This is a genomic window from Alteromonas sp. ABH4_452 (assembly GCF_056311825.1).
Window position 1 is genome coordinate 3,973,913 of record NZ_CM149973.1, and the last position, 115,343, is coordinate 4,089,255.

Below are 115,343 nucleotides of genomic sequence, written 5' to 3' on the forward strand. Positions count from 1 at the left end.
TATAATAACGAGGATTTTAGCAGTTGGTTTTGTTCAGAGCTTATTTCTGAAGGGCTAAAGACCGCGGGTGTGGTTACAGGTGTAAATTCATCCGAGGTAACCCCAGTTGACATCTGTCGGTTCAATATCTTTAAAAAACGTTATGTACAGCTTAAAGGGGAAGGCCGAGTTATCGCAGGCTTTAATTCTTTAGTGCCAGACAATTGGGGTCAGATTGCCTAACCCCACATAGCTAAAAGCTTGTTTACCTGCAAAAGGTAGTTCTGCTTTTAGAAAATGCTGTCTTGGTGAATTTTAATAAACATACCCGTACCAATTTTCGAGTAGTCAATTTTATATTCTTTTCCGTTTAGCGTTTGAATGAATACTAAAGTTTTTTCGTCGCCGAAAACATCGCTAGTCGTTACATCTACTAATTCCATATCCATCATTTTTGCATCACGCTTATTCTCAGGTACTTTACCTTCGTATTGCTTAATGCCTTTGTAGGTCACAAGGATTGGCGGGTTGTCATCGCCATTAATAACCAATAAATCTAACTTTCTAATTTTATGAATGATGGTGTTTCGACCACTTGTAATGAAGGGTTTTTCAGTCATTCTCATCTCCGCGACCGCTTACCTGCTTTTTTATAATTAACATAGATTGTGAACGTCGAGTCTATCACGATGTTAATAATCAGCACATAAGCATTTGGTTGATATATGTGTGCAAAGTATAAACATAAATTGCGAAATGTGAGCAATAAATCGCTAATTTTTAGTGTTTAATTATGTTTATTTCAATTTTACTGCCATTTTATCCACGGTCTATAAACGAGATTATGGATAAGCTTCTCACAGGGCTTAGTTTCAGGAGACTTAAAAACACAGCTTTCAGCTTCGTTTATATCAACTTGTGCCACTATGTTAGAAACAGAAACCTCTAAGTCTAAGTCAGTATCTAACTGAGTCATTGGCAAAATAAATTCAACGCGATTAGTGAATGCACATGACTTTGCAGGTGGCGCAGACGCTGACTCAGATGAACACCCTACGCTTCCCAAATGATAAGACCATTTACGTGTTTCTCTACCACTTTTTGAAACATCCAGCCTTAGAAACTGGTGTCCATTTTGACGACTCGAAAACATCGTCTTATCGTTTAAGGGCGTCTGTTGAGTAAGGAGATCAGCGTGGTTAACATCAAAAGGTAACCCCATAGTAAAACGAAGGTTAGTTGCTAGTTTTAAGAGTTCCTCTGACACATCTAACACTATTTTGCTGTTAGCATCATCTGGGTTGCTACATTTGTTGTGAAATTTCAACAATGCTTCATTAGGCGTTTGCCACTGAGTCTGCTTGAACTTCACCCGTTGCCATTTTCCATCTATGCGCACTTCGGGTTTGCTAAGATAGAACCCGAAATAATCGATATTCCAACGCTGCTGACCAATGCTCATGATCATTGGGCACGCGCCTGTGTCTACACCCACAAGTTTAAAGGGTATTTCTCCCGCTTCGCGCCCTTTTAGGTTAATCACGTCGCACCCTACCAGTGTAAGCAATGCAGCGAAAAGTAACGTATATATAGCTTTCATGCGAAAAGGTATTTTCATTTACTTCAATAATTCCTTCAAATATTCCGCAGCCAGAAGCTGCTGCACTTTCACCCACCACGTAATCGATAAAATGAGTGCATGACTATTAAACGCAATAGTGCTGCTTTTAGCGTTTGTGAGTCAAGGCGGACTAACATACAAAAAGAGTAAATATGCGATATTGGGGTAAAGAAAGTGTTAGCTTTTCTTCCAGTACTTTTCCGTAATGCTTTTTTCTAGCGCTTTTTTTCTAGTGCTTTCTTCTAGTGCTTTCTTCTAGTAGTTAGGGGGGGGGGTGGGAAGTATTGGATTTCGAATAATGTTTGCTAAAGCTATTCATAAAACAAGCAAAACAGCGACAAAATGAACAAAAATAAAGCAAACAATTCACAAAGCCATCAGCTAGGCGTGACAAGGTAAATAAAACTGCTTATACTTGCGCTCGCTTGTGGTTGTTATGCAAAACAATTTGCAGACAGAATTACACAGCACATCTCAAAATGGCCCCATAGCTCAGTTGGTTAGAGCATCCGACTCATAATCGGCAGGTCCCCTGTTCAAGTCAGGGTGGGGCCACCATTCCCTCAGCGTCATCGACTAATAATCCCCCCACTAGTAACCACTTTGCTGTGCACTTTTGCTCAAACTTAAAAAAACGCCATATTAAAACTGTAATACCTCATCTGTAGCCTATGTTTATCATTACTTTACCCATTTATCGGTTTCTTATTAGATGAAGCACACCATGTCGCGCCATGCGTTTTACTCGCTAACGGTTACCTTCACTATTTTGTCCGTTCTTGGCCAAGTCTCTACCAGCATTTATAGCCCCTTCTTTTTTGAATTAGCGACTATGTATGGCAGTGAGGTGAGCGTGATTGAGCAAAGCGTAGCTGTGTTTTTAGTCGCCTTCTCAGTTTCACAGTTAGCGTCTGGCATAGTGTGCGACTACATAAACAAGCAAAAATTTTTGTTCTGTGGAATCTTAGTATTTATTGCAGGTACACTTATGGTGGCACTTGCCAGTGAAGAGTCTGCTTTTCTTATAGGTCGTGTGGTGCAAGGCTTAGGTGGTGGCGTCGGCGTATCAGTATCGCGAGGGTTGTCACGTCAAATATTTAGCGAAAAGCAGCTAAATACTTCACTTTCACTTATCAATATTGCCTTTGCTATTGCCCCAGCAATAGCGCCTCTAGTAGGTACAATAATTGGCGAGTCTTTAGGTATTTCCGCTATATTTTATTTCGTGCTGGTAATGGGCCTACTCGCTCTACTTTTGCTATTCTCAGTTTCCACCATTCTTAGTCATTTTACTCCACCGGTATCTGGCAATGTTTTTAGTCATACGTTAGAACTTATAAAAAGCACAATAGTGAAGCTTGTCTCGGTAGGCATGGCTAGCGGGCTTTTGTATGGCATTGTGTTTTGTTTCATTACTATTGCACCCTCTATGGTAATGCAGCAGTTTGGGCTTTCCAAAACCCTGTTCTCGGTTTACTCACTGCTAGCCACCTTATCTTTCGTTGTAGGCAGCGTATTCAATATTCGGCTGACTTCTTTGTCGCCTTTGCAAAAATTTAAGGTACCTAGTCTCTGTTTAGCGGTATTTTCCGTGCTTTTTGCATTGACCGTTTTCTTGGGCATAGAGAGTGGGCTAGTCAGTATTTTGGCTTACTGCTATATCACGTTCTTCTTCATTGGCATTGCTATGCCTTGTAGCGTAACTATTATGCTGGGCTATTCTGAAACATCTGCCGGTTTTTTAGCAGCACTCACTGGCTTTTTTCACCTGACAGGGGCCGCCATAGGCGCTTACGCTGTAACATTACTAACGCTAGAGCCTACAGAGGCTTTCAGTTTAATGACTTGTGCGCTAAGTATTGCCAGTATCGCCATTTGCATCACTTTGAAAAAGCACTAGATAATTGTGCTTCCGATGATCTCAATGCAATCGAAAAGCCATGCGCTAGCGTCATTACCTATGCTCAGACTTGCGGCCTTTCGTGCTCATTCGCTGTCGACAAAACATTAGCCGCGCTTTCTTGCTCTATATTGAGCGCGGTAATTGGGAACGGTATTACGATCCCCTCTTCATCAAACCGCTTTTTCAGCATTTTTATAAACGCACTTTTAATGAAGAAGCGATTAAAGTATTCACGGGTTCTCAGCATTATGGTCAGGTTAATGCTGGAATTATCAAAGGTGTGAAAAATGACGAAGGGTTGATAGGTTTTAACACCGTACTCGTGCTCTTTTAAAATAGTATTGGCCACTTCTAAACAGACCTTTTCAACATGATCTAAATCAGAGCTATAGTGCACGCCCACTTCAACGGGTACTGAAAGTTCGCGTTCAGGATAGTAGTAGTTAATCAGTTTGGAATTAGAGAGTTTGCTGTTGGGCATAATAACAATGTTGTTAGGCAGCATTCTTACCCACGTAGAGCGCCACCCTATTTTCTCGACAAACCCTTGTTCCCCTGAATCAAGTTCAATGAAATCGCCTATACGAATGGGCTTATCCATCACTAGTTGAATGCCTGAAAAGAAGTTTTCAAGCGTGGGCTGTAGGGCTAGAGCTACTGCAAGTGACGTAATACCCAATGAAGCAACGATGGGCGTTATCGATACTCCCATTGTGCTTAAAATGATTAAAATGGCGAGTACGGCAAACACTGCTCTTACTGCACCACCAGCAATAGCGCTGGTGTTTTTTACAATGGTTGATTGGTCGCGATAACGATTTAAGGAATAGGTAATAAAGCGCTCGAAAAAAAGAAACAGAGTAATTATAAGACCGGCTTCAATAACAATAGTTAACGCCTCAATAGCCCTTTCATCTTCTATCTGAAATACTGAAACAATACTTTTCACTAACAACAGAAAGATAACCCAAATAAGCAAATTAAGCGGGGCATTTAGGGATAGAACTAGCACGCGATAAATATCAGACATGCTGCTGCTTTCAGAACGCGCCTTGGCTTTTAAGCGCACCAATATAAGGCGCTTAATGATGAAAAGCACAATAACAACACCGATTAATCCGGCTATTGCAAGTACCTGCTTATTTTCAAGAAGTTGGGTGCTATCCACGGCTGACGACGCTCCTGCGTAAAAAGTATGGTGCTTTTTTAATTAGCTATACGTTAATACGGGAAAGAAGACGCAAAAGGTACACCAATTGTTGCTAGGAACGTTCAGAAAGCTTTTGTTGATATTCGTTCGAGAGCCATTGATAAGCTTTTTCATTATCCGTGAAGAACAAGTAATCCATAGATAACAGTTCAGGGATCCGTTGATACATAATCCCGCGGATCACAGGGCCTTTGTATACATAGGCTTTTGCAATGAGACCCATCTCAGGAAGACGATTAATAATGTGCTTAACCATATCAAACGCTTCGGGCGTAGCGCCTTCTACTTGGCTAATGTCGGCAAGTAAGGCAAAAGGCTTTCCCTTCAACCGCATAACTAATTCGAAAAGCTCTTCACGATAACTTTCGGCGCTACTTTCATTAAAGATGCCATAAAGCTTAGTTGTAATAATCCCATTTGCGTGGGATATCGAGGCGTTGCTCAAATTCTTTGACATATCCAACGTTAGTTTTTCTAAACCCTACTAAAGGATAGCTGAAAAAATAATGTTGGCATTAAATTCGCGAAGTTCTCACTAAGATTCAATGATAGTTACTACTCTTTTAATGCTAGCAACCTGTCGTTATCTGGAAAGCGTGCAAGTGCTTGTTTAAGCACCTCGTTTGCTGACTCAAGCCTATTGCCTTTACGCAATGCAATAACATAGTTGTGCACATACGCTTGTTGATGTTGGCCTACGTCATACCCTTTTTCAAACCAGGTTATCGCCAGTTTGTTGTTCCCTTCTATGTCAGGGTTTTCGAGGTAATAATTGGCAAGCAGAAAGTAGCTTAACCAATAAGAAGGCCAAGCCTGAGAAGCGGTTTTTAAAAACGCTAGCGACTGCGCTTTGTCTCCCACTTTAAGCATATCGTAGGCTGCACTGACATAATTGAAAGGTGTCATTTCTGTCGACGTTACACTGGGTGGTACGGGTGCCAAATACCAGTAATTTCCCCTTGCCCAGGTTCTTTCAAAAAGTTCAAGCGACATTTCGTGATTAGGCGTAAGGCCCGTATGTAAAGTAACCGTTCCCTTATCACTATCGAACCCGATAACAACGGCGTAGTGCCACTGGGGTATTAATTGAATGGATAAATTTTGAAAAACAATCACTGGGATATCGTCTTTAACTAACGACATAATAGACGATAATGTTCCTCGCTCAGTGTATGGCAAGAAACCAAATTGTCGGGTAGCGCTGATCATTTCGAGCTGCAGACTTCCTTCTTTGTTCGGAATGAACAACTTAGGCGCAATGTCCTCTGGAGAGGTACTTTCACCATAGTAACCAAAGACTTCAGACAGTGTAGTTGGCCCGCAATAAAACTGTTCTTGGGGGAAAAATGGTACAGATTGAATAGTGTGTGATTCCGGCAAAGAGGCAAGTCCCTCTTGCCTTAGCTTGTCAGCTTGAGGTGTGGACTGACAGCCAGAGAGTAAGAACGAAAAAGCAAGGCCTGCTAACACGCAGACCTTTTTAACAATACTTTCCATTCAATTAGCTATTTACTGGACGAATAAACGGGTAAACGTCAGTGACACCAATTAGATCCAGGATTGCGACCATAGCAAGTACGGTAAGTACCGCACCCACAACACCACCTGCTGGCGCTTGGTTGATTTCATCATTTAGTTGCGCGATCTCACTGTCAGTCATGCCGTTGATTCTGGCGATCGCTTGATTGCTATCTACACCTAAGCTAACTAGTTTACTTTGCACGTCTGCTCGGTTAACCATGTCAATAAGCTGCTGCTTATTGTAGTGAGCGGCTTGAGTTTGCATTACAGAGTCTGAGCTAATTGCTTCTGCGTGAACACTACCAGACATTAGAACTGTTGCCGAAAAGCAACCAATCGCAATTTTTTTAAAAAACTTCATGATGTTTCCCTCTTTAAAATGCATAGTTTTATTCTTGTTTATTACTACCTAACGCTTGGTAACAAGAATGAAATAATACTTCGCACTGGTTTAGCAGACTTGTTTGCACGCTGCGGTTTATTTTCAGTAGATAGACGCAGCAAGATTAAGACCAACTACAAAAGCCTCTTCTTTAATGATAGGAACGTTTCCATTTCTTCTCGCTAAAATAGCGATTTAAGTAAGGCTAATGCCAAAAAATGGTGAGAAAACTTTCACTTGTTAATTCTGAATTGATAACTTACCGCGCACTGACTGTTATGTAATATTTTCCTTATGCTGGAATTATTTGCTTAGTGTTAATCTAATTAAGTAGCTGTAAGAAAAGCAATACGCCCAGCTCTCTAACAACGTCCGCGCAAAAGCTGCTCAAAATTCCCTCGACATGTAGCGCTCAATTCCTTATAGTGCGCGCGCTTTTATATATTAGTAGAGCGATAAACGCTTTCACTATTATCTCTTCTCATCGTTTTACCCCTGGATACCTGTTTTGATTACCACCGCAAATATCACAATGCAGTTTGGCTCTAAGCCATTATTTGAAAATATTTCCGCAAAGTTCGGCAACGGCAACCGTTACGGCCTGATAGGCGCTAACGGTTGTGGTAAGTCTACCTTTATGAAAATTTTAAGCGGTAAACTAACGCCAACCTCGGGCAACGTCTCAATGGCTCCGGGTACGAAGCTAGGTATATTAAGTCAGGACCAATTTGCGTTCGAAGAGTTTAGCGTAGTCGATACCGTGATCATGGGTGACCGTGAATTATGGGAAGTTAAGCAAGAGCGTGACGCCATTTACAGCAAGGCTGAAATGAGCGAAGAAGATGGTATGCGCGTAGCAGATTTAGAGACCCAGTTTGCCGAAATGGATGGTTATACAGCTGAAGCCCGCGCTGGTGAAATACTTACATCTGCCGGTATCGACGAAGACTATCACTTCGGTTTGATGAAGGAAGTGGCCCCAGGTAAAAAAGTACGTGTACTTTTAGCCCAAGCCCTATTTGCCGAGCCTGATATTCTGCTTCTAGACGAACCAACTAACAACTTGGATATTTACACCATCAGTTGGCTTGCAGAAGAACTTAATAAGCGTAAGTCGACCATGCTTATTATTTCGCACGACAGACACTTCCTAAACTCTGTGTGCACGCATATGGCCGATATCGATTATGGTGAACTGCGTGTTTATCCGGGTAACTACGACGACTACATTCAAGCAGCCATGCTAGTTCAAGAGCAGCTTCATGCAGAAAATGCTAAAAAGTCAGCGGAAATTGAAGAGCTACAGAGCTTCGTAGCGCGATTCTCTGCCAACGCATCGAAAGCGAAACAAGCTACTTCCCGCGCACGTCGTCTTGAGAAAATTGAACTGGCTGAAGTAAAGGTGTCTAGCCGTCGTAAGCCTTATATTGTGTTTAAGCAGCACAAGAAACTTCACCGCCTTGCTATCACTCTTGAAGACTTAGGCCATAGCTACCCGGATCTTCCGTTATTCGACAATGCGAACTTATTGCTAGAAGCCGGGCAGCGCTTAGCCATCATCGGTGAAAACGGCGCAGGTAAAACCACGCTGTTAAAATGCTTAGTGAATGACATTGAGCCTACCGCTGGTAGCTATAAGTGGGCAGAAAATGCCGCAATTGGCTATATTCCACAGGACAACGCCAAATACTTTGCTGAAGATATCACTATGTTTGAGTGGATGAGCCAATGGCGCAGCCCGAAACATGACGACCTGCAAATTAAGGGCATGTTAGGCCGTTTATTGTTTACTTCTGATGATTTCAATAAACGTGTTCAGGTATGTTCTGGTGGTGAGAAAAACCGTTTATTGTTCGGAAAGCTTATGCTTGAAGACATCAACGTATTGGTAATGGACGAGCCTACCAACCACATGGATATGGAATCAATTGAAGCGCTGAACAATGCACTATATAAGTTTGACGGCACAGTGATTTTCGTTAGTCACGATCGCGAGTTCGTTTCATCGCTGGCGACACAAATTATAGAGATAAAAGACAAACAGCTGAATCACTTCGATGGCAACTACGAAGAGTTTTTGGCCCATAAAGAAAACGCATAAGTAACGTGAAAAGGGGCGCACAAACCAATAACGTCACCTACACACCCTTGAGGTTTTGATAGTAAACCTAAAAAAAACGGGCACTTGATTAAGTGCCCGTTTTTTGTTTTTTTGCAACTTATTGATTTGAAAAATACTTGGCCGTCGTTTCAGCTAAACGATCGAAGTAACTTATGATTGAATCTTTGATAGGCGCTAGTTCTTTTTCTGTAACTTCATCAAAGTCTTCGGGTGGAACGAACTCTTCAATGCGCACGTTCTTCATGGCGTCATCTTGTAACTCTTTAAACAAAGGTTTCGAAGCAATGTCTACGGGCTTGTCTAAGCTTTCAATGCTGATATCAAAACTTGCGGAGGCGATGTAATAATCGGTTCCCAAGAAGCTCCGAGTAAATAGGCCGAACCCTTCACTTTGATGTTCTGAGCAACCATAAGTACCGCATTCTGTGATGGCTACTGTTGGTGCCTCTTGAACAATAATAATTTTTGTAACACCGTCAGCTAACAGCGATTTTCTAAGTGCATTTTGATTTTCATTAAAAGACCAATTGTTATCTTGCTTCACCACGAAATCTAGTTGCCATGCTCCTTTAACTTTGGGTGATACGTCCACCACTTCAAAGCGGCTTGATTGTTCTATTGCCGTTTTAAGTTTAGTAAAAAGCGTAGATGCTATCTGCCAGTCGTATGCATACTCTTTCGTGAAGTTATTAAACTTAGTCGTACCAACATGGGTGTGCGATGGGAATCCATTCGCATTGATAAAAACGCCTATTTTTTGCTTTGGTACTTCTATAGGTTCTTTAGCTTCATCGGCTTCGTCCTCGCTCGCTTGCTCTGAACCATCAACCTTCTTATCTACCGCATCGTTGTTTGTTTGATTACCTGAACTTGATTTATCGTCATTAATCTCGGTAGGAACACTTTCTCTTGAATCCATACCTCTTTGCGTTACGCACCCGGTTGCCAGCATTGATATAGCAACCAGCACACTAAACTTTGTTACAAACTTCATAACATTTCCCTATTTCAAAGCTAATGAGCTTAATACTGAATTTAGACTATTATGGTTTTGCACTAAACCTCCTCTCAGTGTATTACAAGCAATCTTCCCTATCGATAAAAAGTTACGTTAAGCATTCTCATGCGCAGTTTAACTTTCCAAATCGCTTTAAATTTACCTGTAACAAACAACCTTCACACTGCTTCCAGTGATTTCATTTTTTATAAAAGAAAAGCTAACAATAGAAATGATTACCGCTGTGATTTGTAAACGGGGTTAGTTGGCCTACTAACTACCCGCTTTGAAAAAGATATAACCCTTTTAGATTTCATAATTGGATAAGCATTTGACGTAAAGAACAGGTTAAATATTGATCGAACCTGAAGTTTAGGCTGTATTGTGATTAGAAAGGAAATTAACTAATGACTCTATTAAAGTGTTTAGGCTCAGTAAGCCTGTCAACATTGCTCGCATTCTCCTCTACCGTCTCTGCACAGCAGTCAGCGGGGCCACAACAGCCTCAAGGCTGGATGTGGGGTTTTGGTGTTGCCGCATCTCAAGACGTTTATACCGACTTTGATAACCGCATTGTGCCTATACCTATTATTGGCTATACAGGTGAAAAGCTTAGGGTGTACGGGCCATTCATAGGTTACGAGTTATACAGAGAAAAGGGCTTCACTCTTGATGCCCAACTTGTGCCGGTATTTGCAGGTTATGAAGAAGATGACAGCGCCGTGTTTACCGGCATGGAAGATAGAGACTTTAGCTACGCGGCTGGCGTTGGCCTTAACTATAATGCGGGCAGCTGGGTGTATTCATTATCAACCAATGCGGATATTCTGGGTAAGTTCGACGGCTACCAAGCGTCAGCTCGAATAGGCAAACAGTTTAGAGTAGATAACTTCATGATAGAGCCATCGGTCGGCGTTACTTACCAAGATAGCAACTATGTCGATTATTATTACGGTGTGCGCCCCGAGGAAGCTACTGCGTTTCGAAACACATATAACGGCGATAGCGCACTTAATACAGAAGTCCGCATTGCTGTTTCTACCCGACAGTTTTTAGGCGGTATGACGCGTTTAGAGGTTGGCGCTACTTTCTTTGACGATAGCATTAGCGATAGCCCGCTAACCGACGATGACACGGCATTAAGTGCCATGCTGGTTTACACGCGCTTTTTCTAAGCGATTGCCACCTTTCACTACAGTCATGTAAAGTTTCATAGCTGAGCTTCCTGTACTAGTTTATAAACGCTATCACGCTTAGCCTTGAAAGCTATGAACACCATTAAAAATGCCCTCACTTTCGAGGGCATTCGCGTTATTTACACGTTAGTATCTACGTCGATTTTTTGAAGGCAAGCGTCTCCCACAGGGGAACGGTAGACAAGCTATGTTTGTAACTTCCTGATGTTTCTTTAGTGCTGTAAGACAAGTAAATCAGCGTTTTTGAATCGGCGTCATAAATTCGTCGAAGCTTCATGTTTTTAAAGAACACGCTTTTAGATTTTTTGAATATCACTTCACCGGAATCTGACTTATCAATAGCCTCTAGCATCTCTTCTGTGATTGGGCCGGTTTGTCTGCACGCAATAGAACTGTCTGACGGATCAGACAAATCTAAATTCGCTTCAATACTTGAAATATGACAGGTAACGCCAGTGACAACAGGGTCTTGAAGCGCGTCAATTTTTATATCTTTTGTGGTAAAAAGGCCAAGCGATACGTCGCCAACTTCGCTATCACTACAGCCTGCTAGCGTAAAAAGCGAAGCAGTGAGTAGCCCAAGTACAGAACCTTTGAAAGCGCTGCTTTTTATTGAAATCCTATTTAAAAAAGCATGGTGTTTTTTGAGCTTCATCCAACGTCCGCTTGTTTTCATACCTTTATCGCCTCTATGCTAATTATAACCTTTTATGTACCTACTCGAATTACCGAGTCTGTGATCATTTTAGCCTAACAGGTTTAGCTGTATTTTATCCATAAGCGCATGCTGTTTTATAAGTTGCTTGGCTTTTTCAATGTCCGGCGCGAAATAGCGATCTTTGTCGTAAAAAGGCACTTGCTTTCTTAGCAACTGCATTAATTCCTGCAGCTTTTCGCTCGTTGTTAACGGTTTTCTAAAATCTAAACCTTGGCAGGCCGCTAACCATTCAATGGCTAAAATGCCCGCTACGTTGTCAAAAATGTCTCTTAATCGCCTTGCCGCAAATGTAGCCATAGACACGTGATCTTCTTGGTTAGCAGACGTAGGCAAAGAATCGATGGATGCTGGGTGCGCCAAGGTTTTATTTTCACTAGCAAGTGCCGCACAGGTCACCTGCGCAATCATAAACCCTGAATTTACACCACCGTTTTCAACCAAAAATGGCGGCAAGCCGCTTAAGTGAGTATCTATCATTAGCGACATTCTACGCTCTGACAGCGCGCCAATTTCAGACAACGCAATAGCTAACATGTCTGCTGCCATCGCCACTGTTTCAGCATGAAAGTTTCCGCCAGACAAAATATCGCCAGCGGTAGCATCGCCAACATTTGAGCCATCACTAGTTTCAACAAAAACTAACGGGTTATCGCTAACGCCATTTGCTTCCGTCACTAGAATATCTTGAGCGTAGCGCATTTGCTGTAAACAGGCGCCCATCACTTGAGGCTGGCAGCGCAATGAATACGGATCTTGCACTTTTTCACATCTTTGGTGCGACTTACCAATCTCTGAGGTATCTAACAATGCTCTAAACGCAGTCGCCACATCACACTGGCTTTTATGGCCTCGTACTTCGTGAATGCGCGCGTCGAATGGCACGCGAGAGCCTAACGCGGCTTCGACCGTGAGCGCACCAACACCGATAGCACTATGAAGTGCATTTTCAGCGTAAAACAGCCCCTGAAGTGCAAACGCTGTTGATGCCTGTGTACCGTTTAACAGTGCTAAGCCTTCTTTGGGTGCCAGCGCAATTGGCTCCATGCCCGCTATTTCTAATGCTTTGGCTGCACTTATACGTTCTCCTTTGTAGAAGGCTTCTCCTTCTCCTAAAAGCACCACACTCATGTGTGCTAGAGGCGCTAAATCTCCACTAGCCCCTACCGAACCTTTTTCAGGAATGGCAGGGTAAACCTGTGCGTTAAATAAAGTAATCAGCGCCTCTATCACACTCAATCGAATGCCCGAAAAACCCCGTGCGAGCGAATTAATCTTTAGCAGCATAAGTAAACGCACTGTATCTTCTTGCATAAAGTCACCGGTACCGGCCGCATGAGAAAGCACTATACTGCGCTGCAATAACTCCAATTCATTGACATCAATTCGCGTATTAGCCAATAGCCCAAAGCCCGTGTTAATGCCGTACACGGTTCTATTTTCTTCTATGACGTTCAACACTACTTGCTCGGCAGCATTTATGGCGGGTATCGCACTTTCAATCAGCGACAAGTGAATATGGTTTCGATGTACTTCTCTTAACTGTTCTAGCGTCAATGTGCCAGGAACAAGCGTTAGCTTTTTAATTTCGTCTTGCTCAGTGAAAAAAGACGTCTGGGACATGATTACGCCTCCCCGTCTAAGCTTTGGTGTGAGCCATTTTGGTGTGAGCTAATTTGGTGTGAGCTAGAATTTGAACCTGCATTGCAAGCTCTTTGGTTGTTAGTAACGGAATTTACCATAGGAAGGTCAAGGTTATGTTTGTCCGCACAATCTTTTGCAATGTCATAGCCTGCATCGGCATGACGCATTACGCCTGTTGCAGGATCGTTATGAAGCACTCGAGCAATACGTTCGGCCGCTGCATCTGTACCGTCACAAACGATAACCACGCCTGAGTGTTGGCTGAAGCCCATTCCTACACCACCGCCATGATGAAGGCTTACCCAAGTTGCACCACCCGCTGTGTTTAATAGCGCGTTTAATAACGGCCAGTCCGAAACCGCATCTGAACCATCGAGCATGGCTTCAGTTTCTCTATTTGGTGAAGCGACCGAACCAGAGTCGAGATGATCTCGACCAATCACCACCGGTGCACTTAGCTCACCACTGCGCACCATTTCGTTAAAGGCAAGCCCAAGCTTTTGTCTTTCACCTAGTCCAACCCAGCAAATACGCGCAGGCAGGCCCTGAAACTGAATGCGTTCCTTGGCCATATCTAGCCAGTTATGTAGATGCGGGTTATCGGGTATAAGCTCTTTAACTTTAGCGTCCGTTTTATAGATATCTTCTGGATCGCCAGATAAAGCAGCCCACCTAAAGGGCCCTATGCCCTGACAGAACAGCGGACGAATGTAGGCGGGTACGAAACCTGGGAAATCAAAAGCATGCTCAACGCCTTCTTCCAGCGCCATTTGTCTAATGTTGTTACCATAATCGAGCACTGCCGCGCCCGCCTGTTGAAAGCCAAGCATGGCTTTAACCTGTAATGCCATCGACTCTTTCGCTTTTTTAATCACGCAAGCTTCGTCTTTTATACGCTGCGCCTCGGCTTGATCTAGCGTCCATCCAACCGGCAGATAGCCATTCAGCGGGTCGTGAGCACTGGTTTGATCGGTTACGACATCTGGAATGATCCCGTTTTCTAGCATATCGGGAAATACCTCAGCAGCATTGCCGAGCAAGCCTATAGAGACTGGTTTGCCGTTTTGTTTGGCTCTCTCTAATAGTTGCATAGCTTCTTCAAGGGATTGGGCTTTTTTATCTAAATAGCCCGTTCGAATTCTGAAATCTATGCGGGTTTCATCAACTTCCACTGCCACCATTGAAAAGCCAGCCATGGTAGCCGCAAGTGGCTGCGCTCCACCCATACCGCCTAAGCCGCCTGTTAAAATCCAGCGCCCTTCAGCAGTGCCGTTAAAATGGGTTTTGGCCACACTCACAAAGGTTTCATACGTGCCTTGCACAATGCCTTGCGAGCCTATGTATATCCACGACCCTGCCGTCATTTGCCCGTACATCATCAAGCCTTCTTTATCCAGCGCGTTAAAGTGCTCCCAGTTAGCCCAGTGCGGAACAAGGTTAGAGTTTGCAATTAATACTCGAGGTGCGTTTTCATGGGTTGGAAATACGCCGACCGGCTTGCCTGACTGGATAAGCAATGTTTCGTCAGTATTTAAGCGCTTAAGCACTTCAACAATTTTGTCGTATGACGCCCAATCTCGGGCCGCGCGCCCAATGCCGCCGTAAACTACCAAGTTTTGTGGATGTTCCGCCACTTCTGGATCTAGGTTATTCATTAACATGCGAAGCGGCGCTTCGGTTTGCCAACTCTTTGCGTTTAACGTACTGCCTCTTGGGGCACGAATTTCTCTTGTAGGGTCGAGGCGTTTCATAAACTTCTCCTAGGCATCTTTTACTGAAACATTTTTGTTATAAGAAGCTGTATCTTTATAAAAGGCGCCTTGAGAGTTAGCGTCTTAGGCGCGTTTACACTTAAAACTCCAAGTGTCCTCCCAGTCGGTATCTACTGCCAGGGTGGAACAACACAGCGTGGCTAACCACAGCGGCTGACCCATTTCCGTTCCCCGTCCCTCGGGAAAATGTTCTTCGAGTAATCTTCAGGCACGGCTCTTTAGGCTTTATCAGTAACGCTTGTGCAATATCTTTTTCAACAATTACAGCTTCAACGCTGTGGTCCGCCTGAGAAAGCGGCGCGACTTGATTCAGATAAAAGTTTGCGGTTTGCGCTTTAAAATCCTTATCTAAGTAGTCGTTAATCCAAGCTGGATTAACCCACCTTTCTTCATACTGAACGGGCAAGTTGTTCTCGCAATGCACAATAATGCTGTGAAATACAGTTTCTCCCACATCAACGGCTAGGCGCTGTGAAATAGCATCACTGGCAGGCGCAGTTTCAAGCACCAATATCTCGTTAGTGTATCTATGCCCCCGCCTCTCAATTTCATCGCGAATACTTTTGATTTCTAACATTGAACTCATAGGGCGGCTGTCTGACACAAAAGTGCCTATTCCCTGACTGCGCATTAAGATTCCTTCATCTACCATCTCACTTAACGCACGCCGCGCTGTCATTCGGCTAACACCATGTTGCTGGGCAAGTTGGTTTTCTGAAGGCACCTGACTACCCGGCTTCATTTCACCGCTTTCAATGGCATCCAAAATTGCCGTTTTGATAATCCTGTATCGAGGTTGCATATCGTGAGTTCACAACTAAATTGTTAATAATATGATAACAGCATACTTGTATATACAAGTATGCACAAGTACACTGATTTTTAAAATTTGCGCTATGTTTCAGTGAAGGCACTGGATAAAACTAGGCAAAGTGCTAGGCAATAGGTGACTTAAGGTGGAACACGTTATGGCTTATCAGTACGACTCGGTTATTTACAACGTTCGCATTGCATCTATGCAAAACAATGGCTTGCCTTATGGCGAATTACCTTCACATGCCATTGCCCTGAAGGACGGGAAAATTGCTGCACTAATTCCCTGCGACAATTCACTGAGCGAAGTGCTTAAGCAAGCCAAAAACGTACTTGATGCCACTACGCTTATTTCTCAAGATGAAGGTGAAGGAGCAAACGCCAAGCACCCATGGTTATTGCCTGGATTCATCGATTGTCATACTCATCTAGTGTACGGCGGTAACCGCGCTGAAGAGTTTGAGATGCGTTTGCAGGGAGCAAGTTACGTTGACATAGCCCAGCGAGGCGGCGGCATTAAAGGTACAGTGGAAAAAACGCGATGTGCTGATGAGCGCACTTTGCGTAATTCCGCGATAAAGCGAGCAAAACGCCTGTGCGAAGAAGGCGTTACCACCATTGAGGTGAAATCAGGGTACGGATTGGATTTAGACACTGAAGTGCGCATGTTAAATGTGGCTAAATCCCTTGAGCAGCATCTTCCTGTGAGTATCAAAACTACCTATTTAGGCGCTCACGCCCTGCCCAATGAATTTGCTGAGGATTCAGACGGGTATATCGATTTCATTTGCAGTAAGGTACTTCCTCATATTGCTTCACATAACTTGGCTGACGCCGTTGATGTATTTTGTGAAACTATCGGCTTTTCCACTTCACAAACAGAACGGGTGTTTAGCTGCGCACAGCAGCATGGTTTACCCATTAAAGCTCATGTAGAGCAGCTTAGCGACAGCAAAGGTGCAGTTCTAGCAGCTAAGTACGGCGCACTATCGGTAGATCATATCGAATACTTAGCTGACAGCGATATCCCCTTACTTGCCCAAAGTGGTACTGTTGCCGTATTACTTCCGGGCGCGTTTTATTATCTAAGTGAAGTGCAAAAGCCGCCGGTAAATGCACTTCGGGCCCATAATATTCCAATGGCGATAGCGACAGACTTTAACCCTGGCAGCTCACCGTTAGCCTCTATACTTACCGCGATGAATATGAGTTGCGTGTTGTTTCAATTAACCCCAGAAGAAGCACTTCGCGGCGCTACAGTGCACGCGGCGAGCGCACTTGGGCTACAAGATCGAGGTATTATCGATATCGGGAAGCTGGCAGACTTCACCTTGTGGGATATCGAAACGCCTGCTGAACTTGCCTACTGTATTAATGGCCATCGCCCTATTGCTGTGTATAAGGAGGGGAAACATGTTTAAGTGGCAAGGCAGAATAGACAGCGAAGATGGTGCTGAAGGCTTGCGCTGGCATCAAAAAGTTAACGAAATTGAGGATGCTGAAGATAGCGCCTTGACCAACACTATTACTCTTGTTGGTTTTGAAAGTGATTTGGGTGTGGCATTTAACAAAGGCCGCGTAGGTGCAGCCGCGGGCCCAAATGCTATTCGCCAAGCACTTGCAAACTTGCCCTGGCACTGGCCAAGCGCAGGATTGGCTGATTTAGGGAATGTTACCGCTAAAGAGAACTTAGCCCAAGCACAAACCCAATATGCCGACGCCATTTGTTATGCGCTCAAGCAACATGATGGATTGGTCATTGGGCTGGGAGGGGGACATGAAATTGCATGGGGTAGCTATCAAGGCGTTTTTAATGCAAGCCCAAAAACGTCTCGTATTGGTATTATTAATTTCGACGCCCATTTTGATTTAAGAAAACCTTCTCCAAACACCAGTTCAGGTACGCCGTTCAGGCAAGTGTATGAGCACTGCCAGTTACACGACACACCGTTTCATTATGCCTGTTTGGGCGTATCGAAAGCAGCCAATACACCAGCACTGTTTGACTTTGCCAACACGTCTAACACGCGCTATTTGACCGACGTAGCATTAAGTGATGAATCGCTTTGTATGCAGCGAATAGATGAGCTGCTATCTCCGATGCTAAAAGACATCGATGAGCTTTACGTCACCATATGTTTAGATGCATTTCCAGCAGCACAAGCACCTGGTGTTAGTGCACCCTGTGCATTGGGGATTTCTCCGGCTCTTGCTATCAACACGCTCCACTTTTTAGCTCAGCACCAAAATACTTACGGGTATCAATGGAGGCTGTGTGACGTTGCGGAAATGAACCCGAATTATGATATTGATAGCCGTACAGCAAAGCTGGCTGCACGGCTAATTTTTGAGGCGGTAGATGCAATAAGCTCGCACACTTAACGATTTAACATTTACTTGCCACCCGCCCTTTCACACGCAGCGGCGGTAAACAAGACATCAGTGGAGCTATTTAGTGCGGTTTCAGCAGAGTCTTGCAATACGCCAACAATAAAGCCCACCGCAACCACCTGCATAGCCACTTCATTCGGTATATTAAACAGGCTACAGGCAAGCGGAATAAGCAATAGCGAACCGCCAGCAACACCTGAACTTCCGCATGCTGATACCGCAGCAATAACACTTAACAGTACAGCAGTAGGGAAATCTACAGAAATACCTAAGGTGTTAACCGCAGCTAGTGTAAGCACCGTGATGGTGATCGCAGCCCCAGCCATATTAATGGTGGCGCCTAACGGAATGGATACCGAGTAGGTATCTTCATCTAGCTTTAAGCGTTTGCACAACGCCATGTTTACCGGAATATTGGCGGCAGAACTACGGGTGAAAAATGCCGTGATACCGCTTTCTTTTAAGCATTTAAACACCAAAGGATACGGATTCTTTTTCGTTGCCAAAAAGACTAACAGCGGGTTGGTCACAAGTGCGATAAATAGCATCGCGCCAATGAGTACCGTTAATAAATGAGAGTAGCCAAGCAAAGCTTCAAAGCCCGTTGTAGCAATGGTATTAGCTACCAAGCCGAAAATACCGAAGGGCGCGAGTTTAATAACAAAACCTACCACGGTTGTTACGCTATCTGCCATATTTTGCAGCAGTGCTTTCGTTGCCTCGCTAGCGTGTCGAAGGCCTAAACCTAGACCTACAGCCCAAGTAAGAATACCGATGTAGTTTCCATTTACTAGCGCATTCACCGGGTTATCCACCATGTTATAAAGTAACGTGGTAAGCACTTCCGACACCCCTTTTGGTGCAGCTTGGCTAATGTCAGAGGTCACTAAACTTAAACTTGTGGGAAAAGCGAAGCTTGCCAATACGGCGGTGAGTGCGGCCAGTAGTGTGCCCAACAGATAAAGCACAAGCACGGGTTTGATAAAAGTTTGCTCGTTTTGCTTGTGGTTGGCAATGGACGCCATGACCAAAACAAACACTAATAGAGGCGCTATCGCTTTAAGGGCCTTTACGAATAAGCTCCCCAACAGCCCTACTGATTGAGCAGCTGAAGGTGAAAAACTCGCTATCGCAATACCACATACAATACCAATGATAATTTGCAGTACCAAACTGCCATTCATGTAGCGCTGAAACAGGCTAAGGCGTGACGTTGAATCCATAAATGTTGGTCCATTATTATTTTGACGACGCACCATAAAGTATTACGCCCAACAAATGAACCAGTTTGGTCTTAGTTACTCGCAAATTACCGTGTGCTTGCCGTTTATAAGGGTTTACATGCCTTCAAGTATCTTTTGCGTATAAGACGTCCACTCGTAAATAGGGATCTCTTCGTCAATATAGTAGTCTGGCTGAATGCCTACTCCATCAATGGCCATGTGGGGGATGCGCAAACTTTTGGTTAAACTGTAATGCAAAGTAAAAGCACCGCTCGGTGAATCAGTTTGATACATGTTTGAGATATCGAGCACACCCGCAGTGGTCTGCCCAAATAGCTTTACTTTTTTGCTTTGTTTAGCCGCCAGCAAGAACTGCTCAGCGGTGCTACCATTACTTGAATCAACAAGTACGCCTATACTTTTTGGCAGAGGTTCAATTTTATCAAATTTCTCTACCGTTACATCTTCACCAATATTGATGTAGCTACCAATGTGTTGCTGAAGAATGTCATATCCGTCTTTAGCCCACTGCTTTTCTTCTTCACTGAAATGAGGGTTTTGCAAAAAGCCGAGCATTCTAGAGTTGTTAAGCTCGGTTGATAAGTATTCCACGCCTACAGTGCGAATAGGGTTGGTGTATAAAATTGGTAGCAAAGAAGCATAGCTTGCATCACTACCACCACCGTTTCCTCGGATGTCGATAATGAGGTTTTCGGTTTTTAAAATCTTGTCTAGGTGCTTAGCAATTAGCGCGTCGATATCTTTTTTGAAGGCATGGTTGAAAGACGGTATGCGAACAAGCACTGTGTTCTCAGAAATTCTCTTGAATAGCGGGGCTTTTGCACTAAGTAGGCGCACATAACGCGTTACTTCAGGCGATGATTCTTGTCGCGGTTCCTGACGCGACATAACGATAAAGCTATTTCCCAGTACCACATGATTGTTACCTAAGAACGTCATGGTCTCTATTTGTCGGGCGGAGTGATCACCCATCAAAAACGTTACTTTTGCGGCATTGTTGTCTTCAGGGTCGTTAACGATGAACTTTACTTGCCCTGCCTTCCATGACGGATTGGTACTTTCAACGATATAGCCTTTATGGACATTGCCTTCTTTTTTTAAGGCAACCGTATAGCGTGAAAATTGCCAAATACCCTCAAGAGACTCATCACTTTTAGTTTCTAAATGCTGTTTAAATGCTGATAAGTCAAAATCATGCACTGCAGATTCGGGTTCCGCTTCGCCTGAAGTGTTTGTATTAAGCGCAAGACCAATATGTCCCTTGCGAAAAAACGTGAGCCAGTCGCCAAGCACCGTGTGGCATTGCGCTTCGTTTTTCACACTTTGAACCTGATCCAAGATGGCACTATTGTGGGCGGAATAAAGGTCCTGACCTTTTTGCTCAACAGAATATTGAAAGCCGGCATCGTTATTTTCGAACGTCTCTTTTAGCCATTCAAACTCACTTTCGCACTGAAAGGTACTACCAAACGAACAGAAAGAGGCGACAAGAGGAAATATTGCAAATCGTTTCACTATTTATGATGTCCATATCTACATTTAGGAAGAATAAAGTATCATAAAACCATGATCTTGCGAGCATTTACCAAGCACATACTTGTAAGCAAACGTTTTAGCTACTAATTCCTAAGCGGTGAGTTCACCCCACCGCGTAAGGCTTTTCTAGTGCACTTAAGCCCACACCGTTGCGTTTAATCACTTTAAGCTGAGTAGGAATACGCTCTTTCATGGCTTCAATATGGCTTATCACGCCAATCATCTTTCCGCTGGCATTTAGGTTGTCTAGTGCATCAAGGGCCACATCTAAGGTTTCAGCATCAAGGGTGCCAAAGCCTTCATCTAAAAACAGCGAATCGATACTAGTCTTGTGACTAACCAAGTCAGATAAAGCTAATGCCAGTGCAAGGCTCACCAAAAAGCTTTCTCCGCCAGACAGGGTTTTGGTGTCTCGCACTACGTCACCTTGCCAGGTGTCTAATACACTTAAACCCAACCCTTCGTTTTCTTTTCGCATTAGCTGATAGCGACCGTGCAATTTATCAAGCTGCTGATTTGCAAGCTGCACTAAGTTGTCTAACGTAAGCCCTTGGGCAAACCGTCTGAATTTGTCGCCGCTTGCCGAACCAATTAATGAATGCAGATAAGTAATATCGTCATAATAGGCCTCAAACGCGGCCATCTCATCCACAAGCTGCTGCTGCTTTTCACGGGCTTGATTGTTAGCGCTTAGCTGCTGTTCAATTTGCCCTAAAGAAGATAACAGCGCGTCACGCTGCTGAGCTTGCTGGGTAATTTTCGAATCGAGCCACTGTGCACCGTGCTCTTCTAACTCGCTCTGCCACTGCGCTGCATTAGCATGGGATTTTAGCGATTGTTCGGTAGCTAGCGCGTTTTCTAGCTTTAAGTCCGCTTGTTGTTTTTGCTGAGCTAATCGCTTTTGCAGTTCAAGCAGGGTGTTGCGAGTTTCTTCGTCTAAAAGTGCATTGCTGAACGCTTGCTCATCGGCAAATGGGCTGCTCGTCAACTGACGGTTAAAGTGCTCTGTTGCCTCTGTAAGTGCCAGTTTTTTCTCGTTTAGTTGCTCATTAAGCTGGGCAATTTCGGCTTCTAAACGAGACAAAATAGTGTCCGTTTGTTGCAAGCGAGATTTGCATTCACTCACGTTTCGCTCAGCCTTTTCTTGGGCAGCGCTTGCCTTATTCCTTGTTTCAGTAATATCCCCTTCTGGGAATATGTTTGAGCGCGAGTCCCGCAGCGCCTTTAAACTATTATCTAGCTGCACAAGCTCTTCGGATACGCCCTTAAGTTGGTTCTCAGCGCTTTCGATATCACGATTGACCACAAGCAAGGTGCTACTTACCCCTTGCAACTCATCTTTAAGTTTGGCGTGTAGCTGATGATTGTGTTTATAGGTTTTAAGCGCTTCGGCTTTTTCATTTAACCACGTGGCAATTCCATCAATAGACAGGTTGTGAATATCAGCACCGTGCGCCGTCATAGTCTCGCTGAGCGCTAAAATACCATCGTTAACCCCTTTTGTTTTATTCTCTAACTCTGCACTACGTTCGGTAAATTGCTTTTCCAAGGTTTCGCGCTGCTGCAGAGAAACTGCAAGTTCTGACTGCTTGCCTTGTAATGCCTGTTGCGCTTCATTTTTAGCCTGCAAAGCAGCATTTAGAGCTTGCTCGCACTCTTCTAAACGGGTTAATTGGGCACTAATATCATCGAGACGAGTTTTAAACTCCTGGGTAAATTGGGCGACGCTTTGCGATGTATTCATGTCGACGTTTTCAAAGCTTGGTATATCAGCGCTAAGTACGCTTGAGATCTGCTGCCACTTTTCTAACAGCGTATCTCGTTGCCCGCTTGCCTGTTCCAACTGCTTATTAACCTGAGCAAGAGTGAATTCAGTCTGTGCAACGCTTTCTTTTGCTCGCGCCCCTCGCTGCTCAATATCATCTAACTGCTGCTTTAGGCTATCTCGCTTTTGAATAGTTTCAGGTACATCAATAACCACGCTAGACGTGGTGTGCTCGTTTGCCCCACAAACAGGGCATGGCTCGCCATTTTTTAACTGTGCGCGAAGGTGCGCCACTTCAGCATCCAGGGCGATAATCGCTTCTATGTCTTTTAAATTACTACGAACTTGCCTGTAAGCATCAACCAAGGCTTGACGGTCAGATTGCTGCTGAGCTAGTTTCTTCGCTAAGTTTTCCTTTTGCGCACCCAGCGATACTCTGTCTTGCTCTAGTGCTAAATATTGCTGTTGAATATGCCCTATCTGTAACACGTTATCCCAATGATGGAGCTTGGTATCACGCTCTTGCTGAAGGCTTGCTTTGCTGGTTGCATTAGCACTATTAGTATCACTTGGTTTGTCAGATAGCGCGGCCTGAAGTGCCTCTTCGCACTTGGCCACTTGCGCGTTTTTGTCATCGAAGGTCTGCGTTAAGGTGTTTAACGACTCATTTGTTTTTGCGATAGCGTCATCTAGGGATGAAAGCGCCTGACGATGATTATTTACGCTTTGTGTCAGTGTTTCTAACTGCTTTTTATCGTGTTCAATATGACGCGCCGTTTCGCTCCAGCCACTTATAAATTCCGCTATGCCGCTAAGTGAGTGATGTTCATGTAAGTAGGTTTCCAGTTCAACAAGCTTGGTCTTGTTATCTGCCGAAGCGTTTTCGATTTCTGTGCGCTTTAGCGTTAGCGCGTTTATTGACTGCCTTAAACGTGCCGCGTTTTCGTTTGCTTTTTGCTGTTCAGTAGTGAGTTGCGCTATTTGGTTATCTAGCGGAACTACCTGCTCATTTATGCGCTTTTCAAGCTTACTGCTTTGTTGCTTTGTAAGAACTAACGCTTGTTCGGCGTTGGTCACTTCTAAACTGAGCTGTGCCTTTTGCGTTTTTACGTCGGGCAACTGGGCTGCTTTCTCTTCAAGTTTTTCTTTATAACGGGTTACATCTTGCTGAAGCCCGTTTCTTTGCAAAAATGGCAGGCGAAGCTTTTCAGCTGGCTCGCTTTGGGTTAGGAGTTCAAGCTCATGCTTTGCCTCATTGATGGCGCTATTCGCAGCCTGCTGTGCTTCACTGGCTTCGTTAATGGCTAGCTCGTTTGTGTTAAACGCATGTTGCCACTGCTGTTGCTTTTGTAACTGAACAAGTGTTTGGTTAGACGTTGCGACTTGGCTCTTGGTTTGTGCTTGCTCTTCTTCAAGCTGGGTAATTTGCTCGTCGCTAAGCAAGGTTACGCCTTCCAGCTTTATCGCAAACTCTTTTTTCTTTTGTTTAGCGTCACTAAATTGCTGATGTACTGCCTGTGATATCTGCCCGTAAATTTCGGTACCGGTTAACTCTTCAAGCAACTCGGCTCGATCGGCCTCGTTAGCATTTAAAAACGCAGCAAAATCCCCTTGCGACAACATCATAGACTTGGTGAAACGAGCAAAATTAAGGCCAGTCAGCTTTTCAATCTCTTCGCTTTTCGGCCTAACTTGGGTAGCCAATACCTTGCCGCTTTCAACTTCGGCCAGCTCAACATCGGCACTTTGCAGGTTACCGTCAACTTTCCCTCTGGCCCGACGCATACTCCAAAACGCACGGTATGCTTTCCCCTTAATATCAAACTCAACCTCCGCCAAACACTCCGCCGTGCCGCGGGTCATGATGTCGTTGTTAGACGTTGAAATTGGCCCCAAGCGAGGGGTTTGGTGATAAAGCGCTAAACAAATGGCATCAAGCAGCGTGGTTTTACCCGCCCCCGTTGGGCCTGTGATAGCAAACAGCCCATTGTCGATAAACGGAGACTGGGTGAAATCTATCTTCCACTCCCCTTTTAGAGCGTTTAGGTTTTTAAGGCGTAAGGTCAATATTCTCATTGTGTTACTCGCCTTTGTTTTCTGTCTTGTTTGCCAATGATGCCTCTACTGGCGCTTCAGCATCTTCATCATTGGTATGCACTCGTTCTAGCGCTTCATTAAACAGCTGCCTTATCCGGTTGATGCGTGAAGCGCTTTTCTCTGTCCCTGCTTCTACCTTTCCTCTGGCGCTTTGGTCATCATCTAGCAGGGTTTCTTGTGCCGACTCACTTGTTGTATTATCTTCTATGCTCTCCAATGCCAAACGCGCTTCAAATACATCGTTTACTGATAGTTCGCTAAGCTGGACGTTTTGCTTTTCCGTTAAGCTATTTACTGTTCGCTTACGCTTGCGTTTCAACTGTAAAATCTCAGCGTTTTTCCCTTCTAACAAGCCCTGAATACGCTGTTGCAAATCAGTTAGGTAGTCTTCTGTTTCAACTTCAATGCATAACCACACGGGGTCTTTAGGACTAATGGCGTTATCTACTTCGCTAAGGGGTTTATTTACCTCGCTAAGGGCTTTATCCACTTCGCTAACGGCATCACCTGTTTGAGAAGAAGCTAGCGCGATGGCTTCGCTTTCATTAATGTCCGCCTCAATCGCTTTTAAATCGCCTTTTATTACTTCCATGGCCTGAAAGCGCGGTACCGGAAGCGTTGAGATAGTTGGCGTTGTGCTTTCAGATTCAAACGAGACTAACACCACTTGTTTTTGTGTGTTTAGTTCATCAAAACTTAGCGGTATTGGCGAGCCTGAATAGCGAATGTGTTCTGTCTTTGCGACTTTCTGTGGCCTGTGAATATGCCCAAGTGCAATATAATCAGCAGGCGGAAATCCCTTGGCGTCAAAGCCTTCAAGGGTGCCAATGTAGATATCGCGCACACTTTCTGACTGACTCACGCCTAAAGCGGTTAAGTGCCCTGTAGCAAGAATAGGAATGGCTGCGCTATTTTCACTCCCCTCTTTTATTCGCTTTTCTTCAATTGAGGCGCGCAGTGACAGGGCTTCATTGTAAAGCTTTCCGTAATGCTGCTTTATCGCGTCGCCCAGCGCTCGGCGCTTGTCAGTGCCGCTTTGTCCTGCCTCACTAACAAGCACATCACGTGGGCGAATGAACGGTACGGCACACAGTACGGCACTGGGCTGCCCCTTGCGATCGTTAAGCGTAATGACTTGTTCACTTAATTCGCCATAGGTACTGGCTATTACGTGGCTATTTAAGTATTTCAGTAGCGCCTTACTTTCGTTTAACACCGACACTGAATCGTGATTTCCTCCCAGCACCACCAATGTGCACTGCATGCCCTGTAGTTCACCGATAAACGCATGGTAGAGCTCTCTGGCGTAGCTAGGCGGCGTGCCCGTGTCAAACACATCACCCGCGACAATAATCGCATCTATTTGATGCACTTCTACTTGTTGAAGAAGCCATTTAAGGAAAGCGGCATGTTCGTTTTTGCGACTTTTCGTAAAAAAACTCTGACCTAAGTGCCAGTCAGACGTATGCAATATTTTCATGTAGAAGTGAACCAGGCTTGTTGCATTGGAGATAAAGATGCGCATTCAGTGCAATGCGGTTGCTGCCAAGGTGTGTACATAGCTCTACACACCTTAAGGCAACTATAGAGATTTTGTGCTTTTATGACAACGGTTTGAAACTTCCGTTGCCGGTCTTATTTTTTTCCTTAGCCTCGTTTATTTAAAACCAAAGGCGTCGCAAAGGATACCAGATGAAATAACCTAGCTTGGGCAATCTGCTAGACGGTACAAGAAACAATCAAACAGGCTGATAAATATTATCCCAGTAGTCATCAAGTATCTTCACAGCATCGTTAAGCGCCCGCGCCACAAAAATATCGCCGTATTGTTCGACTAGTTCCATGTCCACCAGCTTATTAATAGCGTCAGTAACGTCGAAATCGAGCGCACAATCAAGCTCTTTTGAAAAGTAACTTTCTATTACACTATCGAGCGTTGCCAATGTCATTCCACCAGCGGCAATCTCGCGCTCTGCACGCACCGCGCAGAATGCAGCACCACCTTCTACAGACACTTCACTACATTTCAGCAAAAATGTATAAGCCAACAAAGCCTCTTTGCAGTCTTCTTCCTCTGCCGCGTCAATTAACGTATGAAACACGCCAGCGTTATTGTCCAAATTCTTAAAATACAGATTGTCAGACAAGGCCTTCATAAACCGAATTTTTCGGTTTTTAAACTTTGTCCATTCCTTAAAGATAAAGCTGCCGAATACACCCATGCCAATACCAAAAGTTATTAGGCTTTGCTTAGTCAATTCCACTTCTTCGTCTTTAAAGCCAAGCCAAAAGGCCAGAAAAGATGCCATGAGAAGTAGCGATGCGCCTAATTTAGTCACTAGCACCACGGTGCCACCTATTGCCGCCGATGCACTAATGATCAACTTATCTAGCGGACGCATTTTGACTTCGCTATTGGGAAACAGCATCTCCAAGTCTGCTTTAGGTACGTTTTGGAAAAGCTTTACTATGGTGGAACCAGGTTTAAAGGTAACTGGCGTTTGCCCTTTCTCTTTGAAGTAGGCTTCATCTTTAAAAGTGATATAAACAGCCACTTTGTCGTAATTTGTAAACGACACCTGCTTTTTGCGTAGTCCGAAAAAGGTACGTACGGTTTCCGTTTTTACCGACTCGCCCCGTCGATAAAACACCACATCTTCAAAGTCATTGAAACTTACCGCGAGACGCACTTTGAACAAGGATTCCTCATTCATTGCAGCTTCCAAATCATCATCTGTGACTTTCTCAAAATTAGCTGCGTTTAAGAGGCTGGCAAACCCCTTGGCAAACGCTTTTTGGTTCTGTTTGAGTGCCCTTTCATCTGAAGGCTGCAATTCACGTGTGTCTTTATTTGGATCGAAATGGCTATAGCTATTTTTCAGCGCTTCTAGTTGTTCGTGGTACTGGTAATGTATACGGCTGAATAACAGCGTAGAGAGAGTCCGCAAACCTTCGGAATCGTAAAAAAGTAACCCCTCACATAAAGTAGCGACATCATGCTTACGAAAAGGAATAAACCGTTCTAATGGCATCAGGTGGTCTTATCAGTTTTATTAATTCTTGTTCAATGCGGATAGTTACTGCACTGTAATAAAAATACAACCATTCTTGGCGGAATTAAGCCCAATGGATAATACCTAGCTCGTGAAATCCGCTAAATGTTTAAACGAAATATTTCTTCAACAAAGAGCATCTATACTGCGCGCATTTAAAAATATGCATGTAACTTAAGGAGACATTATGTTTGTATCAAGCTCTCGATACAATAATGACATATCGGCTCTTAGGGACGAGAGTCAAGGTTTGCTTGGTACGCTGGATGCGTTTAAAAATAATACGGCTTATGCCATCTACAATACTGATGGACAGTGCACCTATGCCTCTTCAGCATTACTTTCCATTTTGAATTATCCAAACTCCACAGTAGCATCGTTTTCTCATGCCACGATGCGAGTTGAAGGGGTTGAAGCTGAACCCCAATACAAAACGTTTTGGCAACAGCTCGTTAATGGTGGCAGTTTCAGCGGAACGGTTGCAAGAAAATCAGCGCTCGGTGAAACCAAATGGCTTAAAGCAAGCTATGTTACTGCAAATAAAAACGGTAGTGTGGAAGTACACGCTATTTATCACGATATTACTGAACACGAAACGGCGTATTTTGAAGGTAAAGCAGTCACTGATGCGTTAAACAAATCGATGGCGGTTATCGAATTCGAGCCAGACGGCACTATTATCACAGCGAATGACAACTTCACGGCCACAGTCAAATACAGTTTGACTGACATTCAAGGTAAACATCACCGCATGTTCTGCCGCGATAAGTTCTATCAAGAGAACCCCAATTTTTGGGATAACCTTGCTCGAGGCAATTTCTCTTCGGGTCAGTTTGAGCGCGTAGATTCAAACGGTAATGCACTGTGGTTAGAAGCAACCTACAATCCCGTGTTCGACGCTTCAGGTCGAGTAGTGAAAGTGATTAAATTCGCATCTAATATCACCGATGCAGTGAATGAGAAAGATGCCATTGCACAAGCAGCTGAATTAGCAGTATCAACCGCTGAAGAGACTTCACAAATTGCTGCGGATGGCGCCTCTTCTTTGCAGCGTAGCGTAGAAACTTTCGACGCTGCTCTTTCTGAAGTTGAAGAAACCAACCAGCTAATGCATGAACTCAGTGAACAGTCACTTAAGATTGAAACTATTGTGACAACCATTAGTGGTATTGCTGAGCAAACCAATCTGTTAGCACTAAACGCTGCCATTGAAGCAGCACGAGCTGGCGATCAAGGCAGAGGTTTTGCCGTTGTAGCCGATGAAGTAAGACAGCTTGCGCAGCGAACTAGTGACTCTACAGTGGAAATAGAAAGCGTGGTTGCAGAGAACAGAAAGCTTGCTGACAAGTCGACGAAGAAAATGTCAGGCGTAAAAGATAGCGTAGACCAAAACAGTCAGCAAATTGCACAAGTTCAAAGCATAATTGATGAAATTCAAAAAGGCGCATTAAATGTATCAGAAACCGTTTCCGGTATATTGCGTTAAGAGACCTAGATAAAGATTAGAGAGGGCTGTCATTGTACACAGCCCTCTTTTCTTTAACCTGCTCTTCTAAATTTATTGTACTTCTCTAAATTTACTATAATTTGAAGGTATACAAGCACTTAGAGCAATCTTCTGAATTGGCGCTTTCGCTCTATTTAGTGTGAGCTACATTAGCAATGTGCTGCTGTTGAATATTCAGATATTTTTTAATGCTATCTCCATTTTTACCGTACTGGTCTACAAAAGCCGAGACCGTAAGACCATTACAAGTCATCTCTTCTGCTACGTATTTTTTATCTAACGCTGACGCTTTAATCTGGTTGTGAAACTTCCATTTATTTCCAGTTGCAGCCGTTACACAAAGGTTAGACGTTACTGAATCGTCAGTAGGGATGAATTCGACAGAAGCGAGAGCACTTCCAGTGAATAGTGATGCAAGAGCAACAATAGCAATAGTACGTGATTTCATAGCATGATTTCCTTATTGGGACGAAGTTACCTGTTAGTGGCATTACGTCTTAGCCACATTCACAATTAATATTGTTATTACAATCACTACGCCAACTTTAAAAAAACCATTGAACTTAATAACTTAACGACAAACACAACAGAAATCACTTATCTGTAGCGCATGAGAAAAACCACCTTTCAAGATAATTAGCCAAATAGTAGCATTTTTGACCACCCTATTTTTATAGGTGCCTATTGCTATTGAAACAATCCGTTATTTAGCGATAGATTGCTTCATCTGACTGATTAAGCTTAAATAAAAAATGCTCTTGGCTTACAATGTGCCAATGACTTATCCCGTTCCCGCCAAACAGGTTGAAACCCTGTACGAAATTAAGAAAAGCAAGTTCATTGCTTGCGCCGGCTTTGCCAATTCTCGTGAAAGTGCAATGGCACTTTTAGAAAGCGTCAAACAACAATATCCCGACGCCAGACATCACTGCTGGGCTTATGTGTTTGGAAACCCCAATGCGCCCAGTAGTGCAGCTATGGCCGATGACGGCGAACCTAGCGGCACAGCAGGAAAGCCCATATTGAATGTGCTTCAGCACAAAGATATTGGCGATATTATGGTTATTGTTACGCGGTATTTTGGTGGCGTTAAATTAGGTGCAGGAGGCTTGGTTCGCGCGTACTCCGCAGCAGCTCAGCAAGCTATTGACGCTCTTGAAATAAGACAAGAAATTAAGCTAGAAGCACTTAGCGTGGATATCGACTTTAAACATGAACAGTTCGTACGTCACTTGGTAGAACAAGCCAAAGGCAAAATTGCCAACTGCAGCTATGGAAGCAGTGTAGCAATAGAGGTTGAGCTACCTTTAGATGCACTAAGTGATTTTAGAAAGCAAATGGCGCCCATTGCTTTTTCAATATCTGCTAAAAACGAGTAAGTTCAAGAAAATTAAAAGGCCTGAGTCCGATACAATATCGAAATCAGGCCTTGGTTGCCGTTTAAAAAATGAGTCCAACTGTATGGGGTCATTTCATAAACACTAGAGCCTCACTTTTGAACGACATATCACTATTACTGACTCGCAATCTTAGCCTTTAAACGTACCGCGAATAGGATAGTTATTCTCTGGGTTGCGAATAAACTCTAGACCCGATACTAGCTGCTCTAAGTCTGGACGAACGAACGGCGCGTTGGCGATTTCAGCAATGTGAATTTCGTTATCACCGTTAAGCACAAACAACGCGGGCTCTGCGAAATTGTGATCGGTTTCTTTTTCTGAACGGGGCTCAGAAATATATAGACCTAGTTTTTCCATGTCGCTTTGCGACAACCCGTAAGCAATCGGGAAGTTGATAGACAAGTCGTTTAAGTGTTCTTCAAGCTGCTCTTTACTATCGCCGCTTACCGCGACAACATCAATATTGAGCTCACGTAGTCGACCTGTGAAATCTTCAAGTTTGTTTAAGTATTTGGTACAAATCGGGCAGTGCTTGCCACGATAAACAACTACCATCTTCCAGTCACATCCTTCGCCCTTGTCAGCCAGCGATATTGTCTCGCCAGTTGATAACGTCGCTTTTACTTCAGGAAAAGTAGTAGCTGGGTGCATCTTTTGTGTATACATAAAAACTCCTTAACAATTAATTCGAATCCTTCAGCGTGCGGCTAGCAAATAAGCTGCTCAGCTGCACTTTAATTACAGTTAAATGTTGATACGCTCGTCCTAACTTTAAGATCGCCTTTCTGAACAATCGTTCAAATTTTCGTACAAATAATGCGCTTGGTAAAAATAAAAAAGCAGCGCCTAATGCGCTGCTCTACTTGTCACTAACTTAACAGAACGACTGATGATTAATTCACATAGCCTTCATTCGCTTTCACCGTAAGTGGGTGATAGCCCGGTTTAGCTTCTTCAAATGCGCGTTTAGCAAACGCCTTGCCTTCAGGTGTTTTTGATAGCTCGCGATAAAGGGGCTTAACAAGCTTATTGCGCCCTATCGACACCAAGTAGCTATACAAACGATCATAGGCAGGCTGATAGTTATTCTCTACTGCGATCATCAACCAGCTATGAGCAATTTCGTTGTTTTTAGTCGAGGTGAGTGAAAACGCTGAATCTAGCTCAGCAAGCTGAGCTTCGCTTAACGTTTCAGGCATGTTGTTTAGAAAATATAGCCACTCGTGTACAGTCCACTGCGCGGTTTCAATATCCGCCGCTTTCACTTCGCCAGAAAGCCAAGCGCTTCGTGTGTCATCGATTTTAGTGAACGCATCAGATTCTGGCTGTGGTGCGCCTTTTGGAATGCCAGGCTCAAAAATCCAAGTATGAATTCGCTCTGCGTCTAGCTTATCTGGGTACTGCTTCAATAACGTATCGTCTAAGTAGGCTATAAATGTATCAGTGGTAATACTCTTAAAAGCAAAGTCTTTGAAGTATTGCATTAAAAATGCGTCAAAGTTTTCGCGGCCAATTTTTTGTTCGATTTCACGTAAGAAAAGAGCGCCTTTTTCATAGGGAATATTAGAGAAAACGTCGTCTGGGTTACGGCCTCGAAGGTCGATGGCAAGGATTTCATCATTCTCATCTAGGGCTGCAATGTCGTTCTCTAAATCTTGATAACCCAGCACGGCTTCTTTCTTGAAGCGATCGTGGCCGTAGATCATTTCCATAATGCGGTAAGTTAGATAAGTCGTGAAGCCTTCGTTTAACCAAAGGTCGCGCCATGTAGCATTGGTGACGGTGTTACCAGACCAGCTGTGTGCCAGTTCGTGTGCTATTAACGAAACCAAGCTTTTATCACCTGCGATAACTGTAGGTGTGATAAACGACAAACGAGGGTTTTCCATACCGCCAAACGGGAACGACGGCGGGAGAATAAGAAGGTCGTAACGGTCCCATTGATATGGACCATAGGTTTCTTCTGTTACCTCTAACATGGCTTCGGTATCTTCAAATTCTTTTGCGGCGCTTTCAAGAAGTGTGGGCTCTGCATACACACCCGTGCGCTCGCCCATGGCTTTAAACTTTAAATCACCGATTGCTAACGCAATAAGATACGAAGGGATAGGTTGCGGCATGGTGAACTCATATTCTCCATCGCGCACAGTAGTAGGGTCGTTCGACGCACTCATCACCGCCAATAGCGCTTCAGGTGTTTTAATGGTTGCGTCATAAGTTACCCGTACTTGCGGAGAATCTTGAAGCGGAATAAAGCTGCGCGCATGCACTGCTTGTGCTTGAGTGAATAGGAACGGGTGCTTTTTACCCGCAGTTTGCGCTGGTGTTAGCCATTGTACACCAGATGCTTCAGGCGAGGTTGAATACGCTACCGTTACTGAGTCTGCCGCGCTAGGTAGTGTAATTGTAAGAGGCGTACCTAAATCAGCGTCCGTCTCCCCCATTTCAAAAGGAACGATTTCACCGTCAACGGTTACACTCTTAATATCCAGAGCGCGGGTATCTAGGACCAATGTATTGTTTTCAGGCTCTGTTCGCTTTATATCAAGAGTCACATCACCAACTAGCTGCTGGGTCTCAAAGTTTGCTGTTAGGTTTAGACTGAGATGGGTAACCCGAATCTCATTAGGGTTCGCGAAGGAGTGATAATCTACCCCAGAGGCAATGGCTGCATCGGCGTGATTTTCTACCGAAGCTGTTTTTGCTTCAGTGTTTGAATCTGAACTTACGCTGACGGCTTGATCTTTGTCTGTCTTGGCTGCGTCTACATTGCTGTTATCGCTGCACGCAAACAATACAGGCGCACATACGAACGTAGCCAGTAATCCGTACTTTTTCATATAACTTCCTAAAGAATGATTGATACTAAATTAGTGTATCAAGCTGTTATATGACTGGCGAATCTAATTCAATAAGCACGCCCGCTACGGCGGGCGTTATTATCTGTGTTTATTGGCGTTTATTGGCGTTTATTGGCGTTAACAGCTAAACCAATTGAAGTGAAATTAGGCTAAGCTAATATCTATTTCAATATTGCCACGAGTCGCATTTGAATATGGGCATACTTGATGGGCAGTATCGACTAAGCTTTGTGCTTGTGCTTTGTCCATATCACCTAAATCAACAGTTAGCTTAACCGCAATAGCAAAGCCTTGCTCGATAGGGCCAATTGAAACGTCGCCCGTTACGCTAATGTCATCAGCTAGCTTTACCTTTTGCGATGCTGCTACATGCTTTAACGCCCCAATAAAGCACGCTGAATAGCCTGCCGCAAACATTTGCTCAGGGTTAGTACCTTCACCGCCAGCGCCACCTAGCGCCTTAGGGGTAGACAATTTAAGGTTTAAATTACCATCGCTAGATTTTGCTGTACCTTCGCGACCGCCGGTTGCTGTTGCGGTTCCGGTATAAACGACTTGTTGAAGCTTATGCATAGTTGCTCTCCTCAATAATGAACTGCTAATTTACTTTGCATGCAAAATAAATTAGCACTGAACCCAGTTGCAGATCAAGTATTTTGTATGCAAAATATAAATGACGTTCAGAGACTAGTAACAATAAGGGTTAAGTGTCATGTCAGAATTATTAAAGTTGGAAAATCAGCTTTGTCATCGTTTTTATACGCTGTCGAATGCATTCACTCGCGCTTATCGTCCACTTCTTAAAGCGTTAGATATTACCTACCCTCAATACGTAACTTTAATGGCCCTTTGGGAAACCGATGACATCACTATTGCTGAGCTTCTTGAAAAAACAGTGATTGACGGTGGTGCCATGTCTTTGATCTTAAAAAAGCTTGAAGAAAAAGGCTTTTTAGTCGTGAATAAAGATGAGGTCGACAAACGCGTTAAGCGTATACAACTGACCAAAATGGGTAAGGAGCAGAAAGCCGTAGCAGAAGAAGTACCCGCGCAAATGCTTTGCAAGTTCAATGGTATGACTACAGAAGAAAGTCGCACATTAAAACACCTTCTGGATAAATTGGGCGGCTGCTTCGAAAACACCGATTTATAAGTTCCTTTGTAATCTTATCGTCATCAGACTATCGACGTGTTCTGTTAATATTTTCATATTGAGCGAACAAGTGTGCGCTATAATTGTCATAGATATGCGGAAAGATAAATAAGAGGTGTGCATATTTCTACTGATTACAAAGCAGGAGACGTGATGACAGACGTGAAGGAACAAACAAAAGCTATTTCTGCCAAAGCTTACTCCGTTTTAGAAGAGTGGTTGAATAGTATTACTCACGGTATTGGCTTTATAGCGGCTATCGTGGGTTTAGTATTTATGCTGTACCGCGCTGAAGATACATTAGCGCTAACCACAGCCGCCATTTACGGCTCTACCCTCATTCTCGTTTTTTTAAGCTCCACGCTTTACCATGCCATTTCGCACCAAAAAGCTAAGGGGTGGCTTAAGTTATTCGACCACAGTGCGATTTATTTATTGATAGCAGGTACTTACACACCTTTACTATTGGTTTCAATTGGTGGCGTCTTAGGTATTACCATGACTGCTATTATTTGGAGCTTAGCGCTAGGTGGCGTCGCGTTTAAACTTATCGCTCAGCACAAGTTTCCAAAAGTGTCGGTAATGACCTACCTATTAATGGGATGGATTGCTCTAGGTCTTATTTACCCACTCTATGTCGCTTTGCCAGGCGCTGGACTCTGGTTACTGGTATCAGGTGGGCTGTGTTTCAGCGTAGGCGTGTGCTTTTACGTGGCAAAAAAGGTAAAGTACACCCATGCAATTTGGCATTTATTCGTAATTGGCGGATGCAGTTGCCATTACTTTTCTATTTATTATTTCGTCGTTTAACAAAAGGTTTTAGATAACGCAGCTATGCAAGACGCTGAGAAAAAAGAAGACAGCACAACAGCAAACCCGAATATCGCGTGGTTTTCACTACGCGCAGGTCAAATATGCTTGGGGAAAAAGCCCGTAGAAAGCGATTTTAAACGGCTTAAGTCACTGGGTGTTACCCATATTGCAACGGTGCAAACCAGTGAAGAAAAAGCTCCGGTTATTCGCGATAGCTCGAACGCGGCAGGGTTAGAATGGTTATGGGTTCCCTTTTTACACCCGTCGTCAGAGTCACCCACCGAAGATGTACACCTTCATCAATACCTTCATGAGCTATCTCAAATGCTGACTGAGGGAGCGAAGATATATCTACACTGCGACGGTTCACAGCACCGTTGTAGTCTTTTGTTCTATGCGCTTTGCCACTATTGCCGCGTTTCATCTAATAGTGCTTACAATGCGCTGCACAGCTTTGGCGCTAGTGCGGCAAATAATCTTAAAAGATCCGAACTCACCTGGGCTGCAGAATTAGGGCATATCGCACCTAAAATGTAGGCTATAAAAAACGCGCGGCAATACGAAAACTGACCCGCGCGTTTTGCATACGCTAAATTTATTTCAACGTAGGCTTTGGCAGCAGAGGCGAGATGATTTCACCAATACGACGAAACAACTGCATACGCGTTGTGCCTGAACGCCATACTAACCCAATCTCTCTAAAGCCCTGTTCTTCGGCTGGGAAGCTTTTAAGTCCAGTGTGCTCAAGAATGGATTGATTGATCGCGAGCTCAGGTAAAAAGGTGTAGCCCATTTTGCTGTTCGCTAGTTGCACCAAGGTATACAGGCTGCTTGCCGCCACACTGCTAATTTGGTCGCTATGCTGAAGGTTACACGCGCTTACGGCGTGGCCTGTCATACAATGTTCTTGCTGTAATAAGAAAATACTCTTTTTAGGCAAGGTCGAAATATCCACTGGGTTAGGCAGTTGCTCGGCCATATCTTCGTGAGCGATGAGGTGGAACGGGTCGTGCCCCAAAACCATTTGTTTACACCCTGGGGTTTCCATTGGAAGCGCTAAGATCAGTAAGTCTAATCGGCCGTCAGTTAATTGCTGTAGCAGTTTTTCGGTGGTGTCTTCCTGCATCTCTAAATTGATCTCAGGTAGAAACGTAGAAAACGCCCCCATCATGCCTTCAAACAAAAACGGTGCGATGGTAGGAATAACGCCTAACTTTAAGGTCCCTCGTTGCCAGTTGCCCGCGTTTTGCGCGTATTCAACTAGCTCACCGGCTTCTTGTAGCAGCACCTTACTGCGCTCAACAATATCTAAACCTAGTGAAGTAAACACAAACGTTTTGTGTTCACGTTCTAGAAGCTGACTTCCAAAATGTTCTTCTAAGTTCTGAATGGCCGTACTCAGTGTTGACTGACTTACATTACAGCGCTGGGCAGCACGATGAAAATGTTGCTCTTGATGTAGCGTCACCAAATAGTGCAGGTGCTTAAGATTAGGCCATTTCATGGATATCTCACAATGATTCAAAAAGGGATTAAAAAATATTGGATTAATCTAACATAAAGATTAAATACAGCCTAGGGCTGTTACTTATGCTTAACCACACTCACAACCTATTATCTAGGGTTGCGTTTATTTATTCGTCCGTTTACTTCGTTTTATAAGAAGCTTTTAAGAATTTGCCATTCCCAACTGGAAAGCCTTTATAAGTAGCGTTAGGATTAAAGAAATGCATCAATTACCACATGTTTTTACAGCAAAGTAAGACCCGCTCTTGTATCATTCAATCAATTAAGCGAACCACTATTGAGGGCAGTATGAAAGGACATTATAAAAACATTTTATGTGTGTTGAGCGACTCACATCGTCAAGATGACACAGTTGCTCAAGCACTGCATATCGCCAAAGCTCACCAAGCCTCGCTTACCATAATGCTTTCTCTTGAATCACTACCTCCTAATGCGAGTATGGTCATGGAGTCATTCTCTTACGTGGACTCTCAACAAACCATGGAAACTCAGGCTCAGCTTTGGCTTAAGCAGCAGGCAGAGAGCTGGGGTAAACAATACGAAGTGTCAACAGCTGTAACGGTTGGGCACCCGTTGATTGATATCGTTCGCTATGTGATGAACAATAATATCGACTTAGTGATAAAGCGAGCAGAAGAAAGCTTTTTAGATAAACTATTTGGCAGTTTGGATATGCAACTGTTTCGCAAATGCCCCTGCCCTCTGTGGGTTATCAATCACAAACCGCGTAGCCAGTATAAAAACGTAGTGGCAGCACTTGATCTTAACTACCACTACCCCAGTCACGAGGTATCAATAAGACGCGACCTTAACCGCGATATATTACGACATGCTAGCCAAATAGCCTTATTAGAATTTGCTCAGCTGCATATTGTTCACGTATTTGATGCGGTACCGGAAAACATAGCCAGAGATGGCTTTATTACCGTCGATAACGACAGGATGGAAACTGACCTAGCTAAAATTCACGCTGAGCGTGAAAAGGAGTTAGAGAAGCTACTTTCTGAACTTTCTGATGAACTCGACGACAATGTTTGGGAATATTTACAGCCTAAGAACCATATTGTGCATGGTTACCCACGTCGAGAAATTGCAGCTACAACTACATCGCTAGATACTGATGTAATTGTTATGGGTACAGTATCTCGCTTGGGAGTGCCTGGTTACATCATGGGTGATACTGCCGAAGAAACTATTCACCAGTTAAAATGTGCTGTGGTAGGCGTTAAACCAAGAGGGTTTGAATCGCCAATTTCGCGAGATTGAGCATTTCTTATTAGTTTTACGCTGACTCAAACTAAAAGGCCGCGCTTCGACAGAAGCGCGGCCTTTTTGCATATAACAATAAGGTAAGCTTACTAAGCTACGCCAAATGCTGCCTTCAGTATAAAGAAGAAAACAATTGAAAGCAGTGCACCTGCTGGCAAGGTCACAATCCAAGACACAACGATATTTCTAACAATACCTAAGTTAAGCGCTGAAACACCACGTGCCAAACCTACACCTAAAACTGCACCCACTAACGTTTGCGTAGTTGAAATAGGCAAACCAGTACCTGAAGCAATAACTACCGTACACGCTGCGGCTAGTTCTGCGGCGAAGCCACGGCTTGGCGTTAAATGTGTAATGCCTTGACCGATGGTTTTAATAACGCGATGACCAAATAAAGCGAGACCTGCAACAATACCTAAACCGCCTAGTGGTAAAATCCACCAAGCCAGTGTGGCGCTTGCGTTAATCTCACCGCCACTGGTGACAACACTTACTACAGCCGCAAGAGGACCAATTGCGTTCGCTACGTCATTAGAACCGTGGGCGAATGCCATACAACACGCAGTTACTACCATAAGCAAAGCAAATACTTTTTCAACGTTTGCTGCCTGTAAGTCTGCATCTTCAGAACCGCTGAATTTCATACGGCCTATGAACCATTTACCCAAGAAACCAAGTGCTACAGCTATCCCAATTGCTAGCAGATAACCGTTAAGAGCGCTAAGTTCCAAGCCTACGTGCTTAAGCCCCTTCTTAATAGTAACAAGCGACATCACAAAGCCCGCTAATGCCATATAAAACGGCACATAACGCTTGGCATTGGCAAACGGAGAAGCAGTTTGGAAGATGAGCTTATGAGCGCTCATAAAGATAAGGTAAGCAATGATGCCCGATATAGCCGGTGTTACTACCCAACTACCTACAATACCACCCACTTTATCCCACGCTACTGCGTCCATACTGACGCCAGTTGCCGTAAAGCCGATGATTGCACCAATAATAGAGTGCGTTGTAGATACAGGCCATCCCAACCAAGACGCTACCGCTAGCCATATTCCAGCCGCAAGTAGTGACGAGATCATACCTAATACTAGGTATTCAGGTATGTCTATAAAAAAGGTTGAGTCGATAATCCCTTTTCGAATGGTAGACGTTACTTCGCCACCTGCTAGGTAGGCGCCAGCAAACTCAAATATCATTGCAATGATAATGGCTTGTTTTATGGTTAAAGCTTTAGAACCCACTGACGTACCCATTGCGTTGGCAACGTCATTCGCTCCAATACCCCATGCCATGACGAAACCGACGCCGGCGGCAAGGATTATAAGAATTAGGCCATAACTTTCAAAAAATTCCACGGATAATCGCTCCCGATCTAAACGCGATTTAGGCTGGACGCTACTTGAGTAAGTAGCATGATCTCTTCACCCCAAGGGTTAGAGAAAGAAGTTAAAGACAAATTGTGTTTTATCATAAAGTTCGATTAAATTTTGCACGATCTGTTCTTGGCTGCGGCGCATGATAACGTAATCGTCATAGAAGCCATAGCGAAAATCACTGAAAAACGATAAAAGTATACGGAATTATTTGAATGCGATGATAAATCCATCAAATATTGCAGTTTTATGACAAATAAATTTCGCAAATATTCATATTTATACACTGATACGCAAAATAACACTGACCATTTGGACAGGATTACGTCAAATCTTCCAGTTTTTGCTGCATATTTTCCAGCGGCGTATGTCTTACATCTGTACCGCGAGTAAGATAAACCACATACTCACACACGTTTTTGCATCTATCACCAATACGTTCCAACGAGCGCATTGCCCACAATACATCTAGCCAATCCTGCATATCGTCGGTGCTTTTTTGCATTTCTGAAGTGGTGTACGACAGTAACCGTTTGTATTCACTGTCAATGCGATTGTCTTGGTCGTACACTTCTAATGCAGCAGCTTCATCCTGACGGGCAAAGGCGTCGAACGTGCCACGCATCATAGCAGCTACCCTTTCACCAATAAGCAACATGCTGCTTTTAATTGTATCTGAGCTTGGCAGCTTATTGCGCGTTACTAATTTGGCAATACGTTCAATCTCATCACCCATTCGCTCTATATCGGTAATGGCTTTTGAAATAGTCATAATTAAACGCAGGTCGCTGGCGGTAGGATGACGTTTTGCAATAATACGCAGGCATTCTTCGTCAATTTGAATTTCCATGGAGTTAATTTTTAAGTCATTCAGCACCACTTTCTCAGCCAGTGCGGCATGGTTGTGCTTTACCGCTCTTAACGTATCAACCAGCTGCTGTTCAACTTCACCGCCCATGGTCAATACCGAGTTACGCAAGTTTTCCAACTCGATATTAAACGTACCCGAGATGTGCGTATTTAGGGCTACTTGACGCATGGTGAATTCTCCTCGCGGCATAATTCAAAATTAGGACACCCGTTCACTGATACTTTATCCATATCGCCCCGTTATATAATCTTCGGTTTGCTTTTTATCAGGCATGGTAAAGAGTTTGTCACTGTCGGCATACTCTATCAGCCTCCCCTGATGGAAAAAGGCAGTATAGTCGCTTACCCGCGCTGCTTGTTGCATGTTATGCGTCACAATAATAATGGTGCACTGCTTTTTTAGCGAATCCATCAGTTCTTCGATAAAGAGTGTGGTTAAAGGGTCAAGCGCTGACGTGGGCTCATCTAACAGAAGTATGTCAGGTTTTAACGCCAACGCTCTGGCAATCACTAAACGCTGCTGCTGTCCACCGGATAGAACATGGGCAGACTCAAATAGGCGATCTTTTACCTCATCCCACAATGCAGCTTGTTTTAATGCGCCTTCAACGGCATCGTCTAAGTGTCGGCGAACCTTAACCCCTTGAAGCTTGAGCCCGTAACACACGTTTTCATAAATGCTCATCGGGAATGGATTCGGGCGCTGAAATACCATACCTACATTAGATCTAAGGCGTGATACGTTTACTTTACGGCTATTGATATTTCGACCGTCTATTATGATCTCGCCTTCATACTTACAGCCATCATACAAGTCGTTAAGGCGATTAAAACAACTTATTAGGGTTGATTTGCCGCAACCACTTTGACCAATTAACGCCGTAATTTTGTTTTTGGGTATTCGCATGCTGATGTCATTTAACACATGCTTATTACCAAACCATAAATTAAGGTTTTTCACCTCAACTGCAGTTTGTGCTTCACTAATATCATTAACGTTTAGCGTATTGTGTTCAAACAACTTCAACATGTTATAAAACCTGTATTATCCTTTGATGTAGCGTTTGCGCAGGCGCGCTCTAAGTACCACTGCCAGTATGTTTAATACAAAGACCACGACGAGTAAAAGCAAGCAGGCAGCAAACATCATACTTGCACTTTTCCCATCGGTCTGGCTGTGGAAAGCACCGTCATAAATAAGCACGCCCAAATGCATAAACTGTCTATCAAGGTGAAGATAAGGAAATTCACCGTCTATGGGCAGCGTTGGCGCAAACTTAACCGCCCCTACAAGCATTAAAGGAGCAACTTCTCCTGCTGCCCTTGCAATAGCTAAAATTACGCCAGTCATAATGCCAGGAGACGCAATAGGCAAAACGGTACGCACTATGGTTTCAATTTTAGTTGCACCTAATGCGTAGCTGCCTGCTTTCAACCCTTCTGGTACACGGCGCAAGCCTTCTTCTGTAGCAACAATAACCACAGGCAAAGTCAAAATTGCCATGGTCAACGCCGCCCAAAACACACCTGGACTGCCCATGGTTGGCGCGGGTAGTGTTTCGCTAAACAATAGCTCATCAATACTGCCACCTAGGGTATAAACGAAGAAACCAAGTCCGAATACCCCGTATACTATCGAAGGTACCCCCGCCATATTACTTACGCTCACACGAATAATGGTAGTTAGCGCGGTATTGGGCGCATACTCACTTAGGTAAATAGCGGCTAGCACCCCAAAAGGCGTTACAATTATGGTCATTAAAAAAACCATGAGGACAGTGCCAAACAAGGCGGGGAATACGCCGCCAGAAGTATTAGCTTGCTTAGGGGAATCAGTAAGAAACACGCCAATTTCTGAAAACACTACCTGCCATTTTTCGAATGTACTCAAACGGCTTACGAAATCCACATCTTGAATGCTTGAAATGGGGATAACAAAGGGCGCACCGTCTGCAAAACTCACCAGCAAGTTATATTCAGCCCGTGTTTTTTCCAGCGCCTCTACTCGTTTTTGGTACTCGTTAAATGAAGCAACTAAGCGCTCTCTTGCCGGCGCATCTTCCACTACGTTACGTTTATCAAATTGCGACAGCGCTTCGTGTATAGGCGCAAGGTGACGGGTATTGAGCGCTTCAATTTGTGCACTAATCTGTGCTACTTCTTCTATTACTGCATCAATATTATCTAGGGTTTGCGGTGGCTTAGACGGTACAACGATATACTCAGGTAGCGCTAAAATACGCCTACCATCTATCAGCTTAATTTCAGCGCTCTCTTTCGCAAGTCGCGTATCTTTTACTTGTCGGCGGGATAACTGAATTTGAAAACCATAAGGATGCTGAGCATCCGAATACTTAAGGGTAATGTCGTTATTTGATGGCTCATCAAAGAGGTTCGCAAGTACTGAGAACGTGGAGCCGTCTTGATATTCGCCCTTTACCGTGTAAATAGGCTCTGGCCAAAAATAGGCGGTACCGCGAAAACTAATCAGTATAAGTACACTTACGAGCGCGATCAGCAATAGACTAGTGAAAAAGGCGGTTAAACTAATGACTAGCGATTGACGTTGGACTGGATTTAATCCAAAAGATGCTTGATTAGCCATAATTCGCCCTTCTTCTTATACGCTGTCGCAATAGCTCTGCTATGGTATTTACTACGAAGGTAAACACAAACAAAATGCACGCCGTGAAGAATAAAATTTGGTAATGCGCTGATGAAACATCAGCTTCAGGAAGTTCAATTGCCAAGTTAGCAGTGAGTGCTCGCAAACCTTCTATGAGCCCCCAGCTGGAGATTGGCGTATTCCCCGTTACCATAAGTACTATCATAGTTTCGCCAAACGCGCGCCCGAAGCCTAACATTATTGCGGCAACAATACCTGGTAGGGCAACATGTAGCACAACATACAGCAAAGTTTGTAGCCGGGTCGCTCCCAATGCGAATGAAGCATGTTTTAAGTCGTTAGGCACACCATTGATGGCATCTTCAGCTAGCGAGTAAATACTGGGTGAAATAGCTACCCCCAACGCTAGGGCTACCACTATGGTCGTTTTTCCAATAGGACTATCTGATTCCGCCGCTAGCAACGTAAACCCATCAATCCCCATCAGCGAGAAGATGAGCGATGGCGCATATTCCACACTGACATAACCTAAAAGAAACACGCCACCAACTGCAAAGAATAGCTCCGCACCATTCCTTAACTTCTTAGGTAAATACTCCGCTACGGGGCGCTGCACCAAAGCAACTGCGATAAGCACAAAGGGAATAACAATCAGAAAAAAACCAAAAGAAAACAAAAACTGTTCAGCCTTTGGCGATAACCAAATGGCCGCAATGAAACCAATAAGAACACTGGGAATAGCTTCAAGCAGCTCGATGGCAGGTTTAACAATGTTGCGCAATCGGTTTTTAGCGAAAAACGCGGTGTAAATTGCAGCGCCGATAGCAACAGGTATAGCTATAAGCAGCGCTAAAAGAGACGCTTTGATACTGCCTATTAAAAGTGGGGTTAAGCTGAATTTTGCCTCTTGAAAGTCAGAGGCACTGGTAGTTTGCCATACAGTTTCTTCCGTTTCATATCCCTCATAGTGCTGAGGTTCAAAAAGCGATGCCCACGTAGTAATACCACTTAAATGCTTGCCCTCCCACACCGACAAGATGTTGTCAGAGTAGCTGTAAAGCTTATTCCCATACCAAATGATATTATTAGCGGCCCGTTCTATTTTTTGAGAAGCCACCACATCGCCAGATACCCGATTTACTAGCAATACACGTGCTTTGTCAGTCAGCACGGCCACTAAGTTCATACTGGCATGTTCTGTCACCGCTTTCACTTTTTCACCTGGAACCGCTATCTGATAAGTCTGCTCAAAGGTGAGACCTTTTTCACTTTTACTGAGCACCCAGCGGGTGAATGTTTGATTTTCTGAGTTCATTAGAAAGAAGGTGCGGTCTTTGGCTAGAGGAAAAATAATCTTTTCATCTAATGACGCAGAGATGCCACCGGCTATGGGAAGTAGTAAAGTGCCTTTATCATCAAGTCTGTTAAGGTAAAGGGCGTCATCTACTTGAAGCAACACACTCTCGCTGCCAGGTAGCAACACTAGCCTGTCTATATTATGAAATCGTTTATCTACCACCTGCGTAGGGCGATGCCGATTAACCCAACGGATGAAAAAGCTGTCGTCTTGAGCGATAGAGGCTACAGCCCACTTAGAAGACAGTGCTATGTTCCAGCTACTGCGTTTATCCCACTCATCTTTGGGAAGCGCGAACGTAATGCTGTTCGACAGGGCTGTTTGTGGAGCGTTAGCGGCGATATCCACTTCGCTACTGCCTGTCAGATTAAAAGACCTTACCGGTAAGACCCGTACCTGCGCATTGGGCGAAACGTCGACAATATAGTTCTCCCCCATCACGCTGTGAGCCGACAATCTGTGCTCGCATGGACGAATATATTCGTGGTTACTTACCAGCTCTTTGCCTTGGAGCAATTTAAGACCTAATCGACAGTCTGATTTTCTAACCAGCATAGGCTGGCTATTGATAATGTCACCTGCACTTATCACCTTTTCATTGTCTGGTGTTTCAACACTAAACTGATGATGTAAGGTAGGAGTGTAAGCTAGGGGAAGCGCTTGGCTAATGAGATGGGTAATAAGAATAACCAGGGTCAACAAAACAAGGCCGCCAAAGCCCGTCACTACATAGCGCGACCAACTATCTCTACGCTGGCGTTTTTTGTTTGTGCTGTTGCTGTCGAAAGTCATGGGGCTGTTTAGTCATTTTTATTTTCGAAATTCTTCTTTTTTAAGAAGAATAACCCTAAATTGCACTGGTGAGCAGTGTAAGTTTTGTTATGCTAATAGCAAGCAAAAGTTTATAGCATTACCTTCGCGCAACCTACTCGGCGCTTATGGTATTACCCTACAGGAAGACGATCAAAGTTTTTCTCTACACGCCCAATAAGGAGCTTTGCATGCAATCACTGGTTATCAGCATTATGGGTAAAGACAAGCCTGGTTTGGTAGACGCACTCGCTAAGTGTGTATATAAGTATGAAGGCAACTGGCAAGGGTCAAGCTTTGCGCATATGGCGGGTATGTTTACTGGCTTTGTAGAAGTACATGTTGCCGATGAAAATAAGCAGGGTTTAGTAGATTCGCTAGACGCCATCAAAGACTTGTCTGTTCAATCTGTTGCTGTTGCAAGCAATCAAAATAACAACACAACTAAGTTAACCGTGGATGTAATGGGTAACGACAAGACAGGTATTGTTCAGGAGCTAACATCCGTACTTAACCAATTTAACTTAAATATTCTCACTTTTGCTTCTCATTGTGAAAGCGCGCCTAACTGGGGTAGCCTAATTTTCAAAGCAAAAGCTGAAATTGCGGTAACGGAAGACTTCGACGACGGAGCATTACAAGATGCACTAGAATCGTTAGCTAATGACTTAGTCGTAGATATTACTGCAACGCGATAAATATAGGGGCATGAGTGCGCGAGGGACTATCGCAGTGTCTCATAGTCATGCCCATAGGTAACGGAATCACCGCAACGTATTACGTAGGCTTTAGTGCCAAAATACGTGTTGTCACAGTAGTGTCACTGACTGGTGGCAGTCTTTGACCATTTTTATGAACGTGAATTGAGACATTATGGATAACGACGTTTTATATTATCCCAAAGAGCTAAGCTGGCTATCGTTTAACGAACGCGTATTGCAAGAAGCCGCGGATAAAAATAACCCTGCAATAGAACGCATTCGCTTTCTTGGTATTTACTCTAATAACCTTGATGAATTTTATCGGGTACGCGCGGCAGATGTTAAACGCCTTATCACTATCGCCCAAAATGACGGAAACGAAGAAGAAGCAGAGCGCCTCACCGAACTTATGGCGCAGATACAAAAGAAAGTAGTACAGCTTTCTGAAAAATTTGACCAAATCCATAAAGACGTAGTCAAAACCCTTGCCCGTTACAACATTCATATCCTGCGTAAAGATGACTTAGACGACTACCAAAAGCAGTGGGTACGTAATTATTTTATCAATAAAGCACTACGCCATATTGCGCCTATCCTTATTGATAAGAAAACAGATCTGCTAAGCCGCTTAAACGGAAACTCTGTCTATTTGTATGTTGCGTTACGAAGAAAAGAACGCAACCCTAAATTCGCCGTTATTCAAGTTCCCACTTCTGAAATGTCGCGCTTTATGCTGATCCCTCCGCAAAAGAGCCGTAAGAAAAAGAGCATTGTTATGCTCGATGACATGATTCAGCTGTGCATTGAGGATATTTTCCGCGGTTTTGTGAAATTTGACGAAATTGAAGCCTTTTCATTCAAAATGACCCGTGACGCAGAGTATTCGATCAACGAAGAAATTGACGAAAGCTTCGTAGAGAAAATGTCAGAAAGCATGAAGCAGCGTCTCATTGCTGAACCGGTGCGTGTTATCTACGACACTGACATGCCAGAAGATATGCAGTCAGACCTTCGCAAGCGCCTTAAAATTACCAAGCTCGATACCATGCACGCTGCTGGGCACTATCGCAACTTTAAAGACTTCATAGGTTTTCCAAATGTGGGGCGGGATTATCTCGAACACACTCCACTGCCGGCCATCGACAGCAAAGCGTTCTCTCTATACAACACGGTATTTGATGCGATAACAGCACGAGACATACTACTATACTACCCATATCACCGCTTCCTGCACTTCACCGAATTCGTTCGACAGGCGGCTTTCGACCCAAATGTAAAAACTATACGCATCAATATTTATCGAGTGGCGAGTAACTCCCGCATAATAAACTCGTTAATTGACGCGGTAGATAACGGAAAAAAAGTTACGGTTGTCGTAGAGCTTCGCGCACGTTTTGACGAAGAAGCCAACATAGAATGGTCTAAGCGCATGACAGATGCGGGCATTCGTGTAGTGCTTGGTGTGCCCACCCTAAAAATTCACTCTAAGCTGTGTATTGTAACCCGCGAAGAACGGGGCAGTTTGGTGAATTATGCCCATTTCGGTACAGGTAACTTCAACGAGAAAACCGCGAAAATTTATACCGACTACAGCTTATTCACCCGCAATCAAGAATTGGCCAATGAAGGGGTAGCGGTATTCGATCTTATTCAATACCCTTATAGACGTTATAAATTCCAGCACCTACAAATATCGCCGTTAAACGCGAGAACCAAAATTCAGTCGCTAATTCGCCAAGAAATTCAGCACCTAAACCAAGGTCAAAAGGCTCAAATCACCTTCAAGATTAACAACCTTGTTGATAAAGAACTGATTGATGATTTGTACCGAGCCAGCCAGGCTGGCGTCAAGATCCGCGGAATAGTCCGTGGTATGTGCTCGCTTAACCCTGGGATAAAAGGAATAAGCGAAAACATCGAAATCATTTCTATTGTTGATAGGTTCCTCGAACATCCTCGCGTAATGATTTTTGAAGGCGGCGGCGAGAGAAAAGTGTATATTTCATCTGCTGATTGGATGACCCGAAACATGGACAACCGCATAGAAGTAGGCTGCCCGGTTTACGATAAAGGTCTTCAACAGCGCATTGTTGATATAATGGAACTACAATTTAAAGATACCCTGAAAGCTCGAGTAATTGACAAGGATCAGAGCAACAAGTACGTTGCGAGGGGAAATCGTAAAAAACTTCGCTCGCAAATAGAAATATACGACTATTTGAAGAAGCAAGAAGACACTATGTAGGATATAAGATTAGTACATGACCCAGCACGAATCAGTTTTTAATGACGTGGAAACCCGCGAAGTCAGTAAAGTCGCAGCACTCGATATTGGCTCGAATAGTTTTCACTTAGTAGTAGCACGTATTGTTGCTGGGTCTGTGCAAATTCTGCATAGAGTTAAACAAAAAGTTCGCTTGGCCGAAGGGCTTAACGAAGACGACGTATTGTCTGATGAGGCAATGGAGCGCGGGCTATCTATGCTTAAGGTAGTAGCAGAAAGCCTTAAAGGGTTTGAGCCTGATTCAGTTAGAATCGTTGCCACTCATACGCTGCGCAAGGCCCGTAACGCACGAGACTTTATCAGCGCAGCAAGAGACATCCTTCCCTACCCTATAGAAGTGATTTCAGGCGTAGAAGAAGCGCGTCTTATTTACTCTGGCGTTGCCCATACTAATCACGCAGACGGTCAACAACTGGTTGTTGATATTGGCGGTGGTTCAACAGAATTTGTTATTGGCGAAGGGTTTACCCCTTTGCTTTGCCGCAGCCTTCAAATGGGGTGTGTTAGCTATACCAAACGGTTTTTCCCTGACGGTGAGCTAAAGTCCAAAGCGTTCAATCGCGCCATAACTGCTGCGCAGCAAGAACTTGAGTTAATTGACAATAAGTATCGCAGACTTGGCTGGGTCCAATGTATTGGTACGTCAGGTACCATCCGCTCTCTGTTCACTCTTTGTCAGCAAGACAGGCCCAATGGCCACGATATCCCGGTAACGCTTAAAAGTTTACGCAATTTGATGAAGCAGTTCATAAGCGCAGGCCATATCGACAAATTAAGTTATGCAGATTTAAGTGAAGACCGTCGTGTTGTTATTGCAGGCGGTCTCGCTATTCTTATTGCTGTTTTCAGAGCGCTAGAAATTGAAGGCTTGGTTTACTCGCCTGCCGCCTTGCGTGAAGGCGTACTTTATCAGATGGAAGATGAGTTACATCACGCTGATATTAGAGGCAGAACCGCGAGCAGTTTGGCCACCCGCTACGATGTAGATACGTCACAAGCAACCATGGTGCTTAATACAACGCTGTCACTTTTCAATGATGTTGAAAAAGAATGGAAACTTAAAGGGCGTGATTTTAAAAGTATGCTGGGTTGGGCTGCTTTACTTCATGAAGTAGGCATGCAAATTAACTCTCGGGGTATTCAAAAACACAGCGCCTATATTCTTGGCAACGTGGACATGCCTGGATTTACGCAGGAACAACAGTTACTGCTAGCTACACTCGTGCGTTTTCACAGAAAGAAAATTCGAACCAATGAACTCCCCACGTTCAACCTTTTTGATGAGCAGTCGGTAAAGCATTTAATTGCACTACTGCGTTTGGGTGTGCTGCTTAATATTAAACGCCAAGAGGGTTTTGTACCTGATCTCGTTGTTAAGGTAGAAAAGAATGAACTGGCCATTACCTTTCCTGAAGGCTGGTTAGATGAAAAACCTATAATCTCTGCTGACCTACTACGTGAAAGTCACTACTGGAAATCCCTTGATTTGAAGCTTTCTGTTTTTCCTGATATCGAGCAACTTCATCCCACGATAGAATAAGAAAAACGTCAGGCTCGGATTATAAAAATGGGGCATTGAACCGATTGGATCGGAACAATAGCCCCATTTATCTCTAGCCTTGCGAAACTAACGTATCTAAACGTTGATTCAATTACTCGGCTTTGGCTTTGGTATCATCAAAGTGCGCGCTGTCGTATTTTTTGAACCACGCCAAAATGTTTTCCACTTTACCAATCATTCTAGAAGGTTTAGAGGCAATACCATGAGGTGAGCCGGGTACTTTCACGAGTACACTATCAACCTTTTGAAGTTTTAACGCTTGATAGAACTGCTCAGTTTCAGACATTGGCGTGCGTTTATCTTCCATTCCAGTAATCAACATGGTGGGGGTAGTTACATTGCCCACGAGCGATAATGGCGAGCGCTTCCAATAGTGCTCTACATTATCCCAAGGTTTACCCGGGAATTGAAAAGGTATCTGGTACAGGCCCGAATCGGCGGTTAATACCTTCGACAGCCAGTTAATAACAGGTTTAGCAACCACGGCGGCTTTAAAACGGTTTGTAAGTCCAATGGCATAGGCTGATGCAATACCACCTGCAGAGCCACCCGTTATAAATAAACGCTCTGGATCGGCAATGCCTTTTTCAATCAGCGCGTCTACTCCAGACATATGGTCGGCAAAGTCGTACTCAGAGCTATATTTCCCCTGAAGTAGCAGTGCAAAGCGCTCACCATAACCCGTACTGCCTCTGTGATTATCATAAAACACCACATATCCCTCGGCTGCCATGCGCTGTAGTTCAGCGGTAAAGACAGGGCCATAAGCGAGGTTGGGTCCACCGTGAATTTCTAAAATTAGCGGATAGGTTTTCGAGCTGTCATAGTTAGGCGGAAGAATATACCAACCTTGAATTTCTTCGCCGTCGATAGAAGATTGATAGACTATTTCCTTAACTTCACCTAATTTTTTGTGGCCTAAAACATCTTCATTAAGCGAAGTAAGCTGTCGCTCGCTTCGGGTGGTGACATATAAATCGGCGGGTCTGTCTGTACGCCCTTTAGTATAAGCCACAACATCGTTAACAGCGTGATAAGTACCAAATACGTAAGGACGCCCTAACGTGGTGCCGCCAAGCCCTCTAGCTACGGCTTTTACACTGCCAGAAAGCGATACCACATCCACCTGCGCTAAACCGCGAACCGACTGCTGAAAATAAACGTGCTTATTATCTTTCCAGTAAAAATTAGACACCGAGTTATCAATGTCTTTTGTTATGTTTCTTTGTTCAGAGCCATCGCTATTCATTACATACAAATAGCTATTTTTGTACATCACTTTTTCGTCGTCACGGTACGCATAAGCAATATGCTTTCCGTCCGGCGATACAACAGGTGACGATTCTCGCCCTTTATCCTGCGTCAATTGTTCAATATTCCCCGTCATATCAACAGAAAATATATCGGCCTCAACTGGTTCATACTCCCAGTTATCACTGCGGTTAGCAGAGAAATAGATTTTGTCACCATCGAGGGAGAAGCTTAATCGCCCATTGTGGTGATAGTTACCTGAAGTCAGCTGGCGTGCTGTGCCTCCATCGGCAGGAACGATAAAAATATGGGTATAAGCTGGCTCAAGAACACCGCGCCCATCGGCTTGATAACGCGCCTTAGTGATGTATTGGAATTTAGGCGACCACTTTGCGCCGTCCGGCTTTTTAGGCATTTTAACGTCTAGCGGCTTTTCCTTTGCATCAACGCTCATGGTGAAAGCAATGTATTTACCGTCAGGCGACCACGTAATGTTACTGGGACTTGAAGTAACGTTGGTAACTAACGCCGTTTGCCCTGTGTCCATCCAGCGCACATAAAGCTGAGGTTTGCCCTCTTCATTGGATAGATAAGCCAATCGGCTTCCATCAGGTGACCAGCGAACAGAGTAGTAATTCTTTTTTGATGAAAGTAAGGGGCGGTTTGACTTGCCATCAACCGACGCTAGCCACACATTTGCCCGGCTACTGTCTGACATAATGTCGTTTGAACGACGCACATAGGCGATATTTTTACCGTCTGGAGATATCTGAACATCACTCACGTATTCCAAATTAAAGATATCTTCCGATTTAAAATACTGGCTATCGTCTGTATCGGTAATTTCAGCTTCAGTATTGGCAAAGACTGTACTGGGTAACACCGTATTTGATAAAGCAAAGGCGCCCCCGTAAAAAAGTGCAGTTAATACTGCCTTACGCATCATTACAGACGAGCATCTGAGACTGCTATTTCTAAACATACCTCACCTTATTTTTCGTTATATGGACCCGTAAACCTTTGCGGAACACTTTAAATCAGGTCCTCTCTTTTTGCTTTCTGGCGTAATCACTTTTGCGTGATGTTAGTGTTATTCCAGTATTACTGAATAAATATTCTCAATAAAGAGTAAACGCTGAACGCCCTCAACAAGACGACTAAGCGCAAACTAATAGACCTAACACCACAAATATTACATGTTAGTACATTTGTTAGCCTTATGGTTAGTTGCAGATAAACGTCAGAATGCTAACGTTTATACATGGCAAAAAGGTATTAACCATGAATAATCCACACGGTGAATTTAAAAGTAAAGCGAACGGTCAGTTACTGATGTTCGCGGCGCGCGGTCCATGGAATGATGAAACCATGAGAAATGGCATGATTAAGATGTCGTCCGATATCTCTACATTCGAACAAGGTAGACCATGGATACAGTTAAGTTGTCTTTATGGTGAAAGCCTGATGCCTCCCTCCACCTTTGATATTTTTGTAAAGCAAACACGCGTAAGGAAAGCCCGCGGCCTGTCATTTCTTGCTGTGGTGATATTAGATACCGATATTATGCTGACAACTAAGCAACAGATCTCTCAGTGTTATGACGCTGCTGAGGTTCCTTATTGCTTTTATGATTCTGTGGAAGATGCTTTACAAGCGCTAACGAAAATGGACTATGACTTTGGTAATAAAGACGCTGAACGCTTTTTTACCAAGTTTGACTTTACCCGCTAAAAAATCAGCAAAACAGTGAATAAATAGAAAGAGCGCCAGTGGCGCTCTTACAACTTTATAATGAAGATTGTACCAATGCTTTTTGTTACGCTTTAGAAGCTTGGTAAATACCTTCAATCGCTTTATCTAGTGTTGCTTCAAACTCTTCTTGAGATTGCTGTGCAGATACGCCTTCGGTCAATGCGCGAGAGAAGCTCGCAATCATGCCTTGGTTTTCTGTTAGTTTTGCGTTTGCATCGTCACGGCTGTAGCCACCAGAAAGTGCAACCACTTTAAGTACGCGAGGGTGATCAACAAGCTCTTTATAAAAGTTGGCTTCGGTTGGTAGCGTTAGCTTAAGCATCACTTCCTCACCTTCGCTAAGAAGATTAAGCTGGGTTAGGATCTCTAACTTAAGTAGCGCTTCAGCTTCTGCTTTTTGCGGGCTGTGTATATCAACCTCTGGCTCGATAATTGGAACTAGGCCAGCAGCTAAAATTTGCTTACCAATTTCAAACTGCTGAGCAACGACATCTTTAATACCTTGATGATTCGCAAGCTTTACAACACTGCGCATCTTAGTGCCAAATACGTCTTGTGCTACCGCTTTAGCAAGCAGTGCATCAAGCCCAGGCATAGGCTTCATCACTTGAACGCCATTGCTCTCTTCAGCCAATCCTTTATCAACTTTTAGGAAAGGAATAACACGCTTTTTCTGCCACAAGAAGTGCGCAGTAGACATGCCTTCAATTTCTCTATCAAGGGTGTTTTCAAATAAGATTGCGCCAATAACGCGCTCGCCGCTAAAAGGGGTGCTGGTGATAATGCGTGTACGCATTTCGTGAACTAGATTAAACATCTCTTCGTCTGAGCTGTATTCAGACTCTTCAATGCCATATAAGCGTAACGCTTTCGGTGTACTACCGCCGCTTTGATCTAACGCTGCAATAAAACCGGTTTGTGTTTTCAGTTTATCCAACATTGCCTGCTGAGCTTGTGATGCCATTGCAACACTCCTTTTGTATATTACTGCCTTAATAGACAGGTGTAGGGTTTATTGTTATACCAATTCTATTAAAGATCTGTTTGTCTCAGACTCGGCACGCCGACACCTTAAGTAAACACATCTGTAATAAGATTGGTATTTATGCCTGCGTACTTCACTGTTTCGCAGGTGTAATCGTTTCCGATTATAGGGTCACGCTCAAAAATGCTGTTACTGAGCGTGACGCATGTTGGGGCAACTTTGCACTAGGCCTTAGCTTTAATGAGCTTCTATGAACTCTTATTCGCTATAGCACGCTGCTTTCATGTGCAGCGCTTTGGCTTATTTGTTTTTTTCTTCTAGTACTGCTACCGCTGGTAGTGTTTTACCTTCCAAGAATTCAAGGAACGCGCCACCACCTGTCGAAATATAAGAAACCTTATCGGCAATTCCGTATTTATCAACCGCTGCTAGTGTATCACCACCACCTGCGATTGAGAATGCGTCGCTTGCTGCAATCGCTTCTGAAAGCGCTTTCGTACCTGCACTGAACTGTTCAAATTCAAAAACGCCTACAGGGCCATTCCAAACAATGGTGCCCGCATTCTTAATAATATCTTCTAACGCTTTTGACGAGTCTGGACCGATATCAAAAATCATATCGTCGTCTGCAACGTCACTGACTACTTTAAGCGTCGCTTCTGTGTTTTCATCAAACGCTTTGCCCACTACTACGTCAGTCGGCACTGGAATATTACCGCCATTTGCTTGTGCTTCATTCATAAGCTGCGTAGCTTGCTCAGTTAAGTCCATTTCCACCAGCGACTTACCTACATTGTGTCCTTGCGCCGCAATAAAAGTATTAGCAATACCACCGCCAACAATTAACTGGTCAACTTTTTCAGCTAGTGTTTTTAATACGGTTAGCTTGGTCGATACTTTTGAACCACCAACAATAGCAACCATTGGGCGCTTAGGGTTGTCCAGCGCTTTACCCAGTGCATCTAATTCGGCAGCAAGTAATGGGCCAGCACAGGCTTTTGGCGCGAATTTAGCAACGCCATGTGTAGACGCTTGTGCACGGTGAGCGGTGCCAAAGGCATCCATAACGAAAATATCGCAAAGTGCTGCATACTGTTTCGCTAACGTCTCGTCGTCTTTCTTTTCGCCGTTATTAAAACGTACGTTTTCAAGGATAACCAATTCGCCTTCGCTAAGCTCAACACCGTCTAGGTAGTCTTTAACAAGCTTAACCGGTACGTCTAGGGCATCATTAAGGTAATCAACAACAGGTTGAAGAGAAAACTCATCGGCAGGCTCGCCTTCAGTAGGACGGCCAAGGTGAGACATCACCATAACTGCTGCACCAGCGTCTAGGGCTGCTTTAATCGTAGGAATAGATGCTTTGATACGCGCATCTGAAGTTACTTTGCCGTCTTTTACCGGCACATTTAAGTCTTGTCTAATTAGTACGCGTTGACCATTTAGGGCCATATCGCTCATGCTTGGAATTGCCATCGTCTTTCCTATGTTAATTTAAATTCAATAGAGCGTGTTTTAACAAGTCAAACACGCTCAAATTAACTGTGAAAGCTGCGCGGGCTGGTGCCACCAACCCTTGGCAGCATCAATGCTTTATTTTGCGTCGAACATCACTTTAGCGGTATCGAGCATACGGTTTGCAAAACCCCATTCGTTGTCACACCACACCAGTGTTTTAACCAGCTGTTTGTGACTGACTCTTGTTTGTGTGCCATCTACAATACACGAGTGAGGGTCGTGATTGAAATCTACTGACACCAAAGGCTCTTCGGTGTAGTCCAAAATGCCCTGTAAACGCCCCGCTTTTGCGTTGCGAAGGGCTTGATTTACTTGCTCAATAGTTACCTTAGACTGAAGCGTTACACTTAAATCCATGGCAGTAACATTGATAGTAGGCACACGAACCGCAATAGCTTCAAACTTGCCCGCAAACTTAGGCAGAATACGCTCTATACCGGCAGCGAGGCGGGTATCAACGGGAATAATCGACTGACTCGCGGCGCGGGTTCTGCGCAAATCTTCGTGATAAGCGTCGATAACTTGCTGATCGTGCATAGACGCGTGAATGGTTGTGATCGTACCACTTTCAACACCGAACGCAGCGTCTAGCGCTTGAATAACCGGAACAATGCAGTTTGTGGTACAAGAGCCGTTAGAGACTAATTTTTGTTCACTGGTCAACGTGTCTTCGTTGGTTCCGAAAATGACCGTATTGTCTAAATCTGGTGACCCGGGTGACGAGAAAAGCACTTTGCCAGCGCCCGCATTTAAATGTGCTTGCCCCGACGCTCTGTCATCAAACTTGCCCGTACACTCAAGCACAATATCAACGCCCAAGTCTTTCCAGGGTAGGTCTTTAATATCGCTTATCGCGAGCAGTGTAATATCGTCACCTGCGACATTAAGCGTATTGTTTTCTAAGGCCACATCAAAACGGAACCGCCCGTGGGCGGTATCGTATTTAAGTAAATGTGCAATGCCTTCGGGTTTAGCAATGTCGTTAATGGCCACCACGTTAAATTCGTTGTTGCGCCCGCTTTCATACAGCGCGCGCAACACGTTACGACCAATACGACCAAACCCATTTATGGCAATATTTACCATAGGCTTATCTATTACCTCTTACAGAGACAGTGCAGCCTCTACTACAGCGTCAGTGGTAATGTTGAAGTGCTTAAATAGGTCGCCAGCAGGCGCAGACTCACCAAAGGTGTCCATGCCCACGATAGCGCCATTAAAGCCAACGTACTTGTACCAGCTATCTTTAGACAGCGCTTCAACCGCTACGCGTTTAACAACGCTAGAAGGCAGTACGCTTTCACGGTAATCAGCAGATTGACGGTCGAATACGTCAGTTGATGGCATAGACACTACGCGAACGGCTTTGCCTTGCTCGGTTAGTTTTTCTGCTGCTTCAACGGCTAGCTGAACCTCAGAACCAGTACCAATAAGAATAAGCTCTGGTGTACCTTCACAGTCTTTAAGTACGTAACCGCCTTTCGCGATATCAGCAACTTGTTGAGCGGTTCTTTCTTGCTGCGCTAAGCCTTGACGTGTGAAGATTAGCGTTGTTGGGCCGTCAGTGCGCTCAATAGCAGACTTCCACGACACAGCAGACTCAACCTGATCACAAGGACGCCAGTTATCAAGGTTAGGCGTTGCACGTAGCGCAACCACCTGCTCTACCGGCTGGTGCGTTGGACCGTCTTCACCTAGACCGATTGAATCGTGGGTGTAAACGAAAATTGCAGGCTGCTTCATTAATGCCGCCATGCGTACCGCATTACGTGCATATTCCATAAACATTAGGAAGGTTGCACCGTATGCCTTAAAGCCACCGTGAAGAGCAATACCATTCATCATGGCCGACATACCAAATTCACGTACACCGTAGTAAATGTAGTTACCTGATGCATCGTTTGCTTCAACGCCTTTGCTACCTTCCCAAATGGTAAGGTTAGAACCAGCAAGGTCGGCAGAGCCGCCTAATAGCTCAGGAAGTAACGGACCAAACGCGTTTAATGCATTTTGCGACGCTTTACGTGAAGCAATGTTTTGTGGGTTAGCTTGAAGCTCAGCGATGATAGCATCTGCTTTGTCGCTGAAATCTGCTGGCAGCTCGCCATTTACGCGGCGTTTAAATTCTGCTGCAAGCTCTGGGTAGGCGGCTTCGTATGCAGCGAAAGCGTCGTTCCACGCGCTTTCCGCTTTTGAGCCTTTCTCTTTGCCATCCCAGCCCGCGTAGATATCGTCTGGAATTTCGAACGCGCCGTGGCTCCAGCCAAGTTTTTCACGTGTAGCGACAATTTCGTCATCACCTAACGGTGCACCGTGGCAAGACTCAGTACCTTCTTTATTAGGCGAGCCGAAACCAATGGTGGTTTTACAACAAATCAGTGTAGGCTGCGCCGTATTCGCCTGCGCCTTTTCAATGGCAGCTTTTACTTGTTCAGCATCGTGACCGTCAACGCCTTCAATCACTTCCCAGCCGTAGCTCTTAAAGCGTGCTGGAGTATCATCGGTGAACCAGCCTTCAACTTCACCATCAATTGAAATGCCGTTGTCATCCCAAAATGCGATTAACTTACCAAGGCCTAGTGTACCGGCCAGTGAACACGTCTCGTGAGAGATACCTTCCATCAAGCAGCCATCACCTAGGAACGCGTAGGTGTGGTGGTCAACGATAGTGTGACCGTCTTTGTTGAACTGTGCCGCTAACACTTTCTCAGCAAGCGCCATACCCACTGCGTTACTGATGCCCTGACCTAGCGGGCCAGTGGTGGTTTCAACGCCTGGCGCATAACCATATTCTGGATGGCCTGGCGTTTTTGAATGCAATTGACGGAAGTTCTTTAACTCTTCAATTGGCAGTTCGTAGCCTGAAAGGTGAAGAAGAGAGTACAACAGCATTGAGCCGTGACCATTTGAAAGCACAAAGCGATCGCGGTTAGCCCAAGATGGGTTTGCAGGGTTATGTGATAAGAAATCACCCCATAGTACCTGTGCGATATCAGCCATCCCCATTGGGGCACCTGGGTGACCAGATTTAGCTTGTTGAACGGCATCCATGCTTAATGCACGGATAGCATTGGCGAGTTCACGACGAGAGGGCATGTTGTCTCCTGATTTATTTTGTATCTTTTGGTACCACGGTAGTAATTGATGTGAGCACTGGGGAACATCAATTGTCTGCTCTTGCTCTACTTCTAGGCACTTTTGAATGTGAGGCTATTCTTACCCATGCCACCTTTCAGTTCAATGGATTTTCATTGCCATTATCGAAAGTAAATCCAAAAACATCAAAGAAGCTTATAAAGCCCACGGCATTACCGATAACACTTATATGTCTTTGTCTTTGTTATACATCGAAATAACCCCAAAAATGATCGGGTTATGTCAACTATTCGTAACAAAGAGACTTTTAGACGTCTAGAAGTAAAGACTGGTATTTATAACTTGTTTTAGTACAATATACGACTATTTTGATAATTTAACGCTTACGGAGCATTTATGGCCACGCATTTATTCACATCCGAGTCAGTGTCTGAAGGACATCCGGACAAAATTGCTGATCAGATCTCAGATGCGGTTCTTGACGCTATATTAGAACAAGATCCTCGCGCTCGGGTGGCCTGCGAAACGTATGTAAAAACCGGTATGGTTTTAGTAGGTGGTGAAGTAACCACTTCTGCATGGGTAGACATTGAAGAACTTACCCGAAAAACTGTTAAAGAAATTGGCTACACGCATTCAGATATGGGCTTTGACGCCGATTCATGTGCGGTACTAAACGCAATCGGTAAACAGTCTCCTGATATCAATCAAGGTGTTGACCGCGCAAGCCTAGAAGAACAAGGTGCGGGTGACCAAGGCCTGATGTTTGGTTACGCGAGCGACGAAACTGATGTATTAATGCCGGCGCCTATCACGTACTCTCACCGCCTTGTTCAAAAACAAGCGGAAGTACGTAAATCTGGCAAACTAGACTGGTTGCGCCCAGATGCGAAAAGCCAAATTACTTTTAAATACGAAAACGACAAGCCTGTAGGCATCGACGCGGTTGTACTTTCAACTCAGCACTGTGATTCAGTAAGCACTGAAACAGTACGTGAAGCGGTAATGGAAGAAATCATCAAGCCAGTACTACCAAGTGAATGGATTGATGGAAATACGCGCTTTCATATCAACCCAACAGGTCGATTCGTTATCGGTGGTCCAATGGGCGACTGTGGCTTAACAGGTCGTAAAATCATCGTAGACACTTACGGTGGTATGGCTCGTCACGGTGGTGGCGCGTTTTCTGGTAAAGATCCATCTAAAGTAGACCGCAGTGCAGCATACGCGGGTCGTTACGTTGCTAAGAACATTGTTGCCGCGGGCCTTGCTAAGCGCTGTGAAATCCAAGTGTCTTATGCAATTGGTGTGGCAGAGCCAACGTCTATCAGCATCGATACCTTTGGGACTGGCGTTGTAGATGAGAAAACACTCGTTGCATTAGTGCGCGAACACTTTGATTTGCGCCCTTACGGCCTCATCCAAATGCTAGATCTTGAGCGCCCAATTTATCGCCCAACAGCTGCATACGGTCACTTTGGTCGTGACGAATTCCCATGGGAAGCAACAGATAAAGCGGAAGCGTTAAAAGCATCGATTTAATACGATAAGCCATTAACGCTCTTTGAAAACGCCGTTAGCTTGTTACGCTTTACATTGAAGCTATGCAACCTAGCGGTGTTTTTTGTTGAGTCTTTCAGGTGAGACAAGCTAGCCCCCTAAATTAAAAACGGTAAAGCCTATTTCCATCCTTTGTTTTTGCAGCTATGCTTAAATAACGAACACACTATCGCTTGTAGTTTCTGGTTGTTTACAAGCCATGATAACAACAACTTGGGCTCTTCCATGAATGTAGTTTCTGGTACTCTTATAGCGTTCACGCTGGCTGTCTCAACAACAGCCTTACCTGTGTTCGCGAATGTAAATGATACCCTCTACAGCCCAATTCAATTTAAGAGCAAGAAGATAGCTCGGTGGCAGCTAAACAGTATGTACCGCGTTCAATCTACGACCGAAACCTACCTTTACGACAACAGTTATACCTATCCAGCGGGCTCACAAGGTATGTTTAGCGCCAGCCGGCGTTTTAACACCTGGGTGCCTCAAAAGGTTTATGCGACCTACAAAACAAACAATACCGCTTTTCAACATTATGCTGAGTGGCTTTATTTACCGCACGATGTAGGTACTTTTACGCGATTAGGCTGGCTACTTGGCCAAAGCGAAGGGTTAAACATGGCCGTAGAGATTGAGCATCGACAGGTTGGAGAAGAAGAGAATATGGCGCTTTCTTTAGGTGTTAATTACCTGTTCTAGGAATATTTCTACATTTAGCTTATCGAACGCCTCGATGCCAAAATTGAGGCACTCTGACTGTAAATGCAGTACAGAATCACTTCTGAGTGAGTGCCATTGTTTTAGCATAGGTTTGCTGAATTATCATTGCATCTGAACTCGCCCGATGACGCTTAACGTCTAGTTCAGCGGAAAGACTATTTTTTACGTCGTGCCAGTTATCCATTTGAGACTCACTCAATATATATTCAAGGGCGCGGCAGGTGAACGACATTTCAATTTGCGCAGCCGAGAACAGCTTTATCAGCCAAGGGTTATCTACCACCCATCCGTCACTGTATACAACTGTATTTCCCAGAAAATTATTAAGCTCAACGCACACCTTATGAGGTTCCTCGCCTCGTGCTTGTAACATTTGTTGAGAGATGCCATGAAGCGATTCTGCTTTTGTATCCCAGTGTACCCAAGAGTCAAATGGCCTTAGTAGCTTGCACCACTTTGCACCATCATAGCGCACAATGCCTATTTCTATGGGGTAACTTGCCGCCCCAAATCCACTTGCTTCCACATCTATAATTGTAGGCAATGTTGTATTTCGCACTTATACTCCAAACTACTGTTCTCCTTAATTTGTGTTAGCAAAAGAGAATATCCTTCTCACTGGCACAGGTATTTTTATTTTTCATCGTGCTCTGCACTCTCACATAGCTGCTCACCTAACAAACATTAAGCTTCACTCCTTGTGTTTAATAGCAGAATCGTGCCACATTGGTTATTCCAAAAAGAAGAGTGAACGCAAACTCATAGAAAGACTGCTTACATAACAAGCAAATTTAGACTAAAGGATAATGCGTAAATAATAAAACGCCCTGCACATTGCTATACACTTTTAAGAGTAGTCAATCAGGTAGCTAATTCATGCGTGTATATCTTCTTCTATCAGCGCTCCTCTGCTTTATATCCTTTAATTCATGCCGAGCTGACAGTACTCAAGAGCCTTTAATTATTGGTATTGATGCAGATCTCTCAGCAGTTGCTGTAGAGGGAGGCGTTGCTATTACCAGAGGCGTAGAGCTAGCCGTTGAGGAAATTAACGCAAATGGGGGGATACTTGGCCGTACACTCAAAGTGATTGCGAAAGATCACCGAGGAAATCCTGCTCGCGGTATTTACAACATTGAACAGTTTGCGCAAATGCCAAACTTGCTAGCCGTCGTTGGTGGGGTACATACTCCCGTGGTGCTTGCGGAAATTGATATTATACATGCTAAAAATGTTCTCATGCTGGTTCCCTGGGCCGCCGGCACGCCCATAGTAGATAATGCTCACTCACCCAATAATGTTTTTCGAATCTCAGTACGTGACGCTGAAGCAGCGTCTGTACTGATAGACTTTGTAAAATCCAGAGAGTTATCTAATGTCGCTTTGATCTTGGAGCGAACAGGATGGGGACGTTCCAACCTTGAGTCTTTAACTAAAGCGGCACAGGAACAAGGGGTGAACATTAGCGCAACCTATTGGATTAATTGGCAACAGAAAGATTTTTCCGAAGATGCTAAGGCGATAAAAGATTCGAAGGCGGACAGTGTCATATTAGTTACCAACGTGCCTGAAGGTGTGGTTGTTGTAGATGCATTGGCTGAACAAGGCCTAAGCTCGCTTCCTGTTTTTTCTCACTGGGGTATAGCGTCAGGTCAGTTCGCTTCTCAACTAGCCACCCCTATCAATCAGTACGACATATCAGTTCTTCAAACGTTTCACTTCCACCATCAGAAAAATAACAAGGCAAAACAACTGTTAGAAGCCTATTATAATAAATATGGGCTTATTGATGCAGCAGCTATTGAAGGAGTCACGGGTTTAGCCCATGCATATGATTTAATTCATTTAATTGCTATCGCTGCCGATAAAGCAAATAGCATACAAGTTAACGAGTTGCGCAACGCTTTAGAATCTCTCAAAGATATTCAAGGCGCTGTTAAATACTATGAAGCTCCATTCACTAAAGAAAGGCATGATGCACTTTGGTCAAAGGACTATTTTATGACGAAGATTAATGATAAAGGCCATTTGGTAACAACGGGCAAGAAATAATGCAGCATGAACCTATGAGGCTGCGTTCTTTATTGCTTTCAAGCATGATCCCAAGGCTAGCGCTACTAATAGCAGTGCTGTCTATTACGCTAGTTGCCCTTTCCTTTCATTTCATTGTTAAGCAAAGTAATGCCCTTCAGCAGCAGTCGGTGGAAGGGCTCGAGCAAGATATTAGCTTCATTGTTAGCGATACAACGCGTCAGTTAGCTGATCTAGCGGCAAACGACATTATTATTAATTCGCTGGTTGATTTACAGCAGCGAGATAATTACCTACCTATGTTTTTTCGCTCTTTAAATCTTACCCAAGCAGAAACTGTAGAATTCGCACTGTTTGATTTTGCAGGTGAGAAAGTTATCGACAAAAACTGGAGTGCTACGCTTCCTGAGTCGTTAAGCAGTGCTTGGCGTCAGCAAACGCTTGGCTCATCAAACACCTTTTCGTCCGTATCTAAATACGGAGTAGTCATCAGCGTCCCCGTTCTGCTCAATGGCGTCTCTGAAGGTGCCCTTGTCATGTACGTCGATAGCCTTCAATCATTACTCGCGCCCTACCCTAGACTGACTAACCAGTTAGTCACAGATTCAAACGGAAACGTACTATTTAGTAGCGAGCCCTCTTTAATAGCGCCAAACTCAAGCTTTTTAGCGTTTAACCAAAGTGGCTATTCTATTAAGCAAACAAGCTGGAAGAACCTTCAGTTATATAGCGTTAAACCAACTATTACTGCATACAGAGAGGTTGCCTGGACAGGCATTGTTTTATTAGCAATGGTTGTGGGGTTCATTTTCATTATATTGCATATGGTGAGTATGACCGGAACCTTGGCCGAGCGAACCCTTTCAACGCTTTATGACGATATTAAAAATCGCCTTAATAGTGACAATAAGACATCTTTAAACAATGAGTCGCAAGTTGAGGCAAAAGAGTTAGCCGACATTCGAGCCGCTTTCGATAAGCTTATTTGGGATTTGACCGAGGTCTCAATGTCTAACGAACAGTTTTCGAATGTATTAGAATCGATGGGCGACATGCTGGTAGTGGTCGATCAGAATCAAGAAATTCTCATTTCAAACAAACGCTTCGACATTTTTTGCGATGACCAATACGGTGAAAAGAGTGCAATATTAAAGCTGATAGTACGGAAGCTAGCGACACAACTAAGCGATGAGCTGACGCACTTTTCAGTGAATTCGGGCAAAGAACGTTATATTCGCTGGACAAAAGCCTCCCTTGCCGATGCAAATGGCAATATTCGTGGTGATATATATGTAGGAAATGACGTTACCGAGCAGCGCGCATTAGAAAGCCACGTAAATGTGCTTACCCATGCCATGGATGAAGCAACTGTTTCAATTATTATTTCTGACGTTAAACGGGTCGGACAGCCAATTATTTATGTAAATAGTGCATTTGAAGAATTAACTGGCTACAAACGAAGTGAAATGATTGGGCACAACTGTCGCTCTATGCAAGGTGATGAAACCAGTAAGCAAACTGTTGAGCAAATTCGTAAAGCCATTGCGACACGTGAGCCTATTGAAACTACACTACTTAACTACAGAAAAGACGGCAGCGCCTTTTATAACCGACTAAATTTAACACCAGTTAAAACCAATGGCGAAGTGACGCATTACATCGGTTTTCAGCAAGATGTTACGCAGCAACGACAAACGGAGCAATACCTTCAAGAAGCGAGAGAGAAAGCCGAAGAGTCTGCTCGACTGAAGTCTAGCTTCTTGGCAAGTATGAGCCACGAAATACGTACGCCTATCCACGGTATATCTGGTGTCTTGCAGCTAATGGCAAACTCTAAACTTACCGAAGAGCAGAAGCATTACCTTTCACTCGCTAAGTTTAGTATTCAAGGCCTTTTACATATCGTAAATGACATTTTGGACTTTTCTAAAATTGAAGCAGGTCAGCTACAGATTGAAGAGAACCCTTTCGACATTTTAGAGTCCCTTGAGAACCTGCAAAGTCAGTACGCCATCATGTGCCAGGAAAAAGGTCTTGAGCTACACTTCCACTTTGATCTACAAGGGTTCCACGTTGTACAAGGTGATGACGTACGTTTCAGGCAAATTTTGTCGAACTTGCTGGGCAACGCCGTCAAGTTTACTGACTCTGGATGCATTGAAGTTACCACTAGCATTAAACAAAACGCAGACGACAGCCTCACACTTTTATGTAGCGTAAAAGACACGGGAATAGGTATTGCGCAAGACAAGCAAAGCACTATTTTTGATGTCTTCACGCAAGAAGACTTATCAACCACCCGCAAGTTCGGCGGAACCGGTCTGGGTTTATCAATTAGCAAACAACTTTGCGAACTTATGGGTGGCAACATTAAACTTGAAAGTGTAAAAGGTCACGGAAGTACGTTCTCTTTTACTATTTCTCTTGAGCCCGCGGATGAAACTTTGCTGGTCCCTGTGCACCACGCCTCTTCGTTGAAACGAGAAAAAGGTAAAAAACGTAAAGTACTTATTGTTGAAGATAACGATATTAATCAAATAATCGTGAAACAGCATCTCAGCAACCATACTACCCTTAGCGCCAAATCTGGTTTAGAAGCACTAGAGGCTCTGAATAAAATGAAGGTGACCTTTGATGTCATCTTGATGGATTGTCAGATGCCGGAAATGGATGGTTTTGAAGCAACTAAGCGCATTAGAAACGGTGAAGCTGGAGAGCGTTACCTCAACGTTCCGATTATCGCCCTGACCGCAAATGCAATGAAAGGTGATAAAGAGCGCTGTGTTGAAGCGGGAATGGACGATTATTTAAGTAAGCCCTTCGATGCTGAAGACCTTATCGATAAAGTCGATCATTGGGCAAGTATTGAAAGAAAGACTAAAGAAAGCGTAGTTCATTAACCTATTATATTAGGACATCTTGAGTGTATGCATTAACAGTATTAACACCTCTTATCCAAATAGTTGTTTCGTTAAGTTTATTGGTTAACGTTTCGTTTTTTTGCGGTGGCGCGACTGCCGATGAAGTATTGAGGTATAATCTTGGAACATCAGGCAGCTCTATCCCGTACGAAAATGCTGTCGACGAAGATAGGGCCGGTATTCTAGTTGAAATTCTCCCCCTTATTATGAATAAAGCAGGTATTAAGACGGAAAAAGTCATGCTGTCTACCAAACGCGCCATGCTTGCATTTAAAACAGGCGATCTTGATTTCGACTTCTTCAGTCCAAGCTGGCTGTCTAAAGATGAGCCCGCAGCCGACTTCACTTTCTCAGATCCCATTATAGACATCACAGAACACTTTATTACTCTGCCTGAAAACCATAGCCGATACCAAACCGTCGCCTCTATCTACGGTGAAACTGTAGGGATGATCTCCGGCTATGTGTATTTTGATTCTGATAAGTTCGTCAGAATGGATTTTCAAGCCGAGAGCAACCTTATCTTAGCCCTAGGTGCAAAAAGGGTAGATGTCATCATAATGGAGGAGGCATCGGCCCGTTACTGGTCTTCAATTCACGAGATGAAAATTGCCTTGGGGCCCATCCATACCGCGGGCAAAATGGCGTTGCGTGTTCACAATCGACATAAAGATAAGCTCCCCTCCATTAACCGCGCAATTGCTGAATTAAAACAAACGGGTAAGATTGATAGAATACTTAACAAGTATTCTGACTTCTCATTATAAGCAGCACGCTATTTCGACATTACGCCGCTGCTTTTCTGCCATAGCGCTTTAAAGCAAAAGGAAATTTAATCGACTGGATTAAAAGGCAAAGACACACTAGCGTCATGCCAACCCACCCCACCGGCTTGAACACTTCACCAATCAGGAAGATAGCGAAAAGTGTCGCAACCAGTGGTTCTATTAGTGTAATAAGCGTAGCTTTACTGGCTTCAGTAGTGCGAAGACCATAACCAAATAATAAATATCCAAAAAACATAGGCACCACGGCCATATAAAGTGACACGCTAGTGTGAATTACGGTATCAAAGAGGTTCTGACCGGTAAACCAAAGTGAGGGCAGTAGGACAATTGCAGCGCAGCCGAACAGCCCGGCCATAGCAGACTTTGAGTTTGCGCCAGTGTCAATGTGTTGTTTTGCAGCCCACGAATATCCCGCATAAGTTAAACCAGCAATTAACCCCAAAATAACGCCGAATACCTGATTACTTTTAGAGGCTGATAGTTCCAATGCCCCCTCTGCTTTGCCCATAGCTAACAGGCCAATTCCCAATGCGCCGAATATAAAGCTTATAAACCATTTTAAAGATACAGGCCTTTTACTTAGAAAATATTCTAAAAGCGCCGCGAATAAAGGTGCGCTAGCGATAGATACTACAGTACCTATGGCTACACCTGACAAGCGCATAGCGCTGTAAAAAGCGAGCGGATAGATTGCTACGCAAGCACTACCAAACAGAAAGGTAAGTGGTTTAGTCAATAGGACTCGGGCATCTTCTACTAGCGATTTTCTAGCACTTAAGCAAAGCAGAACGCCACCTATTCCCATTGCAAATGCACCGATGGCCAATGGGCTGATTTCGGGCGCAAACTGTGCTGCAGTACCTGTTGTCCCCCACAGAAAACTTGCAACAACAATTGCTAGCATACCTTTTAGTAGTTCATTGGCTTTTACTGGCTTTTCCATTGCACCTCTCTCGTATGACTTTCGTTTTCGCTCTTCTGCTTAGGTAAGGGGTTTGCACTTTGAATATCTTTTCACCAGCCGTTTGCTAGAACTAAGATATTTTTATGTAAAAGCTAAACCTCATCTAAGCGGGATCATACCTAGATTACTTACGATGTAATTAGCCTGATAGACACTTATTTTGACCTTTTAGACGCATTTTCAGGTCACAACAACAGTTAACAAAAAAGCAACACGAGAAAATTAAAATCACCCCATAATACTAAAGTAGAAATATTTGTTTCTCCAGATATAGAAAAAGACAACTTTTTTTGCCACATTACATCCTTACCTAATAACAAAATAGAAACAACCACCCTGGATGGACTTATGTTTAAAATAAATAACCCTTCGTTTAGACGAAGCACACTTAGTATTGCAGTAATGGGGCTGCTTAGCTCTGGTGCAATTGCCCAGGACACACAACAAGCGGATGACGATGACTTTGAGCAGATTATAGTAACGGCTACAAAGCGCGCTGAATCCATTGAAGACATTCCTTTTTCAATTAACGCGCAAACCCAGCGAGACTTTGAACGCAGCGGCGCGGGTAACTTAGAAGATGTAGCTAGAAATGTGGCAAGCGTCTCTATTCAAAATTTAGGGCCAGGCCAAAGCCAGGTTTCAATGCGTGGCGTATCGGCAGGGCAAATAGTGCGTGACCAACCTGGCGTTAAAGAGCAGGTTGGCGTCTATCTTGATGAAAGCGTTATTTCACTATCTCTGTTTACCCCAGATCTCGATCTTTTTGATCTTAACCGCATAGAAACTCTACGTGGACCGCAGGGTACACTTTTCGGATCTGGCTCTATTGGCGGGACCCTTCGTTACATTACCAACCAGCCTGAATTAGACACATTTGAAGGTAAGTTTGAAGCTAACCTTAATAGTGTGACAGACGGCGGTGTGGGCGGTCATGTAAAAGGTATGGTGAACGTACCAATCTCAGATACAGTTGCTATGCGCGCGGTGGTCTACCGCACTGATTACGCGGGCTTTATTGATGCGTTAGGTGAAAATGGCGCGTTTAACGAAGACGTTAATGACGGTGACAGAACCGGTGGACGCGTAGCGTTTATTATCGCACCTAACGATAAACTCACCATAACACCGCGACTAATCTACCAAGAACTCGATATGAACGGGTTTAACAGGGAAGAAGTCTATAACGTGTTTGCAAACCCTTACACTACGACACGCCCTGCTATTCAATTGGGTGAGCGCGAACAGTACTTACTGCTTGAGGAAGGGTTTACTGACGAAACCTTGATAGCTGATGTAACCGCTGAATATCAAGCTGATGTTGCCGACTTTACCTTTGTTTATAGCTATACCGACCGAGATATACTGGTGAGCCGTGATGCCAGCGCACTCTCCGGTTCGGTGAGTATCGACTTAGGTTTCCCGGATGAAGCCGTATTATTACCGTCGAACTTATTAGACAGAACGGAAGTAGAGCAAGATACCTTTGAGCTTCGCGCCGCGTCTAATGGCGATGGCGCACTAGACTGGTTAGTTGGCGCTTTCTACTCTTCAACTGAACGCGTTTACGACCAATCACTCCCTACCCCCGGTTATGATGCGTTTACAGATGCTACGTTAGGTGAAGGCACGTCAGCAGCGGTTGCCAATGGCTTTGAAGCTGATTCGCCATACAACGCCTACTTGCCTTACGACTTAAAGCAACTTGCTGTGTTTGGTGAAGTGAACTATCAAGTTAACGATGACTTCAAGATGACCGTGGGCTCTCGCTTTTACGATTATGAAGAAGAGCGTCAATTTATTTCCGGCGGCTTATTTGCCAATGGCGACAACCAAACTGATTCCACAGAATCAGACGGCTTCACATCACGCGTAATTGGTCAGTATAGCGTGAACGAAAACGTGAATTTAAATGCCCAAGTATCGCAAGGCTTTAGGCTTGGTGGTGTAAATGACCCGCTGAATAGAAGCTTGTGTACCGACCAAGACGAAGCCATCTTTGGTTCGTTCCAAGACTATGACGATGAAAAGCTCACTAACTATGAGATAGGCATGAAGTCGTCAGGACGGGGCTGGACGGCGAACGTTTCAGCTTTCTATAACGACATTGAAGATCTTCAGGTTACATTGGATGCCGGTTCTTGCTCGTCACGTGTGTCATTTAACGTACCTGAAGCGCATACTCAAGGTATTGAATTTGAACTTACACGTCAGTTTACCGATCAGCTATTTTTCTCATTGACCGGTAGCATCATCGAAGCTGAGTTCGATTCAACCGTTGTTGATGGTGATGGTGCGGTGCTAGGTGGCGTTGAAGATGGCAACCGTTTGGCATCAGTACCAGAAGAAAGCTTCGCTATCGCATTTACCTATGATTTAGCGCAACCTTTATTCTCGTCAAACAGCACCTACCTCCAAGGCTCTTACCAGTATGTTGGTGACCGTATTACACAACCTAGTGACCAAGTTGCAGGTGCAGGTATATTCACTTCAGGGCTTGCCTTTGGTGGTGCCACCGGCACTGAAACAACCGAGTTAGATTTGTTGCTAGACGACTACGGCACAATGAACATGAGCTTTGGTCTTACCTACGATGACTACGAAATCTTGCTATACGCCAACAACCTGTTTGATGAAAACGCACAGCTTTCGTTTGATAGAGAACGTGGTGGACGTGCTCGACTTGGATTTACGGTAAACCAACCTCGCACAGTAGGCGCAACTTTCCGTTACTTCTTCCAGTAACGCGCGATAAATGTCTCTGCCTGAGGGTTTACTTTCAGGTAGAGGCCTCACCTGCTAAAGGTATAGCCTTCATCAAATGTAGGAAAAGTATCGTCTAAAAGCGGCACAATAAACATGCTTTGAGAAGCTATCTAAGAAAAGAGTGGAGTTGGCCGTAAGCCGGGTTCTGTCGTGGGCAACCATTCCTCTAGATCAGCAATCGCTCACTGATTCAAGCAACCTACCCGATCCCCATGCGGGCCACACGTTGAGGGATCCTATTTGGTCTTGCTCCGGGTGGAGTTTACCTTGCCACACTCTGTTACCAGAGGTGCGGTGCGCTCTTACCGCACCCTTTCAGCCTTACCGGCATGTAAACATGCTTAGGCGGTCTTCTCTCTGCTGCACTTGTCGTCGGCTCACGCCGCCCAGACGTTATCTGGCACCCTGCCCTTTGGAGCCCGGACTTTCCTCCCCTTTCTTACGAAAGCGGCGATTGCCTGGCCAACTCCGCGGCGCATTCTACATGAAGTGCCCTACAATAGCACCCTATTCCTGCTCGTTGTAAAAGCATTGCTCAACAGCATTTTTATCGAGCAGTTTTGTGATAATAAAAATCTGATCACCTGTTTCTATTTTAGTGCTTCCTTTGGGTATAAGAGTTTGTTCACCACGGGCAATCATGGCCACTACAGTATTGTCAGGAAGCGATAATTCACTGATAGTTTTATCTAGCGCCGGTGATAACTTAGAAACTTCTATTTCTATAAGCTCTCGTTTACTTTTGGCAACTTTCACAATTTCCAGCGTGCTCGATTCCTTTACTTGGTCTTCTAATACTAAGCCTAACTTGCGCGCCGCGTAGGGCAAGGTTGAGCCCTGTAGCAGGGCTGAAATCAGCACAATAAAGAACACCACATTGAAAATTAGCTCTGCGTAAGGCATACCGAATATCAGCGGAAAAATAGCCAAGATAATTGGCACCGAACCGCGCAATCCTACCCATGATATGAGTAATGATGCTTTGAACGAGAATTTTGAGAGCAACAAAATAGGCATAACCACCAGCGGACGGGCAATAAAAATAAGCACAAACGCAATGAGTAAGCCTTCCTTCCAGTTTACGAAAAGCTCAGTGGGTGTAACGAGCAAGCCGAGAATAACAAACATGGCAATTTGCCCCAACCAAGCCAGCCCGTCGAGAAACACAAAGGTATTACGCTGATAAGCAAAGCGGCTATTACCTACGATAACGCCCGTAATGAAAGTGGCGAGGAAGCCGCTGCCGTTTAAATTCGCAGCAAGACCAAAAGACAGTACGCCAAATAACATCACAAATACCGGGTACAAGCCGATGGCCATTAAGGTGACGCGTCTGAAAAGCCACACTGCGATCCCGCCAATGGTAAGGCCCACTATCGCTCCCACCCCCATTTGACTGGCAAATAGGGAAAGTAAGTCCATTGGCTTAGTAGTGCTGTCTTGAATAAGTGTAATAAGACCAATAGTGAGGAATATGGCCATAGGATCGTTCGACGCACTTTCCAGCTCCAGCGTCGACTTTATCTTAGCGGGAATGCGTATTCCTGCATTGCGCAAAACCGAAAATACCGCAGCAGCATCGGTTGACCCCACAATAGCGCCAAGCAATAAACCTTTATAGAGCGGTAAATCAAGGATAATCATGGCCGCCACACCGGTAAGCACCGCTGTACCCACAACGCCAAAGGTAGCAAGTAAAGCGGCGGGCTTCCACGCTTGAATTATAGACTTTTTAGATGTTTGAAGACCGCCATCAAATAGAATAAGGATAAGCGCGAATGTACCTATAGCATGGGCGGCATCGGCATTATCAAAGAAAATTCGGCCAATCCCATCTTCACCCGCAAGCATACCTACACCGAGGAATAGCACCAAAACAGGTACACCAAAGCGCGGAGAAAGCTTACTGGCCAGCACACCTAAAATGGCCAGCACTGCGCTAAGTAAAATAATGTGATCAACTGCAAACATTATACGTTCCTTATTGCCACTGATGCGTGCTTAGGAAAAGCTTGAAGCACGTATCGAGGGTTCCTGTTAATACTGCTACCTTACCGCGTTTTTGTGCCAAAGTATTGAGGTACAAAAACGCGGCAGGGGTAATAAAGTTAAGGAACTCTTGTCGCCTAAGGGATGTGCGACAACGAAGCCTTAATTTCTTCCGCAGTGGGCTTTAACTGTGCTTTCCCCTGTTTCTCTCTTCTACTCCCGAACAAATACAATAATGTAGAGGTGATAAACAAGGTTGAAGACGTGCCAATTACGACAGCGAAAACCATAGGCACTGCAAAACTTTCTACTGCGTCACCACCAAATAAAGCCATTGGCAACAGGGCCAGCAGCGTAGTGACGGACGTAAATACCGTGCGACTTAATGTGCTGTTCACAGCTTCATTGATAGTACTTGCTAAAGGTTTGGTTGGGTCTAAACGCAATAGTTCACGGATGCGATCAAGTACCACCACTTTATCGTTAATTGAATAACCAATAAGCGCTAATAACGCTGCTACTGCGGTTAAGTTAAACTCGATACCGGTTAACGCGAAAAAGCCTATGGTTTTGGTTAAATCCAGTAACACGGTAAGCAGTGCTGCAGTAGCGAAATGCGCTTCAAAACGCGCCCACAAGTACACCAACATGCCGCCACCAGCGATAAGTAGCGCAAGAATTGATAGCTCTGCGAAGCCTCCGCTGACTTTCGGTCCAACCATATCAATCTTATCAAAACTTACCTGCTCGTCAGCCTGTGAAATCGCACGTTTTAGGGCATCAGTCTGCTTTGCATTACTATTTTCAAGCTCGCCACCGCTATCTAGAACAGGAGCTCGCAACAAATAGTGATGCTCACTGCCGTATTCTTGAATTGCTATCTGATCAAAGCCATTACTTTCAATGACATTGCGCAGCTCGTCGGTAGAAAGGCTTGGTGCGGTCAACTCAATCATGGTGCCGCCGGTAAAATCGACACCATAATGTAAACCTGGTTTGGCAAATAAACCAATTGAGAGCACTGTTAGCACTACCGAAATAGCTAATGCAACTTTACGTTTAGCCAGAAAATTGATACCGCTTAGCTTATCACTCAACCGCAGTAGCGGCGACGAGAAGCGCATGGGCGTGCGATTTTTTTTCAACTTAACCGCTTTTAACATCAACATTTTAGTTAAGGCAACCGCAGTAAATACTGAAGATACAAGCCCAAGGGCAATGGTGATGGCAAACCCTTTGATAGGCCCACTACCAAACATAAACAACAAGCTTACCGCTATGAGCGTAGTGAAGTTTGAATCTACTATTGTCGCGAAAGCTTTTTCAAAGCCCACTTCTATTGCACTGGCTGACGGACGGCCTTTTTTACTTTCCTCACGAATACGTTCATTAATCAAAATGTTCGCATCTACCGCCATGCCCATCGTCAGAATCAAGCCTGCAATGCCCGGTAGAGTCAGTGTTGCGCCAAATAAGGTTAACGCGCCAAACACCAATGCCATGTTTATACACAGAGCAAAGCTTGCAATAGCCCCCCACCTGCCGTAAATCGCTACCATAAATGCTAAAACTAGCAACGCACCTGCTATGCCACTTTCTACACCGGTTTGAATAGCGTCGCTACCTAAATCAGGCCCAACCGTACGCTCTTCTATAATATTAAGGGGCACAGGTAACGCACCAGTGCGAAGCATTAATGCGGTATTACCAGCCTCTGGCAGCGTAAAGTTACCGGTAATTTCTCCACGACCGCCTGGGATCACGCTGTTAATAACCGGGGCGGTCACCACTTTATCGTCAAGAACAATAGCAAGCACGCGGCCAATGTTGTCACGGGTCATAGTTGCAAACTGCTTTGCACCTGCGCTGTCTAATCGAAACGTCACTACCGGCTGACCGGTTTCGCTACTTAAAACACCGGCCGCGTCAGTGATATGTTCGCCTTCTAGCGCCACTTTTTGTTCTAAGCGATAGGAATTACCCGCTGCATCTTGCTTGCTCATTACCTGTTCAGACTGGCTGTTTGCCGCCCAGTGAAAGGTCATTTGTGCTGTAGTACCCAGTAGCTTTTTAACCTGGGTTGGGTCAGACATACCCGGCATCTGCACTAAAATCGCATCTTTACCCTGTAAGGTAACACTGGGCTCAGTAAGCCCCGTTTCGTTTAAACGCTTCCTTACAACCTCAACACTTCGGCTTAATGTGTCTTTAATCAATTGCTCTGAATAGAGCTCGTTAAGTGTAAGAGTGACAGTGTTTTGCTTTACTGCAACATCAAGTGCACTTGCTCCGTTCGGTTGAGCTGAAATTTGATAGGCAACATCCTTAACTTTTCTAGCATCGCCTGCGTTGCGCAAAGTAAATACAACGCTTCCAGTACTATCTTCACTACTCGCCTTTGAAGAAAGCGAGTGAGATGTTCTGGTATAGCGTACGTTTTGGGTACGTAATTCGCTAAGTACATCGCTGGAAAAACTGCTTAGTTGTTTCTCAAACAAGGCGCCGGTGTCTGCGGCTAAGAGTAGATGCGATCCGCCCTGTAAATCTAAGCCTAGAGATAGTGTTGATGTGGTGTACCACGAAGGTAACTGCTGTTTAACTGATTGTGGCAATATGTTGGGCGCAGCGCTCAGTAAACCGAGCATAACGATGAGCACATACACAAAGCCACGAAATGAAAATCGTGCCATTTTAAATCCTGAATAATTAAGTTTTAAAACGCTTGAACGAGAAGCAAAGAAGCTTTGCTTTCACGTTAGCGCGTGTAAAAGAGTTAACTCAGGATGGAAGGTGGACCTCGAGGGCTCGCTTTTACCCACGTTTTATCAGTAAAGAAAGGGCCTGCTGATGGCACCTTGGTGGATGACACGTTGTAAAAAGCAAAGTTTAGCGATGCCGATATTAAACCTGGCGGCTCTGCGTCGGTAAGCTTTTCGCCTTTATCATCGGTTAGTTTGGTTGTGCTAAACCTAAGAGAGTAGCTTTGTGTACTGTGAACAAACTTGGCCAGCGGAGATTGCGATGTAACTTCAGCATTACTCGCTACATCAGATGTCTGAAAACCCGTGCTAACAATTAGATACGACAATACCCACGCCACGAGAAACGGCGTAAACGAAGAAGGGTAAAAGCGTTTTATAAAAGCGTGCACGATATTTAGGCTGGTTTTATTAACAATACGATTTCAGACAAGCCAGTGAGATGGGGGCAAACAGAATATTTTCAACGCCAGATTGCACCAGTATTGCAAATAAAAGAGCGCCGTTAAAGACGCTCTTTTACATTTTATACTTAAAACAGCTGGCTGTTCTATAAGGATTAAACTACTGCAATTACGTCATCTTTTGGCAAGCGGGCCTTAGGTAAGCCATGGTTCCAGTCTTGCTCAGTGTCAGGGTAACCCATAGCCAGTGCCACTTCACAAATATGACCATCTAGCTCGTCAGCGAACAGTTCACCTAACATATCAGGGTCAACCCCTTCCATCGGTGTAGACGCAATGCCTAAACGAGCCAACGCATGCATTACATTGCCGAGCGCAAGATAAACCTGCGCTTTAGTCCACGCTGCGTTGTTACCGTTTTCATCGGTGTTCGCTTCAGCGAAGGCATAAGCCCCCATAAAGTTTTCACGCATATCTTCAGGTAAATGACCAGAAGCGACTTCTGCATCTACACGCTTAACGAATTTTTCTTTGGTGAATTTCGGGTCGTAGGCAAATAAAATAGTATGCGATGCTTCTTTAGCGTGATGTTGGTTAAACTGATGCTTATTTTCAAAGCTATCGTGCAAACGCTGTTTCGCTTCGTCACTTTCTACTACAACAAACTTCCAAGGCTGAGAGTTGATAGAAGACGCTGATAGACGCAAAGCTTCAAGAATGGTAGCAAGGTCGTCCGCTGAGATGCGTTTGTTTGCATCGTACTTCTTAACCGTATAACGCTTGTTTAAATCTTCAATAATTGGATGAGACACAACTAACTCCTCAGAACATTAAAAGGGGGAAAACTCAAAAGTTGTGTGTATGGTATAGATCCAGCTTTTCAATGATAAGCCCGATAAAAAATGAATCAGTTTCAAAATATTTTTGAAACTGAACTGGCATTGTAAAAATTCGTTCAAGGTTTATACAGCTAAGCTAAGTGGTCGTTGTAATTCCAGCGCAATTAGGTAGCGCACTTTGTTTCATTTTGAATTGCTTAGTTTTGTGGTCTATTATTTTGATAATTGTAATTTTTCGCCAGTTAGATTCTTAGAAGCCTAAAAGCCGATATTCTTACCATGGATCCTAGGTAACCTTGACAACCACTTCATCATCTCAACAAACCACTGCGGGACATCAAGAAATGAGGGCAGTACGCCAAAGTAGGCGTTACACACTGTGCTATGTTCTGACCACCATTGGCGTTATTTTTTTATGTGCATTAGGCGGATTCAGTTTATACGATGGGTCTGTACTGTTAGGTAGTATCCTCCTTGCCAACGCGGCAGTTGGGTTATTTAACCTTTACCTATTAAAGCGCAGCAATAATGTTGAACGCGCAGCTATTGTTTTAAGCGGCATTTTATTTACTCTATCAATGACCCTGCTGATTACGGGGGGTAAGGATAATACGGGTTTACTTTGGGTTTACCCCATTGCTGCAATTAATCTTTTTATCAACCGCTTTTGGCCTGCAGTCGCTGTATTTACTCTCTTCACTGTGACTAGCACTTTACTGTTATTTACACCATTATCTGCGTTGCTAGTAACTAGTTACACACTTGTTGAATCTATTCGTTTTATCCTTACTACACTGGCTCTTAATACAATATGTCTCGCGGCGTTGAAGTCTGAAGAACAATCGTACCAAACCATCATGCAGCTTCACGATGACGATATTCGTCAGATGGCCTATTACGACACATTAACAGGTCTACCTAATCGCTGGAGTTTTAAAACAAATTTAAATCGAATGCTAAGCCGGGCTAAAAAAGACAAACAGCGTATAGGGTTGTTATACATAGACCTCGATAATTTTAAGCAAGTAAATGATCAATATGGTCATGAAGCGGGAGATCGCTTGTTACTCAAATTTAGTGAACGCCTTTGGGAAGCGATTCGCTCAACAGATCGAGTATTCAAAAGTAGTTCAGAAAGTCTAGCTAGGCTCGCTGGGGATGAGTTTGTAGTATTATTGCCTAACATCAAAGAACCTATAGATGCGGCAACCGTCGCCTCACGTATTTTAGAGGTGTTTAATGGGGGCTTTGAAGTTGATGGTATAAAGCATATGACCTATGCGAGCATAGGAATTGCTGTTTACCCAGACGATGCTACTGAACCTTCAGACCTGATTAACCACGCTGATGCTGCCATGTATAACGCAAAGCACAGTGGTAAGAATTGCTTCAGATTTTTTACACAAGATATTGCAGATAGCTTACGAGATCGCCAACAAATAGAGCAGGGTCTTAAGCGCGCGTTAAGTGAAGAACAATTTTCTTTAGCATTTATGCCAATATACGACTGCCAAAATAGCTCGATAGTTGCTGTTGAAGCCTTGCTTAGGTGCCATACGCCAGACCTCAAAGGAATAGGCCCAGATCGCTTCATCCCTGTCGCGGAAGCAACTGGGCTTATAAAAGATATCGACCTTTGGGTCATCAATAATGCGTTAAGGGCACTCGTTCACCTGCAGTCGGAACATAGCTTTAACGGAAAAATCTGTATCAATATTTCTGGTGTAGAGTTACATAACGAACTTTTCCCTTCCCAAGTTAAAGCCTTACTGGAAACCTACAAAGTATCGCCCGAATACATTGAGCTTGAAGTAACAGAAACCGCTTTTGTTGCAGGAGATACCGCCTGTATAGCAACGCTAGAAGCGTTAGAAGCACTAGGAGTATCACTAGCGTTAGATGATTTTGGAACCGGGTACACTGCGTTTAGCCAATTGATCAATTACCCTGCTGACTGCTTGAAAATAGACCGTTCATTTGTGAATGATTTATTCTCTGAGCGAGAAGCCAGACAAAAAATGGTTATGATCATACAGAATTTAGCCAAGTTGTATGGGCTACGTGTAATCGCTGAAGGCGTTGAGACTGAAGAACAACTCAAATATCTAAAAGACAGTGGCTGTGATTGGGCACAAGGTTATTACTTGTCTAAACCGCTTAACTGGAACGATTTGACAAAAACGCTGACCGCATAGGTAAACGTTTGCATTAATACAATTAGCTCAGTCAAAAATTTCACCAAATATCTGTTTCCATGAGAAAAGAGATACGTCGATGGACTAACACTATCACATTTTTCAGCTTCGATTCCTACTCGGCGCAGCCTTCCATCTTTTAAACGGGGTTCAATATTTAATGACACAAAACACTCACACCATGCTTTCAAAAACCACAGGGTTGTGGGGCGCATTGGTAATCGGGCTAGGCTCAATTTTAGGCACGGGCGCTTATGTCAGTGTTGGCCTAAGCTCAACCTTCGCTGGACATTTTTTAGTACTCGCCATAGCTATAGCCGCATTAACAGCACTGTGCAACGGGCTATCATCTGCGCAGCTTGCCGCTGCACACCCTGTAAGCGGAGGGACATATGAATATGGCTATCGCTACCTTAACCCGATTAGTGGAAAACTAGCAGGCGGGCTTTTTGTGGTAGCGAAAAGCGCATCGGCAGCCACCGCTGCGCTTGCTGTCACAGTGTTTACTTTACACGTTTTCGAACATGTTATGCCCTCTACAGTAAATCTAAACACTGTTTTTGTAAGTGCACTGTCAATTGGGCTGTTACTACTTTTTACCTTTCTTGTGCTAAATGGTGTTAGACGTACCAACTGGCTCAATACTTTACTTGTCCTTATTAGTGTCGCAGGGCTGCTAACCTTCATTATCGCTGCATTGTCTTTAGATCTTCGCACCGCATCACATCAGGTCACTGGAAACGATAATACGGTACATGAGCACCTAGAGGTCTCTTGGCTATCTGTTTCTCACGCCGCGGCCTTAATGTTTGTCGCATTCACAGGATATGGACGCATTGCCACCATGGGAGAAGAGATTATTGCTCCTAGACGCAATATCCCCCGAGCTGTGGTTATTACCCTGACCATCATCAGCCTGCTTTATGTTCTACTAGGGCTAGCCATTCTGCGCATCGACACTGGGCAACTTGTCAGTAATAACTACAACATCGCTTATTTATTACCTGATAGTATTTGGCAGAAAATTGTACTCTTCGGAGGCATCACTGCCATGTGTGGGGTCATCTTAAATCTACTATTAGGAGTGTCGCGGGTAATCTTAGCCATGGGTAGACGAGGTGATTTACCCAACACGTTTGGCAAACTAAGTAACGACAATCAATCTGCGCCCGCTGCAACCTGGGCTACTTTTGCCGTTATTTCTGTAATCGTTGCCTTGGGAGGTATTCAATTTGCGTGGACATTAAGTGCACTTACGGTACTTCTGTACTACGGCATTACAAACCTTGCTGCGCTTAACGTTGAGAAAAGTAAGCGTTTTATTCCCCGGTGGGTATCGGTAATCGGACTATTAAGCTGCTTTAGTTTAGTAGTCTTATCAATAATTTCACAATTATTTGTCTAGCCGCTATGCTTTGGACTAATGGAAAAAATCACACAAAATAAAATTAGGACTTTGTTATGAAAAGGCTTTTGCTGCTACCGCTATTCTTTACTTCATCGTTCGCGTTAGCAGACAGCGGCTCTCGCTTAATCGCCTCGGGCGGAATTACCGGCTTTGAAGGCACCGCAGGTGGCGGCATAACCCCTTGGGCATTTATTAGCGGATACACGAGTAAAGAAGAAGTCAGCTACTCTGCCAATGTGCAATACTTAAGCCTTAACGATTACTCTCTCACTACCGCTGGTGCAGGCATAAGCCTTTTTGACCGAGTGGAAATTAGCGTACAGCGTCAGCGTCTAGATATTTCAGCCGGGTTAACCAGCAATGTTTTTGCGCTACTGACTGAAGGCGCGGTGACCAATGCCAACAGTACAACTATCGAGCAAGATATTGTGGGGGCAAAAGTTAAATTGTTCGGTGATGGCGTTTTTACCCAAAACTCATGGGCCCCACAAATCGCTTTAGGCGCCCAGTACAAGAAAAATAGAGATGTTGATAGTTCGCTTTCATTACCAGATGGCACCGTTCCACTTCCTGAAATAGGAGTACCTTTACTGTTAGGTGCGAAGGACGACAGCGGTACTGACATCTACCTTTCGGCGACTAAATTATGGCTAGGCATACCGTCAGGCTATAATTTACTCACTAATTTAACCGCTAGGTACACCAAGGCAAATGTGTTTGGTCTATTGGGTTTCGGAACTGAAGGTAACGACAGTGAAAAAGTTGAGTGGGAAGGCTCCGTTGCAGTATTAATCAGCCCCACCACGGCAATTGGCACTGAGTTTCGAACGCAAACGAATCGGTTAGGTGGGCTAGCCGAAGAGGACACGGTTATTGATGCTTTTATTGCTTACTTTCCAAATAAGTCTATTTCAATTACCGCTGCCTATGTAGATTTAGGTAACTTACCGCTGCAAGAGAGCTCAAGTGGCTTCTACCTAACGGTAAATGGCAATTTTTAATGGGGAGATACCACCTATGAAGGTGTTAAAATGTATTCCTATTGCAGCACTAGCGCTACTAAACATTTTACTTTGTGGTTGTGCAAGTACTGAAAAGCAAAGTCTGTATGATGAAATTGGCGGCCATAAAACGCTGAACACTGTCTTTGGTGTGGCTATCACCCGTATTTACACTGACCCTGTAATTGGTCACTACTTTAAAGGGGTGCCAAAAAAGCATCTACGCGACCAACTCGTTTTGCAAACCTGTGAGCTTATTGGCGGGCCTTGCGAGTACGATGGTAAATCAATGCTAGAGTCTCACAAAGGTCTCAACATCAAAGAACGTGAATTCTATATTTTGGTAGAGTATGTTCAAGGCGCTATGCGCGATGTAGGCCTTACCTATCAACAGGAAAATCGTATTTTGAAAAAGTTAGCGCCGATAAAGTACGAAACGGTTTATCTTTAAACGCCGTTAAACGTTTGAGCACATAAAAAAACCTCGCATTGGCGAGGTTTTTTGTTCATGGGGTTTGCGCTTTTTAGTTACTGCTCGGCGTAATCGCGTTGTGGTAAACGTCTTGTACGTCGTCACAGTCATTAAGCATGTCCATGAATTTTTCAAACATCGGCATATCTTCTTCGCTGATCTCAGTTTCAGTCTGAGGCATCCAGCTCATCTCATCGGCAATGAACGTGATATCTGGATAAGCTTCTGTTAGCGCTGTTTTTACTTGATAGAATTCAGTATGCGGCGCATAAACCGTCACTTTGCCGTCTTCAACTTCAACATCAGTTACGTCTACGTCTGCTTCCATTAGCACTTCTAAAATGGCGTCTTCGTCGTCACCTTCAAACTGGAATACCGCTTGGTGATCGAACATGTGCGATACCGCACCCTGCGCACCTAGCTTGGCATTAGTTTTAGTGAAGCAGTTACGAACTTCAGTAATAGTGCGGTTTGCATTGTCAGACAAGCAGTCAACAATAACCATACAGTTACCCGGGCCAAAGCCTTCGTAACGCATAGGCTGAAAGTCTTCACCAGCACCACCAGCAGCTTTATCAATCGCCTTTTCGATAACATGGCTTGGTACTTGGTCTTTCTTCGCTTTTTCCATCAGGCGGCGAAGTGAAAGGTTAGTGTCTGGATCGGCACCACCATTTTTTGCGCACACGTAAATTTCTTTACCGTACTTAGAATAAACCTTAGTTTTTGCGCCGGCAGTTTTTGCCATGGCGGCTTTACGAACTTCGAATGCTCTTCCCATCTTAAAATTCTCTTTCTCGCAATTAGAAATGCTGCGTTGGGTTTTATCGGGGTACTATTTGCCTGAACCTTTTATCAGGCTGCGCCGCTTTGTCTTATTTGGAGTTAATGCGAAACGAGGCATTGCAAAAATTGCTAGGTGCAACCTTTCCCAAACTAAACGCTGACTTGGCGACACAGAAAAATTGTGCGAAATTCTACCTTAATTTCTCTCTAATACCAATGTGAATCCCCTCGGAAAGGATGTAAGCACAGTGCTCTCACGTTCACATTAGGCGTAAATGTACTCTGACCCCACACACTTTGGCTTACGGTAGATGTTCGGTTGCCAGATAATCGTGTGACTGCATTTCCTTTAAGCGGCTAAGGCAGCGTCTGAACTCGAAGTTAAGTAGCCCTTCGGTATAAAGGCTTTCCAGCGCAACTTCTGCCGAAATGATGAGTTTCACGTTACGCTCATAGAACTCGTCTACCATAGCAATAAAGCGGCGCGCCACATCGTCGTTATGCTGGCCCATTTCCATAACATTGGCTAAAAGCACCGAGTGATAACAGCGGCTTAACTCAATGTAATCGCTCTGGCTACGGGGCCCGCCACACAAAGCTTTAAAATCTATCATCAATACACCGTCAGCGTTTCTAAGCGTTGGTATTTTGCGATTATTCACCTCAATTTCTTCGCTTTTGGTGCCTTCTTCTGGCGCTAATTGAGAAAAGTAGCTATGTAAGTTTTCTGTGGCTTCCTCATCAAGTGGATAGTGATAAATTTCGGCTTGCTCTAACGTTCTTAGACGATAATCGATACCGCTATCAACATTTACCACGCGGGTATTCTGATTTAGTAAGTCGATGGCTGGTAAGAATCGCGCACGCTGCAATCCGTTTTTATACAAATCGTCAGGCACTATGTTAGAGGTTGCCACCAGCACAATACCGTGACCAAATAACTCTTCCATTAACGTGCCTAAAATCATGGCATCAGTAATATCGGATACGAAAAACTCGTCAAAACAGATAACTCGTGCTTCTTTTGCCAGCTTTGCCGCCACCAACTTCAAAGGATCTTGTTCGCTTTTAAGCTGCTTAAGTTCGTCGTGCACGCGATACATAAAGCGGTGAAAATGCACGCGCATTTTCTTTTCAAAAGGCAAGCAATCGTAGAAGGTATCTACTAAATAGGTTTTACCTCGCCCTACCCCACCATAAAAGTAAATGCCTTGAATACCTGGCTTGGCATGACCTTTACCAAATGCTGATTTTAACTTTACCCGCCAAGTCATTTTCTTTTTGGGCTCGGTCAGTTCATCGTACAAACGCTGAAGTTCTTTAACTGCATTTTCTTGTGCCTCGTCATAATGAAAATCAGACGACTGAAGATCTAGCTGATATTTTTCCCATGGCGTCATCGCCGAAACCACTCCGTACAAAAGTCAATAGCGGCGCTTGCTGCACCGACCTGCTTGAATTTCTCAATTATGACCTTAATTTTAATGGAAATCACGGTAGAATCTCACATTGAAATTCGACATACACTGAATAAATGAAACTATGTATGCGCTTTTCGGGTTTGACCTTGCTATATTCAGCATATGGTCGAAAGCAGCTTTTAGACCGTAGAAAGAAAGGTCGGCTGCACGATGTAGATTTATTCGGAGAATATAATGGAATTGTTAGTATCTCTTGCTTTGTTAGTTGTTGGTTTAATTATTGGCTTTTTCGCTGGTCGCTTTCTTCAACAAAAGCAAGGCGCAGGTAATGCTGCACAAACTGAGAAGCAAGTTAAAGAGATCCTCGCACAACAGGCGCAGCATCATATACATCAAACTCGTCAAAGCTTAGAAAGCATTGAGAGTCAGTGTGAAACGCTAAAACAACAGATAGAAGAATACGAAATGCTGCTTGAACAAGGCAGCGATGAAGAAGACAGCAAAGTTCCTTTTTATGGGGAGCAAGCTACCACCTATTTACGCAATAATTTGAAAGGGACTGACAAGTCTAAAGTAAATCGTGTTTCTGATACTCAACCAAAAGACTTTGCGAATACAGGGTCTGGGTTGTTCGTCGGCGGTTCTGAGCAGAATAACGCAGAAAAACAGTAACATCGGGAACTTTATTCCAGCGTCAGACTCTTTTAGTGAAACCATGCTATGTCGCATATAACATGAAGGAGTGTAAGCGAACATGAAAATGTCTTTCCGCCATTGTCTATTGGCGTCTGCCGTTGTTGTAAGTTCACTGGGCTTTACTGCTAGTACGCAGGCGGCGTTACCGTTCTTTTCTGATTCAAAAGACGAAGTGCCGTCTTTAGCCCCTATGCTCGAAGAAGCGACACCTGCGGTAGTCAGTATCGCAGTGGAAGGTACGCAAACTTCTACACAGCGCGTACCAGAAATGTTTCGCTACTTCTTTGGTGCACCGCAAGAGCAAGTTCAAGAACGTCCTTTCCGTGGTCTTGGTTCTGGTGTCATCATTGATGCTGACAAAGGTTACGTAGTTACCAACAATCATGTTGTCGATAACGCGGACGAAATCACCGTTAAATTAACAGACGGACGCGAGTTCAAAGCGAAAAAGTTGGGCTCTGATGAGCAAAGTGATATCGCTTTGCTTAAAATTGAGCCGGATGATTTGAAAGCGTTGCCGCTTGCCGATTCTGACGTACTACGGGTTGGTGATTTTGTAGTCGCTATTGGCAATCCTTTCGGTCTCTCTCAAACGGTAACCTCAGGCATTGTAAGTGCTTTAGGCCGTTCAGGCTTAAACATAGGCGGTTACGAAGACTTCATTCAAACTGACGCAGCAATTAACCGGGGTAACTCAGGCGGCGCATTAGTTAACCTTCACGGTGAGTTGGTTGGTATCAATACCGCTATTTTTGGCCCTAATGGCGGCAACGTGGGTATTGGTTTTGCTATACCTGCCAATATGATGAAAAGCCTTGTTGATCAAATTGCTGAATATGGTGAAGTACGCCGTGGTCTTCTGGGTATTCTAGGTAGTGATATTGATGCGGGCCTTGCTGAAGCTATGAATGCCGAAGTTAATATTGGTGCGTTCGTAAGCGAAGTACAGCCTGACTCGGCTGCAGAGAAAGGCGGTCTTCAAGCAGGTGATATTATTACGGCGATTAACGGTCGCAAACTTCACAGCTTCCAAGAACTGCGTGCAAAAATTGCGAGTATGGGGGCTGGCGCAGAGGTTGAGCTAACCGTTATGCGTAAAGGCAAGAAAATGAACGTAGACGTTGTATTAGACGATGCTACTGATACCACGGTGACTGCGGCTCAGATTCACCCAGCCCTAGAAGGCGCCACACTGTCTAATGGCACAGACGATGCTGGCAATGCTGGTGTAGTCGTATCTGAGATTGAGCGTGGTGCACCTGCCGCGCGTATCGGCCTTCAATCTGAAGATGTGATCATTGGCGTTAACCGCGTTCGCACATCAACGGTTGCGGAGTTCAGAAACGCGCTAGACGAAGCCAAAGGCGTTATCGCACTTAATGTAAAACGCGGTAACTCTACCCTTTACTTGGTTATCAGACAGTAGAGCTCAGTTCTCAAAACTATTTATTCCTAAGCAGGAATACATGTTGAACGGCGCTTTTAAAGCGCCGTTTTTTATTGAGCTAAACTATCCCCTTAGCCCTATCCACATTAGCTTACTTTCTAAGCATCTTTTCTGTCGTATTGAGTTACACAAAATTTGCGCTTCATTACGGTAGTTTAGTGAATAAAGTGATATCCTTTACATTAATAACGATAAATTCAGATTGTTGCGCTTTTAATTTGTGAAGTAGTACCTCAATAACGGTACGTATGGAGTAAGTGCAACAGACAACAATAAGTGTGACTTGTGACTGGCCGCTCAATATTTAACTTCTTACTAAAATCTATCATCCTAGGCGTTGCCGTTGCGGCTCTACTGTTGATTTTTTTGCCAGAACTTAGGCAAGGTAAGGGGCTCGCCCAAGGCTTTTTTAATGAGCCATCTGTTAGCGCCAGTCGCGAAAGCTATTTTTCAGCGTTGAGCCGGTCCGCACCTGCTGTCGTGAACATTTATAGTGTTAGTATCGAAAACGGCTCAGGTCTATTTCGAAATCAATCTCGTGGGCGTACCAATTTGGGCTCTGGCGTTATCATGACAGAGAATGGCTACCTGCTTACCTGCCACCACGTTGTAGCCAATGCCGACAGTATTTACGTAGCAGTGCAAGACGGTCGTATTTTAGAAGCACAAATTGTAGGTACCGACCCACTCACTGACCTTGCCGTATTGAAAGTCACGGCTGACAACCTGCACATTATTCCTCAAGTTTCAGAACCCGATACCCATGTCGGCGACGTAGTAATGGCAATAGGCAACCCCTTCGACTTGGGGCAAACCATAACCCAAGGGATCGTAAGTAGAGCAGGTCGCAATGGCCTGTCGAACTATGTGGATTTCATTCAAACCGATGCTGTATTAAACCAAGGAAACTCGGGTGGTGCTTTGGTAGATAGTAATGGCATTTTACTGGGTATCACCAACGCCAATTTCCAGGTGCTAGATTCTAACAATCGCGCACGCAATGTAGATGGAATTAACTTCGCTGTTCCTTATGAACTGGCTAAGCGCGTTATGGATGAAATTATAAGTAATGGCCGAGTTGTGCGCGGTCAGCTTGGCTTTGTAGGCGGAGAGAACCGTAACCGACCAGGTATTGATGTACAAGCGGTAGCTAAAGGCAGCCCTGCCGACATTGCTGGTATTCGCCCTGGAGACATCATAGTAGCCATTGATGGTGTGCGTTTAGAAAGCGCCTCTAAAACGCTAGATATGATTGCTGAAACAGAGCCTGGTACTGAGCTTGAAATTGAACTTAGCCGCGATGGGCAATCCATTACGCTGACAGCAACTGTTGGAGAACTCCGAGCGGGACAATAGCCTTAGTAGCATTTACCAACAGTTAACGCTTAAACTTCTATAACGCTTGTAGAAAGCATCTGGGAAAAAATTAGGTAGTAAATTTTTATATATAAAAAAGCGCCGCATTGGAAAATGCGGCGCTTTTTCTTGTGCAAGGTATAAGGTTTACTCTTTAACTCGCTCGATGATGGCTCCTAAGCCACCCAATTTCTCTTCTATCGATTCATAACCACGATCTAAGTGGTAAATACGATTTACGTGAGTCTCACCGTCTGCGATAAGCCCAGCGATAACTAAGCTTGCTGAGGCGCGAAGGTCAGTAGCCATTACTGGCGCCCCTTTCAAGCTTGAGCTGCCCTTTGACACGGCTGAGTTAGCTTCAAGTGCGATTTCTGCGCCCATGCGTTGTAACTCTGGCACATGCATAAAGCGATTTTCAAAAATCGTTTCGGTAATTACGCCTGTACCTTCGGCTACGCAGTTTAGGGTAACAAACTGAGCCTGCATATCAGTAGGGAATGCTGGGTGTGGTGCAGTTTTAACACGCACAGCCTGAGGCTTACGCCCTTCCATATCTAGCTCAATCCAGTCTTCGCCTAAGGTGATTTTCGCACCAGCTTGCTCTAGTTTGTCTAGTACTGCATCTAACGTATCTGGTGCTGCATGGGTACAGCGAATTTTGCCGCCGGTTACGGCAGCCGCTACCAAGAAAGTACCTGTTTCAATGCGATCTGGCAGTACGGCATAATCACAACCGTTTAAGGTTTCTACACCTTCAATGGTAATTTTATCGCTTCCTGCACCTTTGATTTTGGCGCCCATCTGAATAAGACAGTTAGCCAAATCAACAATTTCAGGTTCACGCGCGGCGTTTTCTAAAATAGTCGTGCCGTCTGCCAACGCTGCTGCCATCAGAAGGTTTTCGGTAGCGCCTACACTCACCATATCCATAAAGATACGAGCGCCCTTTAGACGACCATCAACTTCAGCACGGATATAGCCTTCGTCTACTTCAATCTTTGCGCCCATCTTTTCAAGGCCAGTTAAATGAAGGTTTACAGGGCGTGCACCTATGGCACAACCACCGGGCAAAGACACATTCGCTTTACCCTGCTTAGCTAACAACGGGCCTAACACCAAAATTGAAGCACGCATGGTACGCACTAAGTCGTAAGACGCGGTCACACTTTCAAGTGTACTTGCATCAATAACAATATCGTTAGGCGCGGGAAGTGCTACTTCTACACCAAGCTCACGCAAAAGCGCAGTGGTGGTATTAATGTCTCTAAGACGAGGGACGTTAGTATAACGACAAGGGGAATCGGTAAGTAGGCTGGTCATCAACAGCGGCAATGCCGCGTTTTTTGCACCAGAGATACGCACTGTACCGTTAAGTGCAGGGCTCTTTTTAATTACGAGTTTATCCACGAGCAGCGCCTATTATTGAGGAATGTTGAACTGGCGCTCGCGCTCCCAGTCTTTTACTGAAAACGTCTTGATAGTAATCGCATGCATGCTGCCGTCCGCAATTTTATCAGCTAAAGGCGCGTACACTGCCTGCTGGCGCTTTACGCGGCTCATTTCGTTGAATGCATCGCTTACCGCAATGATGTTAAAATGCGAACCTTCACCTTTTACGTGGACTTCGTGAAGATCTAACGCATCTTTCAAGATTTTTTCAATTTCAGACAATTCCATAACTTACTTCTTAATTCGCTTAATGGTGTTTATTCTACGGGTAAAAAGCTATCCGCGTCGCTAATTTTCGCAAGCTTTTGTAGCTTCTCGGGCATTTTATACAGGGTCATGCTAACACCATTTTGCTTTGCATCCCTAACAGCATTAATAAGCCATGCTAAACCTGCACTGTCTGCACGCTCCACATCGCCTAAATCAACTTGGCACTTTTTATTACTAACCAATGTGCTACGTTGGTTGCCGCTCAAACTTTCCCAAAAATTTTTCGACAGCGTTTCACGGTCTAATTGACCGTGAACCACTATTCTACCTGTATCATTTACCTCGAACAGGCTCACTCAGCCTCTCCTTCGATTTCAATTGGCTCGCCTTGCTTTAGCTCTACCGGCTTGCCAATTTTATCGCGCATTAGTGCGATAACTGCATCAATGCCATCTTGTCGAAGAATTGATTCAAACTCACTGCGCTTACTGTTTAGCATGCTGATGCCTTCAGCAACCATATCGTAGGCTTTCCACTCGTTCGTTTTACTGTCTTTACGAACTTTAAACGCAATTTTAATTTCAGGGCGGCTTGGGTCTTGAACGACCGCGCGCACGGTTACTGATTTTTTGTCATCAAAAGAAGACTCAGGCTCAAAGATAACTTCTTGATTGTCGTAGTAGCCCATTGCTACAGCATATGTAGTTACCAGATATTGACGGAAAACACTGATGTACTCACCCATCTTTTCTTGAGGCACAGATTTAAAATGTTTACCTAGTACCATAAATGCCGCGAATTTGTAGTCAATGTGCGGCACCAACTCTTCTTCCATAATAGTGCGTAGCATTTCAGGGTCAGCTTTAATTTCAGCCTGATTCGCTTTAATTCGCTCGAATGTGCGGTTAGCCACATCCTGAACTAACTCATAGGGGTTTTGCTCATTAACTTCTTGCGCATTGGCTATGCCTGCTACAGACAACATAAAGATGCCAATCGCTACCATAAACTTTTTCAAAATAACTCTCCTAACTTCAAACTCTTTTAAGCAGACCTGATAATGAGGTATTTAGTTTCATCAGGCCGCTGGAATTGATTGACGACTTCGTTATATACGCTCAGTCGCTATGTTGCGATTAGTCTTCGTCGCTACCGCGGTTAAATAAGAACTGCCCGATAAGGTCTTCAAGTACCAACGCTGACTTCGTATCCTGTAGGTAATCACCATCTTGTAAATTGGCGACACCGTCAAAAGAAAACCCTGGCTGGAAACCTACGTATTGCTCACCTAATAAACCCGAGGTCAAAATAGACACCGAGCTTGTTTCAGGAAAGCCGTTGTATTCATTTAAAATAGATAGCTCTACTACCGGTGTGAAATCTTCTTGATCTAGTGAAATAGATGACACTCGACCAACGGTTACACCGCCGACTTTCACAGCAGAGCGAGGCTTTAATCCACCAATGTTGTCGAACTTCGCGTATAACGTATAGGTATCGCCTTCTGTTGCGACCGTTTGGTTTGCAACTTTAAGTGCCAACAATAACAAAGCACCTATCGTAAGCATGACAAACACACCAACCATGACTTCCGTTTTATACTTACTCATTCCAATCCCCTACTCGATACCAAACATAAGGGCGGTAAGCACGAAGTCCAGCCCTAATACTGCTAATGATGAATAGACCACCGTCTCGGTAGTCGCTTTGCTGATCCCTTCCGATGTTGGAATAGAATCGTAACCTTTAAATATGGCAATCAACGTCACAACCAAGGCAAAAACGAGGCTTTTTATTACGCCGTTTATAACATCTTGATTCCAGTCAACGGTTGACTGCATGATTGACCAGTAGCTGCCTGCATCAACACCTAACCAGTCTACGCCGACTAAATGACCGCCTAAAATACCAATGGCACTAAAGATAATGGCTAGCATAGGCATAGCTAACATTCCCGCCCAAAAACGAGGAGCAACTATGCGCCTTAGTGGGTCTACTGCCATCATTTCCAAACTACTTAACTGCTCGGTGGCTTTCATAAGGCCAATTTCAGCGGTCAACGCTGACCCGGCACGCCCAGCAAAAAGCAATGCGGTGACTACCGGACCAAGTTCTCGTAAAAGAGAAAGCGCAACCATGGGGCCTAAGCTACCCTCTGCACCGTAATCCACTAGAATGGTATAGCCTTGCAGCGCCATTACCATGCCAATAAATAGGCCAGAAACCATGATGATCAGTAACGACTGAACACCCACTACATAAAGCTGTTTGATAACCAGCGGAACATTTTTAACTCGGGGAACAGCGATGAGTGCGCCAAACAGCATGAGTGCTGCTCGACCAATCGCAGTAACTTTTCCTATAGTTTTAGCGCCTAATGATTGGAAGAACTTCATTTATCTGCCCCCAGAAAGCTTGCTTTCAGGTCTGGCGCTGGGTAATGAAATGGAACCGGGCCATCTGCTTTACCTTTTAAGAATTGCTGAACCAATTCGGAATCACTTTCTTTAATTTGCTGCGCAGTACCTTCACCAATGACGCGTTTATCCGCCAAAATGTAAATATAATCAGCGATGGTCAGCACTTCCGTTACGTCATGGGTCACGACAATGCTAGTTAAGCTGAGTGCATCATTGAGCTCTCTAATAAGCTTTACCAGCACGCCCATGGATATGGGGTCTTGTCCCGCAAAAGGCTCATCGTACATAATTAAATCGGGGTCTAGCGCTATTGCCCTAGCGAGCGCGGCCCTGCGCGCCATTCCACCAGAAAGTTCGCTCGGCATTAATTGCGCGGCGCCTCTCAAACCTACGGCCTGTAGCTTTAAAGCGACAATAGTAGCTATCAAGTCTTCTGATAGATCAGTATGCTCGCGAAGCGGAAACGCCACATTGTCGAACACGCTCATGTCAGTGAATAGCGCACCGCTTTGAAAAAGCATGCTCATTCTACGACGGGTTTCGTAAAGAGACTTTCTCGACATAGAGACAATTGAATCGCCGTCGAATTTTACGTCGCCTTCATCTGGCGTTAACTGCCCGCCAATAAGGCGTAGCAGCGTGGTTTTACCTATCCCACTTGGCCCCATTACCGCAGTAATTTTGCCTTTAGGTACCTTCAATGAAATCCCATCATAAATGATGCGATCTGCGCGTTTAAAGGTTAGGTTATCTACTTCAACTAAATGATCCATAGTTACTTAAATGTCGACCCCTGACGCTGGATTAATTTCGTTTTTAACGGCAATATCAATCCACTTAGAAAATATTAAAGTGTATGAGCGATGTGCATATTCAATTTCTATGCCTTCACAAACATAACTCATAAAGTTTACTGAACAGTTTACTTTTAAGAGCCAACAAATTCAAAAAAGTTTACTCTGCAGTGTAGTTTTTTATGTTTACAGCCTGGCTTGTCTAGTAGACATGCCCACTGGGCTGCGTAATTTGGTGCCATTGTACGCTTTTTCAAGACACTCGCCAAAGTCAAAAAGTTACAAGTTATGTTCGATTAAGACGAATAATAGGTATCCCGCGCTGAAGTGATACCAATGCCTCAGCTAATTCTTATAGGCCGCTCCAATTAACATCCTATTTGGTTGTTTATTAACTGAAACTGAACGCCTTTGGCAGACCGATGAAGGCCAATTTAACTTTCGCTAGCGGCAGAAATTTACGGCAATTGGCCTTATTTGATGAAAATAAAGCATTACGAGCATAGGCAAATGGCACTCTTTTTGCGACAATCTATCGAAATACTAACTATTACAGGTTGTTGTGCTTTTAAACATTGTCATTTTTCTGGTTGGGCTGATTGTCTTAAGTTGGAGTGCAGACCGTTTTGTGTACGGTGCTTCCGCACTAGCAAAGAACATCGGCATCTCTCCTATGATGATCGGATTAACGATTGTCGCTATGGGCTCTTCGGCACCTGAAATTGTGGTTTCCGCTATTGCCTCTGCCAATGGCAATATGAACACAGCCGTGGGTAATGCCCTTGGTTCAAATATAACTAATATCGCGCTGGTGTTGGGTGTAACCGCCTTAGTGAAACCACTGCTTGTTTCGTCTACAACGCTTAAACGTGAACTTCCTGCGCTTCTCATTATCTCATTAATCGCAATCGGCTTTATGTTCGATGGCGAGCTGAAGTCTTACGAAGGGATAATTCTACTAGGCCTTTTTATTTTTGTTTTAGCAATGATGGCTTGGTTATCGCTACAAGTAGATAAAGAAGACCCGTTGGTTGCAGAGACCGCAGATGAAATCCCTAAAGGCGTTTCTAATACATCTGCACTTATCTGGATTGGTGTTGGCCTTGTTGTATTACCTTTAAGTGCCCACTTCCTTGTAAACTCAGCCGTGGAAATTGCCAGATACATGGGAATTTCTGATTTGGTTATTGGGTTGACGATTATAGCGTTTGGCACAAGTCTTCCTGAATTAGCGGCAAGTGTCGCAGGTGTGCTTAAAGGTGAAGATGATTTAGCACTGGGTAATATTATTGGTTCTAATATTTTCAACCTGCTAGCCGTGCTCGGTATGCCAGGCTTAATTGCCCCAGGCCTGCTAGACCCTGACGTTTATAACCGAGACATGTACGTTATGCTTGGTTTGACCTTGCTGTTGTTCTTGTTCAGCTTCGATTTAATTGGAAAGCGTACAATATCAAGAACCAATGGATTCATACTTCTGGCTTGCTTTATCGGCTACCAATACTGGCTGTTCGGATAATCATGAATACACAAACTCAGATGCACTATATTGAATCGGCGAAGCGCGTTATCGACATTGAAACGCAGGCTATTGCCAACCTTGCAGAGCGCTTAAATGATGACTTTATCACTGCATGCAACATTCTCTTCAACTGTAAGGGAAAAGTGGTTGTAAGCGGTATGGGAAAATCTGGACATATCGGTAATAAAATTGCGGCTACGCTAGCCAGTACAGGTACTCCAGCGTTCTTCATGCATCCCGGTGAAGCCAACCATGGCGACTTGGGTATGCTAAGCAAAGGAGATGTGCTATTAGCCATCTCTAATTCTGGTGAAACCAATGAATTAGTTAACTTGCTGCCCGTTGTTAAGCGCTTAGGTATACTGGTAGTGGCAATGACCAACAGTGCCGATAGTTCGTTAGGACAACACGCAGATGTAGTGCTGGATATTAGTGTAGAAAAAGAAGCGTGTTCATTGGGTCTGGCGCCCACATCAAGCACAACGGCCACACTGGTTATGGGTGATGCCCTAGCGGTAGCGCTGCTTGACCAAAAGGGCTTCACTTCAGACGACTTTGCCCTGTCACACCCCGGCGGAAGTTTAGGCAGAAAACTGCTGCTTAAAGTGAGTGATATCATGCTAAGTGGCAGCGATATCCCACTAGTAAATTTAAATGCAACTGTTGCTGATGCACTTTTGGAAATTTCCAAAAAGGGCCTAGGCATGACTGGTGTTATCGCACCCGATGGTTCGTTAACAGGCGTGTTTACTGATGGTGATTTACGCCGAATACTCGACGCTCGTGTAGATGTACACAGTGCGACAGTAGAAGATGTAATGACCAAAGGCGGCAAAACAACCACAGCAGATCAGCTAGCTGTAGAAGCCCTAAATCTAATGGAAACCCATAAGATAAGCGCATTGATGGTTACCGATGAAAAGCGCAACCCTGTCGGAGCCTTCAATATGCATATGCTTTTGAAAGCGGGGGTACTTTAAATGACGACAACTCTATACACCGATTTAGACCAAGCACTTTTTGAGCAGTTGGCAAATATTAAGTTACTGGTTTGTGACGTGGATGGCGTATTTTCAGACGGTCGCATTTACTTGGGCAACGACGGTGAAGAACTTAAAGCTTTTCACACCCGAGACGGATATGGCGTGAAAGCCTTGGTAAGTAATGGTGTTAACGTCGCCGTGATAACAGGGCGTCGCTCAGCAATTGTAGAAAACAGAATGAAGGCGCTAAACGTAGCACACATTATTCAGGGTGAAGAAAACAAAGCTGACGCCCTCGGCGAATTAATGAAAAGCCTAGGGTTGAACTCAAGCGAAGTTGCCGCCGTAGGAGACGATATGCCCGATACAGGTATGTATCAGCAGGTAGCGGTAAAAATTGCGGTTGCCGATGCTCACCCTTTTGTTGCAAAGCAAGCGAACTGGATCACCACACTTCCGGGTGGATTTGGCGCAGTTCGAGAAATATCGGACACCATTTTGCAAGCTAAAGGCGTTGCAAATGATATTTTCGGAGCTAGTGTATGAGCCAGTTTGGCTTCAATCGCTTAGGTTTAAGTATATCGGCGCTATTTATCTTAGCTATGCTTATGTACATCCCAACGTGGATGGAAGAGCAGCCTGAAACTCAAGGTAGTAGCGAAAATGATGCGCTCAAGCCTGCCTACAAGGCCAAAAACTTAACAACAACCTTGTACAACCAAGACGGTGAGTTAAATCACAAAGTCTTTGCAGAGTCGATGGAGCATTACGACCAATTAGGCTTTGTTTTATTCCAACAACCTAAATATACCCTTTATACAGAAAGCGCTTCATCACCTTGGGTTGTTACTGCGCAGGAAGGAACGCTTTATAACAATGAATTAATTCAGCTTGAAGATAGCGTTGTTATTGAAAATCAAACCAGCGATGATTTTGTCAAAAGTTTATCCACGGAATACATCCAGATAAATTTAGACACGAAACAAATGACATCTGATCAACCCGTTGAGATACTGGGTACGCAATATCTTATTTTAAGCAATGGGTTTAACGCGAATTTACGCACACAAGAATACGAGCTTTTAGATCATGTACAAACGACTTATTCCCCTAGCAACTAGCCTTCTACTTGCCATCGCTAGCGGTGCGGTAATAGCCAGTGAAGAAGATTTTTCACAACCCATTAAGATAGGGTCAAACACCCAATTTATTGATGGTAAAAACAAAACCGCGCTGTACAAGGAAGATGTACTTATTACCCAAGGTTCACTCCTAATCGAAGCTGATGAAGTAGAAGTAATAGCTACAGATGGCAGCGGCCGTGAAATATTTATCGCCCGTGGCAACCCTGCTAGCTATTCTCAATCACTAGAAGACGGTACACCGGTATCAGCGAAAGCCAATGAAATTCGCTATGAAGTAATTAATCGCACTATTTCTCTGGCGGGTAATGCTGAGCTACAGCAAGATACCAGTAAAGTGCAAGGTGATAAGATTACGTTCGATATGATTACGGAACAATTGCTTGCAACGGGTGGTGCCGGTGAAGATGGTGAAGGTCGTGTAACCACAGTATTTACTCCTGACACCATTCGTAAAACATCGTCTAAGAAAGACAACGAGGACAATGAATAGCAATGGCAACTTTGAGCGCTAAAAACCTTGCTAAATCGTATAAATCGCGACAGGTTGTTCGCGATGTAAGCCTTTCAGTGTCTACCGGTCAAATTGTTGGTCTTCTCGGCCCTAACGGCGCTGGTAAGACCACCACTTTTTACATGATTGTAGGCTTAGTCAACTTAGACAAAGGCAAGATCGAAATTGATGATAATGAGCTTACTCACCAGCCAATGCATGAGCGCGCACGCCGCGGTATAGGCTACCTCCCGCAAGAGGCATCAATATTTAGAAAGCTTACGGTACATGAAAATATCATGGCCATTTTGCAAACCCGTAAAGATTTAAATTCACAGCAGCAAGAAGAAGAAGCAGATGCCCTACTTGATGAATTTAATATCAACCATATACGTAATAGTACGGGCATGAGCTTGTCAGGGGGAGAACGGCGTCGCGTAGAGATTGCTCGAGCTCTGGCAGCAAAACCACAATTTATTTTGTTAGACGAACCATTTGCCGGTGTTGATCCAATATCAGTTAATGATATAAAGAAGATAATACAGCATCTGCGAGATAGGGGTATTGGTATCCTTATCACGGACCATAACGTACGCGAAACATTGGATGTTTGCGAAAAAGCGTACATTGTGAGTCATGGCGAGCTTATTGCGCAAGGAACTGCGGAACAGGTTTTAAGTAATCAAAAAGTAAGGGACGTATACCTAGGCGAACAATTCAGGCTATAGTTAGTGTAACCGAATTGTCATTTTTCAGTTTCGCTCTGGTATATTTAATTTAGAGCATTTAAATAAGACGTAGATGAAACCATCTTTACAGCTAAAATTTAGCCAACAACTTACCATGACACCTCAGCTTCAGCAGGCTATTAAACTGCTGCAGCTTTCTACGCTTGATCTCCAGCAAGAGATACAAGAAGCCCTCGATTCTAATCCGCTTTTAGAAGTGGAAGAAGGTAACGACGAGCCACAAGTAGAAAAGAATAATGTCGATAGTGACGATAGCGCTGCTGAAGCGACCGCTTCTGCATCAAGCGATACGCTAGAAGCAGGAGATGCACTGGAGAAGAATGATCTTCCCGATGAGCTACCTATCGACAGTACCTGGGATGAGTATTATTCGGCTTCTTCCGCGCCTGCACCTGGCCCATCTAATGATGATGAACAAATCTTCCAAGGTGAGACCACAGAAGACATCCAAGAACATCTTCTTTGGCAAATGCGCCTCACTCATTTTTCAGATACTGACCGCGCTATCGCTACAGCAATCATCGACTCAATTGACGAATCAGGTTATTTAACCGTTACTCTTGACGACATCTTAGAAGCGGTCAACGACGATGATCTAGAAGAGCCTATCGAAATGGACGAAATAGAGTGTGTGCTTAAGCGCATTCAAATGTTCGACCCCATTGGTTCAGGTTCTCGTACACCTCAAGAGTGTCTTATGGTGCAATTGCGCCAGTTTTCAGAAGACACACCGTGGCTTGCTGAAGCGAAGCAGCTTATTGAGGAATATTCAGACTTACTGAGCAGTAAAGACTACCGCACGCTAATGCGTAAGAGCCGATTGAAAGAAGATCAGCTGCGCGAAGCAATGCGTTTACTTCAAACCTTGAATCCTCGCCCAGGTAGTGCTTTAGTTACTAAAGAGCCTGAGTACGTTATTCCTGATGTCTCAGTAACCAAGAAAAATGGCCGTTGGGTGGTTGAGCTGAACCCCGACAGTCTGCCTAAATTAAGCGTAAACCAACAGTACGCAGCGATGAGTCGTCGTGCCAAGAACAGCAGCGATTCACAATTCATCCGCTCACACATGCAAGAGGCCAAGTGGTTCATAAAGAGCCTTGAATCTCGCAACGATACCTTAATGAAGGTTGCAAATTGCATTGTGCAGCAGCAAATGGGCTTTTTTGAGCACGGCCCGGAAATGATGAAACCAATGGTGCTAAATGATGTCGCAGAAATGGTAGATATGCACGAATCGACTATTTCGCGTGTAACAACGCAGAAGTATATGCATACGCCCCGTGGCATCTTCGAATTGAAGTATTTCTTCTCAAGCCACGTAGCAACAGAGTCAGGTGGTGAGTGTTCATCTACAGCGATTCGTGCATTGATCAAGAAGTTAGTGGCTGCGGAAAATCCTAGCAAGCCGCTAAGTGATAGCAAGATTGCTTCATTGTTGGCCGAGCAAGGCATAAAAGTCGCTCGGCGAACAATAGCAAAATACCGGGAATCATTGTCGATCCCGCCGTCGAACCAACGCAAAAGCCTTATTTAAACGGGCTTAATAATATAAGGAAGACGAAATATGCAAATCAACCTTACTGGTCATCATGTCGAAATCACCGACTCTTTGCGTAATTATGTCGATACGAAGTTCAGCAAACTTGAACGTCACTTTGATCACATTTCTAATGTGCATGTCATCCTGAACGTTGAAAAATTAAATCAAAAAGCTGAAGCGACTGTTCATTTAAGTGGCGCTGAAGTATTCGCATCCTCAGAAAATACCGACATGTATGCGGCGATTGACAGCATGGTTGATAAACTCGACCGGCAGGTAATCAAGCATAAGGAAAAACTGAAAAAACATTAGTAGTTAATTGAGCATGGATATACAAGCCATCGTAAGTCTGGACCGCACCGAGTGTGCGGTTCAGTGTAATAGTAAAAAGCGAATTCTTGAGATCATCGCTGATATCGCTGCCAAGCATAACGACAACATCGACCAGGCAACGGTTCTAAATAGCTTGATGGCTCGAGAACGTATGGGTAGCACGGGTATTGGTAACGGGATAGCACTGCCTCACGGTCGCTTGGCCGGCCTTGAGAAGGTAATAGCAATCGTTGTAACAAGTACACCAGCTATCAACTTTGATGCCCTAGACGAAAAGCCCGTAGACATATTCTTTGCTCTTCTCGTTCCCGAAGAGCAAACCGAAGGACACCTTCAGACACTGGCTACCGTAGCCGGTAAGCTAAGCGACAAAGAAACGATTAAAACAATACGTCGTGCAACAACCAGCGACGAAATTATTTCTGCATTAAGTTAAACAAAAAGTGCCTACACCTCATAGGTAGGCGCTTTATTCGACAACTCGTATGTGATGAAACCAGAATATAAGGGAGAGTTTAGGTGAAGCTGATCATAATCAGTGGTCGTTCGGGGTCTGGTAAGTCTGTCGCACTTCGCGCATTGGAAGACTTAGGTTATTACTGTGTTGATAATATCCCAGTAAATTTGCTTCCCACCCTCACCCATACTGTTGTTGATGAATACGATCAAGTTGCGGTAAGTATTGACGTTAGGAACCTACCCAAAAACCCTGACGACTTGGTAGAGATTCTAGACTACCTGCCTTCTTCTTGGTCGATGACTATAGTGTACATTGACGCAAGCGATGACGTTCTGGTTAAGCGTTTTAGCGAAACTCGCCGTCTTCACCCTTTAGCTAAGCTAAATAAGTCTCTATCGGAGGCTATTAGGGCGGAGTCTGCGCTTCTTGCGCCAATTACTGAACGCGCCGATTTATACCTAGATACAGACAAGCTAACAATACATCAACTCGCCGAATTGATCCGTGAACGTATATTGGGTAAGAAAAGTTCACGCCTTGTTCTTGTCTTTGAGTCGTTTGGCTTTAAACACGGCATACCTAAAGATGCTGACTACGTTTTTGACGCGCGTTTTTTACCTAACCCGCATTGGGAGCCAGACCTTAAACACTTAACTGGGTTAGATGCCCCCGTGGAAGTATTTTTAGGCTCACAACCCGTAGTAACCAAATTTATTTGGCAGATTCAAAACTTGATGACCACATGGCTTCCCCATTTAGAACGCAACAATAGAAGCTATGTGACTGTGGCTATCGGTTGCACTGGCGGCCAACACCGCTCAGTCTATATTGCCCAAACCTTGTCGAAAACGTTCAGCGAAATACACCCTGATGTTCAAATTCGTCACAGAGAGTTGAACCAGTAATGACTATTCAAAAAACGCTTACAATCGTCAATAAACTAGGCTTACACGCCAGAGCAGCCACGCAATTGGTTAAGCTTGCTAATCAGTTTCATGCCAAAATCATTTTGAAAAAAGGCGATAAAGAAGCCGATGCAAGCAGCGTCTTAGGCTTGATGATGCTGGAAAGTCACCAAGGTGAACAGGTAGATGTTATTGTCGATGGTGATGATGCGGTCGATGCACTTGCTGCCATTGAAGAGCTGATTGAGGGCAGATTTAACGAAGACGAATAGTCTCAACCCGAATATCTCTTGACGAATTAATCAACAGCTAGCTTAGTAATTCCAAATTCTTGCGTAAAAGCCACGCAATTATCATGACAGACTTAATATAATTGCGATATTCTACGCACACTTAGGCTACACAGCCTTTATTTTCCATATCAGCTTAGTAGGAATAACGCCTTATGGCAGAAGCGCTTGTTTCTAAATACGTACAAACCCAATTACGCGCACTTAACGCAGCGTTGATAAACGGTCAATTTGTATCTGTACGTAAGCTTCTGCTTGAACTTCCCCCTTCAGACGTTGCGCATATTCTCGAATCTAGCCCTAGCAGGACCCGTGATGAGTTGTGGGAGCTAATTGATAGCGACTTTCACGGTGATATTTTAGAAGAACTCTCTGATGATGTTCGAAACGGTATTATCACAAAGATGCTCCCCGCCAATGTGGTTGATGCACTTGAAGAAATGGATACCGATGACTTGGCAGAAACGCTGAGTAGCCTTCCTGAACCTGTGTTGGCAGACATTCTTGATTCAATGGATGCACAAGACCGCGTACGTGCAGAGCAGGCGTTGTCTTACGGTGAGGAAACCGCTGGTTTCATCATGAACACCGATACCATTACCTTGCGTCCAGATGTAACCATTGATGTGGTTCTTCGCTACATTCGCTTAAAAGGTGAGTTACCAGAAAATACGGACACCTTCTATGTGGTCAATAGAACCGATAATCTGGTCGGTATCATCCCTGTGGCCCGTCTTCTCACCGCAGATACCGACGACAAAGTGTCTGATGTCATGGACGAAGAATCAGAGGCGATTCCGGTAAACATGCCCGACGATGAAGTGGCAAGCCTGTTTGAGCGTTATAATTGGCTTTCAGCGCCGGTAGTTGATGAAAATCATCGCTTAGTTGGGCGAATTACCATTGATGACGTGGTTGATATCATTCGTGAAGACGCCGAACACTCAATGATGAGTATGGCGGGTCTTGATGATGATGAAGATACCTTTGCACCGGTTATGCAAAGTACTAAACGCCGCTCCGTCTGGCTGGCAGTAAATTTAGTGACTGCGCTAATGGCAGCAATGGTAAGTGACTTATTTGAAGCCACGCTAAGCCAGCTTGCCGTATTAGCCATATTAAATACTATCGTACCGAGCATGGGCGGCGTGGCTGGTAACCAGACACTAACCCTTGTTATTCGGGGTATGGCGCTCGGTCATGTAAATGCCAGTAACTCGCGTTGGCTTATCAGTAAAGAAATCTCGATTGGCTTTTTAAATGGGGCAATTTGGGCAGTGCTTATTGCCTCTGTTATCGCACTTTGGAAGCAAGATTACATGCTGGGCGTTATTATCGCCTTTGCGATGATGGTAAACATGATTGCGGCAGCGCTTGCCGGCGCAACTTTACCCATGATCATGAAGCGCCTTAAAATAGACCCAGCGCTTGCTGGAAGCGTTATTCTAACTACGATAACAGATGTAGTTGGTATCTTTGCCTTTTTAGGTACGGCAACGCTGTTTTTAATTTAAGCCTAAAAAATAATCATCCTTAATTAGGATCTAGCGATTTTTGATATTATGCGCTCAGGCAATTAACGAATTGGCTGTATACCCATTAATATTCAGTTTGTATCCGACACCCCATACGGTTTGTACTAGCTGTCCGCCATTTTCAATACTGTTAACCTTATCGAGTTTACTGCGTAGACGATTAATATGGGTGTTTACCGTATGTTCGTACCCTTCGTGATTATAGCCCCACACCTCGCTAAGTAGTTGGTTGCGAGAAAAAACCTGATTGGGATGACGACAGAAATAATTCAACAAGGTAAATTCGCGTGCCGTTAATGTCAGCAATTGCCCATTAATCGTCACGCTGTGATAACGCAAGTCGACGCTAAGCGGGCCTATCTCGATACGCTCGTCACTACCACCGGAAGCTCTCGTGTTTTCATGGTTAGGCATACTTCTACGCATATGAGAGCGAATACGTGCCGAAAACATGCGTTCGTCAAACGCACCAGTAAGGTAGTCATCAACACCCGCTTCATAATAATTTGCTTCATCTACCTCCGAGCAGGCCGTATTTGCTGTCGACATCTCACTTTCGACAGCCACTACCCAGCTTTCGGAGTTAGCGTCTACGAGAGTTTTAATACGCTGCAGGCACATCTCGTTTCGTACCGATTCAACGATTATAAGTGAATAATGTTGTGCTTTTAGCAAGGATTCTGCTGATTGAAAATTAGAGACTGCGTCATAAAGAAAACTATGCTTGCTCAAACATTGCGATATGTTTTGTTGAAACTTATTCCCGCTGTAGATGATAAGGATCATAACTCGCTCCTAATTCGCCGATAAAAAACAAGACCCGACCCTCCGTGTTTTTATTTCACATTAATATCAATTTTTTTGATTGATAAACAAGCACTAAAAATTTCTAACAATATTGTTATTCATCGATACAAATCTGTGCGTTTTTTGTGATAGTTCTGTGATGAATTAAAAATTTTACTGCCCTAAATTTTTATGCGATTTAAGCCATAAACAAGGACAATAAGATGAAATTCACTAAACTTGCTAGCGCTACCCTACTGTCGCTAGCAACAATTTCAGTAAGCCAAGCCGTTACCTTAGATGTTGAAATTACTAATTTAACCCAAGCGCAAAGCTTTACGCCGCGCCTAGTTATTGCGCACGATGACACCGTTGACGCTTTTGAAGTGGGCCAGCCAGCTTCATCGGCGTTAGCCTGGCTTGCGGAAGCGGGGGTTATTGATGATGAGCAAAACGCTGATTCAAGCGGCGCTAACTTTGAGGCTTTATTGGGTCCTGTCGATACAGACAATGGCTCAAACACATGGCATCGTTTTGGCGGTCTTCTAGCCCCGAAAGCAACATTAAGTTATCCCTTCGACACAATGGACAAGCCTTATCTTTCACTGCTGTCTATGCTGATACCGACCAATGATGCCTTTGTAGGTATGGACAGTATTGAAATCCCTACTGAACCTGGCACCTATACGTATTATTTAAATGCTTACGATGCCGGTACTGAGTTAAACGATGAGCTAAATAGTGCTCGTACTGACGTTGTTGAAGCTGGGACAGGAAATGCGCTGGGTGGATATAGTGTTCCTGGTGTCGCTGGCGGCGGTGCGCCTACTCGTATCGTCGACTTAGGTACAGGTGGCACTGGTGTGGGGGCACAGGTAGTTAATGGTGAAATAGAAGATGGTGAAGATGGCCCGGTACACATTCACCGCAATGCGCTTGGTGATACTGATAGCGCCGCTGGTGCCAGTGATCTGGACTCTACCGTACACCGTTGGTTGAACCCAGTAGCACGTGTAGTTATTACTGTTCCTGCATCTTAAGGAGCCAATACAATGAATAATCCAATAATTAAACTCAGTACGTTATTGATGCTTTCAGCACTTCTTGCTGCCTGCGGCGACGATGGTGATACAGGCCCTCAAGGACCCGCTGGCCCACAGGGGGAAGCAGGTACTGACGGACAGGATGGCGCAGACGGCCAAGACGGTTCGGACGGGCAAGATGGTATAAATGGTAATTCAGCGGTTTATACCGTACAAATTACCAACTTAACTTACTCTCAGCCCTTTGCTCCTGCCGCCGTCATCTTGCATGAGTCAGGCTTCCATTCATTTAGTGAGGGCGAGCCAGCTAGCATGGGCATTGAAATTATGGCTGAGGGCGGTGATCCGTCTATGGTCATTACTGAAGCCATGGACTCCACGGACTTTTTGGATGCGCAAAACTCTGGGAGCATATTGGGCCCTCGTTCAATGGGCACAGAACTAACCCTTGTGGTTCCAGAACTCGACGCTGACGACCTGCGTCTTACAGTAACGACCATGTTGGTTAATACCAACGATGCGTTTACTGGCTTAAATGCAGCTAACGTAAGTAACATGGCAGTGGGTGATGTGAAAACATTCATGACAGTGACTTGGGACGCAGGTACAGAGGCCAATACAGAAACAGCAGCCACAATGCCGGGCCCTGCCGCAGGAACAGCAGGTGGTGGCGGAGAGGCAGCGGGTTATGATGTAGTTAGGGACGACCTTGCCGATGCAGTAAGGCTCCATCAAGGTGTGGTAACCAGTGCAAACGCAAATGACCCAAGCCGTGAAGGTTTGTCAACGTCCGTACTAACCGAAGCCCATCGCTTTGATTTTCCGACAAGTCGTGTAGTGATAACGCGAACTCGTTAATAAATTTATAGCGAATCAGCCACTTTAGCGCCCTATTACTTATAAGTAATGGGGTGCTTTCGTATTTATCAGAACGCAAGTTTTTTTGTTTGGACACTTAGTTGCGAGGCTTCAAATACAAGCGTCGAAGTGGGAGCAAAACATTAGATAAGGCGAGTGTGAAGATAATAGCTGGCTCTGCTTAAGCGAATAGCTTTGCAAAGCCAGACTACGTCAATACACTGAAAGTTTTTAAATAGCGGCCATGAAAATAGCCCAGTTAGCTACTTAAGTAGCTATTTAATAACCTTTAGGCTCGGCTTGCCTTTTTTAGGCGGAACCGGCGCATCTTGAATGTCGCCTGAGTCAGCATCTTCTAGCGGCGTTGGTCCGCTCGGTTGAGACACATCTTCAGATGTTTCAGTACGCTCTTGCTGCGCACGAGCCACATCTTCTTCGGTGGCAAATACAGTACCTGCACCGTTTTCCCTTGCGTATATAGCCATCACAGCTTCACAAGGCATACTCAATCTTCTGGGCTGCCCAGAAAAACGTGCTTGAAAAGACAAGCCGTCTAAATCAAGAGAGAAGTTCACACATGCGCTTGGCGATACGTTTAAAACAATTTGGCCGTCTTTAACAAATTCTTGCGGCACTTCAACTAATTCGTTAGTTGCATCAACCACAATATACGGCGTTAAATCGTTATCAACAATCCACTCATAAAAAGCCCTAAGCAAATAGGGCTGGTTAGACGTCATAGATGTCATAGCGGGTTGTGGATCTCACGCTCTTGGTCAGTCAAAGACGCTTTAAATGAGCTACGAGAGAAAATACGGTTCATGTAAGCGTTAATTTCTTTGCTGCCGGCACCGTTTAGTTCAATACCTAGTGCAGGTAAACGCCATAATAGCGGAGCAAGGTAGCAATCAACTAAGCTGAACTCTTCGCTCATAAAGTAGGGCATCTCACCAAATACAGGCGCAAGTGATAGCAAGGCTTCACGCAGCTCATTACGTGCTGCTTCTACGTCACCTTCACCACGGAAGATACGAGCAGCAAGCGAGTACCAATCTTGCTCAATGCGGTGCATCATAAGACGGCTTTGGCCACGTGATACAGGGTAAACCGGCATTAGTGGTGGATGAGGGAAACGCTCATCAAGGTATTCCATAATGATATGCGACTTGTAAAGTACAAGCTCGCGATCAACTAGAGTTGGAACAGTACCGTAAGGGTTAAGCTCCAACAGATCTTCAGACAGGTTGCTAGGATCTGTGTAGCTGATTTCAACACCCACACCTTTTTCTGCCAACACAATGCGCACCTGGTGGCTATAAATATCAATTGTGTCAGAGAACAACGTCATAATAGAACGTTTATTCGCGGCTACGGCCATTCAATTTCCTCCGTCGAGAAACAAGTTTACGCTTACAAACGGTAAGCTTATTACGATAACTCGTGCTACCTGAACACTCTATACAAAAGGGTTTTCAGGTAGCACGAGTAAATACCAAAAAAGGGGGCGAGAAGCCCCCTTTTCATATTATACATAAATCTGTGCGATTAGTGCACTTCTCGCCAGTATTCTTTCTTCAGTAAGTAAACAAATACAAACAATACTGCGATAAAGATAAGTACCCACTTGCCGATTTTGTGAGATTCAAGTTTTGAAGGCTCACCCGTGTACTCTAGGAAGTTCACGATATCGGCAACAGCTTGGTCGTACTCGTCAGGAGACATTGCGCCAGTACCATCTGACTTAATGCCTACATAACGCTTAACCATCTCACCATCAACCATTTGCTCTTCATAAGTACGCGTTGGCGTGCCTTGAAGTGGTTGAAGTACGTGTGGCATACCCACTTCTGGGAATACTGTGTTGTTCACACCAAACGGGCGGCTCTCATCTACATAGAAAGAACGCAAGTAAGTGTAAATCCAGTCTTCACCACGAACACGCGCCACTAGGGTTAGATCTGGTGGAGCAGCACCAAACCAGCCAGCAGCAGCTTCTTCAGGCATTGCACGAGTGATATAGTCAGACACTTTTTCACCCGTAAACTGCAGGTATTCTTGGCCTAGTTCGTCAGGAATACCCAAATCTTGGAATGAACGCTGATAGCGCTGGTACTTCATTGAGTGACAGCCTAAGCAGTAGTTCATGAACAATTGTGCACCGCGTTGTAAAGACGCCTTATCGGTTAAATCGATAGGCGCTTTATCTAGGTGTACGTTCCCGCCTGCCGCAAGCGCTACGCCAGGTAGGAAGAAGGCTAAAAAGCACATCATTTTTTTCATTTAGAAATCCTCTCTGGCACAGGTTTAGTGTTTTCGTTTTTGCTGTACAAGAACAATGCAATGAAGAAACCGAAGTACATTACTGTAGCAACTTGCGACGCAATGATTTTCCAGTTTTCTTGTGGCGTACCACCTAGGTAACCCAGGAAGATAAACACAATTGCAAACACAATAAGGTTTACTTTGTGTAGACCACAGCGATAGCGCCATGACTTAACGCGACCACGGTCTAACCAAGGTAGAGCGAATAGCGCAGCAATTGCACCGAACATAGCTAGTACACCGAACAACTTATCAGGTACCGCTTTCAAAATTGCGTAGAACGGCGTGAAGTACCACACAGGGAAGATGTGCTCAGGTGTTTTCAACGGGTTAGCAATTTCAAAGTTAGGGTGCTCTAGGAATTTACCGCCCATTTCAGGGGCAAAGAACAGCACATAAGTAAATAGCGCTAAGAAAATACAGAATGCCACAAGGTCTTTAAGTACGATGTGTGGGAAGAACGGCAATACGTCATCAGCAATGTCGTACTTGCTTGTGTAGTATTCATGAATTTCATATTTAGTCTTTTCAGACTCTGGCAGTGAACCTTTCTTGTGCTTGATAGCAATACCATCAGGGTTGTTAGAACCCACTTCGTGAAGTGCGATAATGTGAAGGAACACAAGAATAACGATAACCAATGGCAACGCAATAACGTGTAATGCGAAGAAACGGTTTAGAGTTGCGCCAGAGATAACGTAGTCACCCTGTAGCCAGATTACCAAGTCAGGACCTACAACAGGGATAGCACCAAATAGCGATACGATTACCTGTGCACCCCAGTAAGACATCTGTCCCCAAGGTAGTACATAACCCATGAAAGCTTCTGCCATGAGTGCTAGGTAAATAAACATACCAAACACCCATAAAAGCTCACGAGGCTTCTGATAAGAGCCGTAAATCATGCCGCGGAACATGTGTAGATATACCACAATAAAGAACGCCGATGCGCCAGTACTGTGCATGTAACGAATGATCCAACCGTAGTCGATCTCACGCATGATGTATTCAACAGAAGCAAATGCACCTTCTGAAGATGGAACGAAGTTCATGGTCAACCAAATACCAGTAACAATTTGGTTTACCAAAACGATAGTAGCTAGAAAACCGAACACATACCAAAAGTTCATGTTCTTTGGAGCAGGATATTGAAGAGCGTGCATATTCGCAACGCGCATCATTGGGATGCGTTCTTCAATCCAACCTAGGAAAGCATTCATAATAATTAAGCCTCCGCTTCTGAACCGATGATGATGTTATTGTCATCAACGAATTGATATGGCGGTACAACTAGGTTTAATGGTGCCGGTACGTTTTGAAATACACGTCCTGCCATATCAAACTTAGAACCGTGGCATGGGCAGAAGAAACCATCTGGCACACCCTCAACCACTTCTTCGAAAGCGCCGTCTTTAAGGTGCTGTGGAGAGCAACCTAGGTGCGTACAGATACCCACTAGAATCAGGTATTCTTCTTTCATCGAACGGAAACGATTTTGAGCAAAAGTAGGTTGCTGCTCAGCTTCAGAGTTAGGATCTTTCAGCTTATCTTCGTGTGTGCCTAGTTCTTCAAGAATCTCAGGCGTACGACGTACAATCCATACAGGCTTGCTTCGCCACATTACACGTACTAATTGTCCAGGCTCAATCCCGCTGATATCTACTTCAACGTCAGCACCGGCGGCTTTCGCTTTGGCGCTTGGATTCCAGGACGCAATAAAAGGCACAGCAGCACCAACGACACCTACACCACCAACTACCGACGTGGCAACGGTCAAGAACCGACGACGAGTGTTGTTTTCTGGCTGGTTTTCATTGTGTGCAGACTCTGTTGCATCTACAGATACATTGCTCATCCACATTTCTCCAGGTTTGGATAATTATGATGTGTAACCCAAGCTTATACTGGTTTTATCACGCTTGCGTCATGCATCATATGGCTTGTCATGACAGCAACGTAACAGCAAAAATTTACTGGTTTACGAGGTCACGAAAGTTTTCAAAATTTTCGACCGCAAATGATAAAAGAAAAGCCCTTATAAACACAAGGTTTTACTGATATTTAAGCGATAATTTAATTCAATTAGTGTGTTTAGGTTTAGTGAGAGAAAAGCCTAAAATCAAGGTTTTGAAGAATATTTGGCGATATAGCACGCACAAATTAAACCTTTGTTATGAAATAAACGGCAAGATAGGCTTCAGCGCACTTTAGAAATCGACGCTCTATAATGAATTTCAAGCAATAAAAAACCCGGCATAAGCCGGGTTTTTGCAATACAAAAAACGTAAAAATTAACGCTTTGAGAATTGTGGACGCTTACGCGCTTTGTGTAGACCAACTTTCTTACGTTCAACGCGACGTGCATCACGAGTAACGAAGCCAGCTTTGCGAAGTGCTGGACGTAGTGCTTCATCATACTCCATAAGAGCACGAGTAAGACCGTGACGGATTGCACCCGCTTGACCGTTAGAACCACCACCTTTAACAGTGATGTATACGTCAAACTTTTCAGTCATTTCAACAAGTTCAAGTGGCTGACGAACAACCATGCACTCTGTTTCACGACCAAAGTACTCGTCAAGAGCGCGTTGGTTTACTTTAATGCTACCTGTGCCTGGACGTAGGAACACACGAGCAGTAGAACTTTTGCGGCGGCCTGTGCCGTAGTATTGAGTATCTGCCATGTTAATAGCTCCTTAAATGTCCAAAACTTGTGGTTGCTGTGCTGCGTGAGAGTGTTCTGCACCAGCGTAAACTTTCATTTTACGGAACATTGCGCGGCCTAGAGGGCCTTTTGGCAACATGCCTTTAACTGCTTTTTCAAGAACCATTTCTGGCTTGTGAGCAATTAGTTTTTCAAAGTTTGTCTCTTTAAGACCACCTGGGTAACCAGAGTGCGCATAGTACATTTTGTCTTGCGCTTTACGGCCTGTAACCGCAACTTTTTCAGCGTTGATTACGATGATGTAATCACCAGTGTCCACGTGAGGTGTGTACTCTGGCTTATGCTTACCACGAAGGCGTAGTGCGATTTCAGAAGCCAAACGGCCTAGAGTTTTGTCTGTGGCGTCTACCACATACCAGTCACGTTGTACCGTTTCTGGCTTAGCAACAAAAGTTTTCATTTTCAAATTCACCCGAATAATATCGTCGTTACTGATTTCTGAACACCAGAAATCACCTTAAAATCAACACAAAGACCCCTTCGAGCCGGCTGATTCTTCCACCTTCCCAAAGGTGGGCGTAACTGGGCAGGGCGCGAATTATACAGGAATTGAAGGAAATGCGAACCCCTAACAACAAAAAACATGGATAAAATTCCATCATCAGCCGATGACACAGAAACTGAGTTAATGTACTGTACGTCCGTTGCATTCAATTCTTCTAATAACTCTAATGAAAAGACCCCACTTTGTAGCTTCAGTTTTTATGCTGCTCACACTAACGAACCTATCGATCAGTTATTCCCTCCCTTCTAGAAAACGGGACAAGCAAACCGATATTGTTAACAATGGGTTGAACCAACTTCAGTATTAAATGCAGCCTTTCTTCACCTTTAGTGGCCACGCACTAATGGCCATATTATTTATCTAATTAAACTCTTTTATCTGGTATTTTCATGACAATAAAAAAACGACTTTCCTCACTTGTTATCGCAGGATTAGCATCAGCGGCACTTATCACTCCGGTAGCGGCGTCAGCCGACGAACTGCTTAAGCTTCAACACCAGTGGGCATCCGTGAACTATCAATTAGAGGGCGACTCGCAACTTAGCGCCTTTTCAGAACTTATCGAACAAGCTACAAAACTCGTAGAGCAATCTGAGAATAGTGCAGAGTCTCTTACTTGGCTGGCTATTTCTCAATCCAGCACAGCAAGTGCCAAAGGAGGATTGGGCGCCTTAGACTTTGCTAAAAGTGCGAAAGAAAATTTAGAGCGCGCCATTGAAAAAGAAGAATCAGTGCTAGACGGAACGGCATTAACCGTATTAGCCGCGCTTTATCACAAAGTGCCGGGCTGGCCTGTGAGCTTTGGTAGTGACAAAAAAGCTGAAAAGCTATTTAAGCGTGCACTGGAAATCAATCCTCAAGGAATGGACCAAAACTTCTTTTATGCCGAGTTTCTTTTCGACGATGGAGAATATGAAGAGGCCCAAGCGTTTTTAATCCGCGCTCAAAACGCGCCTGAAAAAGCCAACCGCCCTCTAGCAGATAAAAAACGCCGAGAAGAGATTGCTGCACTTCAAGCAAAATTGACTCAAAAAGCATAGCATCATCAGCAGTATGCGGCGCAGTCTCGCGTCGCTAGTGAGTTCGAAATAAGCAATGTCCTCTGTTTTTTTTGCGTGCAGAAAGGTGAATTTACTGCCTTTCTACATAAAAAGCGCATACATAGGCGACACTTATCGCCATGTATAAATTGTAAACAGTTTTCATTCGGTATCAGCACTCCTATTATTAAAGAAAAAGGAGTGGCCCCAATGCCTAAAATCCCACGTTCCTCAGACAACGACTATACCCATGACATGAGCCGAACACGCCGCGAATTTATTGCTCGCGAAACTGGCACTGAGTTAAACCACTTAGGACACTATTCAATCCCCCCCGAAACCTTGTCGGGAAACATTGAAAATTTTGCTGGTGTTGCACAGGTGCCTATTGGCTTTGCAGGCCCGATGCTAGTGAACGGAGAACACGCCAAAGGCGAGTTCTACGTTCCAATGGCCACAACAGAAGGTACGCTAACAGCCAGCTACAGCAGAGGCATGCGTCTAACAAGAGAAGCAGGCGGCATAACCACCACAGTTATTGACGACGCCATGCAGCGAGCGCCCATGTTTGCGTTTTCTAGCGCAAGAGAAGCCCTCGAATTTGGCAAGTGGGTTGAGCAAAACTTTGAAGCCATCAAACGTGCCAGTGATAACACCACCAGCGTGGGCAAACTAAGGGATATCGAGCAGTACGCTGCGTCTAAGCTTCGCTGGCTTAGGTTCAACTTTACCTGTGGCGATGCTGCTGGGCAAAACATGGTAAGCAAAGCCACTAAGGCAGGCTGCGAGTGGATACAGGCAAACTATTCGGGGCCCATTGAGCACTTTGTGCTGGCAGCAAACCTTGATACTGATAAAAAGCACTCGCACTTAAACTCGCTGCATACCCGCGGTAAGCGCGTTGTCGCAGAGATAACCTTGCCTAAACAACTTATGACAGACATTATGCATTGCCCGCCGGAGGCTTTGTTTAAACAGCGTCAATATTCAAATATGGGCGCGTTGATGGCCGGTAGTGTTAACAATGGTGCCCACTTCGCCAACGGCATTACCGCTATCTTTATTGCTTGCGGGCAAGATGTTGCTAACGTAGCTGAGTCGTCGGCGGGGTTTACCTACGCCGAAATTACGCCAAACGGCGACTATTACTTCTCTGTTACTATTCCATCGCTAATCGTTGCTACGTACGGTGGTGGAACCGGCTTAGCTACACAAAACGAATGTTTAAGCGTACTTGGCTGTACAGAAAGAGGTAGCGTTAACAAGTTTGCGGAAATTGTTGCGGCGACCGTGCTATGTGGCGATCTGTCTCTGGGCTCTGCTGTGGTAGCAGATGAATGGGTAAGCAGTCACGAGCGACTAGGTAGGAACCGTTAGAGCTAATGGATTGTCACAATTCGATTTCTTCAATTACGGGATATTCACTTGTGAAGGCTTATTGAGCTTCGGTACAGCTCTAGATCGCTGGGATACTGGGGCGCGTAACTACGAAATATGCGCCTATTCCCATAAACATTGCGATGCCTATGTAAGCGGGAATTGGCATTGATGCAAATAGACAAATAAGAATAAAACTTATCAGCATACTGCAACACGCTATGCATTTTACCTTTTTAGATATTGCACCGTGTTTACGCCACGCAACCAGACTAGGCCCATATTTGGGGTGCTGAATAAGCCAACTTTCAAGGCGCGGTGAGGATTTAGTGAAACAGAAAAGCGCACCTATCAAAAATACCGTTGTCGGCATTACGGGTAAGAAGGCACCTACAATACCTAAACACGTTAAAAACAACCCTAACGATAAATACAGTACTTTTTTCATAAAACGGTTGCGCCCAATTCAGTCCAACTCCTTGGTCAGTGTTGTCTGTTAACACCGGCTAAGCACCATTCCAACGTGCTAGTTTAGTACACAGATTATAGACAAAATGGATCTATATGCCCTTGTCGTAAATCAAACCTACTTACTAAACATATGACAAAATGGCAAAGTTTCCATCTACATTGGTCTAATTTTTTGACCTTTATGCGTGATGTATTTATACACAAGTAGCCCAAAATCTTTGAGACAAACTAGACGTTGAATAACCTGTGACTGTGTTTTTAAAGCGTAGCTAAACAATTCACTTAGTATTAGAAGATTGTTTAACCTGCTGCCACAGCGCTTCCATTTCATCTAAAGTCAATGCTTCAAGCTTCTCGCCCTGCTCTGCAGCTAAACGCTCTACGCCTTTAAAACGGTTGGCAAACTTGTTACTGGCGTTGCGAAGCGCAGTATCAGCATCCACTTTGCAATGCCTTGCCAAATTAACCATGGCAAAAAGCGCATCACCAATCTCTTCTTCAATAGCTTGTTGGTTGTCATGCATATCATTGCTTGAAGGCTTTTTGTCAGTACTGTTTTCACATAGAAGGCGTTGCTTCGTATCAAGCTCTTGCTGAATCTCTTCTACTTCTTCGCGTACTTTATCAATAACAGGTGCGGCGTCAGGCCAGTCAAAGCCTACCTTTGCACAGGCTTTTTGCAGCTTTTGCGCGTACATAAGTGCCGGCATACCTTTGGGTACGCTATCTAAAATACTGGTATCTACTGCTTCGCCGACTTGCTTTAAGCGCTGCTTTTTAAGCTGCTTTTCTTGAGCTTTAATTGCATCCCACTGCGCGTTTAAAGCGCTGTCGTTCAACTGGGTACGTTCGCCCGTGACGTTTTCAGTTGTATCGCCAGCGCTCTCAGATGCAAGCTGATTAGCAAACACATGAGGATGGCGACGCACGAGTTTTTCGCTAATGCTTTGTGCCACATCGTCAAAAGAAAATGCACTCGATTCACTAGCGATTTGCGCGTAAAACACCACTTGAAACAACAAATCACCGAGCTCATCTTTGATATCGTGCATATCACCAGCGGCAACAGCATCAGCCACTTCGTAGGCCTCTTCTATGGTGTAGCGAGTTAGGCTTTCCATGGTTTGTTTCACATCCCACGGACATCCAGATTGCGGGTCGCGCAGCTGCGTCATAATGTCCAGCAGCCGCTGCATTTCGTCAAGGCTAGCTTTGCTTGCGTTTTGCATCTGTCACGCCTTTAAGTTGTCGCAATTGGGTTAACACTTTTGACACTCTTTCAAGGTCATTAACTTCGATAGATATGGTAATTAGTGCCGTCTGCCTGTTTTTATCACTTAAGCTGTTTACTCCTAAGAGCGGTACGTTTTCATTTGCCAACACGGTAGTTATGTCGCGCAACAGGCCGTTTCTATCGTGGCAAAATATATCAATGCCCGTCTCAAAACCCACTTTAAGCTCATGTGACCAATTCACTTCGATCTGACGCTCAGGGTGCTGTGACAGCAAGTGCTGCAGCTGACTGCAACTTTCTTTGTGAACGCTTACGCCACGGCCTTGCGTGATATAGCCTAAAATAGCCTCGCCGGGAACTGGCTTACAGCAGTTAGCCAGCTGACTCATTAAGTGCCCCACGCCCTGCACGACTACGGCGTCTTTTTTGCCCGTGCCTGCCGCAGTCTTGCGTGTTTTCACCTTAGGGCTAATTTCAGGCTCAGGGGCTGGAGGTTCTTGCAAGTGATGAATAAAGTTAATCACCTGCATAACGCGCACATCACCGGCACCTACCGCAGTGTACAAGTCATCAAGGGTTTGTAAGTTAAACTTCTCAAACGCCTCGTTAGGTACTTTGGCGGGCAAGTGGGCACGCTGAAGTTCGCGTTCTAGCAGCTCTTTACCGGCAGCAAGGTTTTTGTCTCTGTCCTGCTTTTTAAAGAAAGAATGGATAGTGGCACGGGCCCGCGATGAATGCACATAGCCAAGGCCCGGATGCATCCAGTCGCGGCTTGGGTTTGGCTCTTTCCCGGTTAATACTTCTATTTGGTCGCCACTTTGCAGCAAGTAAGTAAACGGCACTATACGCCCATTCACTTTTGCGCCAATACAGCGATGCCCTACGTTGCTGTGAATGTAGTAGGCAAAATCAAGAGGTGTAGCGCCTTGAGGAAGGTCAATAACATCGCCTTT

The 115,343-nt window shown here is 44.4% G+C and carries 102 protein-coding genes, 1 tRNA gene, 1 other RNA gene and 2 pseudogenes (2 of these 106 running past the window's edge); 48 read left to right on the forward strand and 58 right to left on the reverse strand.

Annotated features, from left to right (window positions below; translation table 11 throughout):
- Window positions 1-222: the final stretch of a hypothetical protein gene (locus tag ACYX4N_RS17035; RefSeq protein WP_476054873.1), read on the forward strand. 483 nt of this gene lie to the left of the window's left edge; 222 of the gene's 705 nt are visible here — the last part of the coding sequence; the start codon falls outside the window, past its left edge; it ends in the stop codon at window positions 220-222.
- Between the two features lie 47 nt (window positions 223-269).
- On the opposite strand, the gene ACYX4N_RS17040 is transcribed toward ACYX4N_RS17035, so the two are convergent.
- Complete coding sequence (locus ACYX4N_RS17040) at window positions 270-599, reverse strand: hypothetical protein (protein ID WP_334057245.1); 330 nt, start codon at window positions 597-599, stop codon at window positions 270-272.
- Between the two features lie 188 nt (window positions 600-787).
- Window positions 788-1,597, reverse strand: a complete 810-nt coding sequence (locus tag ACYX4N_RS17045; RefSeq protein ID WP_476054874.1) for an MbnP family protein — start codon at window positions 1,595-1,597, stop codon at window positions 788-790.
- A gap of 484 nt (window positions 1,598-2,081) precedes the next feature.
- Between ACYX4N_RS17045 and ACYX4N_RS17050 the strand changes: the two genes are divergently transcribed.
- A tRNA-Ile gene (locus tag ACYX4N_RS17050) sits at window positions 2,082-2,158 on the forward strand.
- 154 nt (window positions 2,159-2,312) lie between these two features.
- The gene (locus ACYX4N_RS17055) at window positions 2,313-3,500 is read left to right on the forward strand and encodes an MFS transporter (protein ID WP_476054876.1); all 1,188 of its coding nucleotides are present in this window, start codon (window positions 2,313-2,315) and stop codon (window positions 3,498-3,500) included.
- Window positions 3,501-3,564: 64 nt separating this feature from the next.
- On the opposite strand, the gene ACYX4N_RS17060 is transcribed toward ACYX4N_RS17055, so the two are convergent.
- The 4 genes from ACYX4N_RS17060 to ACYX4N_RS17075 all read right to left on the reverse strand — a co-directional run bounded on the left by ACYX4N_RS17060 (window position 3,565) and on the right by ACYX4N_RS17075 (window position 6,595).
- A complete protein-coding gene (locus ACYX4N_RS17060) occupies window positions 3,565-4,671 on the reverse strand; it encodes a mechanosensitive ion channel family protein (RefSeq protein WP_476054878.1) in 1,107 nt (368 codons plus the stop codon).
- A gap of 94 nt (window positions 4,672-4,765) precedes the next feature.
- Window positions 4,766-5,170 carry a hypothetical protein gene (locus tag ACYX4N_RS17065; RefSeq protein ID WP_476054880.1) on the reverse strand — a complete coding sequence of 135 codons (405 nt, stop codon included), beginning with the start codon at window positions 5,168-5,170 and terminating at the stop codon, window positions 4,766-4,768.
- Between the two features lie 98 nt (window positions 5,171-5,268).
- Window positions 5,269-6,210, reverse strand: coding sequence for a PA2778 family cysteine peptidase (locus tag ACYX4N_RS17070; RefSeq protein ID WP_476054881.1), 942 nt, complete (start codon window positions 6,208-6,210; stop codon window positions 5,269-5,271).
- A 4-nt stretch (window positions 6,211-6,214) separates the two neighbouring features.
- On the reverse strand, window positions 6,215-6,595 hold the full coding sequence (locus ACYX4N_RS17075; RefSeq protein WP_476054882.1) for a PA2779 family protein: 381 nt from the start codon (window positions 6,593-6,595) through the stop codon (window positions 6,215-6,217).
- A 529-nt stretch (window positions 6,596-7,124) separates the two neighbouring features.
- On the opposite strand from ACYX4N_RS17075, the gene ACYX4N_RS17080 reads away from it, so the two are divergent.
- Window positions 7,125-8,717, forward strand: coding sequence for an ABC-F family ATPase (locus tag ACYX4N_RS17080; RefSeq protein WP_476054884.1), 1,593 nt, complete (start codon window positions 7,125-7,127; stop codon window positions 8,715-8,717).
- 118 nt (window positions 8,718-8,835) lie between these two features.
- Here ACYX4N_RS17080 and ACYX4N_RS17085 read toward each other — a convergent pair whose 3' ends face one another.
- Window positions 8,836-9,732: a hypothetical protein gene (locus tag ACYX4N_RS17085; protein ID WP_476054885.1), complete on the reverse strand. Its 897-nt coding sequence runs from the start codon at window positions 9,730-9,732 to the stop codon at window positions 8,836-8,838.
- Between the two features lie 410 nt (window positions 9,733-10,142).
- Here ACYX4N_RS17085 and ACYX4N_RS17090 point away from each other — a divergent pair, with 410 nt between their 5' ends.
- A complete protein-coding gene (locus ACYX4N_RS17090) occupies window positions 10,143-10,910 on the forward strand; it encodes a MipA/OmpV family protein (RefSeq protein ID WP_476054887.1) in 768 nt (255 codons plus the stop codon).
- Between the two features lie 154 nt (window positions 10,911-11,064).
- Here ACYX4N_RS17090 and ACYX4N_RS17095 read toward each other — a convergent pair whose 3' ends face one another.
- The 4 genes from ACYX4N_RS17095 to hutC all read right to left on the reverse strand — a co-directional run bounded on the left by ACYX4N_RS17095 (window position 11,065) and on the right by hutC (window position 15,864).
- Entirely contained in the window at window positions 11,065-11,586 is a 522-nt protein-coding gene (locus ACYX4N_RS17095) for a CreA family protein (protein ID WP_476056467.1), read from the reverse strand.
- Window positions 11,587-11,676: 90 nt separating this feature from the next.
- Complete coding sequence (gene hutH, locus ACYX4N_RS17100; protein ID WP_476054889.1) at window positions 11,677-13,269, reverse strand: histidine ammonia-lyase; 1,593 nt, start codon at window positions 13,267-13,269, stop codon at window positions 11,677-11,679.
- Between the two features lie 2 nt (window positions 13,270-13,271).
- Window positions 13,272-15,041 (reverse strand): urocanate hydratase, encoded by a 1,770-nt coding sequence (gene hutU / locus ACYX4N_RS17105; RefSeq protein WP_476054890.1) that lies wholly within the window; start codon window positions 15,039-15,041, stop codon window positions 13,272-13,274.
- A 100-nt stretch (window positions 15,042-15,141) separates the two neighbouring features.
- Window positions 15,142-15,864, reverse strand: a complete 723-nt coding sequence (hutC, locus tag ACYX4N_RS17110) for a histidine utilization repressor (protein WP_476054892.1) — start codon at window positions 15,862-15,864, stop codon at window positions 15,142-15,144.
- Window positions 15,865-16,030: 166 nt separating this feature from the next.
- Between hutC and hutI the strand changes: the two genes are divergently transcribed.
- Both hutI and hutG read left to right on the forward strand, forming a co-directional pair.
- Window positions 16,031-17,296 (forward strand): imidazolonepropionase, encoded by a 1,266-nt coding sequence (hutI, locus tag ACYX4N_RS17115; protein WP_476054893.1) that lies wholly within the window; start codon window positions 16,031-16,033, stop codon window positions 17,294-17,296.
- Window positions 17,289-18,257, forward strand: coding sequence for a formimidoylglutamase (hutG, locus tag ACYX4N_RS17120; protein WP_476054894.1), 969 nt, complete (start codon window positions 17,289-17,291; stop codon window positions 18,255-18,257). The genes hutI and hutG overlap by 8 nt, the downstream gene beginning before the upstream one ends.
- Before the next feature lie 11 nt (window positions 18,258-18,268).
- On the opposite strand, the gene sstT is transcribed toward hutG, so the two are convergent.
- The 5 genes from sstT to ACYX4N_RS17145 all read right to left on the reverse strand — a co-directional run bounded on the left by sstT (window position 18,269) and on the right by ACYX4N_RS17145 (window position 27,940).
- A complete protein-coding gene (gene sstT, locus ACYX4N_RS17125; protein WP_476054895.1) occupies window positions 18,269-19,489 on the reverse strand; it encodes a serine/threonine transporter SstT in 1,221 nt (406 codons plus the stop codon).
- 114 nt (window positions 19,490-19,603) lie between these two features.
- Window positions 19,604-21,025 (reverse strand): S41 family peptidase, encoded by a 1,422-nt coding sequence (locus tag ACYX4N_RS17130; RefSeq protein WP_476054896.1) that lies wholly within the window; start codon window positions 21,023-21,025, stop codon window positions 19,604-19,606.
- 124 nt (window positions 21,026-21,149) lie between these two features.
- Complete coding sequence (locus ACYX4N_RS17135) at window positions 21,150-24,887, reverse strand: AAA family ATPase (protein ID WP_476054897.1); 3,738 nt, start codon at window positions 24,885-24,887, stop codon at window positions 21,150-21,152.
- Window positions 24,888-24,891: 4 nt separating this feature from the next.
- On the reverse strand, window positions 24,892-26,388 hold the full coding sequence (gene sbcD, locus ACYX4N_RS17140; protein WP_476054899.1) for an exonuclease subunit SbcD: 1,497 nt from the start codon (window positions 26,386-26,388) through the stop codon (window positions 24,892-24,894).
- Between the two features lie 259 nt (window positions 26,389-26,647).
- Entirely contained in the window at window positions 26,648-27,940 is a 1,293-nt protein-coding gene (locus ACYX4N_RS17145) for a TMEM143 family protein (protein ID WP_474808504.1), read from the reverse strand.
- Window positions 27,941-28,604: 664 nt separating this feature from the next.
- On the opposite strand from ACYX4N_RS17145, the pseudogene ACYX4N_RS17150 reads away from it, so the two are divergent.
- Both ACYX4N_RS17150 and ACYX4N_RS17155 read left to right on the forward strand, forming a co-directional pair.
- A pseudogene (locus ACYX4N_RS17150) lies at window positions 28,605-28,913 on the forward strand (PAS domain-containing protein); the annotation flags it as partial.
- Complete coding sequence (locus ACYX4N_RS17155) at window positions 28,914-29,447, forward strand: methyl-accepting chemotaxis protein (RefSeq protein WP_476056468.1); 534 nt, start codon at window positions 28,914-28,916, stop codon at window positions 29,445-29,447.
- A 151-nt stretch (window positions 29,448-29,598) separates the two neighbouring features.
- Here ACYX4N_RS17155 and ACYX4N_RS17160 read toward each other — a convergent pair whose 3' ends face one another.
- Window positions 29,599-29,916 (reverse strand): DUF3718 domain-containing protein, encoded by a 318-nt coding sequence (locus ACYX4N_RS17160; RefSeq protein ID WP_136780592.1) that lies wholly within the window; start codon window positions 29,914-29,916, stop codon window positions 29,599-29,601.
- A gap of 328 nt (window positions 29,917-30,244) precedes the next feature.
- Between ACYX4N_RS17160 and ACYX4N_RS17165 the strand changes: the two genes are divergently transcribed.
- Window positions 30,245-30,847 (forward strand): YigZ family protein, encoded by a 603-nt coding sequence (locus tag ACYX4N_RS17165; protein ID WP_476054900.1) that lies wholly within the window; start codon window positions 30,245-30,247, stop codon window positions 30,845-30,847.
- A gap of 2 nt (window positions 30,848-30,849) precedes the next feature.
- Window positions 30,850-30,912: pseudogene (locus ACYX4N_RS17170) on the forward strand (hypothetical protein); the annotation flags it as partial.
- An 85-nt stretch (window positions 30,913-30,997) separates the two neighbouring features.
- On the opposite strand, the gene ACYX4N_RS17175 reads toward ACYX4N_RS17170, so the two are convergent.
- From ACYX4N_RS17175 to ACYX4N_RS17185, 3 genes are all read right to left on the reverse strand, one after another.
- Complete coding sequence (locus ACYX4N_RS17175; protein WP_474808510.1) at window positions 30,998-31,534, reverse strand: redoxin domain-containing protein; 537 nt, start codon at window positions 31,532-31,534, stop codon at window positions 30,998-31,000.
- A gap of 227 nt (window positions 31,535-31,761) precedes the next feature.
- Window positions 31,762-33,708 (reverse strand): M1 family metallopeptidase, encoded by a 1,947-nt coding sequence (locus tag ACYX4N_RS17180; RefSeq protein ID WP_476054901.1) that lies wholly within the window; start codon window positions 33,706-33,708, stop codon window positions 31,762-31,764.
- Window positions 33,709-33,873: 165 nt separating this feature from the next.
- Complete coding sequence (locus ACYX4N_RS17185) at window positions 33,874-34,302, reverse strand: organic hydroperoxide resistance protein (RefSeq protein ID WP_474853793.1); 429 nt, start codon at window positions 34,300-34,302, stop codon at window positions 33,874-33,876.
- Window positions 34,303-34,441: 139 nt separating this feature from the next.
- On the opposite strand from ACYX4N_RS17185, the gene ACYX4N_RS17190 reads away from it, so the two are divergent.
- The 3 genes from ACYX4N_RS17190 (at window position 34,442) to ACYX4N_RS17200 (ending at window position 36,232) form a co-directional block, all read left to right on the forward strand.
- Window positions 34,442-34,882 carry a MarR family winged helix-turn-helix transcriptional regulator gene (locus ACYX4N_RS17190; RefSeq protein ID WP_476054902.1) on the forward strand — a complete coding sequence of 147 codons (441 nt, stop codon included), beginning with the start codon at window positions 34,442-34,444 and terminating at the stop codon, window positions 34,880-34,882.
- A 153-nt stretch (window positions 34,883-35,035) separates the two neighbouring features.
- A complete protein-coding gene (gene trhA / locus ACYX4N_RS17195; protein ID WP_476054903.1) occupies window positions 35,036-35,692 on the forward strand; it encodes a PAQR family membrane homeostasis protein TrhA in 657 nt (218 codons plus the stop codon).
- A gap of 24 nt (window positions 35,693-35,716) precedes the next feature.
- On the forward strand, window positions 35,717-36,232 hold the full coding sequence (locus ACYX4N_RS17200; protein ID WP_476054904.1) for a protein-tyrosine phosphatase family protein: 516 nt from the start codon (window positions 35,717-35,719) through the stop codon (window positions 36,230-36,232).
- Window positions 36,233-36,290: 58 nt separating this feature from the next.
- Here ACYX4N_RS17200 and ACYX4N_RS17205 read toward each other — a convergent pair whose 3' ends face one another.
- Window positions 36,291-37,199, reverse strand: a complete 909-nt coding sequence (locus ACYX4N_RS17205) for a LysR substrate-binding domain-containing protein (protein WP_474808522.1) — start codon at window positions 37,197-37,199, stop codon at window positions 36,291-36,293.
- 311 nt (window positions 37,200-37,510) lie between these two features.
- Between ACYX4N_RS17205 and ACYX4N_RS17210 the strand changes: the two genes are divergently transcribed.
- Window positions 37,511-38,488, forward strand: a complete 978-nt coding sequence (locus ACYX4N_RS17210) for a universal stress protein (RefSeq protein ID WP_334057183.1) — start codon at window positions 37,511-37,513, stop codon at window positions 38,486-38,488.
- A gap of 92 nt (window positions 38,489-38,580) precedes the next feature.
- On the opposite strand, the gene ACYX4N_RS17215 is transcribed toward ACYX4N_RS17210, so the two are convergent.
- From ACYX4N_RS17215 to ACYX4N_RS17235, 5 genes are all read right to left on the reverse strand, one after another.
- Window positions 38,581-39,852 carry an inorganic phosphate transporter gene (locus ACYX4N_RS17215; RefSeq protein ID WP_474808525.1) on the reverse strand — a complete coding sequence of 424 codons (1,272 nt, stop codon included), beginning with the start codon at window positions 39,850-39,852 and terminating at the stop codon, window positions 38,581-38,583.
- 340 nt (window positions 39,853-40,192) lie between these two features.
- Window positions 40,193-40,909: a phosphate signaling complex protein PhoU gene (phoU, locus tag ACYX4N_RS17220; protein WP_476054905.1), complete on the reverse strand. Its 717-nt coding sequence runs from the start codon at window positions 40,907-40,909 to the stop codon at window positions 40,193-40,195.
- A 54-nt stretch (window positions 40,910-40,963) separates the two neighbouring features.
- The gene (gene pstB, locus ACYX4N_RS17225; protein WP_476054907.1) at window positions 40,964-41,770 is read right to left on the reverse strand and encodes a phosphate ABC transporter ATP-binding protein PstB; all 807 of its coding nucleotides are present in this window, start codon (window positions 41,768-41,770) and stop codon (window positions 40,964-40,966) included.
- 15 nt (window positions 41,771-41,785) lie between these two features.
- A complete protein-coding gene (pstA, locus tag ACYX4N_RS17230) occupies window positions 41,786-43,345 on the reverse strand; it encodes a phosphate ABC transporter permease PstA (protein WP_476054908.1) in 1,560 nt (519 codons plus the stop codon).
- Window positions 43,338-45,515: an ABC transporter permease subunit gene (locus ACYX4N_RS17235; protein WP_476054909.1), complete on the reverse strand. Its 2,178-nt coding sequence runs from the start codon at window positions 45,513-45,515 to the stop codon at window positions 43,338-43,340. Before ACYX4N_RS17235 ends, pstA begins: the two co-directional genes overlap by 8 nt.
- 209 nt (window positions 45,516-45,724) lie before the next feature.
- Here ACYX4N_RS17235 and ACYX4N_RS17240 point away from each other — a divergent pair, with 209 nt between their 5' ends.
- The 3 genes from ACYX4N_RS17240 (at window position 45,725) to ppx (ending at window position 50,058) form a co-directional block, all read left to right on the forward strand.
- Window positions 45,725-46,231 carry a glycine cleavage system transcriptional repressor gene (locus ACYX4N_RS17240; protein WP_476054910.1) on the forward strand — a complete coding sequence of 169 codons (507 nt, stop codon included), beginning with the start codon at window positions 45,725-45,727 and terminating at the stop codon, window positions 46,229-46,231.
- 175 nt (window positions 46,232-46,406) lie between these two features.
- Window positions 46,407-48,479: a polyphosphate kinase 1 gene (ppk1, locus tag ACYX4N_RS17245; protein WP_476054911.1), complete on the forward strand. Its 2,073-nt coding sequence runs from the start codon at window positions 46,407-46,409 to the stop codon at window positions 48,477-48,479.
- Window positions 48,480-48,495: 16 nt separating this feature from the next.
- Complete coding sequence (gene ppx, locus ACYX4N_RS17250; RefSeq protein WP_476054912.1) at window positions 48,496-50,058, forward strand: exopolyphosphatase; 1,563 nt, start codon at window positions 48,496-48,498, stop codon at window positions 50,056-50,058.
- A gap of 112 nt (window positions 50,059-50,170) precedes the next feature.
- Here the strand turns inward: ppx and ACYX4N_RS17255 are convergent, their stop codons facing one another.
- Window positions 50,171-52,312, reverse strand: coding sequence for a prolyl oligopeptidase family serine peptidase (locus ACYX4N_RS17255; protein ID WP_476054914.1), 2,142 nt, complete (start codon window positions 52,310-52,312; stop codon window positions 50,171-50,173).
- Window positions 52,313-52,611: 299 nt separating this feature from the next.
- Between ACYX4N_RS17255 and ACYX4N_RS17260 the strand changes: the two genes are divergently transcribed.
- Window positions 52,612-53,061 (forward strand): hypothetical protein, encoded by a 450-nt coding sequence (locus ACYX4N_RS17260; RefSeq protein WP_476054915.1) that lies wholly within the window; start codon window positions 52,612-52,614, stop codon window positions 53,059-53,061.
- Between the two features lie 85 nt (window positions 53,062-53,146).
- Here the strand turns inward: ACYX4N_RS17260 and ACYX4N_RS17265 are convergent, their stop codons facing one another.
- The 4 genes from ACYX4N_RS17265 to tkt all read right to left on the reverse strand — a co-directional run bounded on the left by ACYX4N_RS17265 (window position 53,147) and on the right by tkt (window position 58,681).
- Window positions 53,147-54,046, reverse strand: coding sequence for a fructose bisphosphate aldolase (locus ACYX4N_RS17265; RefSeq protein ID WP_476054916.1), 900 nt, complete (start codon window positions 54,044-54,046; stop codon window positions 53,147-53,149).
- Window positions 54,047-54,367: 321 nt separating this feature from the next.
- A complete protein-coding gene (locus ACYX4N_RS17270) occupies window positions 54,368-55,543 on the reverse strand; it encodes a phosphoglycerate kinase (protein WP_348669537.1) in 1,176 nt (391 codons plus the stop codon).
- Between the two features lie 117 nt (window positions 55,544-55,660).
- On the reverse strand, window positions 55,661-56,671 hold the full coding sequence (gene epd, locus ACYX4N_RS17275; RefSeq protein ID WP_476054917.1) for an erythrose-4-phosphate dehydrogenase: 1,011 nt from the start codon (window positions 56,669-56,671) through the stop codon (window positions 55,661-55,663).
- Between the two features lie 18 nt (window positions 56,672-56,689).
- Window positions 56,690-58,681, reverse strand: a complete 1,992-nt coding sequence (gene tkt / locus ACYX4N_RS17280; protein ID WP_476054918.1) for a transketolase — start codon at window positions 58,679-58,681, stop codon at window positions 56,690-56,692.
- Between the two features lie 396 nt (window positions 58,682-59,077).
- On the opposite strand from tkt, the gene metK reads away from it, so the two are divergent.
- Window positions 59,078-60,223 carry a methionine adenosyltransferase gene (gene metK, locus ACYX4N_RS17285; protein WP_014948382.1) on the forward strand — a complete coding sequence of 382 codons (1,146 nt, stop codon included), beginning with the start codon at window positions 59,078-59,080 and terminating at the stop codon, window positions 60,221-60,223.
- Window positions 60,224-60,466: 243 nt separating this feature from the next.
- The gene (locus ACYX4N_RS17290) at window positions 60,467-60,937 is read left to right on the forward strand and encodes a hypothetical protein (RefSeq protein ID WP_474853766.1); all 471 of its coding nucleotides are present in this window, start codon (window positions 60,467-60,469) and stop codon (window positions 60,935-60,937) included.
- Between the two features lie 76 nt (window positions 60,938-61,013).
- Here the strand turns inward: ACYX4N_RS17290 and ACYX4N_RS17295 are convergent, their stop codons facing one another.
- Complete coding sequence (locus tag ACYX4N_RS17295; RefSeq protein ID WP_474808547.1) at window positions 61,014-61,517, reverse strand: 3'-5' exonuclease; 504 nt, start codon at window positions 61,515-61,517, stop codon at window positions 61,014-61,016.
- A 317-nt stretch (window positions 61,518-61,834) separates the two neighbouring features.
- Between ACYX4N_RS17295 and ACYX4N_RS17300 the strand changes: the two genes are divergently transcribed.
- The 3 genes from ACYX4N_RS17300 to ACYX4N_RS17310 are packed head-to-tail and all read left to right on the forward strand — an operon-like array spanning window position 61,835 to window position 66,677.
- Window positions 61,835-63,010, forward strand: a complete 1,176-nt coding sequence (locus ACYX4N_RS17300) for an ABC transporter substrate-binding protein (RefSeq protein WP_476054920.1) — start codon at window positions 61,835-61,837, stop codon at window positions 63,008-63,010.
- A complete protein-coding gene (locus tag ACYX4N_RS17305; protein WP_476054921.1) occupies window positions 63,010-65,889 on the forward strand; it encodes an ATP-binding protein in 2,880 nt (959 codons plus the stop codon). Before ACYX4N_RS17300 ends, ACYX4N_RS17305 begins: the two co-directional genes overlap by 1 nt.
- A gap of 23 nt (window positions 65,890-65,912) precedes the next feature.
- On the forward strand, window positions 65,913-66,677 hold the full coding sequence (locus ACYX4N_RS17310) for a substrate-binding periplasmic protein (protein WP_476054922.1): 765 nt from the start codon (window positions 65,913-65,915) through the stop codon (window positions 66,675-66,677).
- A gap of 19 nt (window positions 66,678-66,696) precedes the next feature.
- Here ACYX4N_RS17310 and ACYX4N_RS17315 read toward each other — a convergent pair whose 3' ends face one another.
- Window positions 66,697-67,641, reverse strand: a complete 945-nt coding sequence (locus ACYX4N_RS17315) for a DMT family transporter (protein WP_476054923.1) — start codon at window positions 67,639-67,641, stop codon at window positions 66,697-66,699.
- Window positions 67,642-68,010: 369 nt separating this feature from the next.
- Here ACYX4N_RS17315 and ACYX4N_RS17320 point away from each other — a divergent pair, with 369 nt between their 5' ends.
- Window positions 68,011-70,407, forward strand: a complete 2,397-nt coding sequence (locus ACYX4N_RS17320) for a TonB-dependent receptor (protein WP_476054924.1) — start codon at window positions 68,011-68,013, stop codon at window positions 70,405-70,407.
- 140 nt (window positions 70,408-70,547) lie between these two features.
- Here ACYX4N_RS17320 and rnpB read toward each other — a convergent pair.
- From rnpB to ACYX4N_RS17345, 5 genes are all read right to left on the reverse strand, one after another.
- Window positions 70,548-70,898: RNase P RNA component class A (gene rnpB / locus ACYX4N_RS17325), an RNA gene on the reverse strand.
- A 37-nt stretch (window positions 70,899-70,935) separates the two neighbouring features.
- A complete protein-coding gene (locus ACYX4N_RS17330; protein WP_476054925.1) occupies window positions 70,936-72,399 on the reverse strand; it encodes a potassium/proton antiporter in 1,464 nt (487 codons plus the stop codon).
- 155 nt (window positions 72,400-72,554) lie between these two features.
- Window positions 72,555-75,107, reverse strand: a complete 2,553-nt coding sequence (secD, locus tag ACYX4N_RS17335) for a protein translocase subunit SecD (protein ID WP_476054926.1) — start codon at window positions 75,105-75,107, stop codon at window positions 72,555-72,557.
- An 83-nt stretch (window positions 75,108-75,190) separates the two neighbouring features.
- Complete coding sequence (locus tag ACYX4N_RS17340; RefSeq protein WP_476054927.1) at window positions 75,191-75,505, reverse strand: hypothetical protein; 315 nt, start codon at window positions 75,503-75,505, stop codon at window positions 75,191-75,193.
- Between the two features lie 230 nt (window positions 75,506-75,735).
- Window positions 75,736-76,392 carry an NAD(P)H-dependent oxidoreductase gene (locus tag ACYX4N_RS17345; RefSeq protein ID WP_476054929.1) on the reverse strand — a complete coding sequence of 219 codons (657 nt, stop codon included), beginning with the start codon at window positions 76,390-76,392 and terminating at the stop codon, window positions 75,736-75,738.
- Window positions 76,393-76,715: 323 nt separating this feature from the next.
- Between ACYX4N_RS17345 and ACYX4N_RS17350 the strand changes: the two genes are divergently transcribed.
- The 4 genes from ACYX4N_RS17350 to ACYX4N_RS17365 all read left to right on the forward strand — a co-directional run bounded on the left by ACYX4N_RS17350 (window position 76,716) and on the right by ACYX4N_RS17365 (window position 81,474).
- Complete coding sequence (locus tag ACYX4N_RS17350; protein WP_476054930.1) at window positions 76,716-78,614, forward strand: putative bifunctional diguanylate cyclase/phosphodiesterase; 1,899 nt, start codon at window positions 76,716-76,718, stop codon at window positions 78,612-78,614.
- A gap of 160 nt (window positions 78,615-78,774) precedes the next feature.
- The gene (locus ACYX4N_RS17355; RefSeq protein ID WP_476054931.1) at window positions 78,775-80,019 is read left to right on the forward strand and encodes an APC family permease; all 1,245 of its coding nucleotides are present in this window, start codon (window positions 78,775-78,777) and stop codon (window positions 80,017-80,019) included.
- 56 nt (window positions 80,020-80,075) lie between these two features.
- Window positions 80,076-81,023 (forward strand): DUF3034 family protein, encoded by a 948-nt coding sequence (locus ACYX4N_RS17360; RefSeq protein WP_476054933.1) that lies wholly within the window; start codon window positions 80,076-80,078, stop codon window positions 81,021-81,023.
- Window positions 81,024-81,039: 16 nt separating this feature from the next.
- Window positions 81,040-81,474, forward strand: a complete 435-nt coding sequence (locus tag ACYX4N_RS17365) for a group I truncated hemoglobin (protein WP_476054935.1) — start codon at window positions 81,040-81,042, stop codon at window positions 81,472-81,474.
- 73 nt (window positions 81,475-81,547) lie between these two features.
- On the opposite strand, the gene ACYX4N_RS17370 is transcribed toward ACYX4N_RS17365, so the two are convergent.
- Window positions 81,548-82,276, reverse strand: coding sequence for a YebC/PmpR family DNA-binding transcriptional regulator (locus tag ACYX4N_RS17370; RefSeq protein ID WP_024015752.1), 729 nt, complete (start codon window positions 82,274-82,276; stop codon window positions 81,548-81,550).
- Window positions 82,277-82,583: 307 nt separating this feature from the next.
- Window positions 82,584-83,681: a cell division protein ZapE gene (gene zapE / locus ACYX4N_RS17375; protein WP_476054936.1), complete on the reverse strand. Its 1,098-nt coding sequence runs from the start codon at window positions 83,679-83,681 to the stop codon at window positions 82,584-82,586.
- A 255-nt stretch (window positions 83,682-83,936) separates the two neighbouring features.
- On the opposite strand from zapE, the gene ACYX4N_RS17380 reads away from it, so the two are divergent.
- From ACYX4N_RS17380 to ACYX4N_RS17390, 3 genes are all read left to right on the forward strand, one after another.
- A complete protein-coding gene (locus tag ACYX4N_RS17380; protein ID WP_118490195.1) occupies window positions 83,937-84,374 on the forward strand; it encodes a ZapG family protein in 438 nt (145 codons plus the stop codon).
- A gap of 88 nt (window positions 84,375-84,462) precedes the next feature.
- Window positions 84,463-85,824, forward strand: a complete 1,362-nt coding sequence (locus ACYX4N_RS17385; protein WP_474809327.1) for a DegQ family serine endoprotease — start codon at window positions 84,463-84,465, stop codon at window positions 85,822-85,824.
- A 306-nt stretch (window positions 85,825-86,130) separates the two neighbouring features.
- Window positions 86,131-87,201 carry a trypsin-like peptidase domain-containing protein gene (locus ACYX4N_RS17390; RefSeq protein WP_179982451.1) on the forward strand — a complete coding sequence of 357 codons (1,071 nt, stop codon included), beginning with the start codon at window positions 86,131-86,133 and terminating at the stop codon, window positions 87,199-87,201.
- A gap of 147 nt (window positions 87,202-87,348) precedes the next feature.
- Here ACYX4N_RS17390 and murA read toward each other — a convergent pair whose 3' ends face one another.
- From murA to mlaF, 7 genes are all read right to left on the reverse strand, one after another.
- Window positions 87,349-88,611, reverse strand: a complete 1,263-nt coding sequence (murA, locus tag ACYX4N_RS17395; RefSeq protein WP_476054937.1) for a UDP-N-acetylglucosamine 1-carboxyvinyltransferase — start codon at window positions 88,609-88,611, stop codon at window positions 87,349-87,351.
- A gap of 12 nt (window positions 88,612-88,623) precedes the next feature.
- Complete coding sequence (locus tag ACYX4N_RS17400; RefSeq protein ID WP_012517351.1) at window positions 88,624-88,881, reverse strand: BolA family protein; 258 nt, start codon at window positions 88,879-88,881, stop codon at window positions 88,624-88,626.
- Window positions 88,882-88,910: 29 nt separating this feature from the next.
- Window positions 88,911-89,219 (reverse strand): STAS domain-containing protein, encoded by a 309-nt coding sequence (locus ACYX4N_RS17405; protein WP_118490198.1) that lies wholly within the window; start codon window positions 89,217-89,219, stop codon window positions 88,911-88,913.
- Complete coding sequence (locus ACYX4N_RS17410) at window positions 89,216-89,881, reverse strand: MlaC/ttg2D family ABC transporter substrate-binding protein (RefSeq protein ID WP_474853736.1); 666 nt, start codon at window positions 89,879-89,881, stop codon at window positions 89,216-89,218. Before ACYX4N_RS17410 ends, ACYX4N_RS17405 begins: the two co-directional genes overlap by 4 nt.
- 118 nt (window positions 89,882-89,999) lie before the next feature.
- Window positions 90,000-90,473: an outer membrane lipid asymmetry maintenance protein MlaD gene (gene mlaD, locus ACYX4N_RS17415; RefSeq protein WP_012517348.1), complete on the reverse strand. Its 474-nt coding sequence runs from the start codon at window positions 90,471-90,473 to the stop codon at window positions 90,000-90,002.
- Window positions 90,474-90,482: 9 nt separating this feature from the next.
- Window positions 90,483-91,259, reverse strand: coding sequence for a lipid asymmetry maintenance ABC transporter permease subunit MlaE (mlaE, locus tag ACYX4N_RS17420; RefSeq protein WP_476054939.1), 777 nt, complete (start codon window positions 91,257-91,259; stop codon window positions 90,483-90,485).
- Entirely contained in the window at window positions 91,256-92,056 is an 801-nt protein-coding gene (gene mlaF, locus ACYX4N_RS17425) for a phospholipid ABC transporter ATP-binding protein MlaF (protein WP_476054940.1), read from the reverse strand. Before mlaF ends, mlaE begins: the two co-directional genes overlap by 4 nt.
- A gap of 583 nt (window positions 92,057-92,639) precedes the next feature.
- Here mlaF and ACYX4N_RS17430 point away from each other — a divergent pair.
- From ACYX4N_RS17430 to mgtE, 12 genes are all read left to right on the forward strand, one after another.
- Entirely contained in the window at window positions 92,640-93,596 is a 957-nt protein-coding gene (locus ACYX4N_RS17430; protein WP_118490202.1) for a calcium/sodium antiporter, read from the forward strand.
- A 2-nt stretch (window positions 93,597-93,598) separates the two neighbouring features.
- Window positions 93,599-94,579 (forward strand): KpsF/GutQ family sugar-phosphate isomerase, encoded by a 981-nt coding sequence (locus ACYX4N_RS17435; protein WP_476054941.1) that lies wholly within the window; start codon window positions 93,599-93,601, stop codon window positions 94,577-94,579.
- Complete coding sequence (gene kdsC / locus ACYX4N_RS17440) at window positions 94,580-95,128, forward strand: 3-deoxy-manno-octulosonate-8-phosphatase KdsC (RefSeq protein ID WP_476054942.1); 549 nt, start codon at window positions 94,580-94,582, stop codon at window positions 95,126-95,128. It begins immediately after the preceding gene.
- On the forward strand, window positions 95,125-95,703 hold the full coding sequence (gene lptC, locus ACYX4N_RS17445; RefSeq protein WP_474827690.1) for an LPS export ABC transporter periplasmic protein LptC: 579 nt from the start codon (window positions 95,125-95,127) through the stop codon (window positions 95,701-95,703). The genes kdsC and lptC overlap by 4 nt, the downstream gene beginning before the upstream one ends.
- Window positions 95,672-96,217: a lipopolysaccharide transport periplasmic protein LptA gene (gene lptA, locus ACYX4N_RS17450; protein WP_474808590.1), complete on the forward strand. Its 546-nt coding sequence runs from the start codon at window positions 95,672-95,674 to the stop codon at window positions 96,215-96,217. The genes lptC and lptA overlap by 32 nt, the downstream gene beginning before the upstream one ends.
- Window positions 96,218-96,219: 2 nt before the next feature.
- A complete protein-coding gene (gene lptB / locus ACYX4N_RS17455; protein WP_118490207.1) occupies window positions 96,220-96,945 on the forward strand; it encodes an LPS export ABC transporter ATP-binding protein in 726 nt (241 codons plus the stop codon).
- Window positions 96,946-97,018: 73 nt separating this feature from the next.
- Window positions 97,019-98,500 carry an RNA polymerase factor sigma-54 gene (locus ACYX4N_RS17460; protein ID WP_476054943.1) on the forward strand — a complete coding sequence of 494 codons (1,482 nt, stop codon included), beginning with the start codon at window positions 97,019-97,021 and terminating at the stop codon, window positions 98,498-98,500.
- 30 nt (window positions 98,501-98,530) lie between these two features.
- On the forward strand, window positions 98,531-98,818 hold the full coding sequence (gene hpf / locus ACYX4N_RS17465) for a ribosome hibernation promoting factor (RefSeq protein WP_012517338.1): 288 nt from the start codon (window positions 98,531-98,533) through the stop codon (window positions 98,816-98,818).
- A gap of 13 nt (window positions 98,819-98,831) precedes the next feature.
- On the forward strand, window positions 98,832-99,275 hold the full coding sequence (ptsN, locus tag ACYX4N_RS17470) for a PTS IIA-like nitrogen regulatory protein PtsN (RefSeq protein ID WP_474808596.1): 444 nt from the start codon (window positions 98,832-98,834) through the stop codon (window positions 99,273-99,275).
- A gap of 83 nt (window positions 99,276-99,358) precedes the next feature.
- Window positions 99,359-100,204: an RNase adapter RapZ gene (gene rapZ / locus ACYX4N_RS17475; protein ID WP_474808598.1), complete on the forward strand. Its 846-nt coding sequence runs from the start codon at window positions 99,359-99,361 to the stop codon at window positions 100,202-100,204.
- Entirely contained in the window at window positions 100,204-100,476 is a 273-nt protein-coding gene (locus tag ACYX4N_RS17480; RefSeq protein ID WP_474808600.1) for an HPr family phosphocarrier protein, read from the forward strand. The genes rapZ and ACYX4N_RS17480 overlap by 1 nt, the downstream gene beginning before the upstream one ends.
- Before the next feature lie 173 nt (window positions 100,477-100,649).
- Window positions 100,650-102,008: a magnesium transporter gene (mgtE, locus tag ACYX4N_RS17485; RefSeq protein WP_474808602.1), complete on the forward strand. Its 1,359-nt coding sequence runs from the start codon at window positions 100,650-100,652 to the stop codon at window positions 102,006-102,008.
- 54 nt (window positions 102,009-102,062) lie between these two features.
- On the opposite strand, the gene ACYX4N_RS17490 is transcribed toward mgtE, so the two are convergent.
- A complete protein-coding gene (locus tag ACYX4N_RS17490) occupies window positions 102,063-102,815 on the reverse strand; it encodes a response regulator transcription factor (RefSeq protein ID WP_476054944.1) in 753 nt (250 codons plus the stop codon).
- Window positions 102,816-103,039: 224 nt separating this feature from the next.
- Here ACYX4N_RS17490 and ACYX4N_RS17495 point away from each other — a divergent pair, with 224 nt between their 5' ends.
- Both ACYX4N_RS17495 and ACYX4N_RS17500 read left to right on the forward strand, forming a co-directional pair.
- On the forward strand, window positions 103,040-103,855 hold the full coding sequence (locus ACYX4N_RS17495) for a spondin domain-containing protein (protein WP_476054945.1): 816 nt from the start codon (window positions 103,040-103,042) through the stop codon (window positions 103,853-103,855).
- 12 nt (window positions 103,856-103,867) lie between these two features.
- Entirely contained in the window at window positions 103,868-104,716 is an 849-nt protein-coding gene (locus tag ACYX4N_RS17500) for a spondin domain-containing protein (RefSeq protein WP_476054946.1), read from the forward strand.
- A 275-nt stretch (window positions 104,717-104,991) separates the two neighbouring features.
- Here the strand turns inward: ACYX4N_RS17500 and ACYX4N_RS17505 are convergent, their stop codons facing one another.
- The 7 genes from ACYX4N_RS17505 to rplM form a co-directional block, all read right to left on the reverse strand.
- Window positions 104,992-105,465, reverse strand: a complete 474-nt coding sequence (locus ACYX4N_RS17505; protein ID WP_474808610.1) for a ClpXP protease specificity-enhancing factor — start codon at window positions 105,463-105,465, stop codon at window positions 104,992-104,994.
- The gene (gene sspA / locus ACYX4N_RS17510) at window positions 105,462-106,094 is read right to left on the reverse strand and encodes a stringent starvation protein SspA (protein WP_012517332.1); all 633 of its coding nucleotides are present in this window, start codon (window positions 106,092-106,094) and stop codon (window positions 105,462-105,464) included. Before sspA ends, ACYX4N_RS17505 begins: the two co-directional genes overlap by 4 nt.
- Before the next feature lie 167 nt (window positions 106,095-106,261).
- On the reverse strand, window positions 106,262-106,996 hold the full coding sequence (locus ACYX4N_RS17515) for a cytochrome c1 (RefSeq protein ID WP_014948333.1): 735 nt from the start codon (window positions 106,994-106,996) through the stop codon (window positions 106,262-106,264).
- On the reverse strand, window positions 106,993-108,258 hold the full coding sequence (locus ACYX4N_RS17520; RefSeq protein WP_110288466.1) for a cytochrome b: 1,266 nt from the start codon (window positions 108,256-108,258) through the stop codon (window positions 106,993-106,995). Before ACYX4N_RS17520 ends, ACYX4N_RS17515 begins: the two co-directional genes overlap by 4 nt.
- Window positions 108,259-108,263: 5 nt before the next feature.
- Window positions 108,264-108,893, reverse strand: a complete 630-nt coding sequence (petA, locus tag ACYX4N_RS17525) for a ubiquinol-cytochrome c reductase iron-sulfur subunit (RefSeq protein WP_118490220.1) — start codon at window positions 108,891-108,893, stop codon at window positions 108,264-108,266.
- 436 nt (window positions 108,894-109,329) lie between these two features.
- Window positions 109,330-109,722, reverse strand: coding sequence for a 30S ribosomal protein S9 (gene rpsI, locus ACYX4N_RS17530; RefSeq protein ID WP_014948330.1), 393 nt, complete (start codon window positions 109,720-109,722; stop codon window positions 109,330-109,332).
- Window positions 109,723-109,734: 12 nt separating this feature from the next.
- The gene (rplM, locus tag ACYX4N_RS17535; RefSeq protein WP_012517329.1) at window positions 109,735-110,163 is read right to left on the reverse strand and encodes a 50S ribosomal protein L13; all 429 of its coding nucleotides are present in this window, start codon (window positions 110,161-110,163) and stop codon (window positions 109,735-109,737) included.
- Window positions 110,164-110,657: 494 nt separating this feature from the next.
- Between rplM and ACYX4N_RS17540 the strand changes: the two genes are divergently transcribed.
- Both ACYX4N_RS17540 and ACYX4N_RS17545 read left to right on the forward strand, forming a co-directional pair.
- Entirely contained in the window at window positions 110,658-111,308 is a 651-nt protein-coding gene (locus ACYX4N_RS17540) for a tetratricopeptide repeat protein (RefSeq protein ID WP_476054947.1), read from the forward strand.
- A 210-nt stretch (window positions 111,309-111,518) separates the two neighbouring features.
- The gene (locus tag ACYX4N_RS17545; protein ID WP_476054948.1) at window positions 111,519-112,685 is read left to right on the forward strand and encodes a hydroxymethylglutaryl-CoA reductase; all 1,167 of its coding nucleotides are present in this window, start codon (window positions 111,519-111,521) and stop codon (window positions 112,683-112,685) included.
- 79 nt (window positions 112,686-112,764) lie between these two features.
- Here the strand turns inward: ACYX4N_RS17545 and ACYX4N_RS17550 are convergent, their stop codons facing one another.
- From ACYX4N_RS17550 to relA, 3 genes are all read right to left on the reverse strand, one after another.
- Window positions 112,765-113,133, reverse strand: a complete 369-nt coding sequence (locus ACYX4N_RS17550) for a YbaN family protein (RefSeq protein ID WP_476054949.1) — start codon at window positions 113,131-113,133, stop codon at window positions 112,765-112,767.
- 301 nt (window positions 113,134-113,434) lie between these two features.
- Window positions 113,435-114,385 (reverse strand): nucleoside triphosphate pyrophosphohydrolase, encoded by a 951-nt coding sequence (gene mazG, locus ACYX4N_RS17555; RefSeq protein ID WP_476054950.1) that lies wholly within the window; start codon window positions 114,383-114,385, stop codon window positions 113,435-113,437.
- Window positions 114,363-115,343, reverse strand: partial view of a GTP diphosphokinase gene (gene relA / locus ACYX4N_RS17560; RefSeq protein WP_476054951.1) — the 3' portion only. It continues 1,203 nt past the right edge of the window; the window shows 981 of its 2,184 coding nt (coding positions 1,204-2,184); the start codon falls outside the window, past its right edge — the gene reads right to left on this strand; it ends in the stop codon at window positions 114,363-114,365. Before relA ends, mazG begins: the two co-directional genes overlap by 23 nt.

Coding starts and splice junctions, on each gene's coding strand:
- ACYX4N_RS17300 (WP_476054920.1), top strand. CDS start 61,835: ATGCGTGTATATCTTCTTCTATCAGCGCTCCTCTGCTTTATATCCTTT.
- ACYX4N_RS17355 (WP_476054931.1), top strand. CDS start 78,775: ATGACACAAAACACTCACACCATGCTTTCAAAAACCACAGGGTTGTGG.
- ACYX4N_RS17205 (WP_474808522.1), bottom strand. CDS start 37,199: ATGAAATGGCCTAATCTTAAGCACCTGCACTATTTGGTGACGCTACAT.
- ACYX4N_RS17495 (WP_476054945.1), top strand. CDS start 103,040: ATGAAATTCACTAAACTTGCTAGCGCTACCCTACTGTCGCTAGCAACA.
- ACYX4N_RS17070 (WP_476054881.1), bottom strand. CDS start 6,210: ATGGAAAGTATTGTTAAAAAGGTCTGCGTGTTAGCAGGCCTTGCTTTT.
- sstT (WP_476054895.1), bottom strand. CDS start 19,489: ATGGATTCAACGTCACGCCTTAGCCTGTTTCAGCGCTACATGAATGGC.
- ACYX4N_RS17240 (WP_476054910.1), top strand. CDS start 45,725: ATGCAATCACTGGTTATCAGCATTATGGGTAAAGACAAGCCTGGTTTG.
- hutC (WP_476054892.1), bottom strand. CDS start 15,864: ATGCAACCTCGATACAGGATTATCAAAACGGCAATTTTGGATGCCATT.
- hutU (WP_476054890.1), bottom strand. CDS start 15,041: ATGAAACGCCTCGACCCTACAAGAGAAATTCGTGCCCCAAGAGGCAGT.
- hutI (WP_476054893.1), top strand. CDS start 16,031: ATGGCTTATCAGTACGACTCGGTTATTTACAACGTTCGCATTGCATCT.
- zapE (WP_476054936.1), bottom strand. CDS start 83,681: ATGACGCCATGGGAAAAATATCAGCTAGATCTTCAGTCGTCTGATTTT.
- ACYX4N_RS17090 (WP_476054887.1), top strand. CDS start 10,143: ATGACTCTATTAAAGTGTTTAGGCTCAGTAAGCCTGTCAACATTGCTC.
- ACYX4N_RS17085 (WP_476054885.1), bottom strand. CDS start 9,732: ATGAAGTTTGTAACAAAGTTTAGTGTGCTGGTTGCTATATCAATGCTG.
- ACYX4N_RS17305 (WP_476054921.1), top strand. CDS start 63,010: ATGCAGCATGAACCTATGAGGCTGCGTTCTTTATTGCTTTCAAGCATG.
- ACYX4N_RS17370 (WP_024015752.1), bottom strand. CDS start 82,276: ATGGGAAGAGCATTCGAAGTTCGTAAAGCCGCCATGGCAAAAACTGCC.
- ACYX4N_RS17270 (WP_348669537.1), bottom strand. CDS start 55,543: ATGGCAATTCCAAGCATGAGCGATATGGCCCTAAATGGTCAACGCGTA.
- ACYX4N_RS17175 (WP_474808510.1), bottom strand. CDS start 31,534: ATGTATACACAAAAGATGCACCCAGCTACTACTTTTCCTGAAGTAAAA.
- ACYX4N_RS17045 (WP_476054874.1), bottom strand. CDS start 1,597: ATGAAAATACCTTTTCGCATGAAAGCTATATATACGTTACTTTTCGCT.
- ACYX4N_RS17265 (WP_476054916.1), bottom strand. CDS start 54,046: ATGGCATCACAAGCTCAGCAGGCAATGTTGGATAAACTGAAAACACAA.
- mazG (WP_476054950.1), bottom strand. CDS start 114,385: ATGCAAAACGCAAGCAAAGCTAGCCTTGACGAAATGCAGCGGCTGCTG.
- ptsN (WP_474808596.1), top strand. CDS start 98,832: ATGGATATACAAGCCATCGTAAGTCTGGACCGCACCGAGTGTGCGGTT.
- ACYX4N_RS17190 (WP_476054902.1), top strand. CDS start 34,442: ATGTCAGAATTATTAAAGTTGGAAAATCAGCTTTGTCATCGTTTTTAT.
- ACYX4N_RS17550 (WP_476054949.1), bottom strand. CDS start 113,133: ATGAAAAAAGTACTGTATTTATCGTTAGGGTTGTTTTTAACGTGTTTA.
- ACYX4N_RS17055 (WP_476054876.1), top strand. CDS start 2,313: ATGAAGCACACCATGTCGCGCCATGCGTTTTACTCGCTAACGGTTACC.
- ACYX4N_RS17435 (WP_476054941.1), top strand. CDS start 93,599: ATGAATACACAAACTCAGATGCACTATATTGAATCGGCGAAGCGCGTT.
- ppx (WP_476054912.1), top strand. CDS start 48,496: ATGACCCAGCACGAATCAGTTTTTAATGACGTGGAAACCCGCGAAGTC.
- ACYX4N_RS17515 (WP_014948333.1), bottom strand. CDS start 106,996: ATGAAAAAAATGATGTGCTTTTTAGCCTTCTTCCTACCTGGCGTAGCG.
- ACYX4N_RS17165 (WP_476054900.1), top strand. CDS start 30,245: ATGACTTATCCCGTTCCCGCCAAACAGGTTGAAACCCTGTACGAAATT.
- ACYX4N_RS17400 (WP_012517351.1), bottom strand. CDS start 88,881: ATGGAATTGTCTGAAATTGAAAAAATCTTGAAAGATGCGTTAGATCTT.
- rpsI (WP_014948330.1), bottom strand. CDS start 109,722: ATGGCAGATACTCAATACTACGGCACAGGCCGCCGCAAAAGTTCTACT.
- ACYX4N_RS17490 (WP_476054944.1), bottom strand. CDS start 102,815: ATGATCCTTATCATCTACAGCGGGAATAAGTTTCAACAAAACATATCG.
- mlaD (WP_012517348.1), bottom strand. CDS start 90,473: ATGAGTAAGTATAAAACGGAAGTCATGGTTGGTGTGTTTGTCATGCTT.
- ACYX4N_RS17290 (WP_474853766.1), top strand. CDS start 60,467: ATGAATGTAGTTTCTGGTACTCTTATAGCGTTCACGCTGGCTGTCTCA.
- phoU (WP_476054905.1), bottom strand. CDS start 40,909: ATGCGTCAAGTAGCCCTAAATACGCACATCTCGGGTACGTTTAATATC.
- lptA (WP_474808590.1), top strand. CDS start 95,672: ATGTACAAACGACTTATTCCCCTAGCAACTAGCCTTCTACTTGCCATC.
- tkt (WP_476054918.1), bottom strand. CDS start 58,681: ATGCCCTCTCGTCGTGAACTCGCCAATGCTATCCGTGCATTAAGCATG.
- ACYX4N_RS17360 (WP_476054933.1), top strand. CDS start 80,076: ATGAAAAGGCTTTTGCTGCTACCGCTATTCTTTACTTCATCGTTCGCG.
- ppk1 (WP_476054911.1), top strand. CDS start 46,407: ATGGATAACGACGTTTTATATTATCCCAAAGAGCTAAGCTGGCTATCG.
- ACYX4N_RS17235 (WP_476054909.1), bottom strand. CDS start 45,515: ATGACTTTCGACAGCAACAGCACAAACAAAAAACGCCAGCGTAGAGAT.
- ACYX4N_RS17040 (WP_334057245.1), bottom strand. CDS start 599: ATGACTGAAAAACCCTTCATTACAAGTGGTCGAAACACCATCATTCAT.
- rplM (WP_012517329.1), bottom strand. CDS start 110,163: ATGAAAACTTTTGTTGCTAAGCCAGAAACGGTACAACGTGACTGGTAT.
- ACYX4N_RS17315 (WP_476054923.1), bottom strand. CDS start 67,641: ATGGAAAAGCCAGTAAAAGCCAATGAACTACTAAAAGGTATGCTAGCA.
- mlaF (WP_476054940.1), bottom strand. CDS start 92,056: ATGGATCATTTAGTTGAAGTAGATAACCTAACCTTTAAACGCGCAGAT.
- epd (WP_476054917.1), bottom strand. CDS start 56,671: ATGGTAAATATTGCCATAAATGGGTTTGGTCGTATTGGTCGTAACGTG.
- ACYX4N_RS17545 (WP_476054948.1), top strand. CDS start 111,519: ATGCCTAAAATCCCACGTTCCTCAGACAACGACTATACCCATGACATG.
- ACYX4N_RS17320 (WP_476054924.1), top strand. CDS start 68,011: ATGTTTAAAATAAATAACCCTTCGTTTAGACGAAGCACACTTAGTATT.
- ACYX4N_RS17540 (WP_476054947.1), top strand. CDS start 110,658: ATGACAATAAAAAAACGACTTTCCTCACTTGTTATCGCAGGATTAGCA.
- sbcD (WP_476054899.1), bottom strand. CDS start 26,388: ATGAAAATATTGCATACGTCTGACTGGCACTTAGGTCAGAGTTTTTTT.
- mgtE (WP_474808602.1), top strand. CDS start 100,650: ATGGCAGAAGCGCTTGTTTCTAAATACGTACAAACCCAATTACGCGCA.
- petA (WP_118490220.1), bottom strand. CDS start 108,893: ATGAGCAATGTATCTGTAGATGCAACAGAGTCTGCACACAATGAAAAC.
- ACYX4N_RS17160 (WP_136780592.1), bottom strand. CDS start 29,916: ATGAAATCACGTACTATTGCTATTGTTGCTCTTGCATCACTATTCACT.
- ACYX4N_RS17185 (WP_474853793.1), bottom strand. CDS start 34,302: ATGCATAAGCTTCAACAAGTCGTTTATACCGGAACCGCAACAGCAACC.
- secD (WP_476054926.1), bottom strand. CDS start 75,107: ATGGCACGATTTTCATTTCGTGGCTTTGTGTATGTGCTCATCGTTATG.
- metK (WP_014948382.1), top strand. CDS start 59,078: ATGGCCACGCATTTATTCACATCCGAGTCAGTGTCTGAAGGACATCCG.
- ACYX4N_RS17065 (WP_476054880.1), bottom strand. CDS start 5,170: ATGTCAAAGAATTTGAGCAACGCCTCGATATCCCACGCAAATGGGATT.
- ACYX4N_RS17210 (WP_334057183.1), top strand. CDS start 37,511: ATGAAAGGACATTATAAAAACATTTTATGTGTGTTGAGCGACTCACAT.
- ACYX4N_RS17385 (WP_474809327.1), top strand. CDS start 84,463: ATGTCTTTCCGCCATTGTCTATTGGCGTCTGCCGTTGTTGTAAGTTCA.
- hutH (WP_476054889.1), bottom strand. CDS start 13,269: ATGTCCCAGACGTCTTTTTTCACTGAGCAAGACGAAATTAAAAAGCTA.
- ACYX4N_RS17255 (WP_476054914.1), bottom strand. CDS start 52,312: ATGTTTAGAAATAGCAGTCTCAGATGCTCGTCTGTAATGATGCGTAAG.
- ACYX4N_RS17330 (WP_476054925.1), bottom strand. CDS start 72,399: ATGTTTGCAGTTGATCACATTATTTTACTTAGCGCAGTGCTGGCCATT.
- hpf (WP_012517338.1), top strand. CDS start 98,531: ATGCAAATCAACCTTACTGGTCATCATGTCGAAATCACCGACTCTTTG.
- ACYX4N_RS17460 (WP_476054943.1), top strand. CDS start 97,019: ATGAAACCATCTTTACAGCTAAAATTTAGCCAACAACTTACCATGACA.
- ACYX4N_RS17480 (WP_474808600.1), top strand. CDS start 100,204: ATGACTATTCAAAAAACGCTTACAATCGTCAATAAACTAGGCTTACAC.
- ACYX4N_RS17500 (WP_476054946.1), top strand. CDS start 103,868: ATGAATAATCCAATAATTAAACTCAGTACGTTATTGATGCTTTCAGCA.
- lptB (WP_118490207.1), top strand. CDS start 96,220: ATGGCAACTTTGAGCGCTAAAAACCTTGCTAAATCGTATAAATCGCGA.
- ACYX4N_RS17365 (WP_476054935.1), top strand. CDS start 81,040: ATGAAGGTGTTAAAATGTATTCCTATTGCAGCACTAGCGCTACTAAAC.
- ACYX4N_RS17180 (WP_476054901.1), bottom strand. CDS start 33,708: ATGAAAAAGTACGGATTACTGGCTACGTTCGTATGTGCGCCTGTATTG.
- kdsC (WP_476054942.1), top strand. CDS start 94,580: ATGACGACAACTCTATACACCGATTTAGACCAAGCACTTTTTGAGCAG.
- hutG (WP_476054894.1), top strand. CDS start 17,289: ATGTTTAAGTGGCAAGGCAGAATAGACAGCGAAGATGGTGCTGAAGGC.
- sspA (WP_012517332.1), bottom strand. CDS start 106,094: ATGGCCGTAGCCGCGAATAAACGTTCTATTATGACGTTGTTCTCTGAC.
- ACYX4N_RS17260 (WP_476054915.1), top strand. CDS start 52,612: ATGAATAATCCACACGGTGAATTTAAAAGTAAAGCGAACGGTCAGTTA.
- trhA (WP_476054903.1), top strand. CDS start 35,036: ATGACAGACGTGAAGGAACAAACAAAAGCTATTTCTGCCAAAGCTTAC.
- ACYX4N_RS17505 (WP_474808610.1), bottom strand. CDS start 105,465: ATGACATCTATGACGTCTAACCAGCCCTATTTGCTTAGGGCTTTTTAT.
- ACYX4N_RS17520 (WP_110288466.1), bottom strand. CDS start 108,258: ATGAATGCTTTCCTAGGTTGGATTGAAGAACGCATCCCAATGATGCGC.
- ACYX4N_RS17145 (WP_474808504.1), bottom strand. CDS start 27,940: ATGCCATTAGAACGGTTTATTCCTTTTCGTAAGCATGATGTCGCTACT.
- lptC (WP_474827690.1), top strand. CDS start 95,125: ATGAGCCAGTTTGGCTTCAATCGCTTAGGTTTAAGTATATCGGCGCTA.
- ACYX4N_RS17200 (WP_476054904.1), top strand. CDS start 35,717: ATGCAAGACGCTGAGAAAAAAGAAGACAGCACAACAGCAAACCCGAAT.
- ACYX4N_RS17380 (WP_118490195.1), top strand. CDS start 83,937: ATGGAATTGTTAGTATCTCTTGCTTTGTTAGTTGTTGGTTTAATTATT.
- ACYX4N_RS17095 (WP_476056467.1), bottom strand. CDS start 11,586: ATGAAGCTCAAAAAACACCATGCTTTTTTAAATAGGATTTCAATAAAA.
- ACYX4N_RS17135 (WP_476054897.1), bottom strand. CDS start 24,887: ATGAGAATATTGACCTTACGCCTTAAAAACCTAAACGCTCTAAAAGGG.
- mlaE (WP_476054939.1), bottom strand. CDS start 91,259: ATGAAGTTCTTCCAATCATTAGGCGCTAAAACTATAGGAAAAGTTACT.
- ACYX4N_RS17075 (WP_476054882.1), bottom strand. CDS start 6,595: ATGAAGTTTTTTAAAAAAATTGCGATTGGTTGCTTTTCGGCAACAGTT.
- pstA (WP_476054908.1), bottom strand. CDS start 43,345: ATGGCTAATCAAGCATCTTTTGGATTAAATCCAGTCCAACGTCAATCG.
- pstB (WP_476054907.1), bottom strand. CDS start 41,770: ATGTTGAAGTTGTTTGAACACAATACGCTAAACGTTAATGATATTAGT.